Raw genomic sequence first — 114,343 nt, 5'->3', positions numbered from 1 at the left:
CCGGTCGCGCATCATGCCGTCGTCATTCCGACGAACCGAAAGGCTTTGACGGCAAAGCCGGAAGCCGCACCGGCAAAGAATGCCAACAAGGTGCTCGATGCGCGCGTGCGTATCCACCGGCTGCTGCTCGAGGAGATCAACCTAGTCGCGCTGGAGCGTTTGCCCAAGGATGAGATGCGCCGGCAAGTATTTGATTTCGTGTCGGAAAAGACCAAGCAAGAGCGGATGGCGATCAACACCGTCGAGCTTGACGCGCTGGTCGACGACATCGTCGACGAGATGGTCGGCCTCGGTCCGCTGGAGCCGTTGCTCAAGGATCCCGACATCAACGACATCCTGATCAACGGCCACCAGAACTGCTTTGTCGAAAAGAAGGGCAAGCTGCAGCCGGTCCATATTCCGTTCAAGGACGAGGCGCATCTGCTGCGCATCGTCAACAAGATCGTCGCTGCGGTCGGCCGTCGCGTCGACGAATCACAGCCGATGGTCGACGCACGCATGCTGGACGGCTCGCGTTTCAACGCGGCCATCCGCCCGGTTGCGGTCGACGGGCCGCTGGTGTCGATCCGCAAATTTTCCAAGAACAAGCTCGGCCTGCACAAGCTGGTCGAATTCGGCGCCATCACCCAGAACATGGCCGAAGTGCTGGCGGCGGCCGTGCATGCCCGCAAGACGACGATCATTTCGGGCGGCACCGGCACCGGCAAGACGACCATGCTCAACGCGTTGTCGGCATTCATCCCGGAAGATGAGCGGCTGATCACCATCGAGGACGCGGCCGAACTCCAGCTGCAGCAGCCGCATGTCGCGCGCATGGAGACGCGTCCCGCCAACATCGAGGGCCATGGCGAACTGAAGCAGCGCGATCTGGTCAAGAACGCGCTGCGCATGCGCCCCGACCGCGTCATCCTCGGCGAGTGCCGCGGTGAGGAGGCTTTCGACATGCTGCAGGCGATGAACACGGGCCACGAAGGATCGATGGCGACCATCCATGCCAACACGCCGCGCGACGCCATTTCGCGGCTCGAGCAGATGCTTGGCATGACCGGCATGCCGATGACGGTGCAGTCGATCCGTAGCCAGATCGCCAGCGCGCTCGACCTCATCGTGCAACTGACGCGCCTGTCCGACGGCAAGCGCAAGGTGACCAGCGTCGCCGAGGTGACCGGCATGGAAGGCGATGTCATCCAGATGCAGGAGATCTTCCGCTTCGTGCGCACCGGCATGGACGCCGACGGCAAGATCCTCGGCCACTACGAGGCGACCGGCATCCGGCCGCGTTTTCTCGAGGATTTACGCGCCATGGGCATCGAGTTCCCCGGACGATACTTCGAACCCGGCCGGCCGCAGGAGTAGCCAGTGTTCGACGGGCTCAGCGCGATCTATGTCGTCTATGCCGCGGCAGCACTTACCGGCATCCTGATCGCCGAGGCCTGCTACCTGCTTTACGCCGGCCGCAGCGACAAGCGCACGGCCATCAACCGGCGCATGAAACTGCAGGAAAACACGATCAGCCAGGAGCAGGTGCTCGTGCAACTGCGCAAGGAGCGCGGTCTTGACGCGGGTACGTCGCTGTTCTCGCCGGAACGGTTCCGCGCCTTGCGAACCCAGTCTGGCATGGTCATGCCGCTGCCGAAATTCCTGATGACCACCTGCGGCGCGGCATTTGCCGCGGCGCTGGCCGCCATGTGGTACGGCTTGCCGCCGCTGCTCGGGCTCGTCCTGTTTGTCATGCTTGTGCCGATACTGCCGGTAATGACGCTGCGCTTCAAACGCGGCCGCCGTCTGAAGCGGTTCGGCGCGCAACTGCCGGAGGCACTGGAACTGATCACGCGTGGCCTGAAGGCCGGCCATCCGGTGCCGGTGGCGATCGCCATGGTGGCGCGCGAGATGCCCGACCCGATCGGCAGCGAATTCGGCGTCATCGCCGACGAGGTGACCTATGGTTCGGACCTGGTTTCGGCCTTGAACTCACTGTTCGACCGGGTCGGCCATGAGGACCTGCCGCTGTTCGTCACCGCCGTCTCGATCCAGAGCAGTTCGGGCGGCAATCTGCGCGAGATCCTCGACGGCCTGGCGTTGACGATCCGCGAGCGTGGCAAGCTGCGCCGCAAGGTGCGCGCCATTTCGACCGAAGGCCGCATGTCGGCCTACATCCTGACGGCGATACCGGCGCTTTTGTTTGCCGCCATCATGGCGCTGATGCCAGCCTTCTACCGCAACGTCTGGGGTGAGCCGCTGACCTGGTACCTGATTGGCGGCTCGGTCGCATGGCTGATGCTGGGCAATCTGATGATGTTTAAGATGTCGAATTTCAGGTTCTGACATGCAAGCCTTCGTCGAATTCCTCGCCTCGCTTGCGCCGACCTCGTTGATGCCGGTAGCCATCCTGTTGCTGGCCGTGGGCGCCGTCGCGGTGGCCTGGCCGATGGTGGCGGCGAAGGGCGACCGCAACGACGTCATGCGCCGGCTCAAGGTGGATCACGGTGCGGTGGCCGCTAAGCCCGAGCCGGTGCAGAAGAAGAATACCAGCATCGTGCGCGAGAAGGCGGTGAAGAGGGCGCAGGAATTCTATGCCAAGAGCGATCCGGAAAATGTCGCCCGGCTGCGCATGACGCTCATCCAGGCGGGCTACATGGAGCCGCGCGCCGTCGGCATGTTTTTCCTCGTCCGGTTCATCGCGATGATCGGCACGACCATCGGTGTCTTTGTGCTCAACCAGTGGATGGCCAGTCCAGACGCGACGATGGCCAGCCGCTGGACGTTCGTCATCCTGTCGGGAGCGGCCGGCTACTTCCTGCCTGGTCTGGTGCTGAGCCAGAAGGTGCGGGAAAAGCGGCGCGAATACCGCAACGGCTTTCCCGATTTCATGGACCTGATGATCGTCTGCTCGGATGCCGGCATGAGCATGGAGGCCGGCATCGAGCGCGTTTCCAAGGAACTCGCCAAGACCTATCCCGCGCTCAGCCAGAACCTGCAGCTTGTGTCGCTGGAACTGAGGGCAGGGCGCAGCCTCGACGATGCGCTGAAGGCGCTTGCCGACCGCCTCAGCCTGGACGAGGTGCGTTCCTTCGCCACGCTGCTGCAGCAGTCGAAGGAGCTCGGCACCAGCCTGTCTGGAGCGCTGCGCGTCTTTTCCGATGAAATGCGCCACAAGCGCATGTCGCTGGCCGAGGAAAAGGCGCACGCCCTGCCGGCCAAGATGTCTGTGCCGGTGACGGTGTGCATCCTGCCGGTGGTGCTGATGATCGCCGTCATCCCGATCATCGTCAAAATGATGACGGAGCGCTAAGAAGCGGCTCCACGAAAGTCGGTCCAAGTCGTGTCTTGCACACGGCCTGGCCAAGGTCCTTTGATCTGCGCCTCGTGGTTAATGGCTGGTGTGCCCAAAGCTTAATTTTGAGCGTGTTTGGGCACCGAAGTTTAATCGCCTTTCCTGTAATGTGTTTCCTGAAGAACGACCCGGCAAATCGGGCGATGAGGCAGGGGCATGCGTCACAGTAATTTCACGGCAATGGCCGCGATGGCGGCCGTCTTAATGATGTCTGGTTGTACGACGAGTGGCGTCGACACCACCAAGACCACCGCCATCCAACCGGTGGCAAAGGACATCGACACTTCCGAACTGGCGCAAGGCAAGGCGCAATTTCGCGACGCCAATTATGGCCTCGCCGAACAGCACTTCCGCAAAGCCGTCGAGTTGAAGGCCGACAATGCCGAAGCCTGGATGGGGCTCGCCGCTTCCTATGACGAACTTGGCCGCTTCGACTTCGCCGACCGAGCCTACGACCAGCTTTTGAAAGTCGCCGGCCGCAAGCCGCAGATCGTCAACAACATGGGCTATTCGCAACTGTTGCGTGGCAATCGCAAGAAGGCCAAGGCGCTGCTGCTCGAAGCGAGGGCCGGCATGGCCGATCCGACGGTCGTCAACGCCAATCTCGCGCTCTTGAATAAGGGTTGATCTGGTCATCGCGTCTTAGAGCCGGACGATTTCAGGTCGAATCGACCTGAAATCTGAATCCGCTTCCAAATCAAAGAGATAGAGCATGATGTCGCCCGAAAACCGCTCACACTTTTCGGCATCATGCTCCAGGGTGCTGTTTCGGGACACAGGGCATGGACGCTTTGTAAACCCTATCCGCAGGTTGCGTCGGAAGACCGGTTGAAACCCGTATCCGAGGGCTGCCGCTGACCTAGAATGCAGTGCAACCGCCGACGCTCGAGAGGCCCTCGCCCAACATGTTGGACTTCAGTTCGCTCCTGCTCGCGGCCGCGCTGTCGGGCACATGCCTCTCCGTTACCATGTTTGCGATCTGGTTCACCGCGCCCAAGGCACGCTTTGTGCTGACTGTGGCGTGCGGCATCCTGGTGCTCGTTGCGCATGTGATCCTGTTCTGGCGATACACCAAGGAGCCCGATCCGGTGCTCTGCCAGATCGTGCTTGCGCTGCTCAGCCTGGGGTTCCTGATCCTCTGCCTGTCGGCCATGCAGTATCTCGGAGTGCCCAGCCACAGACGTGCGGTTGCACCGACGCTCGCCGCCATGACTATTTGCGCGGCCGTGACCTCCATCGGCCTCGACGGTGTCGGCTTCATCATCACCTACGCAACGGTGACAGCGCTGCTCTCGGCGATCGGCGCCATGTTCTGGATCAACGGCAGCCATGATCGCCGGATCCTGCTGGTGGTTTCGTTTCTGAGCGGCACCTGTGCGGTGTCGTTTGCGCTCTGTGGCATGGTTCTGCTGGGCAAGGGGCAGTGGGCGCTCGCGGTCGCGCCCGACAATTGGGCCGAACGGCTGAACTCCGTCGTGGCGGTGGCCTGCATGACCGGGCTCGGCGCCTTGACGCTCTCCCTCCATCATCTCCAGGCGCAGATCGAACTGAAGGCCGAGACCATGACCGACCCGCTGACGGGGTTGATGAACCGCCGGGGATTGATGTCGCTCTATGGCGAGCGGAGTTTCGGTCCATTCATGTCCGTCGTCATGTTCGACCTCGACCACTTCAAGCGGACGAACGACGTCTACGGTCACCCGGTCGGCGACCAGGTCCTGTGCCGCTTCGCCGCGGTCATCAAGAGATATGCCCGGACCGGCGTCGACGCCTTTCGCCTGGGCGGCGAGGAATTTGCCGTCGTCATGTCGCGGATGACGGAGGAAAGGGCCTACGACCTCGCCAGCAAGATCGGCGTTGCCTTCGGCACCGAAATCGTTGCCACCCCGCTCGGCCCGTTGCGCAGCACGGTCAGCGGCGGCATCGGCTTTGGCGAGGCCGACGGCCGCAGCCTCGACGAGGTGCTGGCCGAGGCGGACATAGCGCTCTATGCCGCCAAGCGCGCCGGGCGAAATTGCGTCATCAGCCGCAAAGGAATGAGCAAGGCCGAACCGGTCAAGTCGGCCTTGCGCTCAGCGTAATTATTCGGCCGCACCCAGATAGTCCGACAGAGGCGGGCAGGAGCAGACCAGGTTACGGTCGCCTGCAACATTGTCGATACGCGACACCGGCGGCCAGTATTTTGCCGCCGTGTCGGCGTCACCGGCGGGATAGGCCGCCTCCAGGCGCGAATAGGGATGGGTCCACTGGCCGGCCAGCGCCTCGGCGGCGGTGTGCGGTGCGTTGACCAGCGGATTGTCGGCCAAAGGCCATTCGCCCTTGGCGACTTTCGCTGCCTCATCGGCGATGGCGATCATCGCCTCGCAGAAGCGGTCGAGTTCCCGCTTGGGCTCGGACTCGGTCGGCTCGACCATCAGCGTGCCGGCGACCGGGAACGACATGGTCGGCGCATGGAAACCATAGTCGATCAGGCGTTTGGCGACATCGTCGACACTGATGCCTGCGCTCTCCTTGAGCACGCGTGTGTCCAGGATGCACTCGTGGGCAATGCGATCGTGCCTGCCCTTGTAGAGGAGCGGGAAGTGCGGTGCGAGCCGGGTCGCCACGTAGTTCGCTGAAACTATCGCCGTCTCGGTCGCCTGCTTCAGGCCGGAACCGCCCATCATGCGGATGTACATCCAGGTGATTGGCAGGATGGAAGCACTGCCGAAGGGTGCGGCCGACACGGCATGCGCCGAGCCTTCGGTGACATGACCCGGCAGATAGGGTTTGAGGTGCGCCCTTACACCGATCGGGCCGACACCTGGGCCGCCGCCGCCATGCGGAATGCAGAAGGTCTTGTGCAGGTTCATGTGGCAGACATCGGCGCCGATGTCACCGGGGCGAGCGAGCCCGACCAGCGCGTTGAGGTTGGCGCCGTCGAAATAGACCTGTCCACCATGCTCATGGATGAGGGCGCAGAGATGGCGCGCGCCTTCCTCATACACGCCATGCGTCGAGGGATAGGTGAACATCAGCGCCGCGAGGTTCTTGGAATGCTCATTGGCCTTGGCCCTCATATCGTCCATGTCGATATTGCCATCCTCCAGGCAGCGCACGACGACGACGCTCATGCCGGCCATCGCCGCGCTCGCCGGATTGGTGCCATGTGCGGAAGATGGGATAAGGCAGATGGTGCGATGGCCTTCGCCGCGCGAGCGGTGATAGGCGCGGATGGCAAGCAATCCGGCATACTCGCCCTGGCTGCCGGCATTGGGCTGCAGACTGACCGCGTCGAAACCGGTGATCTCCGACAGCCAGCCTTCCAGTTCGCCGGCCATGGCGCGGTAGCCGGCCGAATGGCTGGCCGGCGCGAACGGATGCAAGTTGGCGACGCTTGGCCAACTCACCGGCATCATCTCGGCGGCGGCGTTGAGCTTCATGGTGCAGGATCCCAGCGGGATCATGGCGCGGTCGAGCGCCAGATCCTTGTCGGCCAGCCGGCGCAGGAAGCGCATCATCTCGGTTTCCGACTTGTTCTCGTGGAACACAGGTTGCGTCAGAAACTCCTTGCCGCGCGGCTTTCCCGGCACTGTGCTGTCGGCCGAGGGGCCAGCCTTGGCGCCGAACAATGCCGCGATCGCGTCGAGATCGGCATCGGTCGAGGTTTCGTCGAAGCTGATGCCGATATGGTCGGCATCGACGACGCGCAGCAGCCGGCCGGTCTTTTCGGCCGCAGCAGCGATCTGCGCCGCCTTGCCCTTCGTCTCCACCGTCACCGTATCGAAGCGGCTGGCGCCGATCACCGACACGCCTGCCGCCTCGAGGCCGCCTGTCAGACGGTTGGCCAACGCGTGGATGCGCCCGGCAATCGCCTGAAGCCCGGCAGGGCCGTGCCAGATGGCATAGGCGGTTGCCATGTTGGCAAGCAGCGCCTGTGCGGTGCAGATGTTGGATGTCGCCTTGTCGCGGCGGATATGCTGTTCGCGTGTCTGCAGAGCGAGTCGGTAGCCGGGCCGGCCCTTGCTGTCGGTCGACTGGCCGACCAGGCGGCCGGGCATCAATCGCGTCAGCCTGTCGGCGACGGCGCAATAGGCGGCGTGCGGGCCGCCAAAGCCCATCGGTACGCCAAAACGCTGCATCGGTCCGACGGCGATGTCGGCGCCGAGCTTTGCCGGCGCGTCGGTCAGCGTCAGGCCGAGCGGGTCGGCGATGAACACGACCAGCGCGCCGGTGGCGCGCGCCTTGTCGATCGCTGCCTTGTGGTCGCCATAGACGCCGAACGTGTCCGGCCAGGAGACAAGCAGGGCGGCGGTGTTGTCGTCGATCGCCTCGCCGTCGATCTCGATGCCGAGCGGTTCGGCGCGGGTGCGCACCACGTCCAGCGTCTGCGGATGCGGCGTGCCGGCAAGCGCCACCTTGGTGCGCTTGTCGCGGTGATGGCGCAAGGCGATGCCAACCGCTTCGGCGACCGCCGTTGCTTCATCGAGCAGCGAGGCCGACGCCACAGGCAGGCCGGTCAATTCGGCGACCAGCGTTTGAAAATTGAACAGCATTTCGAGCCGGCCCTGACTGATCTCGGCCTGGTAGGGCGTGTAGGCCGTGTACCAGGCTGGGTTCTCGAACAGGTTGCGCTGGATGACCGGCGGTACGTGGACGCCGTGGTAGCCGGCGCCGATGAAGCTCTTCAGCACAGTATTTTTCGCCATGATCGCCGACAGTTCGGCGAGCGCCTCCGCTTCGCTGGCCGGAGCAGGCAAGGCAAGCGGATGGTCGAGGCGGATCGATCTCGGCACGGCCTGGCTGATCAGCGTCTCGATCGAGGGAACGCCGATGACGGCGAGCATTGCTCTGGTGTCGTTGACGCCCGGGCCGATGTGGCGGGCCATGAAGGGGTAGGGTGCTGCGGTCATGTGTCGAGATCCTGATGTCAACCGATATGGGCTTTATAGGCGGCCTCATCCATGAGGCCGGCGAGTTGGCTTTCGTCGGCGAGCTTCATCTTCCACAGCCAGCCGGCGCCGGTCGCCGCCGAATTCACCAGCGACGGGTCCGACGACAGCGTCCCGTTGGCCTCGGTGATCTCGCCGTCGACGGGCGCATAGACGTCGGAGGCCGCCTTGACGGATTCGACCACCACGGCGGTGTCGCCCTTGGCCAGCTTCTTTCCCGTCTCAGGCAGTTCGACGAAGACGAGGTCACCGAGCTGCTCCTGGGCGTAGTCGGTGATGCCGACGGTGGCGATGCCGCCCTCGACACGGAGCCATTCGTGATCTTCGGTGAAATAGGTTGTTGCCATCGGATTCATCCTTTGCGGTAGCGATGCGGTGTGAAGGGCAGGGAACTGATATCGACTGGGATCTTCGTGCCGCGCACATCGGCGAAAACCCGTGTGCCGGGCTTTGCCAGTGGCGTTGCGACATATCCCATGGCGACCGGATGACCGGCCGAGGGGCCGAAGCCGCCTGATGTGACATGGCCGGCGGGATTGCCGTCGGCATCAAAGAGCGCGGCGCCGGCGCGCACCGGCTGGCGGCCGTCGGGCTTCAGCCCGACCCGCTTTTGCGCCGGTCCTCGCTCAACGGCGGCGCGCAGGGCGTCGGCGCCGATGAAGGCGCCGGTAGCGCGGATTTCTTTCGGGATCGCCCACATCAATCCGGCGCTGGCCGGGTCGGTCTCCGGCGTGATGTCCTGGCCATGCAGGCAGAGCCCGGCCTCCAGCCGCAAGCTGTCGCGTGCGGCAAGGCCGATCCACAGCACGCGCTCATCGCCGAGCAGTTTGGCGACGAGGTCGCGCGCATCTGCCTCCGGCAGGCCGATCTCGAAACCGTCCTCGCCGGTATAGCCGGAGCGGCTCATGAACCAGTTCTGCCGAGGCTCGACACCGTGCATGAACAGCAGCGAGCCGGTCTCGATGCCGGCGCGGGAAAGGGTGGCCCAGGCTTCAGGGCCCTGGATAGCCAGGAAGGTACGGTCGAGCGGCTCGACCTTGACGTCAAAATCCGCGGCAAGCGCACGCAAATGCCTTTCGTCGGCCACGGCGTTACCGGCGTTGGCGACCACCATGAAGCGGATATCGCCCAGCCTGGTGACGATCAGGTCGTCCAGGATACCGCCTGCCTCATTGAGGAAAAAGGACAGTTTGGACTGCGAGATTTCGAGTGCGCCGGCATCCAGGGGACAAGCGCGGTCGAGCAGCGCAACCGCCTCCGGGCCACTGACCTCGAACAGCTTCATATGCGAGATGTCGAAGAGGCCGGCATGCTCGCGGGTGTGAAGATGCTCCTTCATGACGCCGGCCGGATAGGTCAGCGGCATCGACCAGCCGGCAAAGGCGCCAAAGCGCGCACCAGCGGCCACATGGATATCTTCGAGGGGAAGGTGTCTGGTGTCGTCGCCCGTCATGTCATCTCCAGAGTCGCACGCAATCGGTCGCGAATGGCGACCAGTCCGTGCCCCTCTGTCTGAAGCCTGAGAGACTCGCGCAACCGGAACTCTGTCAGCGGCGCTTACACCTTCGGCGCGGGGGCAAACCCCGACTTTCCAGAGTGTCTTTCCCGTCTACGGTTCTTTTGCCTGAGAGATTTCGGGCGATTTCCCCTTCGGCGACAGCTTTCGCTGTTCTCTCCCGCAAACAGGTAGGACTCGCAAGAGCCCTCGACTCGTCATCCATAGCCTGTCGACGACACATTGTCACCTGTCAGCGACGTCTTTGATGCATGTCGTTTTCCCAAAACAGCAGCACACTTTTGGGCGACATGCATTGGCTGACAAGTCTTCGCTAACCACGCCGTTTGCCGGTTTTTCAAGACACTGCTGATATCGTGGCGGCGGTGAGGCTTTAGGGCAGGCGCTTGCCGGCAGCGGACGGGGACGACAAATGGGCGAATTGATCATGAGCGCGCCAGTGGCGGGGCTGGCCTCGAAAAGCCGCATCACCGGGGAAGACGTGGCCATGTTGCGCCATGAAGTGTTCGGCGACGGCGTGGTGACGCGCGGCGAGGCCGAGGCGCTGTTCGCGCTGGACGCCACCGCCAAGGACAAGTGCCAGGAATGGCCGCCGTTCTTTGTCGAGGCGGTCACCGACTACATCGTCCACCAGGAGAAGCCGTCGGGCTACATCTCGCAGGACAATGCCGACTGGCTGATCCGCACGATCTCGCGCGACGGCATGGTCGACAGCCGGACCGAACTCGAATTGCTGGTCCATGTGCTGGAAGAAGCAAGATCATCGCCGAGCCAGCTTTGCGTCTATGCGCTGGAGCAGGTCGCCCACGCCGTCATCGATGGCAAGGGGCCGCTGATGCTCGGTGGTGCGCTGGTTCCCGGACTGATCGCCAAGGCAGAGGTCGAGCTGTTGCGCCGGATCCTGCATGCCCATGGCGGCGACGGCAACATCGCCATCACCCGCGCCGAGGCCGAGGTGCTGGTCAAGATCAACGAGCGTACCGCTCAAGGCCAAAACGATCCGTCCTGGAACGATCTGTTCGTCAAGGCGATCGCCAATTTCGTCATGTGCTCGGCTGGCTACGACGCGCCGACACGCGATGTGGCGCTGCGCCGTGATGCCTTCCTGGAACACGCCGATCCGGAAATCGGCGGCTTCTTCAGCCGCATGGTCTCCGGTGGCCTCGCCGGCATCATGGAGGCCTATCGCTCGCCCGGCGACATCGAGGCCGAGTGGGAAGCCAAGAACAGGGCAGCAGAAGCCCTGGCCCGCCGCGCCGAGACGATCGATGCCGGCGAAGCCGGCTGGCTGATCGAGCACATCGGGGTAGGCAGGCCTTTGTACGAGAACGAACGTGCGCTGCTGACCTTGATCAAATACGCCTCGCCAGAGATTCATCCGGCACTCAGGCCGCTTCTCGACAAGGTTGCCTGAACCGGCGGGCAGCGCTCGCTACGCACCCGGGCCGATCATCATTTTGCGGTGCGCGGTTCAGATTCCACCGTACCAGTCGTAGCCATTGTCTTCCCAATAGCCGCCCCTGCCGCCGCCGACATTGGCGAAGCCGTCGACCAGCTCGATCTTGTAGAGATATTTCGGCATCTTGTAGCCGAGCTGACGCTCGACGCGGGCGCGCAGCGGGGCGCCGTTCTCGACCGGCAGCGGCTTGCCGTTCAGGCCATAGGCAAGGATCGTCTGCGGATGGCGGGCATCGATCAGGTCGATGGTGCCGTAATATTTGATGTCGCCCGACAGGCTGCGGTCGATCGTGTCGAGGCAATGGAACATGACGTAGCGCGCCTGCGGCTTAACCACCGCCTGGTCGAGCACCAGCGACAGCGGCGTGCCGGTCCATTTGGCGATGCAGCTCCAGCCTTCGACGCAGTCATGACGGGTGATCTGGGTGCGGCTCGGCATGTTCATCAATTGCTCGCGGCTGAGCGACAGCGGCTTTTCGACAAGGCCGGAAACCTCCAGCCGCCAGTCGGCGAAATTGTTGGCAAGCAAGCCCTTGTAGACGTCGTCATCGGGAGCCGTGACGCCGTTCGGCCGCTGCGGCTGGCGGATGTCGGCCTCGGTGAACTCCGGCGCCAGCGCATCGCGTCCGGCGAGCAGGCGTTGCGCCCGGTATGTCAGGCCATTGGCGTTTTCGAGGAAACTGCGCAGACCGCTGCCAATGCTCAGCTGGCTGTCGAAGGCGTCGCAGCCCGACAGCATGATGCCGGAGGCGCCAAGGCTGGCGCCCGTCAGGAATTTCCGGCGGCTGATCTCGAACTTTGCCATGTCACGCACTCCTCTCGGTGGAATTGTCGTCCTGTGCTGGAGGATCGGTCCGGTACCAGCCGGTGATGATCGAGCGCAGTTCATTGATCGGGCCGGCAGCCAGGATCATCAGGATGTGGACGATGAAGAAAGCGACCAGCAGCACCATGACGGTGAAGTGGATGGTGCGCGCCGTCTGCCGGCCACCGAGCAGATCGTTGAGGAACGGCAGCACCGAGTCCATGCTGGGCGACATCGCCAGGCCGGTGATGATCATCAGCGGCAGCAGCACGAACAGCACGCCGCCATAGGCCATCTTCTGCAGCGTGTTGTATTCCCGCGTGTGGTGGAATTTGAGCTTGGCGTGGTCGACGATATCTTGCGGCAGTCGCTTGAGATCGTCGAGGCGCGGCGCAAGATCGCGGCGCAGATGGCCGTTCACAGTGCTGGCGACCAGCCAGACGATCAAGGTCGTGGCCAGTATCCAGGCAAAGAAGAAATGGACGACGCGAGCGGTGCCCAGATCATAGTAGGACGGGATGGTCGCCCAGGACGGGAAGCCGCGCGCCGTTTCCTGGCCTGCCGGACCCGACCAGCCAAGCACGCCCGTGGTGTCGAAGCGATGCCCGAAGATTTCGGTGTAGCCCCTTGCACCGGCGTCGGTGTTCTCGGCGCCAATGGCGAAGATGGTGTTGTTGTAGTCGAAGCCCGACTGCTTGCCGATGTAGAGCTGCGGGCGGGCGTTGAAGATCTGCAGGCCGGAAAGCAGCATGAAGAACAGAGAGATGGCCCAGATCCAGTGCGTCAGCCGCGTCCAGCGCGACTGGCGGTAGATCAGCGTTTCATCCTTCCGCGCGGCGGGGTCCGCTCCGGCGGTGGGTTGGCTTCTGGCAACCGATTCCATCTTGTCTCGTCTCCCGGCCTCGCGGCGTGACCTGCACGCTCATTGTCCTCCTGATACGTCGCCAACCAAACCGATGTTTCATCCTATCACGGAATTATTACGGGCTGCCCAGGCTGACGGCGAGATTGACGGCTGCGGCGACGATGACCGTGTTGAAGAAAAACGACAGGATCGAATGGACGAGCACGACACAACGCATATGCGTTGTCGAGATGTTGGTGTCGGCAGTCTGCGCGGTCATGCCGATGACCGCCGAGAAGTAGAGGAAATCCCAACCTTCCGGCCGCTTGTCGCCGGGGAACAGCAGCCCGCCGACCGGGATTTTCTTCTTGGTCTCAGCGTCGACCGCATCGCCGTCCATCCAGTAGACATGGGCATAGTGGAGCGCTGCCATGGCATGCATGGTGAACCAGCCGAGCGGGATCGACAACAGCGCGAAGCCGAGCTCGACGGGATGGCCTCTGTCCTTCTGATTGATCAGCAGGAACAGTGAAACAATGGCAACGACGACCACGACCAGCGTTACAGCGAAGATGACCAGCACCGGCTGGTCGGTGGCACGCGCGTTCTTGCTGAGGTAGCGACCGGTAAGCCTTGGCATCTGGGCGACGACCAAAATGACATAGACGGCGAAGAACGCATTGGTACCGATCGAATAAGGAAGTGGCGCGCGCAACAGCAGCGCAACCGCCAGTGCGACGGCCCCTGTGCCGGCCGCCACGACGAATTGCTTGTGCCGATGCATTGGTGAATTGATCGAGGTGTCGGTGACCATGGCCCAGCTTTCGAAAAGCGCCCGGATCAGTCCGGTGTGGCGGATTTGAGCGCGCGCCGCAAGATGCGGTCGAGTTCGCCGAGAAACCGCGAACGGTCCTGCGGCGCGAAGCTGGCATTGTAGCCCTTGCTTTCGCCGGTCTCGCGCAGATGCTGCTTGAGTTCGCGCATTGCCACCGCCATGCCGATCGTTTCGGGTGTGAACAAGCGCCCGGTGGGCCCAAGCACATGGGCGCCGAGCGCCACCGCGCGGGCGGCGAGCGGAATGTCTGATGTGATCACGATGTCGTTGGTCCGCGCATTATCGACGATCCAGTCATCGGCGGCGTCGGCGCCCTTGGACACCACGACGTTGCGGATCATCGGATCGCGCGATGGCCGCAGGCCACCATTGGAGACGTAGGTGACGACGACGCCATGGCGCTCGGCGACCTTTTCCACCTCGGCCTTGACTGGGCAGGCATCGGCGTCGACGAGAATGGCGGGTGCAGGCATTGCTTGTTCCAAAAGGCATGGGGCCGGGCTATTTCGGCCGGCCCCATGGAGATAATCTGATCGGTTGTTACGCCGGCAAGGCCCCGGACTTCTTCGCGGTCCAGGTCGCCATATAATCCATCAGGCCGGGATTGAGGCAGTCATAGGGTTCCAGCCCGATTGACCTCAGCTGCGCGCGGATGCCGTCCATTCGCTTCGGGTCGACACCGGATTCGATGATCGACGAGACGAAGGCAGTGAAGCCAGGCGGCGACCAGCCGTCTTCCTCGAAGCGCTCGGGGTGGATGAAGGACAGGCCCTTGAACGGGTGGTCGCGCTCGACCGGCCCGTGCATGTGGACGCCACAGCCGGTGCAGGCATGGCGTTGGATCAGCGCACTGGGGTCGACCACTTTGAGCTTGTCGCCGTTCTCGGTGACGGTGACGTCGGCGGTGCCGGCCACGGCAACGACCGAGAACAGCGCGCCCTCCGGCTTCCAGCATTTGGTGCAGCCACAAGCATGGTTGTGGGCGATCTGGCCCTTGACCTTCACCTTGACCGGCTTGCTGGTGCAGGCGCAGACCAGCGTGCCGCCGGCAAAGCTTGCACTCTCCTTGGGCAAGCCATTGTCGATTTTCGGATGCAGTTTTTCCGGCATTCTTTTCTCCTCCCAGTTGTGAGCCACAAAGGTCGCAGGCCGGTTGGTCGGCGGCTTGTGGTCTTCTTCAGTAAACGACGACGCTTCGGATCGACTTGCCCTCATGCATGAGGTCGAACCCCTTGTTGATGTCCTCGAGCTTCAGCGTGTGGGTGATCATCGGATCGATTTGGATCTTGCCGTCCATGTACCAGTCGACGATCTTCGGCACGTCGGTGCGGCCGCGCGCGCCGCCAAAGGCGGTGCCCATCCAGGTGCGCCCGGTGACCAGTTGGAACGGCCGCGTGGAGATCTCCTGGCCGGCACCGGCAACGCCGATGACGACCGACTTGCCCCAGCCGCGATGCGAGGCTTCCAGCGCCTGGCGCATCACCTTGGTGTTGCCGGTGCAGTCGAATGTGTAGTCGGCGCCGCCGATCTGGTCAGCGCCGCGCTTGGTCATGTTGACCAGATGCGGGACCACATCGCCGTCGATCTCTTTCGGATTGACGAAATGCGTCATGCCGAATTTCTCGCCCCAGGCCTTCTTGTCGTTATTCAAATCAACGCCGATGATCATGTCGGCGCCGGCGAGTTTGAGGCCCTGGATGACGTTGAGGCCGATGCCGCCAAGGCCGAAGACCACGGCAGTCGCGCCTTGCTCGACCTTGGCGGTGTTGATCACAGCACCGATGCCGGTGGTCACGCCGCAGCCGATGTAGCAGATCTTGTCGAAGGGAGCGTCGGGATTGACCTTGGCGACCGCGATCTCGGGCAGCACGGTGAAGTTGGAGAAGGTCGAGCAGCCCATGTAATGGAAGATCTTGTCCTTGCCGATCGAGAAGCGCGATGAACCGTCGGGCATCAGGCCTTGCCCCTGCGTGGCGCGGATCGCCGTGCACAGGTTGGTTTTTCTGGACAGGCAGGACGGACACTGGCGGCATTCCGGCGTGTAGAGCGGGATGACGTGGTCGCCCTTCTTGACCGAGGTGACCCCCTTGCCGACATCGACCACCACCCCGGCGCCCTCATGGCCGAGGATGGCCGGAAACAGGCCTTCGGGATCAGCGCCGGATAGTGTGAATTCGTCGGTGTGGCAGATGCCGGTCGCCTTGATCTCGACCAGCACTTCGCCATCACGCGGACCGTCGAGGTCGACCTCCATGATCTCCAGCGGCTTTCCGGCGGCGACAGCGACAGCGGCGCGCGTTTTCATCAGGCAATTCCTCCATAGGCGATTTTGACCCAAGCTTTCAGGTTTTAATGATGCGATCAACTGGAAGCTGGTTCCAGGCTTGGGCCAGTGCGGAGAATTTTATCCCAAATCGATTGAAAGACCGCGATTGACCCGGCCGGCTTGACCACGCCGACACAGGCCATAAAAGGAACGGCCGACCCGAGGGATATTTCGCATGTTCACCAAGATCCTCATCGCCAATCGCGGCGAGATTGCCTGCCGTGTGATCAGGACGGCGCGCAAGATGGGCATCGCCACCGTCGCGGTCTACTCCGATGCCGATCGTGAGGCCGTGCATGTGGAGATGGCCGACGAGGCGGTGCATATCGGGCCTTCGCCCGCCGCGCAGAGTTATCTCATACCGGAGAAGATCATCGCCGCCTGCAAGGAGACGGGAGCGCAGGCCGTGCACCCCGGTTACGGCTTCCTGTCCGAGCGGGCGGCCTTCTGCGAGGCGCTGGAAGCGGAAGGTATCATCTTCATCGGCCCGAAGCCCAAGGCGATCAGGGCGATGGGCGACAAGATCGAATCGAAGAGATTCGCCAACGCCGCCAAGGTTTCCACCGTGCCCGGCTGGCTCGGCGTCATCGAGAATGCCGACCATGCCGAAAAGATCGCCGGCGAGATTGGCTATCCCGTGATGATAAAGGCCTCGGCCGGCGGCGGCGGCAAGGGCATGCGCATCGCCTGGAGCCAGGCGGAAGTGCGCGACGGCTTCGACCGGGCGCGATCGGAAGCCAAGAGCTCGTTCGGCGACGACCGCGTCTTCATCGAGAAATTCGTCGTCGATCCGCGGCATATCGAAATCCAGGTGCTGGCCGACGCGTATGGCAACGCGCTCTATCTCGGCGAGCGCGAATGCTCGATCCAGCGCCGCAACCAGAAGGTCGCCGAAGAGGCGCCATCGCCGTTCCTCGATGCCAAGACACGCAAGGCCATGGGCGAGCAGTCGGTGGCGCTGGCGAGGGCCGTCGACTATCAGAGCGCCGGCACGGTGGAGTTCATCGTCGACAAGGACAAGAACTTCTATTTCCTTGAAATGAATACACGATTGCAGGTCGAGCATCCGGTGACGGAGCTCGTCACCGGCATCGATCTGGTCGAGCAGATGATCCGCGTCGCCGCCGGTGAGAAGCTCGCCTTGACGCAGAGCGATGTGAAGCTGAACGGCTGGGCGGTGGAAAGCCGGCTCTATGCCGAGGACCCGTACCGCAATTTCCTGCCCTCGATCGGCCGGCTGACGCGCTACCGGCCGCCGGAGGAAGGGCAATTCGGCGATATCGTCATCCGCAACGACACCGGCGTCACCGAAGGCTCCGAAATCTCGATGTTCTACGATCCGATGCTCGCCAAGCTGTGCACCTGGGCACCGACGCGCATCCAGGCCATCGATGCCATGTCGGAAGCGCTCGACAGCTTTGTCGTCGACGGCATCGAGCACAACATCCCGTTCCTGGCTGCCCTGATGCAGCATCCGCGCTGGCGGGAAGGGCTGATATCGACCGGTTTCATCGCGGAGGAATATCCCGACGGCTTTGCGCCAATCGTGCCGAACAACGATGAGAAAGCCGTGCTGGCGTCGATTGCGACCGCGGTGGAACTGCTGCGCCGCGACCGGCTCGACCGGCTCGGCGGGCGACTGGCGCCGCATTCGGGGGCGCTGAAGCGCGACTGGGTGGTGAAGATCGGTGAGGACTATCTGTCGGCGTCCATCCTCGAAGGCATGATCTCCATTCCGATGGAAATCGATCTGTCGATCGAGGGCGGCAAGGCGCTCACCGTCGCCTCAGACTGGCGTCCGGGCGACCTGATCTGGCGCGGCACGGTCGGCACGCACAAGATCGTCGCTCAGATCAGGTCGGTTGCCAATGGCTTGCGCATCGCCTGGAAAGGCATGTCGGTGACCGCGCGGACCATGTTGCCACGCATCGCCGAACTGGAAAGGCTGATGCCGGAGAAGGTGGCGCCGGATACGTCGAAACTGCTGCTTTGCCCGATGCCCGGCCTTGTCGTGTCGATTGCCGTTGCCGAAGGGCAGGAGGTCAAGGCCGGCGAGACACTGGCCGTCGTCGAGGCGATGAAGATGGAAAACGTGCTGCGCGCCGAACGCGATCTTGTCGTGGCGAAACTCAACGCCAAGCCAGGCGACAGCCTGGCGGTCGATGCGGTGATCATGGAATTCGCCTGAGGTCTGTTGATATTCAGGTGAGGCCGGCCTGCAAATGGCTGATACCTGCGCTTCCGGTGCTCACGTACCCAAACGTAAGCTCCGCTCCGGTTCTCGGAATTCCACCATTTTCGGCTCGGCCTGACCTGAATCTCAGCAGACCTTAGGTGGGCTGGCCGCTGCAAGCCTGTGGTCAGCGGCGGTTTGTACTGGACTGGTATCGCCCGGTCCCGGACAATACATCTCCATCGACTCAAGTCCTTCGGGCAGCGCGAAAAACCATGGCAGATGACAGACTTCCCCGCGATCCCCTGATGCGCGAAGCCGCGATAGCGGCTGCGCGGCCGGAGGCGCCGGCGCGGCCGTTCGTCCATCTGCGCGTGCATTCGGCCTATTCGCTGCTGGAAGGCGCCTTGCAGATCGGCAAGGTGGTGGCCCATGCGGTCAAGGACGAAGCCCCGGCGATTGCCGTCACCGACACCAACAATCTGTTCGGCGCGCTCGAATTCGCGCAGAAGGCGGTGAAGGACGGGATCCAGCCGATCATCGGCTGCCAGATCGCGGTCGCCTTTTCCGGCGAGAACAGCGATGGCCAGCGCGACCGCAGGCGGCAAGGTCCGGATATGCGGCCGGTCGTCCTGATCGCCGCGACCGAGGCCGGCTACGCCAATCTGGTCAGGCTGGTCAGCCGCGTCTATCTCGAAACGCCGCCGGGCGAGGCGGTGCACCTGACCACCGAAATGATGGAGGGCTATTGTGACGGGCTGATCTGCCTCAGCGGCGGGCCGCGCGGACCGATCGGGATTGCGCTCAAGGAAGACCGCCGCGATCTTGCAGAGGCACGGCTTTTGACCCTGAAGACGATGTTCGGCGACCGGCTCTATGTCGAACTCGACCGGGTTTCCGGTTATGATCGCATGATCGAGAAATCCTCGATCGATCTCGCCTATGCCCATGAATTGCCGCTGGTCGCCACCAACGAGGCCTTCTTCTCGGCGCGCGACGACTATGACGCGCATGACGCGCTGATCGCCATCGCCGAGGGCTCGGTCGTCGCCGCCGACAATCGCCGGCGGCTGTCGCCGGACAATTTCCTGCGCAGCCAGGCCGACATGGCCAGGCTGTTCGCCGACCTGCCGGAGGCGATCGACAACACGGTCGAGATTGCGCTGCGCTGTTCCTACTATCCGAAGAACCGCAATCCGATCCTGCCGCGCTTCACGGGCGGCGATGTCGCCGACAATGACGCCGCCGTGCAGGCGGAAGCCGACGAACTGGCCCGCCAGGCGCATGACGGGCTCGACGCGCGGCTGGCTGCACACGGGCCGACACCAGGCTACACGGTCGAGCAATATCGCGAGCGGTTGAATTTCGAGCTTGGCATCATCACCAAGATGAAGTTCCCCGGCTACTTCCTGATCGTCGCCGACTTCATCAAATGGGCAAAGGCGCAAGGCATTCCTGTCGGGCCGGGCCGCGGGTCGGGCGCAGGCTCCCTTGTCGCCTATTCGACGACCATCACCGACATCGATCCCCTGCGCTTCTCCCTGCTGTTCGAGCGCTTCCTCAACCCCGACCGCGTATCGATGCCCGACTTCGACATCGACTTTTGCCAGGATCGCCGCGAGGAGGTGATCCGCTATGTCCAGCAGAAATACGGTCGCGACCAGGTCGGCCAGATCATCACCTTTGGTACGCTGCAGGCGCGCGCTGTGCTGCGCGACGTCGGCCGTGTGCTGCAGATGCCCTACGGCCAGGTCGACAAGCTGTCCAAGATGGTGCCGCAGAACCCGGCCAACCCGGTCAAGCTCGCCGACGCCATTGCCAACGAGCCGCGCTTTGCCGAAGAGGCCGAGCGGGAGCCGATCGTCCAGACGCTGCTCGACATGGCGCAGAAGCTGGAGGGCCTCTACCGCCACGCCTCGACGCACGCCGCCGGCATCGTCATCGGCGACCGCCCGCTGTCGGAACTGGTGCCGATGTACCGCGATCCGCGCTCGGACATGCCGGTCACCCAGTTCAACATGAAATATGTCGAGCAGGCCGGGCTGGTGAAGTTCGACTTCCTCGGCCTGAAGACGCTGACGGTGCTCGAAACGGCGGTCAAGCTGATCCGCCGGCGCGGCATCGAGATCGACCTGGCGACGATCCCGCTCGACGATCCCGAGACCTACGCCATGCTGTCACGCGGCGAGGTGGTCGGCGTGTTCCAGGTGGAAAGTGCCGGCATGCGCAAGGCGCTGATCGGCATGCGGCCGGACTGCATCGAGGACATCATCGCCCTGGTCGCGCTGTACCGGCCGGGACCGATGGAGAACATACCGACCTACAACGCCAGAAAGCATGGCGAGGAGGAGATGGCGTCGATCCACCCCAAGATCGACCATCTGGTGAAGGAGACGCAAGGCGTCATCGTCTACCAGGAACAGGTGATGCAGATCGCGCAGGAGCTAGCCGGCTATTCGCTTGGCGAAGCCGACCTGCTGCGCCGCGCCATGGGCAAGAAGATCCGCGCCGAGATGGACAAGCAGCGCGAGCGCTTCGTCTCGGGCGCGGTCGAACGCGGCGTTGGCAAACCGCAGGCCGACTTCATTTTCGATCTGCTTGCCAAGTTCGCCGACTATGGTTTCAACAAGTCGCATGCCGCCGCCTACGCGGTGGTCTCGTACCAGACCGCCTATCTCAAGGCGCACTATCCGGTCGAGTTCCTCGCGGCATCGATGACGCTCGATATGGGCAACACCGACAAGCTCGCCGATTTCCGCCAGGACGCGCTGCGCCTTGGCATCGAGGTATTGGCTCCGTCGGTGATATCAAGCTTCCGCGCTTTCGAGGTTGGCGAGAACCGTATCTATTATTCGCTGGCCGCGCTGAAAGGTGTCGGCGACGCGGCGGTCGAGCATATCGTTGCCCAGCGCGGCGAAAAGCCATTCAAGAACCTCGCCGATTTCTGCGAAAGGGTCGATCCAAAGATTGTCGGCAAGCGCGTCTTCGAAAGCCTCATCATGGCCGGCGCGCTCGATTGCTTCGGCCACGACCGCGCTGCGATGATGGCGGGCGTCGAGCGCATGATGGGGCTGGCATCGCTGGCACAGCAGAACGCGGTCTCCGGTCAGCACGATATCTTCGGCGCCTCGCTCGGCGCCCAGTCGCAGGCGCTCAATCTGCCGGCGACCGACCCATGGCTTGCCGCCGACCGGCTGCACCGAGAATTCCAGGTGGTCGGCTTCTATCTCTCTGCCCATCCGCTCGACGAGTACAAGGCGGCCTTGCAGAAGATGCGGGTGCAAAACTGGGCCGAGTTTTCGGCCGCCGTCAAGCGCGGGGCCGCCGCCGGACGGCTGGCCGGCACGGTCACCTCCAAGCAGGAGCGCAAGACGCGCACCGGCAACAAGATGGGCGTCGTCGCCTTTTCCGATACGTCCGGCCAGTATGAGGCCGTGCTGTTTTCCGAAGGACTGGCGCAGTATCGCGACCTGCTCGAGCCCGGCCGTTCCGTCGTCATCACGGTTGCGGCCGAGGACAGGCCGGAAGGCGTCAATTTGCGCATCAACTCGGTGCAGTCGCTGGAAGACGAGGCAAGCCGCATCCAGAAGGCGTTGCGCATTTTCGTACGCAATGCGGCCCCGATCGGCACGCTGGCCGGCCAGCTTTCAGTGAGGGGCGAAGGCCAGGTCAGCTTCGTGCTGATCAAGGAAGATGGCGAGGGGGAAATCGAGATCGAGCTGCCCAATCGCTACCGGATCTCGCCGCAGATCGCCTCGGCGATGCGCGCCGTGCCCGGCGTGGTCGAAGTGGAACTGGTGTGACGCCCGCTCTTGCGGGCTGGCGGCAAGTGTCGCGAACGCCGCCGCGATCGTCATGAAAGCGGCGGAAGACAGCTCAACAATCGCGCAGCTTCGCGACAGGCTGCGCAAGCTTTATCACGGACGCACCCCGGCGGCTTTCCGCTTCCAGCTGGTGGCTGTCGTCATCGACCTCGCCATCATTGCTTTCTTCATCGCGACGCCGGTTCTTCAGGACAAGCCGTCATTCCTCTGGCTCGACTATGCGGTGGCCGCGCTGGTTGCTGCAGACATGGCCGCCCGCCTGCTGGCGTCGAACGACATGTTGCGGCTGATGAAGCAGCCGACATCGTGGGTCGATGCCTTCATCCTCCTGACGCTGCTGATGCCGACGGCGCTCGCCAATCTCGGCTTCCTGCGTATCCTGCGGCTGTGGTCACTGTCGCGCAGCGGGTCGCTGTGGCGGCATTTCGAAATGCGCGGACTGCGGCCTTGGCGGGAGGCGAGCCAGGCGGTCATCAATCTCTTGGCCTTCCTGTTCGTCATCACCGGCTTCGTCTACACCTTCTTCTTCCGCACCGGGACGGGGCTCGAAAACTATATCGATGCCCTTTATTTTACTGTCGCCACAGTGACGACGACAGGCTTCGGCGACATCGTCCTGCCGGGCATGGCCGGCAAGCTGACCGCGATCGCCACTATGATCATCGGCATTTCGCTGTTCGTGAGGTTGGCGCAGGCGCTGTTCCGTCCCAGCAAGGTCTTCTTTCTCTGTCCGCAGTGCGGGCTGCAGCGGCACGAGCCCGACGCCGTCCACTGCAAGGCCTGCGGCCACCTCCTCAACATACCCGACGACGGCAATTGACCGGCTTGAGACCCATCCCGCCGGAGTACACAGGTTATCCGCTCAAAACTGCGGGCCACCTATCTGGCTGTAGTTGACGCCGCCGAAGCTGATGCCGGTCAGGCCGGGAGCCGCCATCTTGCGCTTGTGACCATCGCGGCAGTCGAACACGGGCCACTCCGTCTGTTTGCAAGGGATCTCGCGGCACATTCGGCTCAGGCAATCGCCCTCGGTGAGCAAGAACAGGCTGTTGCCCAGGCGCCGAACGGTGCTTCCGTCGTCGGAACGCCAAGTCCAGGGGACGCGCAGCGAGGAAATGAAATCGCCGACAAGGCTACCGGTTCCGGAATGCGCGCGCAGGCTTGTTCGATAATGTGCCATGGACGCGGAATAGTCTGCAACGACCGTCGGGCCATAGGAGGAAGCCATAGCGCCATCCGACTCGAGAAGGTGCGTTCCCGCTTCGGCTTCCGCTTTGCCGGTAGCTACCAGCGTCGACATCAGTAAAACAGCGACGATCACAAGAGGCATCGTTGCACCATCTCACGCTTGCTCTCTTTTTCCAGGAGCGTCTCATCCCGCCGCCCCAGCTGCAAGGCGGCAACGTCGGATCAGGGCACGAAATTGTCGTAGACTCAATCTCCCCCGGACTGGATCAGGGTCTGGGACGCGGCGATCTTCGCCGGTTGTGGCGCTTTTCGCTGCAGATTGAGCAGATTGCCCATCAGGATCAGCAGTGCGCCACCGGCGGTGAAGGCGTCGATCTGCTCCTGATAGAGCAGCCAGCCGATCAGAGCCGACAGCGGCACGCGCAGGAAATCCATCGGCGAAATCACGGTAGCGTCGGCATAGGCAAGCGCCCGGGCCATGCAGAAATGCGACGACATGCCAGTGAAGGCGATCAGCAGGATCCAGGGCCACAGCTCCAGCGGCGGGTTGCGCCACTCATAGAGCGCCGGGACGAGGCCGAGTGCCGACTGAATGATCAGCATCCAGAAGATGATGCGCACGACGCTGTCCGTGCGCGTCAACGACTTGACCAACACCAGCGATACCCCGAAACAGACGGCGGCACCGAGCACGACGAGATGTCCGGGATCGACCGCGCCGACGCCGGGGCGCACGATAATCACCACGCCGATCAGCCCCAGCACAATCGCCGCAAGCCTGGGCCGGGAGAGCCTTTCGCCAAGAAAAGTCACCGCCAGGATAGCCGTCCAGATCGGTGTGGTGAATTCGATCGAGATCAACACCGCCAGCGGGATCAGCGTCAGCGCGTAGAGCCAGGCCGCCTGACCGGTATAGTGGATGACGTTGCGGGCGATATGGGCGACGGGGCGCTGCGTGCGCATGGCTGCAAAGCCGCCTCTCATCATCACCAGCGGCAGAAGGATGAAAAAGCCGATCACCGAGCGCAGTTCCAACACCTGGAAGACATTGAGCTCGGCTGTCGTTGCGCGTCCGGCGACAGACATCGCCAGGAACGAGGCGATCGACAGCGCCATCCAGAATGCGGCCTTGGGGATGGAGGGGGTGGGGACCATGCCCGCTATCTCGCAGGCCGGAGCCCTTGCCGCAATCGCTAGAGGCTGCATTCTTCTGGGCCAGTGGTGATGCCTGGATGTTGCAAAACAGTCATGCTGCGGGCGGAACCTGATACGGCAACAGGCGTTGAGTCTCGAGATTCTGCCTTGCCCTGCCTTGCAGGCGGTCCTGCCTTTTCCAAATCGACAAGGAGAGCTTCGATGAGATCATTCGCGCAATTCGGGCTTGCTGGCTGTCTGTTGGCCGCGGCTGGCACGGCACATGCCGACGAAGCCAAGTTTCTCCAGTCGTTCAATGGCAATTTCGCTGGCAAGGGCACTGTCCAGGTAACCACCGATGTGCCGAACGTTAATGTATCCTGCAGCTTCAAGTCGAATGCGACCTCAACCTCACTCTCGCTGGATGGCAATTGCCGCGGTCTCGTCTTGGTAACGCGGGCCATCAGCGCCAACTTGAAGGTCATAGGTGCGAAGTACAACGGCGTCTATGTCGGGTCTCGCACGGGGCCGGCACAGCTGAGTGGCAGCCGCTCCGGCAACGCGATCAATCTCGGCATTGGCTGGGCCAAGGAGGTCAATGGGGATCGAAAGGCGCGGATGACGGTCGAGAAGAAGGGCGAGAACGGCATCCAGCTGACTGTCACCGACACCGACCCGAAAACCGGCAAGAGCGTGGTGACGAGCAGGATCGATCTGCAGCGCACCTGACGGATGGGCCGATATTCAGGTGATGCGCCTGAGGTACGCTCCGCTCCGGTTCTCGGAAGCCAACATTCTCGGCTCGGCCTGACGTGAATCTCAACAAACCCAACAAGCAAGGTCAGTCCTCGAGCGGCTCCGGCGGGTGGGCGTCGCGGCCCTTGCCGAAAGTATAGCCGGTTTCCACCGCCCTGCGGCCGAACTTGTCGCGCAAGGCATCGATGGCGCTTTCAGCCATGGCGCGTTTGCGTGACTGGACGTCGACAAGGTCGGGCGGGTCGGCCTTGTCGTCGTCCGAGAGGTCGCTGACGCCGATGCCGAGTAGCCGATATTTCGTGCCGTCGGTTTCCTTGCGCAGGAGCTCCACTCCGGTCTGGAAGATGCGATCGGCGAGCCGGGTCGGGTCGCCGAGCTGGCGGTTGCGCGTGCGCAGCTTGAAATCCTGGGTCTTCAGCTTCAGCACCACGGTGCGCCCGGCGATGCCGGATTTCTTCAGCCGCGCCGAGACCTTTTCCGAAAGCCCCCTCAGCACCGCGACCAGCTCATCGAGCGAAGCGATGTCGATGTCGAAGGTGGTTTCGGCTGATACGCTCTTTGCGTCCTGGTCCGGATCGACGCGGCGGACGTCCTCGCCGCGCGAAAGGCGGTAGAGCCGGTCGCCCATCGTGCCGTAGCGGCGCATCAGGTCGCCACGATCCATCTGCTGCAACTGGCCGATGGTGCGGATGCCGTCGCGCTCCAGCGTGGCGTTGAACGCCTTGCCGACACCCCAGATCATCGTTACCGGCTGGGCTGCAAGGAAGCCGACCGCCTCAGCCTCGCCGATGACCGAGAAGCCGCGCGGCTTGCGGAAATCCGACGCTATCTTGGCGAGGAACTTGCAGTAGGACAGGCCGGCTGAAACGGTGATGCCGATCTCCTTCTCGACCGCAAGCGCGAAGCGCGCCAGCACCACTGCCGGCGGCAGGCCGTGCAGCCGTTCGGTGCCGGCGAGGTCGAGAAATGCCTCGTCGATCGAGAGCGGCTCGACCAGCGGCGTCAGCGCCTGCATCATGGCGCGCACCTCGCGGCCAACGCGCACGTATTTTTCCATGTTGGGGCTGATGACGACGGCCTCGGGACAGGCTTCGAGCGCCTTGAACATCGGCATTGCCGAGCGCACGCCCTGGATGCGGGCGATGTAGCAAGCGGTGGAGACAACGCCACGTTTGCCGCCGCCGATGATCAGCGGCTTGTCCTTGAGCGCCGGATTGTCGCGCTTTTCGATCGCAGCATAGAAGGCGTCGCAATCGATATGGGCCAGATGCAGCCGGTAAAGCTCGGGATGGCGGGCCAGCCGGGGGCTGCCGCAGCGCTCGCAGCGACGCGTCTGGCTGCGCTGAAACGTCAGGCAGTCGCGGCAAAAACCGTGATCGGGATTGTTGACAGGGGCCGCCATCGCTGCGAACATAAAGAGAACAGAAGCAATGGTACGACAGTGCAAGGCCTGCGACAAGGCTGGCCTGGGGAGAACGCATGAGCACGACCATAGCGCCGCTGGCGCCCGAACTCTGGGCGGATTTCGAGGACCTCTTCGGCAAGCAGGGCGCCTGCTACGGCTGCTGGTGCACGCATTTCCGGCTGGCGCCGGCGATACGGCGTGAGAGCAGCCGCGAACGCAACAAGGACCACATCAAGGCGCGCATCGAAGCTGGTCCGCCGCCAGGCCTGCTGGCATTCGAAGACGGCAAGGCGGTCGGCTGGATGCAGATCGGGCCGCGCGCCGACGTGCCCGAATGGAACAATCAGGGCAGGGGGTCGGCACCAGTCGATGCCGCCGACGCCATGGATCCGGCCGTGTGGGCGATCTCTTGCTTCTTCATCCGCACCAAGGCGCGCGGCAGGGGTATCACGCATCGCCTAGTCGAGGGCGGTATCGATTTCGCCCGCAGGAATGGCGCCCGGCTGGTCGAGGCCTGCCCGATAGACCTGTCCCGGGATTCGCGTTCGATCGGCCTGTTCGTTGGCTCGTCGCGGGTCTTCGAGAAGGCTGGTTTCGAGCGGCTTGTCGAGCGCAAGGCAGGCCGGCCGTTGATGCGGCTTGTGCTATAATCAGCTTTTGCGCCTTGGCGGTATTGTTGATCTCACCTTGCGGTTGTGGCGGCAATTTCATACCAGACGACGAGGCGTTCCTCCCAAAACGCGTTGCACGGAAACGGATTCAGTCGACGCGCTTTGGGCTTTTGTTTTATGCATGTCGTTGTCCCAAACCGCTGCGCGCTTTTGGGCAACATTAGGTCAAACGGAGAATTCGCGTGAACCGTGCCCTGCCATTCGTTTTCCTTCTTGCGTTGAGCGCGCCTGCTTTCGGCCAGACCGTCGACAGCCAGGGTGCGAAGCAACTGTCTGAAGACCTGGCCCGTTATGTCGGCAAACAGGCGCTCGACAAAGGCATTCTGAAGGTGTCGCTGGAGGGCGATGCCTACAAGATCCTGTTTGATTTTAAGGCGCTTGCCGGATCACTGCCAGATCAAAAGCTGCTGAAAGTCGACGTTGCGCCCTATGCCCTGATGGTCAAGCCGCGCAGCGACGGATCCTGGGATGTCTCGATGGATTTTTCGCAGAGCGCTTCCTTCGAGTTCAACGGGCCCGAGGGTCTGCAAAGCACGCAGTTTTCGATCAAGGACGGCAAGGGTTCCGGGGTCTACGATCCCAATCTGGCGGCCTTCACCAGCGGCAGCAGCTCGATGGCCGGCATGACGATGGCATCGAAGGATGCCAAACAGCATATGGAAGCGAGCACCGGCGCCGGCACTGCAACGATCACCGCGACCAAGTCCGCGACCGGCGGCGTCGATTTCACAACTTCGCAAAAGGTGTCTGATTTCGTCGAAACGATCAATTTCGACGATCCTGAAAGCGGGCTGAAATTCCCGGTCAACGTCAAATCGCCGGAGCTGTCGGTAGAGGCCAGCGGCAAGGGGGTGCGGACAAAGCCGCTGCTCGATCTCCTGGCATTTGCCGTGGCCAATGAAGACGAGGCGACGCTGAAGGCAAACCAGGCGCAACTCAAATCGCTTCTGCTCGCTGCCCTGCCGGTTTGGGAGCATGTCGAGGGAACCTACGGCTTCAAGGATTTCATGGTGGAAAGCCCGGTCGGCAATTTCGGCGCCATGCAGCTCAGCACTGCGTTCGCGTCCGACGGCGTCGCCCAGAATGGCAAGATCAGCTATGCCATCAAGGCGTCGGGGCTGACCGTGCCGCAACAGCTTCTGCCGAGCTGGAGCGTTGCGCTGTTGCCCACCGATGTCGACCTGAACTTCGGCGGCGCCAATATCGATCTCGACAGCATGGCGAAGAAGGCGATCGAAGCCTTTGATCTCAATCAGAATCCGCCGCTGTCGGCTGATTTCGGCGACCAGCTCAAAGCCGACTTCATGGCCAAGACGCCGAAGGTCTTCATCGGCCGCAGCACCGTGAAGAACAAGGATACCGAGATCGCCCTGGAAGGCGAAATGACCTTCCCCAACGAGAAGCCGGAGGCAAGCGTGACGGTCGACGTCACCGGCTTCGACAAGCTCGTCGAGGGCCTGCAGACGGCGGCAAAGTCGGAGCCGGAGGTGGCGCAGTACGTACCCGCAGCTCTCATGGTGAAGGGTTTTGGCAAGACGCTGCCCGATGGACGCATCGAATGGGTCGTCAACGCCAAGGCCGACGGTTCAGTCATGGTCAACGGCGTCATGGTCAAGCCGGCCGATCCGGCCGCGGATGATAGTGTCGATGACAGCGGCGACGACAGCGGCGGGGCGGGAGCGAAGCTGAATCCCTGAGGCTGGCCTCTATCTCTCTGTTTGGCGCAATTCCGGGCGGAAAACCGTTTCAAACTTTTTCCTGGAATTGCGTTAGAGCCCCAGCGCGTTCGCAATCTTCGGCGCGGCTTCGTGCCAGTCCTGGACGACTATGATGTCGTCGGGCACCGGCGGCAGGAATGCGCGCAGCGAATTGTCGGCCATCAGATGGAACAGGCCGGCATCGTCGACGGATGCCCGCACCGACGCCAGATTGTGCGGCTGATCGTCGACGAAAACCACCGGCCGGCCGGTCTTGCCGCGAAGCCTGGCCACTGCCGGTCCCTTGGCCATTTCAGTGGTCAGGAGCGGGTAGCTCAGCCCGAGTGCATCGAGATGGGCGCGACGCACGGCACGGTGCTTGTGCGGCATGGCCGTCAGCAGAATGATCTCGGCGCGATCGCCCAATCCCGTCAGGGCATCCGCGGCACCGTCGGTGATGCTCTGCCAGTCGGCTTGAGCGTCAAAGAAATCGCCCAGAAGTGCTGTGACTTCTGGCTGTTCGATCAGGCGGCCGCTTGCCGTTTCGGCGATGTTTCCGGTCAGCCGGAACGAGGCCAGCGTCAGGCCGAAACCACGCGCCTTGAGGAAATGGGGGAAAGGGCGGATGAATTCGAGCACCACGTCGTCGACATCGAGCACCAGCAGCGGGCGGCTGTCCGCCGCCAGTTCCTCGATCTGGCGCGCTGTCTCGGGATCATCGCTCATATGGAATGCTCATGGTTGTCGTCGCCCAGCGGCAGCGCCCGCAAGGCCTTGCCGACAGCTGCCGGCGGCGTGCCGGTTTCCTCGGCAAAGCGCATCAGCGTCGGCTCGTGGGCGAGAATGAACTGCAGGACGCCAGCCAGGAATCCTGGTTCGCCGGCAGCCTTGCGGATCGAATGCGCCTCGATGCCGGTGATTGCCAGAAAGCGCGGCAACAGCTCCGGATCGGAGGCGACGAAGCCCAGGGCCTTCACCGCAATCGATTCCGCTTCCTCGCGCATTGACGCTGCGTTTGCCATCACTACCTTCGGTGTGTGGAATGAGTCTCTCCCGCAGTAATGGCAAGAGATGCTTGCGGCAAGCCATTAGAGCGGCGCCCGAGGTGGAATCCAGACAGCTTTTTGCGCCACGGATTTCCGTTTCGTCAATGATATTGCCGTAGAGTGACGCAGGGTTTGGTGCGTCTTGAGATGGACGCATGACGGCCGCCTTCGAGCGGAAGGACGGCCGGGACGGGATATCGATGCCGAAGAAGGTCATGATCGTCGAGGACAATGAGCTCAATATGAAGCTCTTTCGGGACCTCATCGAAGCAAGCGGTTACGAGACCGTGCGCACCCGCAACGGCCTGGAAGCGCTCGATCTGGCGCGCAAGCACCGGCCGGATCTCATCCTGATGGATATCCAGTTGCCTGAAGTGTCGGGGCTGGAGGTGACCAAATGGCTGAAGGAGGATGACGAGCTGCACGTCATCCCGGTCATCGCGGTGACCGCCTTCGCAATGAAAGGCGACGAGGAACGCATCCGCCAGGGTGGCTGCGAAGCCTATATCTCCAAGCCGATCTCGGTGCCGCGTTTCATCGAAACCATCAAATCCTATCTGGGCGATGCATGATGCGCCCTTCCAGCCAAGCCGGAGCCTTGTGACATGACTGCACGGATCCTCGTCGTCGACGACATCCCTGCCAATGTGCGGCTGCTGGAGGTCCGGCTGCTGGCCGAGTATTTCGAGGTGTTGACCGCCACCAACGGGCCGGACGCCATCGAGACCTGCGAGAACGGCAAGGTCGATGTCGTGCTGCTCGACGTGATGATGCCCGACATGGACGGGTTCGAAGTCTGCCGGCGGCTGAAGAGCGACCCGGCGACATCGCACATTCCCGTGGTGATGATCACCGCGCTCGACCAGGTTTCCGACCGCGTGCGCGGGCTCGAAGCCGGCGCCGACGATTTCCTGACCAAGCCGGTCAACGACCTGCAACTGATGACGCGCGTCAAGAGCCTGGTCCGGCTGAAGTCGCTGACCGACGAGTTGCGGCTGCGCGCCTCGACGACGCGCAACATTGGCATCGAGGAGCTTCTGAGCCGCAATTTCGCCTCCGAGGACACGACGCCGAAAGTGCTTTTGATCGACGAGCGCACATCCTCGGTCGAGCGCATCCAGAAGATGCTGCGCGACCGCGCCGACCTCGACGTCACCAGCGATCCGCATGCCGGCTTCTTCCAGGCCGCCGAGACGTCCTACGAATGCGTAATGATCTCGACGGCCTTTGCCGATTTTGATCCGCTCCGGCTCTGTTCGCAGTTGCGCTCGCTCGACCGCACCCGTTTCGTCCCGATCATCCTGCTGGCGGAGGCGGGCGAGGAGGAGCGCATCATTCGTGGCCTTGAGCTCGGCATCAACGACTATCTGATGCGGCCGATCGACCAGCAGGAACTGACGGCACGGTTGCGCACCCAGGTGCGCCGCAAGCGCTATAACGACCAGCTGCGCGCCAGCGTCACCCAAACCATCGAAATGGCGGTGACCGACGGGCTGACCGGGCTGCACAATCGCCGTTATCTCGACAGCCATCTGCAGACGCTGTTCGATCGCGCGGTGGCGCGGCGGCGGCCGCTGTCGGTGATGATCACCGACCTCGACCGTTTCAAGTCGATCAACGATGCGCACGGCCATGACGGCGGCGATGAGGTGTTGCGGGAATTTGCGCGACGGTTGCGCAAGAATGTCAGGGGTATCGACCTTGCCTGCCGCTTTGGCGGCGAGGAGTTCGTCGTGGTCATGCCGGACACAGATGGAACGGTTGCCGAAAAGGTGGCCGAACGCATTCGCGCCGAAATTGCCCAGGCGCCTTTTGCCATCGGCCCGGACGGCAAGACGACCGAAGTCACCGTCAGTGTCGGCGTGTCGTCTGTGCTGAAGGGGGTGGACACGGTGGCGGCGCTGATGAAACGTGCCGACCTCGCGCTCTACGAAGCCAAGAGCGGCGGCCGCAACCGCGTTGTCGCCAAGGCGGCGTAAACCGCAAAGGCCCGATTATCCAGTCAACCCGATAGGGTTACCCGTTTACCTTAATCCAAGCGATTCGCGAGCCTTGGTTAAGAAATGGTTGATTTTCATAAGCTCTTGCGCAAGTGTGCAGGCCAAGACGAAGCCGGCACGAGGATAGACAGCCGGCTCGATCCCTAGAAATACCCCATGATGCTCAGGTCCGCCGCATCTCCTGGGTCCGTGGGGTCGGCCGGCCGGCGCTGGCACATAGTGGCCTCCTCGTACCGCTGCCAAACGCCGACCGGCCCCCTCTCCAGACAAAACAACAGAGCTCCGTGCCAAGGCACGGACGACTCTGCTTTTTTCGTGTGAAAAATCCGGGTCCGATTCTCTTCGATCAACAGCGAGCCAAGTGACGCGCCCTTGTCACTGCGCGAGCAGTTTTGTTCGTGGCTGGAGACCTGAAGGGAAGAGTACTCTCTCCACTTCATACATATGGCGCACAAGGGGATTGCGGCAAGACCGGGCTCCTCCCGTAAAACCGTCGGCCTGAACAACGGCAAGAAACGGGAGTGACCGTAATGCCTGTAATGACCGATCATGCGGTGGTGATTGCCGGAGGCGGCCCGACAGGGTTGATGCTGGCAGCAGAACTCGCCCTGGCGAATGTCGACGTTGCCATTGTCGAGCGGCGTTCCAACCAGGAGCTTGTTGGCTTGCGTGCGGGCGGCCTGCATGCACGCACGATCGAGGTCCTGGATCAGCGTGGGATCGCCGACCGGTTCTTGTCGCAAGGACAACGCTTTCAGGCCGTCGGCTTCCACATGATCCGGCTGGATATCAGCGACTTTCCAACGCGGCACAACTGCCTGCTCGGGCTGCGTCAAAACCACATTGAACGGATATTGGCCGGCTGGGTCGACGAGTTGAAAGTGCCGATCTACCGCGGGCAGGAGGTTGTGGCGTTCGCGCAAGACGACAGCGGGGTCATCATCGAGTTGGCCAATGGCCAACGTACGAAGACACATTATCTGGTGGGCTGTGACGGGGGGCGAAGCATCATCCGAAAAGCAGCCGGCATCGAATTCGCAGGATGGGATCCGACGATGAGCTGGATGATCGCCGAGGTCGAGATGTCTGAGGAGCCGTCATTGGGCTTTCGGAACACCGACTCCGGTATCCACGCTTTGGGCAAGACCGGGGAGGGTGGGACAGTCGGCGTCGTGCTGACAGAACCGCGACTGAAGACCGGCGGAGAGTCCACGCTTCGCGATCTCAGCAAGGCGCTGGTTGCCATCTATGGGACCGACTTTGGTGTCCACAGTCCGACTTGGCTCTCGCGCTTTACCGACATGACGCGGCAAGCCGCGACCTACCGCGACGGACGCGTCCTGCTAGCGGGCGATGCCGCGCACATCCATCCCCCGATGGGCGGGCAGGGCCTCAACATCGGTGTGCAGGATGCGGTGAACCTCGGCTGGAAGTTGGCGCAGGTGGTTAAGCGGATCTCATCGGAGAGCCTCCTCGATACCTACCATGCCGAGCGCCACCCGGTCGCCGCCCGTGTCTTGCAGAACACGATGGCGCAGGTTGCGCTTCGGCGTATGGACGACCGCGGCAAGGCGATGGGCGACATCGTTGCCGAACTGCTCGGGATGGACGAACCGCGCAGACGGATGGCCGGCGAGATGTCCGGTCTGGGTGTTCACTACAATCTCGGCGAGGGGCATCCTCTGCTTGGCCGGCGGATGCCCGACCTCGACCTGCTGACTGCCAGCGGCCCGCTGCCGGTCTTTGCCCTGCTGCACCAAGCCCGGCCGGTCATGCTCAACTTTGGTCAGCCAGGCGGCTTCGACATCACACCGTGGGCTGATCGGGTCCAGCAGATCGACGCCACATATTCCGGGCCATGGGAGCTTCCGGTCCTTGGTCCCGTCGCCCCACCGACCGCCGTGTTGATCCGGCCCGACGGCTATGTGGCCTGGGTAGGGGATGGAACCCCTCTTGGACTTGCCGAGGCGCTGACCGCATGGTTCGGCCCGCCTGCCGTGGCGCCGCAGCCAAAACGAAGTCGACGCACGTAACCTCCTGAAATGCATCTCGTCGCCGCTTGTGGCGGCGCGGTCTGCTGACAACCGATTGACAGGAGCTTTTTTCCATGCAGAAATTGGTTGGACCATTGGACCACTTGGAGAGAGCGTGGACCAGAACAGCCTGCCACCCATTCAGACGACGGCGCGCGATGACGCCGTGCTGAAGGCGTTGGTCGGGTTTGTTCGCGCCGAAGCCTTGCAGCCCGGCGAGCGACTTCCGACAGAGCGTATTCTGGCCGAACGGCTGAAGGTCAGCCGCAACACGGTGCGTGAGGCTCTGACGCGCTGGGAAGGGCTCGGTCTGGTCGAGCGCCGGCAAGGCAGCGGCACCTATCTCAAGGCGGCCGTCTCACCCGACATGCTGCATATGCCGCTGACGCTGGCGGGCGGCAATGATTTCACCAGCCTGATGCAGACGCTGGAAATCCGCCGCGCGCTGGAGGCCGAGGCCGCCGCACTCTGTGCCGAGCGTGCAAGCCAGACCGACATTGCCGAGATCGCGCGCAAGCTCGACATCATGGAGCAGGCGTTTCGCACGCGCGACGGCATGTCGTCGGAAGAGGACTGGGAGTTCCATCAGGCGATCTACCGGGTCTCGGGCAATCCGCTGTTCGAGCAGATCATCGCCGCAATGCATGAGCTGTTCCACCGTTTCTGGGAGCATCCGCTCGGCGTGCGCGACTTCGGCCACGCCAGCTTTCCCTATCACCGCACCATTTACGAATGCATCGCCGCGCGCGACGCGCAGGGCGCCCGCGCCGAGGCGCTCAAGCTGATCGCCACCGTCGAGGACGATCTGAAGCGCGGCGCGGCCAAACTCAAACTTTCGAGCCAGACATGACCGAGCACCCATCCGGTTTCGACCACGATTATCTCGCTGAGGCGGCAACACTGCTGGCGCATGACGAGCCATTCCCGGGCGGCGCGGTGGTGCCGCCGATCTACCAGACCTCGCTGTTCACCTTCGCCAACTATGCCGAGATGGCCGACACCTTCGCTGGCAAACGAAAGCAGCCGATCTATTCGCGCGGCGACAATCCGACGGTGATGGAGTTCGAGGCGCGTGTGGCCGCGCTCGAGGGCGCTGAGGCCGCGCGCGGCTTTTCCAGCGGCATGGCCGCGATCAGCGCCACCGTGCTTGCCTTTGTCGGTGCCGGCGAGCGCATTGTGGCGGTGCGCAATTGCTACGGCGATGCCTACCGGCTGTTCGAGCGGCTCTTGCCGCGGCTCAACATCAAGGTCGACTACGTCGATGGCTCCGACCCGGACGCGGTCGCCGCGGCACTTCCCGGTGCCAAGCTGCTCTACCTTGAAAGCCCGACCTCGATGATGTTCGAGCTGCAGGACATCGCGCATCTGACGCGGATGGCCAAGGAGCAGGGCATCGTCACCAGCATCGATAATTCCTGGGCGACGCCGGTGTTCCAGAAGCCGATCACGCACGGCGTCGACCTGGTGCTGCACTCGGCGTCGAAATATCTCGGTGGCCACAGCGACACCGTCGCCGGCGTCGTGGCGGGATCCGCCGCCCATATCAAGCATATCAACGAGCAGACCTATTCCTATCTCGGCGGGAAGATGTCGCCGTTCGAGGCCTGGCTGCTGCTGCGCGGCTTGCGCACCCTGCCGCTCCGGCTGCCGCACCACATGAAGAGCGGCCTGACGCTCGCCGAGCGGCTGAAGGCGCATGCCAATGTCGAGCGCGTCAACCATCCAGCCTATTCGAACCATCCGGGCAAGGCGACGCTGGCCGGCTATGCCGGGCTGTTCTCCTTCGAGGTGACGGACGATATCGACATCCCCGTCTTCGTCGACGCGCTCAACTATTTCCGCATCGGCGTCAGCTGGGGCGGGCATGAGAGCCTGGTCGTGCCTGCCAAGGCGTCGCTCGAGCAGACGCCGGGCCTGAATTCGATGGCGCGCTTCGGCGTCAGCCCCCGAACCATCCGCTTCAATGTCGGATTGGAAAGTGTCGAAGACCTGTGGGCGGACGTCGCCCAGGCCTTCGAAAAAGCCAGAAAATAACAAGCGGGTTCAAAATGGGAGTCTTGAACATGAAAAAACTAACCGTCATGCTTGCCACCGTTGCGGGGCTGGCGATTTCCGCCGGAAGCGCTGTGGCCGATTCGACCCTCAAGATGGTCGAAGTCATCACCAGCCCGCCGCGCACCGAATTCCTGAAGAAACAGATCGCCGAATTCGAAACCGCCAATCCCGGCGTCAAGGTCGAGCTGATCTCGCTGCCCTGGGGCCAGGCTTTCGAAAAATTCCTGACCATGGTGCAGGCCGGTGACACGCCTGACGTGGTCGAGATGCCGGAACGCTGGATGGGCCTCTATGCCAACAATGCCCAGCTCGAGGACCTCGGCCCCTACATGGCCAAGTGGGACGACGCCAAGACGCTCGGCGAGCGCGCCAAGCAGTTTGGCTCGACCGTCAACAACACGCAGTTCATGATCCCGTACGGCTATTATGTAAACGCGCTGTTCTGGAACAAGAAGCTGTTCAAGGAAGCCGGCCTTGACGGCCCGCCGGCGACACTCGACGATTTCGTCGCCGACTCCAAGAAGATCTCGGCCCTTCCGGGCAAATACGGCTACTGCCTGCGCGGCGGTCCGGGCGCCTTCAACGGCATGCACATGTTCATGAATATCGCCGCCGGCAAGGGTGGCTACTTCAACGAGGATGGCACCTCGACCATCAACGACGAAGGTTCGGTCAAGGGTCTGCAGATGCTGGCCGACATGTACAAGAACGGGCTGGCGCCGAAGGATGCGGTGAGCTGGGGCTTCAACGAGACGGTCACCGGCTTCTATTCCGGTACCTGCGCCATGCTTAACCAGGATCCGGACGCACTGCTCGGCATCGCCGACAAGATGAGCGCCGACGACTTCGCCGTGGCGCCATTGCCGGTCGGACCGAGCGGCAAGTCCTATCCGACGCTCGGCTATGCCGGCTGGGCGATGTTCGCCAACTCGCAGCACAAGGACGACGCCTGGAAGCTGATGGCGACGCTTTTGTCCCCCAAGGACAATCTGGAATGGGCCAAGGAGGTCGGCGTCGTCCCGATCCACAACGGCGCCGACCAGGATCCCCATTTCAAGACCGAACAGTTCAAGGGCTGGTTCACGGAGCTGAGCGACACGTCCAAGTATGAAATGGTGACGCCACCGACGCATCTGGAGAACCTCGGCAATTTCGTCGACCAGGTGGCGATCAAGAATTTCCAGGAAGTGCTGCTTGGCCAGAAGACGGCCAAGGACGTCGCCGACCAATGGGCTGCCTTCCTGACCAAGGAACAGCAGGACTGGCTGGCGAAGAACAAGAAGTAGTTTTGTTCCCTTCTCCCCGTTCACGGGGAGAAGGTGTCACGAACTGACGGATTAGGGGCGACGCCATCGTTTGAAGGTTCGCGCAGCCCCTCATCGGCCTGCCGGTATCTTCTCCCCGTGAAACGGGGAGAAGGACGCCGTCGCCGACGCCGGCATCCACCATTCACCGTAGAGCCCCCAATGACCTATGCCGTGTCCGAAATACGATCCGTCGGCAAGCCACGTCGCAAGTGGCGATCGCACGCTGCCATCGAGCCCTGGCTCTATCTCAGCCCGGCGATCATCCTTCTGGTCGTGGTGCTTCTGGTGCCGCTGGTCATCGGCATCAGCTACTCCTTCCGAAAATTCTCCGCTTTCAAGTCGGAATATGTCGGGCTCGGACAGTATCGGGCGATGCTGTCGGACCCGGTGCTGGGGCAGGCGCTGGTCAACACGCTCTGGTGGACGGTCGCCAGCCTGTTCTTCCAGTTCTTCCTCGGTCTTGGCCTGGCGCTGCTGCTCGACAAGCCATTCCCAGGCCGCAAGGTGGTGCAGGCCCTGGTGTTCCTGCCCTGGGCGGTGCCGTCCTTCCTGTCAGGCCTGACCTGGGCCTGGCTGTTCAATCCGATCATCGGCCCATTGCCGCACTGGCTGTATGCATTGGGGCTGAAGGCCGAACCGACCAATGTTCTGTCCGATCCCTCGACCGCCATGTGGGGGCCGATCGTCGCCAATATCTGGTTCGGCATTCCGTTCTTCGCCATCACGCTTCTGGCGGCGCTGAAATCCATTCCATCGGAACTGCATGAGGCGGCGGCAATCGACGGCGCTTCGCCCTGGCAGCGCTTCACCAAGGTGACTCTGCCGTTCCTGGCGCCGACGATCGCCATCACCGTGATGCTGCGCACCATCTGGATCGCCACCTTCGCCGACCTCATCTTCGTCATGACCGAGGGCGGACCGGCCGGCTCGACCAACACGGTGCCGGTCTACATCTATGTCAGCGCCTTCAAGTCGCTGGACAAAGGCTATGCCTCGGCGGTGGCCGTGCTGCTGCTCGTCCTGCTCATTGCCTATGCGATCGCGCTGATCGGCATCCGCCGCTCCCTGGTGAGGCACGTCTGATGATCGCAGGACGCTCAGCCTCGCAGCGCTTTTTCGGCGGCATCGGCCTCTACGCCGCCATCGCGGCTTACGTGATCTTTGCACTGTTTCCGATCTACTGGACGCTGAAGATCTCGGTCACGCCGGAGCGGCTTCTCTATTCCGAAGGCATCACCTTCTGGCCGTCGCAGATGACGTTGCAAAACTTCGTCACCGTGCTCGAGGCCACCGATTTCCCGCGCTATTTCCTCAACAGCGTCATCGTCTCGGTGTCGACGGCGGCACTGGTGACGGTCATCGCCACGCTCGCCGGTTACGCCATGTCGCGCTTCACCTTTCGCGGCAAGGCGGCACTGGCGCTAATGCTGCTTTTGACACAGACCTTCCCGCTGGTGATGGTCATTCCGCCGATCTACCGCGTCATGGGGCAGATCGGGCTGATCAACAGCCTGACCGGGCTGATCATCATCTACACCGCCTTCAACACCGCCTTCGCCACCTTCCTGATGCAATCCTTCTTCGACGGCATTCCGAAGGACCTGGAAGAGGCGGCGATGATCGACGGCTGCACGCGCGCGCAGGCAATGCGCAAGGTGATCGTGCCGCTGACGCTGCCGGGCATGGGCGCGACGCTCGGCTTCGTCTTCACCGCCGCCTGGAGCGAGCTTCTGTTCGCGCTGATGCTGATTTCCAGCGACGACCAGAAGACCTTCGCGGTCGGCCTGCTCACCTTCATCGGCAAGTTCGCCGTCGACTGGGGGCAGATGATGGCGGCGTCCATCCTGGCGCTGATCCCGGTCTGCATCTTCTTCGCTTTCCTGCAACGCTATCTCGTCACCGGCCTGACCGCCGGCGCCGTCAAAGGATAGATCGATGGCCTCTGTTACGCTCGATAAGGTCCGCAAGGATTATGGCACTGTCCGTGTCCTGCACGCGGTCGACCTTGAAATCGCCGATGGCGAGTTCGTCGTCCTGGTTGGTCCGTCAGGCTGCGGCAAGTCCACGCTTCTGCGCATGATCGCCGGGCTGGAGGAGGCTTCCGGCGGTGAGATCCGCATCGGCGAGCGGCTGGTCAACGACGTCGCGCCGAAGGACCGCGACATCGCTATGGTGTTCCAGTCCTACGCGCTCTACCCGCATATGGATGTATCGAAGAACATGGGTTTCAGCCTGATGCTGCGCAAGGCCGAGAAGCCGGCGATCGACGCGCGGGTGGATGGTGCGGCCAAGCGGCTCGGGCTCGACACGTTCCTGCAGCGCCTGCCGCGGCAATTGTCCGGCGGCCAGCGCCAGCGCGTCGCCATGGGCCGCGCCATCGTGCGCGATCCCAAGGTGTTTCTGTTCGATGAGCCGCTGTCGAACCTCGACGCCAAGCTGCGCGTCCATATGCGCGCCGAGATCAAGGCGCTGCACCAGCAGCTGAAGACCACCTCGGTCTATGTGACCCACGACCAGATCGAGGCGATGACCATGGCCGATAGGATCGTCGTCATGCATGACGGGCTGATCCAGCAGGTCGGCGCGCCGCTGGATCTCTATGACCGGCCGACCAACATGTTCGTCGCCGGCTTCATCGGCTCACCGGGTATGAATTTCCTGCCAGCGACGGTGCGAAAGGGGGGCACATCGGGCGCCGTGCTGGCCGACGGCCAGGCGTTGCGCCTGCCGGATGGCCTGCCGCTGAACGACGGTGACATCATCACCGTCGGTCTGAGGCCCGAGCACATCAGGCTGGCCGATGACGGCGAATTGCAGGGCGAGGTGGGGGTGGTGGAGCCGCTCGGGCTTTCGACGCAGTTCTACGTCAAGCTGGCTGGCCAGCAACTTTGCGTCTTCGCCATGGGCCGCGCCGGCGTGAAAACCGGCGACGTGATACGGCTGTCGGCCGACCCGGCGTCGCTGCATCTGTTCGATCCCAAAAGCGGTGATCGCATTGGCTAAACCGGTGCCGGCTGCTGCATAGTGATTTGCGGAAGCAGGAGGAGGGGGAGGCCATGAAACTCGGAATTCCGGTCTATGACGGCGTGGATCTGCTCGACGTGGCCGGGCCCGGCGAAAGGTCTCGATTGCCAGATCCTCTCCGCCGACGGCGGCCCGGTCACGACCGTGAACGGGTTGCGGTTCGAAGCCCATGCCAGCTTTGCCGAAACGCCAAGGCTCGATGTCCTGTGGGTCCCGGGCGGTGCGCCGGAAGCGTTGGGCGCAATCATGTCGAATGCCAATTCGCCTTTTCTCGCCTACCTCCTAAAAGTGGCGGTGGATGCGCTCTGGGTTTGCTCGGTATGCGAGGGGGCTCTGCTACTCGCACGCGCCGGGCTGCTCGACGGTCACAAAGCCACGACCCATTGGGCGTTCGTCAAATGCCTGCAGAGTTTCCCCAAGATCGAGGTCGATACGACGCATGCGCGCTTCATCAAATCCGGCAACCGGCTGACCGGTGGAGGCATTTCATCAGGCCTCGACGAGGCCTTGAAGCTGATCGCGCTGCTGTTCGATGAGGCGACGGCAGAGGCGGTGCAGGTCACCACGCAGTATTTTCCGCGTCCGCCGGTGGCCGGCAAAATTCCAGCCACGCCGGCCTGCCCGGTGAAATGGCGATCCAGGCGACCGCGGCATCACGGCAATTCTGAAGAAATTCCGGGAAAAGCGTAACGCCGTAACGGACTGCCGTCCGATGGTCCTGCAAACGAAAACGCCGCCCATTGGGCGGCGTTTCGGCATTTTTTTGAGAAACCAGATTACTTGATCTTGGTTTCCTTGAACTCGACGTGCTTCTTGGCGACCGGGTCGTATTTGCGGAACGACAGCTTGTCGGTCTTGGTGCGGCTGTTCTTGCTGGTCACGTAGAAGAAACCGGTGTCGGCGGTCGACAGAAGCTTGATCTTGATGTTTGCGGCTTTGGCCATGATTTCAGTCCGTTATGTTCGTGGGGTTTTGGCCGCTGGAGCACGGGGAAACACCCGGACGCGGGAAACTTGGCGCGACACATAAAGAACGTGCCTGGAAAGTCAAGCCCGGCGGAGCTCATACCATCCGCCGGAACTGGCCAGTGGCCTCAAATCATGCGCTTTCTCTCGCGGGCGCCGCAACCTTCTTCCAGTCTCCGGTTGTGTTCCACCAGCGATTCGGATTGGCGCGGTCGTCCAGTCCCTTGGAACGGCTGGCCAGGATCGGCTGGATGCGGATCACCGGCTCCTGATAGGAGTGCGCCTGGAAAATCGCCTCGGCGACGCGCGCGGCCAGCGCCTGGTCGTCGGGGAGTTCGAACGAAACCTCGACCGTGCCGGGGCGCCGCCGCAACTCGGTCTCGGCGCCGGCGGCCGCACCGTCGAGCGGCCTGTAGTGTTCGATGCCATGTGCCGACTGATAGGCGTTGCGGTCATATTTGCCCATCGCCAGCGGTGCTATCGCCACGACCGCATCCATGATGCGGTCGACATCGGCGGCCGGCGCCTGAAAGGTCACAAGCAGGAGCAATGTCATTCGCAATGAAGTGGTTTCAAAGCCGCTGTCGATCATGGGAGGATCCTCAACTTCATATATTTTGAGGCAACCTTATAACCGGGGGCTGCTGACACGGTTCTGTCAGCAGCCTGTCGTGTCGCCTGGTGAAATGCAGGCTGGAAGCAGCGTCGCGCTACAGGAGGATCTTGCGGATGAGCCTGACGCTGACCAGGCCGATGTAGGCAGCGAAGAACAGGCCGAGCGACCAGCCGAAGCCGGACGGACCGAACGCATCCATGCCGATGCCGATCGCTTGCGGGCCGAGCACCATGCCGACGCCGTAGCAGAGCACGAAGGCGGCGTTGGCCGACGCGAGTTCGTGGCCGGAAAGCTGCGAGCCGAGATGGGCAAGGCCGATCGTGTACATGGCTGCAACGACGCCGCCCCAGACGAACAGAAGGGCCGCCATCAGGTGCCAGTTCTGCGCAAAGAAGGGCATGAAGACCGTGCCGGCAAGGCCGACGGTGGCGCAGGCAATCAGCAGATAGCGGCGGTCGCTGACGCGGTCGCTGATCATGCCGATCGGGATCTGCAGCAGCACATTGCCGAGGCCGATCATGGTCAGTAGGAGGGCTGCGTCGGCTTCGGAGTAGCCGATGCGGTTGCCATAGACCGGGAACAGCGCAAAGCCGCCGGTTTCGACCGCGCCGAACACCAGCACGGCGGCGGTTGCCGAGGGCACCAGCCAGATGTAGCGCAGGAAATTGCTGGTTTCGCCATCGGAGGCGATGGTCGGGCTCTCGTTGCGCGCCGCCAGCACCGGAATGGCGGCCAGCGTCACCAATGCGATGATGACGCCGAATGGCCTGAAGCCCGAACTGCCGAGATGGGCGAACAGCCACGGCCCCGCGGCAAAGCCGAGCGACAGGACAGTGGCGTAGATGCCGAGGACAAGGCCACGCCGATGCGGCGGCGCCGAGGTGCTGATCCAGAACTCCGATAGGATGAACAGCACCGTCAGCGCGATGTGCAGCACGATGCGAAGTGGAAACCACATCCAGAAATCCGGCGCGAAGTGGAAGCCGACGAAGGCCAGGGCGCCGGTGGCAATCATGGCAATCATCGTCCAGGCCACGCCGAAGCGCATGGCGAGTGGCGTGGCCAGTGGGGCACCGGCGATCGAAGCCAGGCCGGCGACGGCCGTGTTGAGGCCGATCATCGACGCCGAATGGCCGCGCGTTTCGAGAATGACGCTGAGCAGCGGCATCCCGAGGCCGATAGCGATGCCGACGACGCTGATCGACGAGATCGCCGCCACCATCGGCAGCCAGTGTACGCGTTCGTCGCCCTGTGGTTGGGTATCGACCGTCATGGGGATGTCTGAATACTCGATGTTCTACAGAATTTCGCGGGTGAAGCGGTTGCGGACAAGCCGGTAGAAGGGCACGGGACCGCCGGGACGCAACTGCGGATCATGGGCGAGGCGCTTTTCCAGCTCGTCCAGGATCGTTCGGGTGATGTCGGGTATGTCGGCTTCCCTGGCCTTGGCCAGCGGCAGCCAGACCAGCTCTTCGAGTTCATTGGTCGGGCCGCCACCCGGCAGTTCGACGGCGACATCGTCGCGCCAGGCGCTGAAGAAACGTGTATCGAAGCGGCGCACCCGGTTGGGCGGCGTGATGGCGCGCGCGACGAAGCGCAGCATGTCGAGAGAGGGTTGCACGCCGTGTTCGGCAAAGCCCTGCCAATCGGGTCTGGCGGTGGCGAAAGCACCTTTGCGGCCGATCAGCAGCCCGGCTTCCTCATAGGTCTCGCGAATCGCCGACAGGGCAATGGCGCGGGCCCGCGCAACACTTGTGCGGCCCGGCCCGGCGATCAACTTTGCTTCCTGCTCCGGATGCAATGCGGCGGCGACCGCGATGCGGCTGTCGGCCGGATCGGTGCGGCCGCCGGGAAAGACGAATTTGCCTGGCATGAAGGCGTGGCCGGCATGACGACGGCCCATCAGGACCAGCACCTCGTCGCCCTCGCGGTCGAGCAGGATCAGGGTCGCCGCGTCGCGCGGACGAATTGGCTGGTCGCTGTGAGCGATCATGCTCCGCTCGATCCTGTCGACTTCCGCCTTGGTCATACCGTCCATGCGCAGGACCTAGCGGAAACTTCTGGCAAGCGAAAGTGGCCTTTCACGGTCGGTATGTTGCACCAGCGGGCTCAGCCAACTTTGACCTAGACCCCGTTATGGGGGTCGATCACGTCATGCTCGCCGCCGAATCCGTGCATATAGAAGGCCCATTGCAGTCCGATGACGGCGCCCTTGACCGGCTGTAGCAGCCCCACCGCCAGAATGATGGTCAGCGGTACCCAGATCGCGATGTGCTGCCAGGTGGACAGTGTCGATGTCGCCTCGACAGCCATGAAGGCGCCAAGCACGATGTGTCCGACGATGACGATGACGAGATAGGCTGGAAGGTCGTCGGCGCGGTGGTGGTACAATTCCTCGCCGCAGACGCTGCATTTGTCGACGGTCTTGGTGAAGGCGCAAAACAGCTTGCCTTCGCCGCAATGTGGGCAGCGGCCGAGCATGCCGCGTTTCATCGCCGTCCATAGCGGGCGGGCGGCCCGACCCGATTGATGTTCGCCGCCGAAAACCTGGTCTTCCATGGCTGTTGCCATCATCTTCTCCTGCCGCGCGAACCCGGTCGCGATTGCGACGCGCGGGCGCGGCCCTTGGCCTTGTGAAACGACCGCTTGGAACCTGGCAAAGGCTTCGGGTCGGTCAACATCTCGAAGCGCATCGCGCCGGCCATTGGTGCCACCTTGACGAGCCGGACCTCAACGCGATCCGCGAGCTGGTAGCCTTTGCCCGAACGTTCTCCGAACAGGGAGCGTGCCGCTTCGTCGTATATATAGTAATCGCCATTCAAAGTTGACACCGGGATGAAACCATCCGCGCCATACTGCGGCAATTGGACAAATAGTCCCGATTTGGTGACGCCGGAGATGCGGGCGTCGAACCGGTCGTCGACGCGCTCGGCGAGATAGGCGGCGATCAACCGGTCGACTGTGTCGCGCTCAGCCGCCATCGCGCGCCGTTCCGTGGCTGAGATCAGCACGCCAATGTCTTCGAGCCGCGCCTCCTCGTCCTGCGTCAGCCCGCCCGGACCGAGGCCGAGTGCGGCAATAAGTCCGCGATGTACGATCAGGTCGGCGTAGCGGCGGATCGGCGAGGTGAAATGCGCGTAGCGCCGGAGGTTGAGGCCGAAATGGCCGATGTTTTTGGGCGAATATTCGGCCTGGCTCTGCGAGCGCAGCACCACCTCATTGACCAGGCCTTCATTGTCGGCGCCACGCACGCCCTCCAGAATGCCGTTGAACTGGCTTGGCCGCATCTGCGCGCCACGCGCCAGCGACAGCCCAAGCGTCTGCAGGAATTCGCGCAGCGATTCCTGCTTGGCCAGCGAAGGCGCGTCATGAACGCGGTAGACCAGCGCCTGCTTCCTCGCCTCAAGCGTCTCGGCCGCGGCGACATTGGCCTGGATCATGAATTCTTCGATCAGCTTGTGAGCATCGAGCCGCTCCGGCACGATGACGCGATCGACGGTGCCATCGGGCTTGAGCAGGATCTTGCGCTCCGGCAGGTCGAGCTCGAGCGGCTGGCGGCCGTCGCGGCCACGCTTCAGGATCGCATAGGCGTCCCACAGCGGCTTCAGCACGGTGTCGAGGATCGGACCGGTCTTGTCGTCCGGCAGGCCGTCGATCGCGGCCTGGGCTTGTTGGTAGGCAAGTTTCGCCGCCGACTTCATCATCACGCGATGGAAGGAGTGCCTGAGCTTGCGGCCGTCGGCCGAAAAAACCATGCGCACCGCCAGCGCCGGCCGGTCCTGGCCTTCGCGCAGCGAGCAGAGATCGTTGGAAATGCGCTCGGGCAGCATCGGCACGACGCGGTCGGGGAAGTAAACCGAATTGCCGCGTTTCAGCGCTTCGCGGTCGAGTGCCGTGCCATAGCGGATATAGGCGGCGACATCGGCGATCGCCACCGTGGCGACCACACCGCCGGGGTTCTTCTCGTCGAGATCCGATGTGGCGAAGACGGCGTCGTCATGGTCCTTGGCGTCGGCCGGATCGATAGTGACCAGCGGCAGGTCGAGCCAGTCCTCGCGGTGATCCATCGTTGCCGGCTTGACCGCTTCGGACTCGGCGATAACGTCGGCTGGAAAAATATGCGGAATGTCATGCGCGTGGATGGCGATCATCGAGACCGCCTTTTCGCTGGTCAGCGAGCCCAGCACGTTGAGCACCTTGGCTCTCGGCAGCCCATAGCGGGAGGCGCGCGCGGGCTCGACCTCGACCAGGTCGCCGTTCCTGGCGCCGTTCTGGAATTCCTTGTCGACGATCAGTTCGGGCTGGCGCCGCTCCACCGGTTCGATGCGGAAAGTGCCGTCCTGCAGGATGCGAAAGACGCCGAGAACCGCATCGCTGCGCTTCTCGAAGATCTTCATCACCCGCCCGGTATAGGCGGGGCCTGTCGCTTCGTTGGTCGGAAAGGTCTTGGCCAGTACGCGGTCGCCGATGCCCGGTGCCGGTCCATTGCCACTGCGCGACACCCGGATCGAGACGACCGGCGGTTCTCCGGTGCCGACGGCTTCCGCCGGATGCGCCAGCAAAATGCCGTCGCCGTCACGGCCAAAAATGTCGAGCACGGCGACATGGGGCAGGGCGCCGACGCGGGCGAGTTTCTTGCGCTCCTTGGTCAGGACGCCTTCGTCCTGCAGGTCGCGCAAAATATCCTTCAGCCAGATGCGGTCGTCGCCGCGCAGCGCGAACGCCTTGGCGATGTCGCGTTTGCCGGCGCGATCGGGATTTTCGGCGATGTAGCGCAGGATTTCGTCACGCGAGGGCCGATAGTCGTCCTTGACCTTGGCCCTCGTGTCGGCGGTGCGCGGATCGCCGTGGCTTCTACCGGTGATCCTGCGCGCCACGTCCTACCCTTTTTTCTTCGCGGCCGGCTTCTTGGCCGCCGCTTTCTTGGCCGTCGTCTTTCCGGTTGCCGACACCTTGGCCGCTGCCGCCTTGCGGAACGGCTTCTTGCCGCCGCCGCCCTTGGCTTCCTTCTCGGCTATCAGCGCCAGCGCGTCCTCAACCGTCACCGATTGCGGATCCTTGCCCTTGGGCAGGGTGGCATTGACCTTGCCGAAATTCACGTAGGGCCCGTATTTGCCGTCACGCACGACGATCTTGCCGCCGCCATCGGGATGGTCGCCAAGCTCCTTCAAGGCGGCGGCTGTGCCGCCATTGCGACCGCCCTTGCCCTTCAGCTGCTTCTCGGCGATCACCGACACGGCGCGGTTGAGGCCGATCGAGAACACGTCCTCGATACTGTCGAGATTGGCGTAGGTGCCGTCATGCAGCACGAACGGACCATAGCGGCCGAGCCCGGCCGAGATCATCTTGCCGGATTCCGGGTGCTGGCCGACATCGCGCGGCAGCGACAGCAGGGCGAGCGCCTTCTCGTGGTCGATGGTTTCAGCCGTCCAGCCCTTGGGCAGGCTGGATCGCTTGGCCTCCTTGCCGTCGCCGCGCTGCAGATAGGGGCCGAAGCGGCCGCTGCGCAGCGTGATTTCCTCTGACGTATAGGGGTCCTTGCCGATGACCTTGGTGCCGTCCTCGCCATTGCCGTTCTCGCCATTGGGGTTGGCGGCATCGCCGAGCTGGCGGGTGAAGGAGCATTCGGGGTAGTTCGAGCAGCCGACAAAGGCGCCGAATTTGCCAAGCTTCAGTGACAGATTGCCGGTGCCGCATTTCGGGCAGATGCGGGGGTTCGAACCGTCTTCGCGCGTCGGAAATACCAGCGGGGCCAGTTCTTCGTTGAGCGCGTCGAGCACGTCGGTGACGCGCAATTCCTTGATGTCGGCGACGGCGCCTGAAAAATCCTTCCAGAAATCGCGCAGCACGTCCTTCCAGGCGAGCTTGCCGTCGGAGATCTCGTCGAGCTTCTCCTCAAGCGAGGCGGTGAAGTCGTATTCGACATAGCGTTCGAAGAAGCTTTCGAGAAAGGCCGACAGCAAACGGCCCTTGGCCTGCGGCACCAGCCGGCGTTTGTCGATGGTGACGTAGTCGCGGTCCTCGAGCGTCTTCAGGATCGCCGTGTAGGTCGACGGCCGGCCAATGCCGAGCTCTTCCAGTTTCTTTATCAGCGACGCTTCAGAGTAACGCGGCGGCGGCTCGGTGGTGTGCTGGGTGGCGTTGATCGCTTGGCGGGCAAGCTGCTCGCCGGCGCGGATTTCCGGCAGGCGGCGATTTTCCTCGTCTTCCGAATCGTCGTCCTTCTGGTCGGTGTAGGCAGCGATGAAGCCGTCGAAGCGAACGACCGAACCGATGGCGCGAAGCTCGGCGGTGCGGGCGCCGTTGACCGCCTCGATCTCGGCCGTGGTGCGTTCGATCTCGGCCGGCTGCATCTGGCTGGCGATGGCGCGCTTCCAGATCAACTCATAAAGCCGCATCTGGTCGGAATCGAGATATTGCCTGACTGAAGCCGGGGTGCGCATGAAATCCGTCGGGCGGATCGCTTCGTGCGCTTCCTGGGCGTTCTTGGCCTTGGTGGTATAAAGGCGCGGCTTTTCCGGAAGGTATTTGGGCCCGAACTCCTTGGCGATGGCGTCGCGGGCGGCCGAGATCGCCTCCGGCGCCATCTGCACGCCGTCGGTTCGCATATAGGTGATCAGGCCGGTCGTCTCGCCGCCGATTTCCATGCCTTCATAGAGGCGCTGCGCCACCTGCATGGTGCGGCTGGCCGAGAAGCCGAGGCCCGATGAGGCGGCCTGCTGCAGCGTCGAGGTGGTGAAGGGCGGGCCGGGATTGCGCTTGGTCGGCTTGGCTTCGACCGACACCGCCTTGAAGGTCGCGCCTTCGAGCATCGACTTGATGTCGTCGGCCTGCGCCTTGTTGGAAATGTCGAGCTTTTGCAGCTTCTTGCGATCGAAGGCGGTCAGCCGCGCTTCGAAATTCTCGTTGCGCGGCGTGCCGAGGAGGGCAGCGATCTGCCAGTATTCCTCGCGGATGAAGCGCTCGATCTCGGATTCGCGGTCGCAGACCAAACGCAACGCGACAGATTGGACGCGGCCGGCGGAACGGGCGCCCGGCAATTTGCGCCACAGAACCGGCGACAGCGTGAAGCCGACGAGATAGTCGAGAGCCCGGCGCGCCAGATAGGCATCGACCAGCGGCGCATCGATCTGGCGCGGATTGGCCATCGCTTCCAGCACCGACGACTTGGTAATGGCGTTGAAGACGACGCGGCTGACCGGCTTGTCCTTCAGCGCGCGCTTCTGCTTCAGCACTTCCAGCACGTGCCAGGAAATGGCTTCACCCTCACGATCCGGGTCGGTCGCGAGGATCAGGCCATCAGCATCCTTGACCGCCTTGGCGATGTCGGCAAGCCGCTTGCCCGAGGCGGTGTCGACGGCCCAGGACATGGCGAAATCCTCGTCCGGACGCACCGAGCCATCCTTGGCCGGCAAATCGCGGACATGGCCGAACGAGGCCAGAACCTTGTAGTTCTTGCCGAGGTATTTGTTGATTGTCTTTGCCTTGGCCGGCGATTCGACGACGACGACGTCCATGAGGTCTCATATCAGCTGTGATGCGGCAGAAGAATTCCGCTGCGCGCGACGAAATCTCGTTCTATTTGCCGCTCACATGGCCGCGCTTTTGCATCTGGTCAAGGGGAAGTGCCCAAATTGCAGGGCTGTCCGCAGCAATACACTCTTAGAGTGTATGGAGAAAATCACAGTATTCCGGGAAAGGGAGATGGCAGTCCGAGGCAGCGGAAACGAGCCGATTCATTCTACCGCCGAGTCGAGGAAACCCGGCCGGGTATCGCAGGGGTAGACGCTATGAGCGCTTGTTTGGTGCCAGCCGCCGGGTTGGAGGGATACCCGGCAGCCAGCCGAAGTCCCGCCAGCGGCAGGACCCGGATTGAGAACTCAGTCGGCCTTGACGATGTGCCAGACCTCGCCGACACCGTCGCCGGTCACATCGCCGGCCTTCTTGTCCTTGATGAAGGTATAGACCGGTTTGCCATCATAGGCCCACATCTTGGTGCCGTCGGTGCGGTCGACGACGCTCCATTCGTCATCCGCCTTGGCGCCGGCCTCGGCCTTCAGCGGCGGCCAGTTGGTGGCGCATTTGTCGTAGCAATTGGTCTTGCCCTTCTCATCCTTGTCATAGGTATAAAGCGTCATGCCGTTGGCGTCGGTATAGATCTTGGTGCCATTGACCTCGGCTTCCTTCCACGCCTCGCCGGCGAAGGATGCGGCGGTGCTGAGCAAAAGCGCGGCCAGCCCTACGGTTATGGTTTTCATGGAAATCTCCCTGGCTGATATCTGGAGGCGCGCGGGAAATCGCGGCCTCGCTGTATCAACGCTTGCGAGCTGGCGTTTCTTCCCTGACCTGCACATGCCGCGACGACTTGCCACAAAATGGTGATTGGTGGAGAAGCGAGGTCGAGCCTATATCGGCGCCGGAACGGTCGGAGCTTTGGAATGGCATTGGACATCGGCTATGTCAGCGCGGTCGGGGCGGGAGCGATCTCGTTCCTGTCACCCTGCGTGCTGCCGCTGGTGCCGCCCTATCTCTGCTATATGGCCGGCGTGTCGGTCGACGATTTTCGCGGCAATGCGGGCGTGACGGCTCGGGAGGGCGCGCGCGGCGCGCTGCTCTATGCCTCGATCGCCTTCGTGCTCGGCTTCTCGACCGTGTTCGTCGCGCTCGGCGCCGGCGCCTCGACCATCGGCCACTGGCTGAGGGTCTGGCAGGAGCCGCTGGCGATGGCCGCTGGCGTGCTCATCATCCTGATGGGCCTGAATTTCCTCGGCATCTTGCGCATTCCGCTGTTGTCGCGCGAGGCGCGCTTCCAGTCGCAGGGCAAGCCGGCAAATGCGGTCGCCGCCTATGTCATGGGTCTGGCCTTCGCCTTCGGCTGGACGCCGTGCATTGGCCCGGTGCTTGGGCCGATCCTGACGCTGGCCGGTGGCCGCGAGACGGTGGGCGAGGGCGCGTTGCTGCTCGCCGCCTATTCGCTCGGCCTCGGAATCCCGTTCCTCATCGCGGCGCTGTTTTCCGGCGCTTTCATGCGCTTCCTCGGCAAATTCCGCGTCCATCTCGGCCGCGTCGAGAAAGCCATTGGCGCGCTGCTGGTCGTCGCCGGGGTGTTTTTCCTCACCGGCGGCGTGCAGACCGTGTCCTACTGGCTGCTCGAGAATTTCCCGGTGCTCGGACGGCTGGGCTGATCTCCTTGCCTCAGATGCGAAAGCGCGTCGCGGACCCGCTGATTAAGAGTCAGCTGCTCTGCCATCTCACCGGAATTTAACCGCATTGGTGCAGCAAGGCGCCACTGCTATCCTGTCTTGATTCCCAACCCTTTTCATATGGTTGTTCACCCATGAGCCAGAGATCCTGCCTGTCCGTCATCCTCGCCGCCGGCGAAGGCACGCGCATGAAGAGCGCGCTGCCGAAGGTGCTGCACCAGATCGCCGGGCTGCCGATGGTCGCCCATGTGGTGAAGGCGGCCGAGGCCGCCGGTGCCGGCAGTCAGGCGCTGGTAATCGGTCATGGCGCCGACGAGATGCGCAAGGCAGCCGCAAAATTCGCGCCGAAGGCCGAGACCTTCGTGCAGGAAAAGCGCCTTGGCACCGCGCATGCGGTGCTTGCCGCGCGTGAAGCGATATCAAAGGGTTACAACGATATCCTGGTGATGTTCGGCGACACACCGTTGATCGAAGCCGACGCGCTCACCGTGGCGCGGCTGAAACTGGCGGAAGGTGCAGCCGTCGTGGTCATCGGTTTCCGCCCGCCCAATCCGACCGGCTATGGCAGGCTGATCGAAAAGGGCGGCAAACTGATTGCCGTCCGCGAGGAGAAGGACTGCAGCGCGGAAGAAAGGAAGATCGGCTTCTGCAATGCCGGCATGATGGCGGTGGCCGGCAGCCAGGCGCTGACGCTGCTCGATGCGGTCGGCAACAAGAACGCCAAGGGCGAGTATTATCTCACCGACATCGTCGAGATTGCCACCGCGAAAGGCCTCGATGTCGTGGCCACCGAGGCCAGCTTCGAAAGCGCGCTCGGCATCAACAACCGCGCCGAACTGGCGCAGGCCGAAGGTATCTGGCAGGCTCGCCGCCGCCATGAGGCGATGCTGTCGGGCGTGACGCTGATCGCGCCCGAGACCGTGTATTTCTCGCATGATACCGAAATCGGCGCCGACACGATCGTCGAGCCAAATGTCTGGTTCGGTCTGGGTGTGAAGATCGCCACCGGCGCCAAGATCCATGCCTTCAGCCATTTCGAGGGTGCTACCATCGCCTCGAATTGCGAAGTTGGGCCATTCGCCCGGCTGCGACCGGGGGCCGATCTCAGGAACAAGGCCAAGGTCGGCAATTTCTGCGAGGTCAAGCAGGCGACCATCGAGGACGGCGCCAAGGTCAATCACCTGACCTATATCGGCGATGCCCGCGTCGGCGCGGGCGCCAACATCGGAGCCGGCGCCATCACCTGCAATTACGACGGCTATTCGAAATTCTTCACCGACATCGGCGAGGGTGCCTTTATCGGATCGAACTCCTCGCTGGTGGCGCCTGTCACTATCGGTAAGCGCGGCTATATCGCCTCGGGCAGCGTCATCACCGAAAGCGTGCCGGACGATGCGCTGGCCTTCGGTCGCGCCCGCCAGAAGACCATCCCCGGCAAGGGCAAGGAATTGCGCGAGCGCTTTGCTTCGGTTGCGGCCGCGAAGAAAAAGGCTGCCGGCGCCGACCACTAGCGATTAGCCGGTCATGTCCTTGTCGAAGGCGGCAGTCACCTCGATCTTGCCGACGATGGCCTTGTTGAAATCATCGAGGTCTTCGGCTGGTATCCAGTATTCGAGATGCGCCTTGCTGCCGGCCTGCTCGACCCGGTAGCGGTCGAGAAAGCTTTTCAGCACGTCAAACCGCGTCACGAAGCCTGCTCCGCTTGCCGGCACGTTCCAGTCGCGCGCGATCTGCACGGCATAGGCTTCCGACAGGACCGGATAGAAGATCGGCTGTTCGGGCAGGCGCGGCGGAAATGCCCTCATGTCCGAAGCCTCGATGAGCTTCAGTTCTGTGGGCCCGACCGGGCGCCAGAGTGTAATGGTTGATATGGTTTCGTTCATGGTCGGAGCTTAGCCAAACATTTCCCGAACGGAAACCGAATGGCTGAAAAACCGAATGATTGCAGTAACCGGATTGCAAGAGCGGTCTGTCATGGTGCATGCGTGCAGAAGCGTTCCGTTACACGGGGCGAAATGCAATGTGACTTTCGCGGCAGGCCGGCCATCCCTAAATAGTGCTGGTTTTCCATGGGGAATTGGGGGCTGTCTGCATGTGCGGTATCGTTGGAATCGTCGGCCATTCGCAGGTTGCGCCGCTCATCGTCGACGCGCTGAAACGGCTCGAATATCGCGGCTACGACTCGGCCGGTGTCGCCACCATCGAACATGGTGAGCTTGCCCGCCGCCGCGCCGAAGGCAAGCTGATCAACCTCGAGCGCCGGCTCAAGGACGATCCGCTCGATGGCACGATCGGCATCGGCCACACGCGCTGGGCAACGCATGGCGTGCCGAACGAGACCAATGCGCATCCGCATTTTTCCGACGGCGTCGCCATCGTCCACAACGGCATCATCGAGAACTTTGCTGAATTGCGCGACGAACTGAAGCGTGACGGCTACAGCTTTTCTTCGCAGACCGACACCGAGGTCGTCGCGCATCTGGTGGCGCGCGAACTGGCCAGGGGGCTGAAGCCGGTCGAGGCCGCGCACCAAGCGTTGAAGCGGCTGGAAGGCGCCTTCGCGCTTGCGATCATGTTCAAAGGCGACGAGGACCTGATCGTCGGCGCCCGCAATGGCCCGCCCTTGGCTGTCGGCCATGGCGATGGCGAGATGTTCCTGGGCTCCGACGCCATCGCGCTCGCCCCGTTCACCAATTCGATCACCTATCTCGAAGATGGCGACTGGGCGGTGGTACGCCGCGGAGGCGTCACGATCTTCGACATCGATGGCAACAAGGTCGACCGCAAGCGGCAGCAGTCGCTCTCGACCAGCTTCATGGTCGACAAGGGCAACCGGCGCCATTTCATGGAGAAGGAAATCCATGAACAGCCCGAAGTGATTTCGCACACGCTGGCGAATTATCTCGATTTCGTCGGTGGCGTGTCCAAGCCGCTCGACCTGCCTTTCGATTTTGCCAAGATCGACCGGTTGGCGATTTCGGCCTGCGGTACAGCGTATCTCGCCGGCCTGATCGGCAAATACTGGTTCGAGCGCTACGCGCGGCTGCCGGTCGACATCGATGTCGCCTCGGAATTCCGCTATCGCGAAATGCCGCTGTCTGCGAATGATGCCGCCTTCTTCATCTCGCAATCGGGCGAGACGGCCGACACGCTGGCCTCGCTGCGCTATTGCCGCAAGGCGGGGATGAAGATCGGCGCCGTCGTCAATGTCCGTGAATCGACCATGGCGCGCGAATCCGACGTCGTGCTGCCGACGCTCGCCGGCCCGGAGATCGGCGTTGCCTCGACCAAGGCCTTCACGTGCCAGCTTTCGGTGCTGGCATCGCTTGCCGTGCGTGCCGGCGTGGCGCGCGGCACGATCTCGCGTGAGCAGGAAAAGACCTTTGTGCGCGAGTTGTCGGAGGCGCCGCGTTACGCCAACCAGGTGCTGAAGCTCGACCATCAGATCGAAAAGATCGCGCGCGACCTCGCACACTGCAAGAACGTGCTCTATCTCGGCCGCGACACCAATTTCCCGCTCGCCATGGAAGGCGCGCTAAAACTCAAGGAAATCTCCTATATCCACGCCGAGGGCTATGCGGCGGGCGAGCTGAAGCATGGGCCGATCGCGCTGATCGACGAGAACATGCCCGTCATCGTCATCGCGCCGCACGACCGGATTTTCGAGAAGACCGTGTCCAACATGCAGGAAGTGGCGGCGCGCGGCGGCAAGATCATCCTGATCACCGACAGCAAGGGTGCGGCACTTACCAGCGTCAAGGCAATGGAGACGATCGTGCTGCCGGACGTGCCGGAAATCATCTCGCCGATCATCTACGCGCTGCCGATCCAGATGCTCGCCTATTTCACCGCCGTGTTCATGGGCACCGATGTCGACCAGCCGCGCAATCTGGCGAAATCGGTGACGGTGGAGTAGGCGCCCCCTTCCAAAAACTTCGCAGTCCAAAGCGCCTTCCGGTTCACAGAAGCAGCTGTAATGGTATTTGCATCACAGCTGCTCTTTTTCTTTTTTTGCATGATCTTTTTCCGAAAACCGGTTCCCACTTTTCGGGATCATGCTCTAATGTTGCGCTGCAACCCGTGTCCCCGGTGACCCATGTCCGATGCGCCCAAGACCTCTGGCATGACCCGGCTGAGGAACTATTTCCTCACGGGCTTCGTCGTCTGCGCGCCGCTGGCGATCACCGCCTATATCGCCTGGTCGTTCATCGGCTGGGTCGATTCCTGGGTGAAGCCCTATATTCCGGCACGCTATAGCCCCGACAGCTACCTGCCGTTTCCGGTCCCGGGGTTTGGACTGATCGTCGCGCTGATCCTGATCACGCTGATCGGTTTTCTGACGGCCAACATTGTCGGCCGCGCCATCGTCAATTTCGGCGAGCGCCTGCTTGGCCGCATGCCGCTGGTGCGCGGCATCTATGGCTCGTTGAAGCAGATTTTCGAGACCGTGCTGTCGAACAAGGGCGACATGTTCCGCCAGGTCGGGTTGGTCGAATATCCGCGCAAGGGCGTCTGGTCGCTGGTGTTCGTCGCCAGCGAGAAGGAAACCGAGATCAACCAGAAACTCGACCAGGAAGGCGATCCGCTGATCGCCGTGTTCATGCCTTGCACGCCGAACCCGACCACCGGGTTTCTGATGTATGTGCCGAAGTCCGACATCGTGCTGCTCGACATGACGATCGAGGACGGCGCCAAGCTGATCGTCTCCGCCGGGCTGGTGGCGCCCGAAGTCAAGCCGATGGTCGTGGTGAACGGCGAGCCGATCGATGTGCTTGCCAACCCATCGGTTGCCGCCTTGGCTCAGCCGGCGCGCAGGAGCCGGACGGCTTCGTCGCGGCCGAACAAGTAAAGCAACAGGCGCAACGCCTCGCCACGCTCGGATTGCAGCTCCGGGTCACGTGACAGGACCAGCCTGGCGTCGTCGCGGGCGGCCTCCAATAGATCGGCATGCGCCTCGATGCGCGCCACCTGGAAACCAGGCGTGCCGGACTGGCGGGTGCCCAACAATTCGCCTTCGCCGCGCAGCTTCAGATCTTCTTCAGCGATCAGGAACCCGTCCTCGGTCTCGCGCATCACCGACAGCCGGCGTTTTGCGGTCTCGCCGAGCGGGTCCTTGTAGAGCAGCACGCAGGATGACTTGATGTCACCGCGCCCGACGCGACCGCGCAACTGATGCAGCTGGGCAAGGCCAAAGCGCTCGGCATGTTCGATGACCATGACGGTGGCGTCCGGCACGTCGACGCCGACCTCGATGACCGTGGTAGCGATCAGGATGCGTGTCTCGCCCTGCTTGAAGGCGCGCATCGCTTCGTCCTTGTCGGCACCCTTCATGCGGCCGTGGACGAGGCCGATGCGATCGCCGAAGAGCGGTTTCAGGGACGCAAAACGGTCCTCGGCCGACATCAGCTTGATCTCTTCGGATTCCTCGACCAGCGGACAGATCCAGTAGATCTTCTGGCCGCTGGCGACGGCGTCGACCATGCGGCCGACCAGCTCGTCGAGCCGCTCGAGCGGCAGCGTGACGGTGCGGATCGGCTGGCGGCCGGCCGGCTTCTCCGTCAGCTTCGACACGTCCATGTCGCCGAACGCGGTCAGCACCAGCGTGCGCGGGATGGGCGTGGCCGTCATCACCAGCATGTCGGGCGCGTCGCCCTTGGCGGTGATGGCAAGCCGCTGGTGGACGCCGAAGCGATGCTGCTCGTCGATGACGGCGAAGACCAGATCGTGGAAGGTGACCGTCTCCTGGAACAGCGCGTGGGTGCCGACGACGATGTCGATCTCGCCGCTCGCCAGGCCGGCCAGCGTGTCGGTGCGCTCGCGGCCTTTCTCGCGGCCGGTGAGGATTGCGATACGGAGCCCGACCTTGGCCGCAAGCGGCGCGATCGTGGCCAGATGCTGGCGCGCCAGGATTTCGGTCGGCGCCATCAGTGCTGCCTGGCCGCCGGCCTCGACCGCACGCGCCATGGCCAGCAGCGCAACGACCGTCTTGCCGGAGCCGACATCGCCCTGCAGGAGCCGCAGCATGCGTTCGGGATCGGCGAGGTCGGCATTGATTTCGGCGAGCGCGAATTCCTGGCTCGCGGTCAGCGAGTAGGGGAGTGCAGCGCGCAGTTTCTCGACGATGCTGCCGTCGCCGACCAGAGGACGGCCGGACAGGCGGCGGATTTTTGCCCTCACCAGCGCCAGCGAAACCTGGCCCGCCAGCAACTCGTCGTATGCGAGGCGCCGCCACGCGGCACCATCGATGGAGACATCGATCGGGTCGGCCGGATTGTGGATGCGGGCGAGCGCATCGCCAAAGGTGGGAAAGGTGTGCCGGCGCATGAAGGCGCCGTCCTGCCATTCGGCGAAAGTGGGCAAGCGCGCCAGCGCCTGGCCGATCGCCCGGCGCAGCACCTTGCCCGAGAGCCCGGCGGTGAGCGGATAGACCGGCTCGACCAGCGGCAGGTTTTCCGCTTCGCTGGCCAGCGCGATGTGGTCGGGGTGGACCATGGTCGGGCGGCCGTTGAACCATTCCATGCGACCCGAGACCACGACATGCTCGCCCTCGGGCATCGCCTTTTCGAGATAGGAGGCATGAGCATGGAAGAAGGTCAGCGCAATCTCGCCGGTATCGTCATGGGCGTAGACCCGGTAGGGCACCGACCTGTTGCCGCGCGGCGGCGGCTGGTGGCGGTCGATGCGCACCTCAAGCGTGACGATCGAGCCTTCGGCGGCGAGTGCGATGCCCGGGCGGTTGCGACGGTCGATGACGGTGTGCGGCAACACGAAAAGAAGGTCGCCGGCGCGCGCGGCGCGATCACCGAGATCGGCTGTGACGACTTTCTCGATCAGCGCGCCAACCTTCGGTCCGACACCGGCAAGCGAGGTGATCGGGACGAACAACGGATCGAGGATGGAAGGACGCATGATGTCAGCTTATGTCGCGAGGGCCGCAGCGCAAGGCTGACAGCCCCTTCTATCCACGCTATATGCGCCGCAGCAAGTGAGGATGCGGCACAATGACCGGGACGACGAGATCAAGCGTGGGGCTGGACGCCCGCCGCCGCAAGCTTCTGTTTCGCTCCTGGCATCGCGGCATGCGCGAGATGGACCTGATCCTCGGCACCTTCGCCGACGCCGAGATCGGCGCCTTGACCGGCGAGGAAATCGACCAATATGAGAGGCTCCTCGACATTCCCGACACCGAATTCCTGCCCATGGTCACCGGCGAACGCCCGGTTCCCCGGGACATAGACTGTGCCGTCCTGCAGAAGATCCTGGCTTTCCGCCATTCCATGACATTCTGAACACAAGCAATTCCAGGAAAAGTGCGAAGCGGTTTTCCGCCCGGAATTGCGACAAACAAGACCGTGATTTCATGAGCCTCATTCCCACCATCGGCCTGCCGAAAGGCCGCGCCGGCCAGTTCATCGTCGATGGCGTCGCCGACGGCTATGAAGCCTTTGCGTTGGTGCAGGCGGCACTGGAGATCGCGCCGGACAAGCCGGTTCTGTTCGTGGCGCGCGACGGCCAGCGCCTGCCGGCGATCATCGAGGCGCTGTCCTTCGCGGCGCCCGGCCTTCCCGTACTGGAACTGCCGGCCTGGGATTGCCTGCCCTATGACCGGGTCTCGCCCGGTTCGGACGCCGCCGCCAAGCGGCTCGATGCGTTGACCGCCATGATCGCGCTGGCGAAGAAGCCGCACCGCGCCGTCATCCTGACCACCGCCAATGCGCTGCTGCAGCGCATTCCGCCGGCCGATTTGGTCGAGGCGCAGACGTTTCATGCGAGGCCCGGCAACCAGATCGACATGAATGCGCTGGTGTCGCGGCTGGAGACATCCGGGTTCGAACGCGTGCCGACCGTGCGCGGCATCGGTGAATTCGCCGTGCGCGGCGGCATTCTCGACCTGTTCGCGCCCGGCTGGACAGAAGCGCTCAGGCTCGATTTCTTCGGCGACACGCTGGAGTCGATCCGTGTGTTTGATGCCGCCACGCAGCGCACCACCGGCCAGCGCAAGTCGATGGCGCTACAGGCGATGAGCGAAGTGGCGCTGACGCCGGAAACCATCAGTCGTTTCCGCCGCTCCTATATCGAAGCCTTTGGCGCGCCCCAGCGCGACGACGGGCTCTATGCTGCGGTCAGCGAAGGACGACGCTTCGCCGGCATGGAGCACTGGCTGCCGTTCTTCTACGAACGGCTGGAGACCGTGTTCGACTATCTGCCGGACACGCCTGTTGTGTTCGATCATCTGGCGCATGAGGCGCTGGCCGAGCGTCACACGCTGATCCTCGACCACTACGAGGCGCGCAAGAAGCAGGCCGACGGCGCGCTGAAGGATGCGGTGCCCTACAAGCCGGTGCCGCCGGACCTGCTCTACCTCTCGCCGGAAAACCTGATTGCTTCGCTCGGGCCGCGCGAAGCGATCGATTTTACGCCCTTCGACGCGCCCGATGCCGGCGCCAAGAAAGTGTTCCATGCCGGCTCGCGCCACGGCCGCAGTTTTGCTGGGGAACGCGCCGACCCCAGCATCAATGTCTTCGATATCGTCGTCAGGCATATCGCCGACGAGCGTGCTGCGCGCCGCCGTATCGTCATTGCCGGCTGGACAGAAGGCTCGCTCGACCGGCTTGGCCAGATCCTCAGCGAGCACCATCTCGGCAATCTCAAGCAGGTCGCCACGCTGGCGGAAGCGGAGCAACTCGAGCCGGGGCAGGCGGCATTGGCCGTGCTGCCGCTGGAATCCGGTTTCGAGACCGAAAGACTGGTCGTCGTCGCCGAACAGGACATTCTCGGCGACCGGCTGATCCGGCGCTCGAAGCGCAAGAAGCGCGCCTCGGACTTCATCGCCGAAGCCTCGGCGCTGTCGGCCGGCGACATCGTCGTCCATGCCGACCACGGCATCGGCCGCTTCATCGGCCTGCGCACCATCGAAGCGGTCGGCGCGCCGCATGACTGCCTGGAAATCCACTATGCCGGCGACGACCGGCTGTTCCTGCCGGTCGAAAACATCGAGCTCCTGTCACGCTACGGTTCGGATTCGGCCGAGGCGACCCTGGACAAGCTCGGCGGCGGCGCCTGGCAGTCGCGCAAGGCGCGGCTGAAGAAACGCCTGCTCGACATGGCCGGGCAACTGATCCGCATCGCCGCCGAACGGCAGATGCGCGCCGCGCCCGCGCTGGTGCCAGCGGACGGTCTCTATGGCGAATTCTCGGCCCGCTTCCCCTATGAGGAGACCGACGACCAGCAGACGGCGATCGACTCGGTTCGGGACGACCTTGCCGCCGGCAAGCCGATGGACCGGCTGATCTGCGGCGATGTCGGCTTCGGCAAGACCGAAGTGGCGCTGCGCGCCGCCTTCATCGCGGCCATGGAAGGATTCCAGGTCGCCGTCGTGGTGCCGACGACGCTGTTGTCACGCCAGCATTTCAAGACGTTTTCGCAGCGCTTTTCCGGCCTGCCGATCCGCGTCGCCCAGGCGTCGCGGCTGGTCGGCACCAAGGAGCTGGCCGAGACCAAGAAAGGCATCGCCGAGGGCCAGGTCGACATCGTCATCGGTACCCACGCGCTACTTGGGTCCGCGATCTCGTTCAAGAACCTTGGCCTGTTGATCATCGACGAGGAGCAGCACTTTGGCGTCAAGCACAAGGAGCGGCTGAAGGACCTGAAGACCGATGTGCATGTGCTGACGCTGTCGGCGACACCGATTCCGCGCACGCTGCAACTGGCGCTGACCGGTGTACGCGAGCTGTCGCTGATCGCCACGCCGCCGGTCGACCGCATGGCGGTGCGCACCTTCATCTCGCCCTTCGATCCGTTGGTGATCCGCGAGACGCTGCTGCGCGAGCGCTATCGCGGCGGCCACTCCTTCTATGTCGTTCCGCGTATCAGCGATTTGGCGGAAATCCATGATTTCCTGAGAGAATCCGTGCCGGAGCTGAAGGTGGCGGTGGCCCACGGCCAGATGCCGCCGGGCGAACTCGACGACATCATGAATGCCTTCTACGACGGCCAGTACGATGTGCTGTTGTCGACAACCATCGTCGAATCCGGTCTCGACATCCCGACCGCCAACACGCTGATCATCCATCGCGCCGACATGTTCGGCCTGTCGCAGCTCTATCAGCTGCGCGGCCGCGTCGGCCGCTCGAAGGTGCGCGCCTATGCGCTGTTCACGCTGCCGGCCAACCGCAAGCTGACCGACACGGCCGAGCGCCGGCTGAAGGTGCTGCAGTCGCTCGACACGCTGGGCGCCGGCTTCCAGCTGGCGAGCCACGACCTCGATATCAGAGGCGCCGGCAATCTTCTCGGCGAAGAGCAATCCGGCCACATCAAGGAGGTCGGCTTCGAACTCTACCAGCAGATGCTGGAGGAGGCCGTCGCCGAGGTGAAGGATTCCGGCGAGGTCCAGGATGGCGGCTGGTCGCCGCAGATCGCCGTGGGTACGGCGGTGATGATCCCGGAAAGCTATGTGCCGGACCTGCAGCTCAGGCTAGCGCTCTACCGCCGCCTCGGCGACCTCGAAAACACCGAGGAGATCGACGCCTTCGGCGCCGAGCTGATCGACCGGTTCGGCCCGCTGCCGGAAGAGGTGAAGCATCTCTTGAAGATCGTCTTCATCAAGGCGCTCTGCCGCAAGGCCAATGTCGAAAAGCTCGACGCCGGGCCGAAGGGTGTCGTCATCCATTTCCGCAAACGCGAATTCTCCAACCCGGTTGGCCTGGTCCAGTTCATCGGCGAGCAGGGTTCGCTGGCCAAGATCCGGCCCGACCACAGCGTCGTGTTCGCGCGCGACTGGCCGACGGCCGAGAAGCGGCTGGCGGGTTCGGCGGTCGTCATGACGCAGTTGGCGCGGCTGGTGGCGGCTTAGGGCAGGGACAGGGACAACGGCTGGCCGGGCGCCGCCATTCGCCAGGCAGCCAAATCCGGTCTAGAATAGGAAATCGGCTTCGTGTATGGAGCCGCGATCCCCACATGGGGTGGATCGGCGGGCGACGGCGCTCGCTTTGTTGTTTGATGCAATTCCGGACGGAAACCGTTTCACGCTTTTCCTGGAATTGCTCGGAAAGAGCTTTGGGTGCAGCGATGACGAAATGGTCGCCGAATTCGTGGAGAGCGATGCCGATCAAGCAGGTTCCAGCCTATCCGGACCTTGCCGCGCTGAAGAACACGGAAGCCCAGCTCGCCACCTTTCCGCCGCTGGTTTTTGCAGGCGAGGCGCGCAAGCTGAAGAAGCAGTTGGCGGCTGTCGCTGCCGGCGATGCATTCCTTCTCCAGGGCGGCGATTGCGCCGAGAGCTTTGCCGAACATGGCGCGGACAACATCCGCGACTTCTTCCGCGTGTTCCTGCAGATGTCGGTGGTGCTGACCTTCGCCGGCGCGCAGCCGGTGGTCAAGGTCGGCCGGGTTGCCGGCCAGTTCGCCAAGCCGCGCTCGTCCGACAACGAGACCAAGGGCGATGTGACGCTGCCGAGCTATCGGGGCGACATCATCAACGGCATCGAGTTCGACGCCAAGTCGCGCATTCCTGATCCGGCACGCCAGGAAATGGCGTACCGCCAGTCGGCGGCGACGCTCAACCTTCTGCGCGCTTTCGCGCAGGGCGGCTATGCCAGCCTGGAGAATGTGCATAGCTGGATGCTCGGCTTCGTGTCGGACAGCCCGCAAGGCGAGAAGTACGGTGAGCTTGCCAACCGCATCACCGAGACGATGGACTTCATGAAGGCCGTCGGCATCACCTCGGAAACCAATTACGCGCTGCGCGAGACCGATTTCTACACCAGCCACGAGGCGCTGCTGCTCGGCTATGAGGAGGCGCTGACCCGCGTCGATTCGACCTCCGGCGACTGGTACGCCACGTCGGGCCACATGATCTGGATCGGTGATCGCACGCGCCAGCCCGACCATGCGCATGTCGAGTATTGCCGCGGCATCAAGAATCCGCTTGGCCTGAAATGCGGTCCGTCGCTGACGCCGGATGGGCTGCTGGAACTGATCGACCTGCTCAACCCTGAAAACGAGCCGGGCCGGCTGACGCTGATCGCGCGCTTCGGCTCGGACAAGGTCGCCGACCATCTGCCGAAGCTGGTGCGTGCGGTGCAGAAGGAAGGCCGCAGCGTGGTGTGGTCGTCGGACCCGATGCACGGCAACACGATCGAGGCTGCCGGCTACAAGACGAGGCCGTTCGACCGCATCCTGAAGGAGGTGCAGACCTTCTTCGAGGTGCACCGCGCCGAAGGCACGCATCCGGGCGGCATCCATGTCGAGATGACCGGCAAGAACGTCACCGAATGCACCGGTGGTGCCCGCGCCATCACCGCCGAGGAATTGCAGGATCGCTACCACACCCATTGCGATCCACGCCTCAACGCCGACCAGGCGATCGAACTGGCCTTCCTGGTCTCGGACCTGTTGAAGAAGAGCCACCCGGTGCAGCACAAGCAGGCTGTTAACGGCTAGCAGCTTGATTTCGGCCCGAACGTTGACAGAGAAAAGCGCTGGGGAAATCCGGCGATAGACGAGGGACGCTCAGTCCTTCTTGTAGAGCAGCCAGCTCTTGCCGGCGCGGCCGGCCATCGTCGAGTGCTTGGTGACGCGGTTGCGACCGCTGACCTTGGAGCGATAGAGCGCCCGGTCGGCCTTGGTGTAGAGGTCCTCCGGCCCCTCGGCCTCGGATGCCATGCAGATGCCCATCGAGACGGTGACGGTGCCGTAGTTCGTGCCGGTCTGGCTGCTGGTGAACGGCGTCTGCTCGATCAGGGCGCGGATGCGTTCCGCAATCTCGTAGGTGGCGTCTTCGCTGGCGCCCTCGATGATCAGCGCGAACTCCTCGCCGCCGGTGCGGGCGACGAACATGTCGCCGCGAATGCTGGTCTGGAAAATGTCAGCGATGATCTGGATGATCTTGTCGCCGACCGGATGGCCATAGCGATCATTGATGTCCTTGAACCGATCGATGTCGGCAAGGATCAAGGCGTTGAACAGGATACCCTTGTTGCTGTTGTAGATCCTGGTGATTTCCTTGTCGAAGGCACGGCGATTCCAGATATGGGTCAACGGATCGGTGTCGGCCAGCCGCTTGTATTCCTCGAGCTTCGACTTGACGCTCTCGAGTTCGGCCGTCTTGTCGCTGAGCGTCGAGGCGACCTGCCGGCCGTGATCGATCGTCGAATTGGTGGCAATCGCCATGGCGTTGGCGATCTTCTGCAAAAGATCCTGAGAGAGAGAACTGCGGTTGCTTAGTCCGCTCGATGTCTCATCGAGGATCCTGCCGTATTTCTCGATGTGGCTGCGCTCGCTCCTCAGTAGCGAAGCCACCTCCTCAAGTTCCCTGGCAATGACGTCCCTGGCATGCTCGACGATGCCGGGGCCATGGTTGTGGGCAAAGAAGGCGCGGCCGATCTGGTCCAGATCGTCCTGTGTCGGCCGGTTGCTCAGCGAAACGACGGCGAGGCTGAGTTCACGATTGGTGCCGCTCAGTGCCTCGTAGAAAATCTCGTAGTTGCGGGGAAGGCCGAGCACGCCCAACTGGCGCATTGTGGCGACGACAGTGGCCGCGATATCGGTGCTTCGTTCGGTTGGGACAGCTGCCGCCTGCATGTTCTGATCACTCTTCCCCTTGGATCCCGCCGCAGAACTTTGGGGGTTCCATTTGTCGCCAACCGGGGAAGACTACCCGATAATCCAGAACAACTTGCGAACAGACGCGTCCCCACCTGCGACATTCGCTCGCCATGACCATAAATGCGGGAGCGCTAAAGTTTCCTTAATTCGCTGAGGTTCCACGGCTTTTCTCTCTCTCTCTCTCTCTCTTGCGCTGTAGAGGCAGCAATTTGCGCACCGGCAAACCGGGATGAACGCCAGGTTTGGTGGCTTGAATGCATTGCGTGCTGCAGAAAGGTGAGACTGGATTTCGGCTCGCCACACCAGCAAATGTCGCATTTTCTTGCGTATGGCTGCCGCAAAACTGGAATCCTGACGACGAAGCTGATGCCAGGCACAGGTTCTTCAAGGAGGGCGAAATGAGTGACAGTCACCGCGGATCGTGTCTGTGCGGAGCGGTTCGCTTCAGAACCCGTGGAGCGCTGCGCGGCGTCGTCTATTGCCACTGCTCGCAATGCAGGAAGCAGAGCGGACACTTCTACGCCGCGACCAATGTTGCAGACGCCGACATCGTCATCGAAGGTGGCGAAAGCATCACCTGGTACGAAGCGTCTTCCTTCGCCAGGCGTGGTTTTTGCAAGGCATGCGGGTCTCTGCTGTTCTGGAAGCCGCAGGACCAGGGCTACGTTTCGGTCATGGCGGGATCGTTCGACGCGCCGACGGGCCTTGAGGCCGAATGCCATATCTTCGTCGGCGACAAGGGCGACTATTATTCGATCGACGACGGTCTGCCGCAGTTTGAAAAGTCGACGCCGTCCATACCGGTCGCTGAATGAATCTTGGACAAATCGCCTTATTCCATTGATCTGGCCAGCCATTGCATTATCCCGTGCCGGTGATTCGCAAAGGGGTTTGGCATGCAGCGGCTGATCGACGCTTTTTTCAATTCAGTGCGGGCGTTTCGCAAGCTGGCGGTCAGCGAGAAGGCTTTCCAGCAGGAGCTGATGTTGCTCGCGCTCGCTTTGCCGCTCGGCTGGTTCGTCTCGATCTCGTGGCGCGGCTATGCCTTGCTGATCGGCGCGGTGTTGCTGCTGATCATGGTCGAAGTGCTGAACACCGGCATCGAGGCCGCCTGCGACGCCTTCAGCCGCGAATTCAATGTCGATATCCAGCTAGCCAAGGACTGCGGTTCGCTGGCGGTTCTGATTTCGGTGATCATCGTCGCCGGCGTCTGGGGCATCGCCATCATCGAACGCATCACCGGGCTACCGATCTAGCATCCCGGCTCCTACATGACGGTAACTAAAGGAAACCGTCATGTCTGAAGTCACAAACCTTCTGCTTCTGGAGCGCAAAGGGCTACCGGACGATTTGCGCTGGCTGGCCGAGAAATACCCGCGCGAAAACTGGCAGGGCCACGCCAACATCCACGGCGTCGCCAATATGTGGCTGCAGCGTCACGACATGTTCCGCGAACTCGGCGGCATGCTGACCAACGGCATTGGCGACTACGGCGAGGGCAGGCTGACGGCGCCCGATTTCGCACGCTGGTTCGCGCCGCGTCTCAATCATTTTCTCGGCAATCTCGATGGTCACCACAATGTCGAGGATCATCATTATTTCCCGGTCTTCGCCAAGGCGGAGCCTCGGCTGAAGCGCGGTTTCGAGATCCTCGATGCCGACCATCACACCATCCATGAAGGTCTGGAGCGCAATGCCGAGGCCGCCGACGCCTTCATCAAGACGCTTCAGGAGAGCGAAGACAGACAGCGCTTTGCCGCCGACGCCTATGCCGACGAAACAGCAGGCTGATCGCCATGCTGACCAGGCACCTTGCCGACGAGGAAGACCTGATCATCCCGCTGATCCTCGATCGGGGTGATGTCGCGCTTGGTATTGACTGATGCATGTCGCTCAAAGTGCTTGGCCGCTTTGGGGCAACGACATACATGGAAACCAAAGATCTCAGCTTTCCCTGGTCCGTTCCTTTTTCGCGACGTGGCGGGCGATCAGCCAGGCGAACACGGCCACCGTCAAACCAATGCCAAGCCCGACCAGCAACCGCTCGTGATGCATTAATGCCTGGCCGACGAAGTGTTCGGCCCCCAAACCAAAGACATAGCCAACCGTGCTGAACAGCACCGCCCAGATCACCGATGATATGGCGTTGAGGATAATGAAACGCGGCGCCGCGATGTTGGAAAGCCCGGCTGCGATGCCGCCGACAAGGCGCATGCCGTAGATGTAGCGGTTCGACAGCACGAAGATGTCGGGATGGGTGTTGAGCAGGCGAAAGGCCCGGCGGAAACCAGGTCGCCTGCGCAATCTGACGACATAGGGATGGTCGGCAAAGCTTCGTCCAAGAATGAAGAAGAAGGTGTCGCCGACGAAGGCGCCGAGGGCGGCCGCCAGGACGGTATGCCACGGCACGAAGACTTGCTGGTGTGCGAAGAAGCCGCCGAGGATGGCCGCACTTTCACCCTCCGCGACACAGCCGAGGAAGACGGCAAGCAGTCCGTATTGTTCGATGAGGTGATGGATCGTTTCGGTCATGAGGACGGCTGCTGCTGCGACAGCCTTTCGTCGATCCGCTTGACGAGGTCGGCCAGCCGCACGATCTCGTCGCGCATGCCGAGAATCTGGCCGTGGCGGAGTTCGTCCAGCTTTTCATGCAGCGCCATGATCTCGATCTCGGCTTTCAAATTGACCTCGTAGTCGTGGGCGGCGTCGATGCGGTCGCGCTCGGTCTGGCGGTTCTGCGCCATCATGATCACCGGAGCCTGCAAGGCGGCGATCATCGACAGCACGAGGTTGAGGAAGATGAACGGGTAGGGGTCGAAGGCGTTGCGCGACAGGAGCCAGACATTGCCGGCGGTCCACACGACCAGGAACGCGATGAAGGTCAGGATGAAGGACCACGAGCCGCCGATGCGGGCAATCGCGTCGGCGAGGCGGTCGCCAAAGGTCTGATGGAAGGCGACGGCCTTGTTGGTGTCCCGCGAAATGGTGGTGCGTTCGAGCGTCGATTGCAGCACGCGGCTTTCGAGCTGGCTGAGGCCGTCCGGCCGTCGCTTGAGCCAACGGTTCGCCAGGTCGTCGATCGTCTTGTTCATGGCCGTCTCCAAGGTCTTGGCTTGCCCAAAGCGCGTCGCGTTGAAACGGATCCAAGCGACGCACTTTAGGTCTTTGTTCTCATGCATGTCGTTGTCTCAAAACCGGGGCCACTTTTGAGCGACATGCACTAAGAGGTAGAGGCTGCCGGCCCTCACGGGAAGTGTTACATTGTCGCGAACAGCGAGGGATCGATGGTCGATTTTCAGAAAATTCGCCTGCGTGCGGCAAAACGCAAGGGCGGCGAGGCGGAGCTTTCGTCACTTTTGGGGCCGGTGCCCGACAATGCCGCCGTGGCTGACATCTCGGACGATCGCATTCTGTCTGTTATGGCCGAGCGCGTCTTTGCCGCCGGTTTCGTCTGGCGCGTCATCGAACAGAAATGGCCGGGCTTCGAAGAGGCCTTCCTCCACTTCGAGCCGAAGCGGCTGTTGTTCCAGCCCGATGATTTCTGGCACGATCTGACGGCCGACCAGCGCATCGTGCGCAATCCGCAGAAGATCAAATCGGTGCGCGACAATGCTGCCTTCGTCGAGCGCGTGTCGAAGGAATATGGCGGTTTCGGCAAATTCCTTGCCGACTGGCCAGCGGACGACCAGGTCGGGCTAATGGCCTATCTCGGCAAGCATGGCAGCCGGCTCGGCGGCAACACCGGCCAGTATTTCCTGCGCTGGCTGGGCTGGGATGCCTTCGTCATTTCGGGTGATATGGCGGCTGCACTGCGCGATGCCGGCCTCGACATCGCCGAAAGCCCGGCCTCGAACAAGGATTTCGACAAGATCCAAAACCAGATCAATCAGTGGGCGGCGGAGACGGGCCTGCCGCGCCGGCATATTTCGCGCATCCTGGCGATGTCGATCGGCGACAACCATTCGCCGGAAGCGCTGCGCGAATATATGGGCGACTGATTCCCGGTCGCCCATCCACGATCTGACATTCGGTCTGGACACGAATGACATATGTCATTCGGTCTGGATTGGTCCAAACGAACGCCATTGCTCGGGCAAATTTGCCGCGCTAAGTCAGCAGCATGACCAAGAAGCTCGACACCCTGCGCATCGCCGTCGCCCAGCTCAATCCGACTGTTGGCGACATATCAGGCAATCTCGCCAAGGCGCGCGAGGCGAGGGCGGATGCTTCCCGCCAGGGCGCCGATGTCGTGCTCTACACCGAGCTTTTCCTCGCCGGCTATCCGCCGGAGGATATGGTGCTGAAGCCGGCCTTCCTGAAGGCCTGCGAAAAAGCGGCGCAAGACTTTGCCGCCGATACCGCCGATGGCGGCCCGGGCGTCATCATCGGCACGCCGCTGAAGCGCAAGAGCGGCACGCACAATTCGATCATCTTCGCCGATGGCGGCAAGATCATCGCTGAGCGCTACAAACTCGATTTGCCGAACTACGGCGAATTCGACGAGAAGCGCGTCTTCCAGGCTGGACCCGAGATCCAGGGGCCGGTCAATTTCCGCGGTGTGCGGATCGGGATTCCGATCTGCGAGGACATCTGGGGCGATGTCGGCATCTGTGAGACGCTGGCCGAAAGCGGGGCCGAAATCTTGCTGGTGCCGAACGGCTCGCCCTACTATCGCGCCAAGATCGATGTCCGCCACCAGGTCGTCATCCGCCAGGTCATCGAATGCGGGCTGCCGATGATCTATGCCAACCAGCTTGGCGGCCAGGACGAGCTGATCTTCGACGGCGCGTCGTTTGCCATCGGTTCCGACAAGACGCTGGCCTTCCAGATGAGCCAGTTCGAGGAAGCGGTCGACGTCACCACCTGGAAACGTACGGATGGTGGATGGATCTGCTCAGAAGGGCCGATGTCGAAGATCCCGGATAGGGAGGAGGCCGACTACCGCGCCTGCATGCTCGGCCTGCGCGACTACGTCAACAAGAACGGTTTCAAGAACGTCGTGCTCGGCCTGTCAGGCGGTATCGATTCGGCGATCTGCGCGGCGTTGGCCGTCGATGCGCTTGGTGAGGAACGCCTTCGCGCGGTGATGATGCCCTACCGCTATACCTCGAAGGACTCGCTTAAAGACGCCGAGGATTGTGCCCGCGCGCTCGGATGCCGCTATGACATCGTGCCGATCTTCGAGCCGGTTGAGGGGTTTCTGCACACGCTGACACAGCTTTTCGAGGGCACCAAGGAAGGCATCACCGAGGAGAATTTGCAGAGCCGCGCGCGCGGCACCATCCTGATGGCTATCTCCAACAAGTTCGGCTCGATGGTCGTCACCACCGGCAACAAGAGCGAGATGTCGGTCGGCTACGCCACGCTCTACGGCGACATGAATGGCGGCTTCAATCCGATCAAGGACCTCTACAAGATGCAGGTCTACGCGCTGTCGCGCTGGCGCAACAGCCACGTGCCGCCGGGCGCACTCGGGCCGTCGGGCGAGGTCATCCCGAAGAACATCATCGACAAGGCGCCGTCGGCGGAATTGCGCGAAAACCAGACCGACCAGGATTCGCTGCCGCCCTATCCGGCGCTGGACGATATCTTGGAATGCCTGGTCGAGAACGAGATGGGGGTCGACGACATCGTCGCACGCGGCCACGACCGGGCAATGGTGACACGCATCGAACACCTGCTCTACATCGCCGAATACAAGCGCCGGCAGGCAGCACCGGGCGTGAAGATCACCAGGAAGAACTTCGGCCGCGACCGCCGCTATCCCATCACCAACCGTTTCAGGGACCGCAGCTAGATGCCGGTCGCGGACCGAAAGCTCGCGCCGTCTCGCGGGCAAGGGTACAGCCGTGCCCGACTGTGAAATCAGCTTCGACATATCACAGATCGATTTCCGGGCGACATCCGACCTGTTGATGGCCAGCTATTGGGGCGCTGGACGCAACGATGAGTTCCATCGGCGAGCCTTTGCCAATTCGTTTTGTGTCGGCGCATATCTGGATGGAAAACAAGTCGGTTTCGGCCGGGCGATCACCGACCGCGTGGTGTTTGCCTATCTTGCCGACATCATCATCTGGCCGGAGCATCGCGGGCAGGGCATAGGGTTGCGACTGGTCCAGGCACTCATCGACCACACCGAACTCAGGACGGTTTCGCACTGGAGCCTTTCGACCAGCGACGCACATGGCGTCTATGAGAAACTGGGCTTCAAGGCATCGACGGATGGTCGATACATGCGCCTAGATCGCATTCCACAATGAAGAGTGCGCGACCATGGCGACATCGCCGTTGTTGCAAAATAACCTCAGTGCTTGGACCAGATAGACTTTCGGCGTGAGCCGATCTTGGCGATGCATCGGGGCGTCTTTATAAGGACCGTTCCGCGATTCATTTGCGGGAGGTCCGAATGGCAGTATTTCAAATGGTAATGCGAGGCCGCGAAGCCTAGGTCTCATCAGGCGTTCGGCGAGGGTCTTGTCCTCGCGCTGATGCCGGATCGAGCACAGGCTTATGCCGATGCCGGTCGCCGCCCGATTACGGGCGAGACGCCAAATATGCCACTCCGCATTCTGGGCAATCATTCGCCCTTGCGCGGCTTCTTCAATTTTCGACCTTACTGGGATCGGGCTCGTTTGCGCCCGAAAGACATCATGGCTCGTTTTAGAATCGATTTGCGCGCAAGCGCCTTTCGCAGCGTTCTTGGTTTCACGCTCACCCATTGGCAGCGTCAGCCGTGGCGGCTTTCGCTCATCATGGGCGGCTTCCTGCTGTCGACGCTGGCCGACGTTTTGACGCCGCTCTATTCCGGCCGGCTGGTCGACGCCGTCGCCAGCAGTGCCGGCGCCGACGCTGTTGCCTGGAATGCCGCGATGACGGCGTTTTCGATACTGATGGCTCTGGCCCTGAGTGGCGTCGTGCTGCGCAACCTTGCCTTCATGGCGATCGTCGAGCTGACGCTGAAGATGATGGCCGATATCGCCGCTGACGCCTTCCATCGCGTCCAGCGCTTTTCCACCGACTGGCATGCCAACAGCTTTGCCGGCTCGACCGTGCGCAAGGTGACGCGCGGCATGTGGGCGCTCGACCTGCTCAACGACACGATCCTCATCGCGCTGCTGCCGTCCGTCGCCATGCTGGTCGGCTCGACGCTGCTGCTCGGCTGGTTTTGGCCGCTGATGGGCGTGGTCGTTGCCGCCGGCTCGGTGCTGTTCATCGCGGTGACGGCGATGCTGTCGCTCGGCTATGTCGCACCGGCTGCGCGGCTCGCCAACACCTGGGACACGCGCCTCGGCGGCTCGCTGGCCGACGCGGTGAGCTGCAACGCCGTGGTCAAGGGATTTGGCGCCGAGGAGCGCGAAGAGCGACGCCTCGCCAGGGTCGTCGCCAAATGGCGTGCGCGCACGCGGCGGACCTGGGTGCGCGGCACCATCAACGGCACCACGCAAGGGGCGCTGTTGATGGTGATGAGAGCCGCGGTGATCGGCCTGGTGTTGATGCTGTGGTCGTGGGGGCAAGCGAGCGCCGGTGACGTCGCCTTCGTGCTGACGTCGTTTTTCGTTCTGCAGGGATATCTCAGAGATATCGGCACCCATATCCGCAACCTGCAGCGTTCGATCAACGACATGGAAGAGCTGGTCGACTTCCAGTCCGAACCGCTCGGCATCGAGGACCGGCCTGGCGCCAAGCCGATCCGGATCACTCAGGGACGTATAGGTTTCGACAACGTCACCTTTCACTACGGCAACCACCGATCGCCGCTCTATCGCGACTTTTCGGTCGATATCGCGCCGGGTGAACGTGTCGGGCTCGTCGGCCATTCGGGTTCGGGCAAGACGACCTTCGTCAAGCTGATCCAGCGGCTCTATGACGTGAATGCGGGAGAAATCCTGGTCGACGGGCAGGACATCTCGCAGGTGGCGCAAGCGTCGCTGCGCGGGCAGATCGCCATCGTCCAGCAGGAACCGATCCTGTTCCACCGGTCGCTGGCCGAGAACATTGCCTATGCCCGGCCGACGGCGACGCAGGATGAGATCGAGCACGCGGCGCGGCTGGCGAGTGCGCATGACTTCATCGCCAACCTGCCTAAGGGCTATGGCACGCTGGTCGGCGAGCGCGGTGTGAAACTGTCGGGCGGCGAGCGTCAGCGCGTGGCTATCGCGCGCGCTTTCCTTGCCGATGCGCGCATCCTGATCCTCGACGAGGCGACATCGAGCCTCGATTCGGAATCGGAGGTGCTGATCCAGCAGGCGATGGAACGGCTGATGGTCGGCCGCACGACGCTGGTCATCGCGCACCGGCTTTCCACGGTGCGAGCGCTGGACAGGCTGCTGGTCTTCGATCGTGGCAAGATCGTCGAGGAAGGCTCGCATGACGAGCTGATCCGGCTGAAGGGCAGCATCTACCGCCGGCTGTTCGAGCGTCAGGCGCTCGAGCTGACCAAGGGCCTGGTCATCTGAGCTGGGTGGCCTCCATCGGGCGCTGTTACGGTTGCAACAGCGCGCGCTTTCGTCAGTCGCGAAGCGGTATCCAGTGCTTTTCCAGATCCCGAGTTAGAGACGTCTTGTTTACATTGTTTCTACTACTGGTTGGTATACATCTTCTCCAAGCAACCCAGAGACGGTCTATGCATATCCTGGAATCCGATTAACCTGCGCAGGATCACGCTCTGCGGCAGATAGGCTTCACGATGCATCTTGTTTCCGCAAATGCCGGTCCGGGAAAGGTGGCTGCGCCGTCGGTGCTGGAAACTCAGCACGGGTCGGTACGGCCGCTCGCGGCCGAAGATCTCGAGCACGTCGCCGCACTCTTCCTGACGAAGTTTCGCCGGCGGCGGCGTCACCTCCTCGATCGCGCGATCGCGGAGACGGCCGAGTATATGAGGGAGATTTACCTTGGCCCTGCCGGCCAGCCCGGTGAGAGCAACGCTCTGGTCCAGATCACCCCGCAGGGTCGTCTGGGTGGGTTCCTCGGCGTCCTGAAAGCCCGCTACGAGCTCAACGGAACGGCATTGAATGCGGCGATCATCGGTCCGCTCATGGCCGACCCCGGCACCGATCACGGCTCGGCCGGACCGCAATTGCTGCGTGCCTTGAATCAGGGCCAATTCGATCTGCAGCTGACCGATTCGGCCAACCGGACATCCCTGCCCTTCGCGCGCCCGATGAAGTATCAGCTCCTGCCTGTGCATTGTCTGGGATGGACCTGTATTTTCCGGCCGGCCGCGATGGCCGCCGCCGCGCTGCACCGCAACTGGCCTGGCCTACCTCGCCCGGTACTCGATCCCTGCGCGCGAGCATTCGATGCTCTTGCGAAAAGAAGGTTCGGACCCCCGGTCCCGCTTTCATCGTCGCAACGGGTCCACCGCGAGTCGATCGATGCCGCGCAATTTGCCGAGCGGCTGCCGACACTCCTGTCCGAATACGTCCTTCGGCCGAGTTGGAAGGATGGCGAACTGCCCCGGCTGCTCGCGCTGGCGGCCGAGAAACGGGCCGACGGCCCCCTTCATTTCGGTGGGACTTACGACGAAGCGGGCAAGATGCTCGGTTGTTATGCCTTCTACGGTCAAGCCGGCGGCATCGCGAGCCTGTTGCAAATCCAGGCTTCCGGATCCCATTGGGGCGCGACATTGGATGGCCTTATCGCGGCCGCGTGGGATATGGGCTGCGCAGGGATCACCGGGCAGACGCAGAGCAGATTCATGCCTCAACTCTTCGGCTACAAGAATGTCTTCTTCCGCTATGCCGGGGGGACGATGGTGCGCTCGCGGATCGCCGAGGTGACGGAAGCGGTCCGCTCGGGCGACATCTTTATCGGTGGGTTGATGGGCGACCGCTGGACCCGCCTCAGCTCCGATGACTTCGGCCGCTGATCGCTCTTCGATGACCTGTTGGTCGCATGTCCATACGCCGCCTGAGGCGCACGCCGCCCTGGTCTTTTCATTGCGCGCGTCCTGTTCTATGTCTGCCGCACCGCGCGGGGGCGCGTCTTGTCAATCACAAAAGCATCCGGTACGCCCCGCTCATGACAGTTACCGTTCGTTTCGCCCCTTCGCCAACCGGCCGCATTCATATCGGCAATGCGCGCACCGCCCTGTTCAACTGGCTGTTTGCCATGAATAACAAGGGCCGCTTTATCCAGCGTTTCGACGACACCGACATTGCCCGGTCGAAGCAGGAATTCTCCGACGCCATCCTCTATGATTTGCATTGGCTCGGCATTTTCCCGGATGCCACCGAATACCAGTCGCGGCGTTTCGAGGTCTATGACGCGGCGGTCGAGAGGCTGAAGGCGGCCGGCGTTCTCTACGCCTGCTACGAGACGCCGGAGGAACTTGACCTCAGGCGCAAGGTGCGCCGCACGCGTGGGCTGCCGCCGGTCTACGGCCGCGAAGCGCTAGCACTTTCGCCGGAGCAGATCGCCGAATACCAGGCCGATGGCCGCCGGCCGCACTGGCGCTTCCTGTTGCCCAATTTCCCTGGCGATCCGCTCCAGCCCGAGCGTACTGAAATCCACTGGAACGATCTGGTGCGTGGCGAGGAAACCGTCGACCTTGCCTCACTCTCCGACCCGGTTCTGGTGCGCGAGGACGGCACCTATCTCTATACGCTGCCTTCGGTGGTCGACGACATCGAGATGGGCGTCAGCCATGTCATCCGCGGCGACGACCACGTCACCAACACCGGCGTGCAGATCGCCCTGTTCCAGGCGCTGGCTGCCGAGCCGCCGGTGTTCGGCCACCACAACCTTTTGACCACGGCATCGGGCGAGGGGTTGTCGAAACGCACCGGCGCGCTCTCCATCGAAAGCCTGCGCGAGGACGGCATCGAGCCGATGGCCGTCGCTTCGCTCGCCGTGCTGGTCGGCACTTCGGAGAATGTCGCGGCTGTGCCAACGATGGCCGAACTCGCCGAACGCTTCGATCCGGCGGCGACATCAAAATCCGCGGCCAAGTTCGATCCTGACGAGCTCTTCGTGCTCAACCGGGCGCTGTTGCACCATATGCCGTTCTCCGAGGCGCAAGACCGGCTGATCGTGCTAGGCGTCTCGGGTGACCAGGCCGAGCCGTTCTGGCTTGCGGTGCGCGGCAATCTCGACAGGCTGGCCGATGCGACAACCTGGTGGCGCACCTTGCGCGAGGGCCCGCAGGAGAGGCCGGAATTTTCCGACGACGACCGCGATTTCCTCGGTCAAGCGTTCGACCTGCTGCCGGAGGAACCCTGGAACGGGACAGTCTGGAAAGAGTGGACGGGCAAGATCAGGGAAGCAACCGGCCGCAAGGGCAAGGCGTTGTTCATGCCGCTCAGGCTCGCGCTTACCGGATTGCCTTCGGGGCCGGAGCTTGCAGATCTATTGCCGCTGATGGGTCGGGAAGGAACGTTGGCCCGACGACCCTGACCTTGCGTTGGTCCGGTGGCAAGGCGGACACCGGCGACGTCACCGGCTTGGCGGAAAGCCGCTTGATCGTCTCGCGGTCGAGTCCGCCCTCCGCATTTGCCAGGGTTTCCGGATCGGTACCCGGATCGGGTTTGGTAGCCGGAACCGGAATGGACGGTGTCGCGTCCGTTTCGGGCTGGGACTGCTCAGGATTCGGCGGGTTGCCGGCGATGACCTGGAAATTCCGCGCGGCGTTGCAGCCGCAAGCCGGCGGCCGCGGCATGTTGGACTGCTTGTAGAGATAGGCGGTCGGCAATTCGCTGTAGGGCCGGCCGGTGACCGATGACGTCATCTCAGCCGAATCGTCATCCATGCCGCGCGAATAGAAAACCTGCATTTCGGTGCCAGGGCAGCTTGATTCGCAATTCTTCTGGTCGCGCTCGAAATCGTTCGTCGAAGCCGAATTCGACATCGGGAAGAAATAGCCGTCGCAGGTGCGCACGCATGTGGTGTGGAACTCGCCGCCGCCGACGCTCGAAAAATCCGGTACGCCGGGCCGGTTGAGCACCCTGCTGACATCGCGCTCCTCACCCGGATCGTCAGGCTCATCGAGCGCATCGAGCTGCTGGCTGTTGCCGCCGAAAAGCTGTTCGAACAGGTTTGCGTTGCCGTCTTCACGGTTCGCTTCCTGTAGCGGCGCTCGCTGCGGTGCAACGGTGTCGTCGCGGCAACCCTTGGCCTCGAGCGCCGCCAGGATGCGGCCGCGGTCGCGACGCGAGCCGCCGCTGGAGAGCCGGGCGCGCTTGGCCTGCAGGCTATCGAGATTGGCATTCATGCGATCGATGGTGGCGTTGAGCCCGGCGCATTCTCTGACATTGCGGCTGAACAGCGAAAAGCCGCAACCGGCGTTGCTGGATTGGCTGCGGGCCCTGGAGATCTGTTCGCGCTGCCTTTCGATTGCCGCGTCGTATTTGCGGATCAACGCCGGGCCACCACCGCCGCCGCGCGAGGCAGCGGCAAGATCGGCTTCCAACTGGCGGCAGACGCGTGAGGCGGCCTGCGGCTCGGTGACCGCGATGGCTGAAAGCACGAGCGCGCCAAGCAGCGCAGCAACATGCGTCAGCTTCCACCTTTCGCCCGTCATAGTCCGAAAACCCCGCCTGCTTGCCTGTGCGATGCTACCGGATTCGCGGTTAATCGTTCCCTCAATCTACAACCAAAGATGGTCTTAGCCCAGAGACGCGCCGTCGCGGATGTTCGGGTTCAGTCTCTGCCGTGAGATTCCGACGCTGCATGAAAAAGGCGTATTCGCCCAGAAAAAATGCCCGAATCCAGCGCGACCCGGAGGCTTGGCATGACCGCGATTACCCGTCGAACCGCGCTACAACTCGCTCTCTTGTGCCTGGCGCCGCCCGCTGCCATGGCGCAGCAGGAGCCCGATGCGCCGGACTGGCGCAGTCGATTGGTCGACGCCGCGCGTGAGCAGATCGGTGTCACCATCCTCTACGACCCAACCTATATGCGCTTGACCTATCCGGGTGGCGATGTCGCGCCGGAGCGGGGTGTGTGTACCGATGTCGTGGTCCGCGCCTATCGCCGCGCCTTCGGGCTCGACCTGCAAAGGCTGGTGCATGAGGATATGTTGGCTGATTTCGCGGCCTATCCGAAGATTTGGGGCCTAAAAGCGCCCGACCGCAACATCGATCACCGCAGGGTGCAGAACCTTGCCGTCTTTTTTGGACGACGGGGTGTTTCCTTGCCGGTCGGCCAGGATCCCGTCGACTTTCAACCGGGCGATCTCGTTACTCAGATGCTGCCCGGCAACCTGCCGCATATCGCTATCGTCTCATCAAATCGTTCAGCGAAAGTGCCGGAAAGGGCGATGGTCATCCACAATATCGGCCAGGGCGCCCACTAGGACGACACGTTGTTCGCCTTTAAGCAAACCGGACATTTCCGCTTCGCGCCGGTCTGATCAGCCCAGATTGACGACCGCTTGTGCCTTGTGAGCGGCTTCCACCACGGCAAGAGCTGTCATGTTGACGACGCCGCGCGAGGTGACCGACGGCGTCAATATATGCGCCGGCATGTCGGTGCCGAGCAGGATCGGCCCGACATGCAGCGCGTCCATCATGGTCCTGAGCGCGGACAGCGTGATGTTGGCCGAATCGAGGTTGGGGAACACCAGCAGATTGGCTTCGCCCTTCAGCCTGGAGTGAGGATAAACGCGCTGGCGCAGATGCTCGGACAAGGCTGTGTCCGCATGCATCTCGCCGTCGCACTCCAGTTCGGGCGCGATGCGCGCCAGGATCGCCGCCGCTTGCCGCATCTTGAGCGCGCTCGGCGAATCGCGCGAGCCGAAATCCGAATGTGACAGCAGCGCTGCCTTCGGCTCGATGCCGAAGCGCTGGATCTCTTCCGCCGCCAGCACAGTCATCTCCGCGATTTCCTCGGCGGTCGGGTCGACCGAGACATGCGTGTCGGTCAGGAAGATGATGCCGCGCTGCGAGATCAGCATCGAAAGCGTCGAAAGGTCGTGGTCCTTGATGCCGAGGCGGGGGCCGATGATCAGGGTGACGTTGCGCAGGTGCCGCTCGAAGCGTCCTTCGAGGCCGCAGACCATGGCATCGGCATCGCCACGCTTCAGCGCCAGTGCGGCGATCACCGTGTTGTCGGTACGGACCATGGTGCGGGCGGCTTCCGTCGTCACGCCGCGCCGGCCGGCGAGTTCGATCAAGAGGTCGACGTAGTTGCGATAGCGCGGATCGTCCTCCGGATTGATCAGTCCGAAGTCGACACCGGGCTTTATACGCAGGCCATAGCGTTTCAGGCGCACTTCGATGACGTGTGGGCGGCCGATCAGGATCGGTTCGGCGATGCCTTCCTCGAGCACCACCTGGGCGGCGCGCAGCACGCGCTCGTCCTCGCCATCGGCATAGATGACGCGCTTGGCGGTCGATGCCTTGGCGGACGAGAACACCGGCTTCATCACCAGTCCGGAGCGGAAGACGAAGCGATTGAGCTTGTCGATATAGGCGGCGAAATCGGTGATCGGCCTTGTCGCGACGCCAGTGTCGCAGGCTGCCTTGGCGACGGCCGGGGCGATGCGCAGGATCAGGCGCGGATCGAAGGGCGAGGGGATCAGGAAGTCTGGCCCGAAGATTGGCGTCTCGCCGGAATAGGCGCGCGCCGCGACATCGGAGGGTTCTTCGCGGGCAAGCGCCGCGATCGCCCGCACCGCCGCCATCTTCATCTCCTCGTTGATGGCGCTGGCGCCGCAGTCGAGCGCACCGCGAAAAATGTAAGGAAAACACAGGACGTTGTTGACCTGATTGGGAAAATCCGACCTGCCGGTGCAGATCATCGCATCGGGACGGGCGGCGCGCGCCGCTTCCGGCATGATCTCCGGATTGGGGTTGGCCAGCGCCAGGATCAGCGGTTTTGGCGCCATGTGCTGCAGCAGTTCCGGCTTCAGCACACCGGCCGCCGACAGACCGAGGAAGACGTCGGCGCCGGGGATCACGTCAGCCAGCGTGCGCGCGTCGGTGTCCTTCACATAGGGGTCTTTCCAGCGGTCCATCTCGTCGACGCGGCCCTTGTAGGCGACGCCGAAACGGTCAGTGACCCAGATGTTTTCCACCCGTGCGCCAAGCGAGACCAGCAGATTGAGGCAGGCAAGGGCGGCCGCACCGGCGCCCGACGTGACGATCTTGATGTCCGATATCGTCTTGCCGGCGAATTCCAAGCCGTTGAGCACGGCGGCGGCGACGATGATGGCTGTGCCGTGCTGGTCGTCATGGAAGACCGGAATGCCCATGCGGGCCTTCAGCTGCTCTTCCACTTCGAAGCATTCCGGCGCCTTGATGTCCTCGAGGTTGATGCCGCCGAAGGTCGGTTCCAGCGCCGAGATTGTCTCGACCATGCGGTCGATGCCCGGCGCGTCGATCTCGATGTCGAAGACGTCGATGCCGGCGAACTTCTTGAACAGGACAGCCTTGCCTTCCATCACCGGCTTGGAGGCGAGCGGGCCGATATTGCCGAGGCCGAGCACAGCCGATCCGTTGGAGACGACGCCGACCAGATTGGCGCGCGCCGTATAGTCGGCGGCGGTCGCCGGATCGTCGCGGATTTCCAGGCAAGGGGCGGCGACGCCTGGAGAATAGGCGAGCGCAAGGTCGCGCTGGTTGCCGAGCGGCTTGGTCGCCTGGATTTCGAGCTTTCCCGGCCTTGGGTGCTTGTGGAAGTAGAGGGCGGCTTCGTCGAGGTCCGAACGTGCCGTCTTCTTGGTCTCGCCTTCCATGCGGCCGCTCCCTCGAAATCTGCCTGGAGAGTCCTTTTAGCATGCGGCCAAGGTTTGTCGCGACGCTAAATGACGCGCCGGCAGCTTTACCCGGCGGCGCGCCTAAAACAATATTATATCAAACGTTTATGCCGGTTTCATCGCACGTGAGTCCTGCTGCGCCCATGGCGCATCGATCAAAAGGCGCTGACGTATAGACCGCCGTCGACCGGTATGTTCTGACCAGTCAGATAACCGGCATGGACCGAGCACAGGAAGGCGCAGATCTGGCCGAATTCCTCCGGCGTGCCGAGCCGCTTGGCCGGAACATCGGCGCTGATGCGGGTCTTGCGCGCGGCGGCCGCCGCTGGATCCTCCGGTGTGCCGGCCTCATGCGGGCCACGCAGCCGGTCGGTGTCGAGTTTTCCCGGCAGCATGTTGTTGATGGTGACGTTGCGGGCGATCACTGTTCGCGCCACGCCGGCGAGGAACGAGGTCAGGCCGGCGCGCGCGCCCGACGACAGGTCGAGGCCGGGAATGGGGACGTAGACCGACAGCGAGGTGATGTTGACGATGCGGCCGAAGCCGCGCGCTGCCATGCCGTCGATGACGGCCTGCACCAGCTCGACCGGCGTCACCATGTTCTGGGTGACGCCTTCAAGGATCTTCGCCCGATCGAGTTCACGGAAATCCCGCAGTGGCGGGCCGCCATTGTTGTTGACGAGGATGTCCGGTTCGGGACACGCGGCGAGCAGCGCCTTCTGCACCTCCGGCTTCGAAACGTCGCCGACGACTTCGGTCACCGTCACGCCGTAGCGCTCGCGCAGCCCGGCGGCGGTCTTGGCCACCAACTCGGCATTGCGCCCGTTGACGACGATGTCGCAACCGGCCTCGGCCAGTGCCATGGCGCAGCCACGCCCAAGCCCCTTGCTGGAAGCGCAGACGATGGCTTTCTTTCCGCGAATGCCGAGATCCATGATGATTTTCTCCTTGTGAGCCGGCGGCAAGCTAGTCCTTCGGCTGGACCAATCGCAACCGTCATACGGTTGTTGCATGAATCGGGGCATAGCCTGCGCGAAAGCAAGGGTGAAATCGCGATGTCAGGCCAAGAGCCCCGCACTTTCCGCAGCATGTTCATTTCCGACGTTCATCTCGGCTCGAAGGCGGCCAAGGCCGAATTCCTGATCGATTTCCTTAGATATCATGACGCCGACATCATCTACCTGGTCGGCGATATCGTCGATGGCTGGCGGCTGCGGCGAAGCTGGCACTGGCCGCAAAGCCACAATGACGTCGTGCAGAAATTGCTGCGCAAGGCGCGCAAGGGCGCCAACATTACCTACATCGCCGGCAATCATGACGAGTTCGCGCGCCAGTTCCAGGGCGTGCATTTCGGCGGCATCGTCGTCGCCGACCGCGCCATCCACGAGACCGCCGACGGCAAGCGGCTGCTCGTCATCCATGGCGACCAGTTCGACACCGTCGTCCACAACGCGCGCTGGCTCGCCTATCTCGGCGACCACGCCTATGACGCGGCCATGCTGGTCAACCGCGTGGTGACGCGGCTGCGCCAACTGCTTGGCCTGCCGTACTGGTCGTTCTCGTCCTGGGCCAAGGTCAACGTCAAGAAGGCGGTGAATTTCATCGGCTCGTTCCAGACCATGCTTGCGGAAGAGGCGCGCCGCTCGCATGTCGACGGCATCATTTGCGGCCATATCCATCATGCTGCCATCGAGAATTTTGGCGACGTCCAATACATAAATACCGGCGACTGGGTGGAAAGCTGTACGGCGGTGGTCGAGCATTTTGACGGCCGGATGGAAATCCTGACCTGGGCGCAGGTGCTGCCCGAGGCGCCGGACGAACCCTTTATCCCGTTGCTCCTCGAAGACCGGGTCGGGCAGGCGGCCTGACGCGACCCTCACGGCGGGTTTTCGGGGATCAATCGATTAGGCCAACCGGTTTCGCCCGGTTTTCGCCCATGTTAAGGGATCGACACGTTGCCGGCCGTAGAGCGCAGCGTTATTGGATCGATTCATGTCGCTACCGCCGTTGTCGCCCGAACAACTCGTCAAGCCGAGCCATTTCGAACTGCGCATGAGCCTGATCTTCGCGACGCTGTTCGTGCCGCTCGGAACGCATGTGCCCTATTTCCCGCTGTGGCTAGAGGCCAAGGGTTTCCACGCCGAGCAGATCGCCGTCATTCTGGCGGCGCCTATGTTCCTGCGCGTGGTGACGACGCCATTGCTGACATCACTTGCCGACAGAGCCGGGGACCGTGCCAATGTCTATATCGCGCTGGTGGCGGCGTCGCTGCTGCTGTCGGCCGGTTATTTCCTGACGCCGAGCTACGCCATGGTGCTGGCGGTGTCGCTGGCGCTGACCATCGTCTGGACGCCGCATTCGCCGCTCGCCGATTCGCTGGCACTTTCGGGTGTGCGCCGGTTTGGCTCGAACTATACGAGCATGCGCAAATGGGGCTCGATCTCCTACCTGTTCGCCAATGTCGCCGGCGGCTTCATCCTGTCGGCAACCGGCTCCGGGGCCGTTCCGGTGATCATTTTCGCATCGCTTGCCGCGGCCCTTGCGGCCGGCTTGCTGGCGCCGCGTCTCGGCCGTCCGCGACGCGCCTCGCCGCTGTCGGCAACCGACATCCAGCACGTGGCGCCGAAGCTTCTCAACGCATATTTCCTGTATTTTTCCATCGGTGTCGGCGTCATCACCGCCAGCCACGCATTCCTGTACGGCTTCGTCTCCATCTACTGGAAATCGATCGGCCTCAGCGATTCGGTTGTCGGCCTTTTGTGGGCCTGGGGCGTGGTCGCGGAAGTCTGCATGTTCATGATGTTCACCCGCTATTTTAGCTCGTTCTCGGTCGTCTCGATCATGGTGATGGCGGGGGTCGGGGCGATCGTGCGCTGGATTGCCTTTCCGCTTGTGTGGCCGCTCGGCCTCGGCGTTGCCGGATTTTTCGGCGTCCAGACACTGCATTCGGTCTCGGTGGCGCTGGTTCTGATCGGCCTGCAGAAGATGATCGGCGAAACGGTCTCCGAGGAACGGACAGGTGCTGCGCAAGGCATCGCCTACTTCTCCAACGGCTTCTTCATGGCGGTGGTGACGTTGGCGTCCGGCCCGCTTTACCACCGCTTCGGCGTCGACGGCTTTTTTGCCATGATCCCGATCGCCTTGATCGGACTGGTGCTGATCGGGCTTGCGGCGCGCTCAGCCCCACAGCGCCGTATCAGGCGGTGACACCAGCGATCCCTGGTAGACAAGGCCTGGCACACGGTCGCGGGCAAGCAGGAGCGGACCGTCGAGGTCGACGAAATCGGCATCCTGGGCGAGCAATACCGCCGGCGCCATCGCCAGCGACGTGCCGACCATGCAGCCGACCATAACGCCGAAACCCAGCTCGCGGGCGTGATCGCGCAGCACCAACGCCGCCGTCAGTCCGCCCGATTTGTCGAGCTTGATGTTGACGGCATCATAGAGGCCGACGAGCGCTTCGAGATTGTCAGCCTCATGCACGCTTTCATCGGCGCAGATCGGTACGGGATGCGCGATATGGCACAGGATCTCGTCTTTGCCGGCCGGCAGCGGCTGTTCGATCAGCGCGATGCCTTGCTCGGCGGCAAAGGCGAGGTTCGCGGCGATGTTGTCGTCGGTCCAGCCCTCATTGGCGTCGAGGATGATGCGGCTGTCGGGCGCGGCTTGCCTAACGGCGCGGATCCGGGCGACGTCGTTGTCGCCGCCGATCTTGACCTTGAGCAGCGGCCGCGCCGCATTGGCACGCGCCTGCGCCGCCATCGCTTCCGGTTCACCCAACGACAGCGTGTAGGCCGTTTCAAGTGCCCTTAACGATACAGCGCCAATGGCAGCAGCCACCGGCATTCCGCTGATCTTTGCCTCCAGGTCCCACAAAGCGCAGTCGATGGCGTTGCGGGCGGCTCCGGCCGGCATGGCGTCGAGCAAGGCGCTCCGGCTGATCCCACCTGCGATCCGGTCCCGCATGGCCTCTATCGCGTCACGGACGCCATCCATGGTCTCGCCATAGCGCTTGTAGGGAACGCATTCGCCGCGACCAGCGTGGCCGTTTTCGCTGATCGTGCAGGTGATGACCTCGGCCTCGGTCTTGGAACCGCGTGAAATGGTGAAGGTTCCGGCGATGGGGAAACGTTCTGCCTCAACCGAAATGACACGCGCCATATTTTTCTGCTCCGGCTATGCAACAACGGGCGAGTCGGCAAATCGACAGCTTGGTTCCGTCAGGCTAAACAGGACGCCATGTTGACCATCGGCAAGCGCGACGCAAGCGGCACGACCGCGGGGGAGGCTGACCACGAACCGCGCGTGGCGATCGGCGAGGAGGACGGCGTTCTCGGCTGCGTCTTCTCGGGAATCTGGACGACACGGACCGTCGCGCTGATCGACGCCGACATGCGCAAGATCGAGAAGCGAAGTGGTTTCAAGACCTTGGCGCTCGATCTTTCCAAGATCGAGAAGATAGATACCGCCGGCGCCTGGCTGATCGACCGGCTGGTCAGTGCCTTCGAGAAGAAGGGCGTCAAGATCAGCATGCAAGGCCAGAGCGAGATTGCCAACATCCTGCTCGATGCGGTGGGCGAGGCCGTCCGGCGCGAACCCGAATCCGGTCCGGCACGGCCACCCAACATCATCATTCGCGCGCTGGAGGCGGTGGGCCGGCGCGTCTACGAGATGCGCGACGACTTCCTCGCCTCGATGAACATCCTCGGCGCCACCATCCGCGGCGCGCAGATGAAGCTCGGCCGTGGCCATGCCGTCAACCCGGCGGCGATCTTCAACCAGATCGACCGCATGGGCGTCGGCGCCATTCCGGTGGTGGTGCTGATGTCGGCGATCGTCGGCGCCATCGTTGCCCAGCAGGGTGCCTATCAGCTCAGCTATTTCGGCGCCGATATCTTCGTCGTCGACCTGGTCGGCGTGCTGATCCTGCGCGAACTCGGCGTGCTGATGACGGCGATCATGATTGCCGGCCGCTCCGGCAGCGCGATCACCGCCGAGATCGGCTCGATGAAGATGCGCGAAGAGGTTGACGCGCTGAAGGTCATCGGCCTCAACCCGATCGGCGTGCTGGTCTTTCCGCGCCTCGTGGCGCTGGTCATCGCCTTGCCGTGCCTCACCATCATTGCCAATTTCGCGGCACTCGGCGGCGGCATCGCCGCGGCTTGGCTGTACTCCGATATCGCACCTGCTGCCTTCATCGACCGGCTGCGCGTCGCCATCGATCTCAGCACCATTTTCGCCGGTCTGATCAAGGCGCCGTTCATGGCCATGATCATCGGCACGATCGCCTCGGTCGAAGGCATGAAGGTCGGCGGCAGCGCCGAATCGCTCGGCCAGCACGTCACCGCCTCGGTGGTGAAGTCGATCTTCGTCGTCATCATCCTCGACGGGCTTTTCGCCATCTTCTACGCAGCGATCGAGTTCTGAGATGGCGCTGCTGAGCAGAAAAAAAGCGGTCGCGATCGCGGACGAAACGGGCGAGGGCGACATTGTGCTCTCTGCGCACAACATCACCGTCTCGTTCGCCGACAAGCTCATCCTCGACAAGCTGTCGCTCGATATCCGGCGCGGCGAGATCCTCGGCTTTGTCGGTGCCTCGGGCGCCGGCAAATCCGTTCTGCTGCGCACCATTCTCGGCCTGACGCGCAAGCAGTCGGGCACGATCAAGCTGTTCGGCGTCGATGTCGAGAAGGCGAGCGACGTCGAGCGTCTGCGCGTCGACATGCGGCTTGGCGTGCTGTTTCAGCACGGCGCCCTTTTTTCGGCGCTGACGGTGCTGGAAAACGTCCAGGTGCCCATGCGCGAATATCTCGACCTGCCGCGAAAGCTGATGGACGAACTGGCGATGCTCAAGGTCGAGCTGGTCGGGCTGCCGCCGGACGCGGCGCAGAAATTTCCGTCCGAACTTTCCGGAGGCATGATAAAGCGGGCGGCGCTGGCACGTGCGCTGGCGCTCGACCCCGACATCGTCTTCCTCGACGAGCCGACATCCGGCCTCGATCCGATCAGCGCGGCGGAGTTCGACGAACTGGTCGTCAAGCTGCGCGATACGATGGATCTGACCGTTTATATGGTGACGCACGATCTCGACACGCTTTTCACCGCTTGCGATCGCGTCGCCGTGCTCGGCAAGAAGAGAGTGCTGGTCGAAGGCACCATTGACGACATGCTGAAGAGCGAGGAGCCGTGGGTAAAATCCTATTTCCGCGGAAAACGTGCCCGGCAACTTGATCTTGCGGCACGCGCATAGCCATAAGTGGGACAATGGAAACCAGAGCCAACTACGTTATTGTCGGCATTTTCACGCTGGCCGCGATCCTGGCGGCGTTTGCCTTCGTCTACTGGACGGCGGCGATCGGCGACAAGGGCGAGACCACGTTGCTGCGCGTGCGTATTCCGGGCTCGGCTTCCGGACTTGGCCGAGGCAGCTTCGTGCTGTTCAACGGCGTCAAGGTCGGTGATGTCAGGCGTGTCTATATCGATGTCGACAATCCGACCGTCGCCATCGCCGACACCGAGATCGATCGCCTGACGCCGATCACCAAGTCGACGCAGGCCGATATCGGCCTCGCCGGCCTCACCGGACAGGCCAATATCGAACTCAAGGGCGCTGACCCCAAGGAAGTAAAGCTCCTCGACCAGGCCGAGAAGGAAGGCAAGGTCGCCGAGATCGTCGCCAACCCATCGGCGGTGACCAACCTGCTGCAGACGGCACAGAACATCTTCTCCCGCGCCGACAAGGTTCTTTCGGAGCTTGAAGGCTTCACCAAGGACGTGCGCGGGCCGCTGACGCAAACGGTCAAGAACGCGCAGACTTTCTCCGATGCGCTGGCCAAGAATTCGGACGGCATCGACAAGTTCCTGTCCAGCGTCAGTGCGCTCTCCGACGAGCTGAAAGGCGTTTCCGGCAAGCTCGACGGCACGCTGAAAGCAGCCGAAGGCCTGCTCAATGCCGTCGACAAGGACAAGATCAAGAGCATCGTCGCCAACGTCGATACGGCAACCGCGAATCTCAAGCAGACGTCGACGCAGCTCGACGGCGTGATCAAGAATGTCGACACCGCGGTCGGGTCGGTCAACGATTTCGCCAAGCAGACGCAAGGCACGCTGGCCAAGGTCGACGGCGTGCTCGATGGCATCGATCCGGCGCAGGTGCGCTCCGCACTGGCCAACATCCAGAAAGCCAGCGAAAACGCCGACAAGGCCGCCGCCGACATCGCTAAGGTGACCGACAAGTTCGCCAACCGGGCCGACGACATCGACCAGACGATCAAGGATGCCAAGCAACTCGCACAGCGGCTCAACGATGCCTCGGTGCGTGTCGACGGCATCCTGGCCAAGGTCGACACCTTGCTCGGATCGGGGCAGGCCGACGGCGTGATGGCCGATGCCAGGGATACGCTCAAGTCGTTCAAGCAGGTTGCCGACACTTTGAATTCCCGCCTGGGCGTCATTACCGACAATCTGGCACGCTTCTCGGGCCAGGGGCTTTCGAATGTCGAGGCGCTGGTGCAGGACAGCCGCCGTTCGATCAGTCGCATTGAGGAAGCCGTAACGGATCTCAGCCGCAATCCGCAGCGCATCCTTTCGGGTGGCGATGGCGAGGTCCGGCAATTCGATGGCAGGGCGCGGCGTTGACTTCGGCTTCGGCACGCCCCAAGAACATGAGCCAAGAAAGCGGGTTGATCTTACGATCCGGGGACAACGGGGATCGCGCGTGAAGTCTGTGTGGGTGAGAACGGGCGGATTGACATCGGCTGCGGCACTGCTTGCCTTGACGCTAGCAGGCTGCGCTGTGTTGGGCGGCAAGCCCGCGCCGCTCGATACGTTCGAGCTGTCGGCGCCTTCGGTCGACGCGCATGGCCACAGCCGCCGACAAATCCTGATCGCGCAGCCGTCGGCACTCAAGGCGTTGGACAGCCAAAACATCGTCATCAAGCCCTCGGATCGCTCGATCCAGTATCTCAAGGGCGCGCAATGGGCCGACCGGCTGCCGCTGATCGTGCAGGCGCGGCTGGCCGAGACCTTCCAGCGTTCGGGCAGCTTTGCCGGCGTCGGCAAGCCGGGCGAGGGCCTGGCGATCGACTACCAGGTGATCGTCGAGGTCCGGTCTTTCGAAGTCCGCGTCGACGGCGGCGAGCACGCCGAGGTTGACCTGTTCGTGCGGATATTGAACGACCGCAATGGCGAGGTGCGAGCCTCCAAGAGCTTCACCGCATCGGCGCCCGTTTCAGGCAGCGGCAATCCTGCCTATGTCAGCGCGCTCGACAGCGCGTTTGGAGATACCGCCAAGCAGATCGTGCGTTGGACGGATTCGGTCATCTGAAGGGGTCAAATAGCGATGAGCCGGTGAGCCGAAACGGGTTAGGCCGCGTATTCGACAAGCGTGTGATCTTCACCGGCGAGTTCGTCCTCGATGATTGAGGCTATCGTTTCCCAATCACCTCCAGCCAGCCCTGCGCCAATTTTCGGGTACCCGATCCTCTTGCCTGTGAATTTGGCTTTGATGGCCTGCATGACTTTCCGGATTGCTTCGTAGTCTGCCCTCATGCCTGTTCCCTGCCAATGGAACTGCGTGTAGCCGTTGATGACATGGAACGTGCGGCCCTCTCGCCTGATCTCAGCAACGGACAGGCTTCCCAGCTTGGCCGGGTCGCCCTTCGGTGTTGCGCAGTCTGCGGCGTAAGCCTCGGGAAAACGCTGCTTTATCGAAAGACCAATTCCCTTGCCCATTTTGCACTGGCAGTTGCATCCGTGCACGATGACATCGAACTTTCCATCGAGTGCAAGCTGAAGCAGATCACCACGAATTGTCTGCATTGCCACGAAATCCCAGCCTCAATCCACAGCACTAGCATCCAACCAAATCGCGAGATTGGCGGCATTCGAAACGATCTTTTCAGGATTGGCTCCAAACAGAAAGGGCAGGTCGCCCTTTCTGTTTTGCTGTCCCGCCCTTAGTGCAGACGGCCGCTGGCATGGGCCAGCATGGTGTAGACCTTGCCGGTGTCCGACGTCAGGTAGGTCTGCGCCATGATGTTGTCGCGGTCGTTGCGCGAGACATCCTTGAGCAGCTTTTCGAAATCGTCGCAGTAGCGGTCGACGGCGGTGCGGAACTCGGCCTCCGCCTGATACTTGCGACGGATCTCGTCGAACGTCTGCTGGCCCTTCAGCGTGTAGAGCCGCCGCGTGAAGACGTCACGCTCGCCACGCCTGTAGCGGTTCCACAGCTCGATCGAAGCATCGTGGTCGATGGCCCGCGCGATGTCGACGGAGAGCGAGTTCAGCGATTCCACGACATGCAGCGGCGAGCGCTGGGCAGGAGCCGCGCGCGGTGCTTCCGCGGGCGTCGCCGGCCTGGCGTCCTCTTCGCGCGATGCCCCGGTCAGGAGATCGCGCACCCAGCCGCCCTGTGGCGTACGGGCGCCGGCATCTGCACGCTGGCGCGGTGCCGCCTCGGCCGGACGCTCCAGGTCGAGCGTGCCGCGCAGTGGTACGCCGCCCAACGGCGCCTCCGGTGTACGCAGCTCCGGCTGCGGTGCCGGTGGTGCACGCCGTGGTGGCTCGGCAGGGCGTGCGGCCGGCGCTTGCGGTGCCGGGCGCAGGTTGCGTTGCTCGGAGGCATCGCCGCCGCCGCGACCGGACTTCGCTACGATCTCGGAAAGCTCTTTCAGGGCGTTGATCTGCTCGGAAACGGCACGGCGGATGGCCGAGGTCGATTCCTTTGCCTCTTCCGGCATCTCGATGACGCCCTTCTTGAGCTCGGCGCGGGTAAGGTCGAGCTCGCTCTTGATCGAGCCCGCGGTGCGCCGCATCTCTTCGGTCGCATCGGCGAAGCGCTTGGTCGCCGAATCGACGACGTCGGTGATGGCGTTGCGGATCTTGTCGGCCGACTCCATCGTCTTGCCCTCGGCGTTCTGCAGCGTCTGGCCGACGAGATTTTCGAACGAGCGCATGACCCTTTCGAGATCTTCCGATTTCTTGACCAGGCCGACGGCGAGATCCTCGAGCGACGACTGCCTTTCGAGCGTGTGCTCGAGGTTGCTCTGGGCCGAGCTCAGCAGGTCCGAGGCGCTGGCCAGCAGGCGGCTGTGTTCATCGAACTTGGTGGCGATCGATGCGACTTCGCGCAAGGTAGACGACGACAGTTCCGTCAGCCTTGTGGTGTTCGAATCGACCAGCCGTGCCGAGCTGGCGAAGGTTTGCGCGGCCTTCTCGGTGGTGGCGGCGAAGCTTTGCGTGCTGCCGCTCAGACGTTCGTCGACCTGGCCGAGATTGACCGCGGCCTGCTCGATCAACTGACCGAGCTGCGAGCTGGACGTGGTCATGCGGCCAATGAGATCGGCGACGCTGTCGGACAGGGACGAACGGGCGCCTTCGACCGCCGACAAGGTCTCGGCGGTGCGGTTGGCGAGCGCGTTGACAAGTGCGGCATTCTCGCTGCGCAGCTTCTCGGTGGCGCGTTCGGTGACCTCTTCCATGCTCTTTTGCAGTTCCGAGCCGCCCTGGGCGAAGCGCTCGACCAGCGGCCGCGCGGTTTCGTCGAGGATCTTCGACATTTCGGCCGAACGCGCCGCGAGCATGGTGTTGAGCTCGCGGGTGTTGGCGCCGATCGTCTTGGCGGCGTCGTTGGTGCTCTGGCCGATATGCTGGCCAACCGCGGTGAAGGTCTCCGCGATCACATTCGCGCGCGAGACGAGTTGCGCCTCGGCATTCGCCACCTGTTCGTTGATCCTTTGGCCCATCGTCTCTGCCGTGTAGGCGAGGCGGTTCTCGACGCCTGAGACCTGCTCTTCGACACGAGCGGCGGCCGCCGCCGCGCTCGATGCGAGCCGCTCGTCGGCGCCGGTAAGCGCCTGCTCGATTTCGCGGGCATGCACGGCCATTTCCTGACCGGTCCGCCTCGCACGTTCGGCGACCCTCTGCTCGGTGTCGGTAAAGGCGCCGACGATGGTCTCGGCATGCTCGCCGATCGTCGACGAGCTGCTGGCGATGCGCGACACCAGACGCTGATCGGCTTCGTCGAAGATGCGGCCGATTTCCGACGCACGGCTCGACAGCGCTTCCGAACCTTCGGCGATGCGCGAGACCAATTGCTGGTCGGCGGCATCGAAGATACGGCCGAGATCCGATGCTCGTGCGGCAAGCGCCTCGGCAGATTCCCCGATGCGCATACCGAGCCGCTGATCGGCGCCTTCGAAGTTACGCAGGATGTCGCCTGCGCGGGCGGCCAGCGACTGTGCGGTTTCAACAGCGCGGGCGACCAGCTTCTGGTCTGCCGCATCGAACGCGCCGGCAATCTCGGCCGCACGGGTGGCCATATGGTCGGCGGTGTCCTGGGCCCGGGCGGCTAGCTGATCAGCGGTTTCCTGGGCGCGGGCGGCGATCCTCTGGTCCGCCACGTCGAAGGTACCGGCTATCTCGCTTGCACGAGCGGCCAGCTGGTCAGCGGTTTCATGGGCGCGGGCCAGCAGGGAGCTGGAGGTGTCATCCGCGCGGGCAAGCAAGGCGTTCGACGTATCTTCCGCACGGGTGTGGAGGCGACGATCGGCCTCCTCGAAGGTGCGGGCGATGTCTTCGGCCCTGGCCAGCAGGGCGGCGGAGGTCTGCTCGGCGCGCTCGGCGATCTTGCGGTCGGCGTCGCTGAACGCGGCACCGGCCTGCTCATGCAGCGTGCTGGTGACTTCGAGGACCTTTTCGCGCAACGCGCCGGCTACGAAGACCGCACTCTTCTCGAGCACGGCTCGGACGTTGTCGACGCCTGTCGAGAGCGCACGCTCCATGGTGCCGGCGCGCTCCTCGATGACACCGGTCTGGCGGCTGAACGCCTGCTCGATCTTCTCGACATCGGCAGCGATCGCGGCAGAGATATCGGTGCTCCTGGCGGCGATCTGGTCGATATGGCCCGACAGCGAGCGGTCGACGTCCTGGCGGGTCTCGGCGAGCTTGCCGAGATCGTCTTCCAGCGCCCGGGCCAGCATGTTGCGGCCTTCCGACAGCTTGCCGACATGTCCGGCGATGATGTCGTCGATATCGCTGCGGCTTGCGGAAAGCTTCTGCAGGTCGGCTTCCAGCGCACGCTTGAGGATATCGCGGCCTTCGGCGAGCTTTTCGACCTGGCCGGCGACCAGTCCGTCGATGCTGGAGCGACTTTCCGCCAGCTTGGCGAGATCGTCTTCGAGAGCTTTCGACAGGGTCGAGCGCTCGCCGACAAGTCTTTCCGAATGGCTGTTCACCAGGCCGCTGACGTTTTGGAGATCAGCCTCGAGTGCCCGGGCGAACTGCGCCCGGTCATCGACCAGTTTCTGCGACTGGTCGGCAACGGTGCTCGTGATCGCATTGAGGTCGGCTTCCAGCGCGCGCCGCAGGATGTCGCGGCCTTGCGACAGCTTCTCGACTTGACCGGCAACCAACCCGTCGATGCTGGAGCGGCTTTCGGCCAGCTTGGCAAGATCGTCTTCGAGCGCCTTGGACAGGGTCGAGCGCTCTCCGACAAGCCGTTCCGCATGGCTGCCTACCAGGCCACTGACGTTTTCGAGATCAGCCTCGAGTGCCTTCGACAACGTCGAACGATCCTGGGCGAGCCGTTCGGAGTGGCTGTTGACAAGGCTGTTGACGCTTTCGAGATCGGCCTCGAGCGCACGGGCGAACTGTGCCCGGTCATCGACCAGTTTCTGCGACTGGTCGGCAACGGTGCTCTGGATCGCATTGAGGTCGGCTTCCAGCGCACGCCGCAGGATGTTGCGGCCTTCCGACAACTTCTCGACCTGGCCGGCGACCAGCCCGTCGATGCTGGAGCGGCTCTCCGCCAGCTTGGCGAGATCATCTTCAAGCGCCTTCGACAAGGTCGAACGATCCTGAACGAGCTTGTTCATGTGGTCGGCGATGACGCTGTTCACATTCTGCAGGTCGGCTTCCAGCACCCGCGAAAGCTGCCCGCGATCCTCGGCGAGCCTTTCCGACTGGCTGGCAATGACGCCCTTGATCGTGTTCAGATCGGATTCCAGCGCCCGCTTGAGAATGTCGCGGCCTTCGGCGAGCTTCTCGACCTGGCCGGCAACCAGGCCATCGATGCTCGATCGGCTTTCGGCCAACTTGGAAAGGTCAGCCTCGAGCGTCTGCGACAGCAGGCTGCGATCCTCGACCAGCCGTCCCGCATGGCTGTCGATCAGGCCGCGTATGCTGGACAGATCGTTGTCGAGCGACTGGGAAAGCTGCGTGCGGTCGTCCGCCAGCTTGGCGGAATGGGCTTCGATCAGGCTCTTGATGCCGCTGATGTCGTTTTCCAGTGCCTTGGCGAGTACGGCGCGACCCTCGGCGATCTTCTCGACCTGGCCGGCGACGAGACCGTCGATGCTGGCGCGGCTGTCGGACAATTTGCCGAGATCGGCTTCCAAAGCGCGCGACAGGATGCTGCGGCCCTCGGCCAGCTTGCCGACGTGCCCAGCAACCATTTCATCAATGATTGTACGAGCTTGTACCAGTTTCCCGGAGTCTTCGTTCAAGGCAGCAGAGAGTCTGTTGCGGCCTTCTTCCAGCCTTTCAAGATGGCCGCCGAGCGACGCATCGATGGCCGCCCGCGATTCATTGACCTTGCGCAGATCCTCCTCGAGGGCGCGCGCGATCAGGCTGCGGCCTTCGGCCAGCTTCTGCACCTGGTCGGTCACCGCGGCATCGATGCCAGCGCGACCTTCTTCGAACTTCGCCAGGTCGGCCTGCATGGCCTCGGCCATGCGCTCGCGGCTTTCCGAAAGCTTGCGGCTGTGGTTTTCGACGGCTTCCTCGATGCCGGCGCGGGCATCGGCGAGCCGCTGAATGTCGCTATCGAACGAACGTGAGACGACGTGACGTGCGGCTTCCATGCGGCCGGCGAAGTCGCTGGCGCGGGCTTCGAGCATGGAGGAGGTCGAGGTGACGATGTCGGCCATGTCGGCACCGATCTGGGTCTTGCCCTGATCGATCATCGCCGACAGCGTGTCCTTGCTCTCGGCAAACGTGTGCGCGATTTCGCGGGCACGCTCAACCAGCGTCTCATTGATCTGGCGGGCGCGGGCCTCGAGCGCCGCGTTGAGCTTCTGCGTTCCGGTGTCCAGCGCCTCGGCGCGGGTTTGGAACTCACTGATCAGCGCCTGGCCGCGCTCGGCGAGCGTCCGCTCGATGCCGTTGAGGCTGGCCTCGAATTCCGAATTGAGGGTGCGCGCGGCACCGCCGAGCAGAGACACCATGCCGGTGGTGCGATCGTCGAGGAGATCGGTCAACGACCGTGTCAGGCCGTCGGTGGTGTCGGTCAGTTTGGCTATGCGGGTGTCGAGAAGGCTGGCGAAGGCCTCGCCCGAGGTCGACAGCTTGTCGGTGATCGTATCGAGCCGGCCTTCCACCGAATCGAAGATCGACAACGAGCTTTCATTGATGCGGTCGATGAGCGTGTCGCCGGAATTGGTGATCGTCATCGAGAGTTTGGTAGACGCATTGAGGATGCTGTCGCGGATGATGTCGGAGGCGGCGCCGATCTCGTCCTTCAGCGTCTCATGCGCGCCGGTGATCGAGGCGCGGACGCGCTCGGCATGGCTGACGACGGCTTCACGCTCGCTGCCGAGCCCGTCGACCAGCGAACGGATGCGGGACTCATTCTCCGAATAGGAGCGCTCGATCTGGTTGACTTCGCTGTGGACCAGCGTTTCCAGTTCGACGGCGCGGGCAAGCGTGCGCTCGATGCCTTCGCCCATGGCGGCGACTTCGCGACGAACGGCCTGGCCGATCATCATGACGCGATCCTGGGCAAGGTTTTCCGGCTCGGTCAGGCGGAAGGCCACTTCGGTCATCGACTGGGCGGCAATGCGCATTTCCTGAGCGCGGCGAATCATCGCCGCGAAGGCCCAGAACAGAATGACGGGCACAATTGCCGCAACTGCCAGACCGATCAGTTCGGGACGGGCGAGAAACTGGTCGAGCGTGCGGATTCTCCAGATGCTCGGTCCGAAAAGGAGGTTGGCCAGACCGCCTGCACCGGCGAACCAGGCGAGCGAGACAAAGGCAACGACCCAGTAAATGGTGTTCGAGGCACGCCTGTTGAGGCTGTGCAGCAGCGTCTTGTAGTCCTTCTGGCGATCGTCGTTGGCTGGCGCGAAACCCGCGGGCTGGGCGCCATTGCGTGTTTCGACGGGGCGCAACTCGGCGGGCTTAGGCTGGGGCGCGGGTTTCGTGGCCTCACTGCGCGCGGTCTGGCTCTGATTGACCGCTGGGGCCGGCTTATCGTTGCGTCCCTCGCGCGCCAGTTCGTCGGCGGCCTGCGATATCTGCGCTTCCAGATCTTCCATCGAAGCCGCGATGTCGAGGTCGCCGGCATCGCTGCTGAGGTCTAGATCAAGCGCCTTTTCCAGTTCCCTGGCCACATCGTTGTCGAGAGTTCTCGTCGTCGTTGTTTTCTTTGCCATGCCTACTACCCTGTACTAGCTGCCGCGGCTTATTATTCTGTTTTTATCGTACCCCGCGCAGGAGGCTGAAAATGGACCCCTCGTATCGTAATGACACAGGGGGGTAAAGAAAACATGCATTCCGCGAGATACGTAAAACTTTAAATATAAGGTTAACGGAAGCGTGATTTCGGCGCCGCTTTCGCAACATTTTTCCCGGCCACTCATTAACCCGTTGTCCACTGGAATCGCCTAGTTTTTCGGGCGATCGAAGAAACGGAGTTCGAGTTCATGCGTGGCGAAAGCGGCATTGCCTTCTCAATGCCCGGGGGCGACGTATCCGGACCTAGGCGGTCACGGCCGGTCGATTTGGCACACCTTGCCCGCCAGACCATGGGCGACCGCAGCCTCGAGCAAGAGGTGCTGGCGCTGTTTGTACAACAGGCCCTGTCGGTGCGCGAGAAAATAGTCGATGCCGACATCAAGGACCGGCTTCTGCTGGCGCATGGGCTGAAGGGTTCGGCACGCGGTGTCGGTGCCTTTGCCATCGCCGATTGCGCCACCGAGATCGAGCACCGGCCGGAAGACAACCAGACGCTCGGGCGGCTTGGCGCGCTGATCGACGAAGTGCGCGATTTCATCGCCGCCATCAGTCGCTGAACCCGGTTTGCGGAAAAACGTCACCGAGCGGCGCTTTCGCGCGCAGTTGACTTGTCAGCCGGAGTGATTATCTCGGCTGAGACTCCCTTCAGGTGACAAATGACCAAGCTGACTTTCATCGCCCATGACGGCACACAATTCGACATGGACGCCGAGAACGGCTCGACGGTCATGGAGAACGCGATCCGCAACGCGGTGCCGGGGATCGAGGCGGAGTGCGGCGGCGCCTGCGCCTGCGCGACCTGCCACGTCTATGTCGACGAGGGATGGACGGCGCAAGTCGGCGAGCCGGAAGCGATGGAAGAGGACATGCTGGACTTCGCCTACGACGTTCAGCCGAACTCGCGGCTGTCGTGCCAGATCAAGGTGCGCGATGCGCTTGACGGTTTGGTCGTGCGGGTGCCGGCCCGCCAGGGCTGAGACACTGATTATTGCCGGCTACTGCTTGGCAGCGGCGGATTGCTCATGCAGTGTCGCTCGGGTTCCGCTACAGCGCCGCGCGTCCTCTTGGACGCGCAAAGGACGCTGTAGCACTTTTATTTGGGGCATGATCCTTTCCGAAAATCGATTACGATTTTCGGGGTCATGCGCAGCGAGGCACACCGCATGGCCGACATCACCAAGACAGACGTCCTCATTGTCGGGGCAGGGCCGGTCGGCCTGTTTGCCGTGTTCGAACTCGGTCTGTTCGACATGAAGTGCCACCTGATCGACATCCTCGACCGGCCGGGCGGCCAATGCGCGGAACTCTATCCGGAAAAGCCGATCTACGACATTCCAGGATGGCCTTCGATCTCGGCGCAGGGACTGGTCGACAAACTGCTCGAGCAGATCGCGCCGTTCAAGCCTGACTTCACCTACAACCGCATGGTTTCCAGCCTGGAAAAGCTGGAGGACGGCAGCTTTCGCGTCACCACCGACGAGGATGAGGTGTTCGAAGCCAAGGTCGTGGTGATTGCCGCCGGCGGCGGTTCCTTCCAGCCCAAGCGGCCGCCGATCCCGGGCATCGAACCCTATGAAGGCAAAAGCGTCTTCTATTCGGTACGCAGGATGGAAGATTTTCGCGGCCACGACCTTGTCATTGTCGGCGGCGGCGATTCGGCGCTCGACTGGACGCTCAACCTGCAGCCGGTGGCCAAGAGCGTGACGCTGGTGCACCGGCGGCCCGAATTCCGCGCCGCACCCGACAGCGTCAACAAGATGTATGCCATGCAGGAGATGAAGCAACTCGATTTCCAGGTCGGGCAAGTGACCGGACTGACCGGCGCCGACGGCCATCTCTCATCGGCTGTCATCAAGGGACCGGACGGCGATATTGAGGTGCCTTGCACGCGCATGCTGCCGTTCTTCGGCCTGACCATGAAGCTCGGGCCGATCGCGGAGTGGGGGCTCAATCTGCACGAGAGCCTCATTCCGGTCGATACCGAGAAGTTCCAGACATCGGTGCCCGGCATCTTCGCGGTCGGCGACATCAACTGGTATCCCGGCAAGCTGAAGCTGATCCTGTCGGGCTTCCACGAGGTGGCGCTGATGGCGCAGGCGGCCAAGCGCATCATCAGCCCCGGCGAACGCATCGTGTTCCAGTACACGACCTCGTCGACCAGCCTGCAGAAGAAGCTCGGCGTCGTCGACTGAGCCGCTGGATCGACTCAGTTTCGCCGACCGCTTCTATTCCGCCATCACCGGAGGATGGTCGGCCTGACCGCGAAGGGGCTTTTCCGGCATCAGGCCTAGTGTGATCAGCGCCAGCAGCAGCGTTGCCGCGGCGACAAGGAAGATCATCACGAAGGGCACCACTGAAATAGCCTGTCCGACGGCAAGCGTGCCCTCACCGGCAAGCGGCAAGCCGTAGCCAAGCGCGACAGCGCCGAGCATGGCGACGCCGAGCGCGCTGCCCAGCGATCGCAGGAAGGTCAGAACGCCGGTTGCGACGCCAAGATGCGCGCGATCGACGGCATTCTGAACCGATACGGTGGCGACCGGGAAGGTGGTTCCGCTTCCCAGGCCGATGCAGATCGTCAAGATCTCGACAACCAGCAGCGAGGCGTGCCCGGCGACCAGAGCAAGCAGTCCGAGACATAGGATCGAGAAGAACACGCCGACCATCGCGATCCGCTTGTAATGGACGAAGCGCGGTATTGTCCGTCCGCTGAATGTGGCGCCGGCCACGGTGCCGAGCAGCAGGCCCAGCATCGCCAGACCCGACTCGCTGACCGAGAGGCCGACAATCGACTGCAGATAGACAGGCAGATAGACCGCCAGACCTATGTTGGCGGCCTGCAAGAGGAACATCGACGATGTGCCGGCGAGAACGATCGGGTTGCTCAGCACTTCAAGCGAGATGAGTGGTTCGGCCGCGCGCAGCAGCCGCAAGGCAAACGCGACCCAGAAAACCACCGAGACGGCCAGCAGCCCAACAATTTCGCGCGACAGCCATGGATATTCGCTGCCGCCCCAGTTCAGCGCCAGCAGCAGCAATGCCGTGGCCACGACAAGCAGCAGCGCGCCGAGGGCGTCGATGCGATGCTGCTTTGCGGCAATAGGCAGCTTCTTGAGCGGGTTGTTGATGATCGCCATGGCCAGCAGGCCGAGCGGAATGTTGATCCAGAAAATCAACGACCAGTGCAGATGTTCGGCGAAAGTGCCGCCGAGCAGCGGCCCGGCGATGCTGGCGACAGCCCAGGTGCCGGAGATCCAGGCAGCGTAGCGCGCCCGCTCGCGTGGCGGAACGAGGTCGCCGATGACAGTCTGCGTCAAGGTGAAAAGGCCGCCACCACCGGCGCCCTGGATCGCCCGCCCGACAACCAGCACAAACATGTTGGGGGCCATGGCGCTGACCAGCGAACCCAGGAGAAAGATCAGGATCGCCGCATAAACGGTGGGCCGGCGGCCATAGACGTCGGAAATCTTGCCGTAAAGCGGTGCCATGGCGGTCGCGGTCAAGAGGTAACCGGTGACGATCCACGGCAGGTATTGCGCATGGCCGAGCGCATGCCCGATGGTCGGCATGGCAGGCGCCACGATGGTCTGATCGAGTGCCGCCAGCAGCATTGACAGCAGCACGCCGGCGATGATGGCGTTCTTTTCGGTTTCGCTCAGTGGCACGCCGGCTTCCACCATCGTTGGCTTGTCGACAGCCTGATCCATGATCGTTCATCCGTAAGCTTGCGATTGACCGGCACTGTCCGGCCGTTCCGGTCCCTTTGACCGTTTTGATCGCATTGGCGTTTTGAAGCCCGCGCCTGGCGAGCCCTGCTATATGTCGTTCCGTAATAGGCCGATTTCGACAGGCGCCCGAAAGTTTTTCGAGGCTGGCACTACGCTTCGGTGGATTTGGCTTTCGCCGGCGCCGCGGGTTTTCGAGTCAGGCCGGCGGCAGCTGACCCCTCTCGATGCGTTCGATGCGATAGCGCAGCAGCCTCAGGATGCGGCTTTCGAAATTGACGCTTTCGACACGGTCGAACTGCAGCTGCGCCCGGTCATGCCTGGCCAGAACGGCCGCGGTGATTTCGGCGGCCTTGGCCTTGGCAGCGTCGCAATTCCTTTGCGGGTAGGTGGCTTTCAGGTCCTCTTCGAGTTCCCGGCCATGGTTCTTGGCAATCTCGACATGGCGCTCTTCATGGCGTCTGATGTCGGCGGCCAGCGTGTCCCAGAACAGCCTGACATCGGCATCGGCCTTGCGCGAGCGGCGCCATTCGGGAAGGATCACCTTCACCTTGACGGTCACAACCGCGTCGGCGATCCGGCAGGAGTTCGAAGTCTTGGCATAGCTGATGCGGGTGGTGAAGGCCATCTGGGTTGCGCCCGGGTGCCGCGTGCCCGTGCTTTTGACCTCCGGCCCGCGTTTGGAGAGTTGTGCCTCGATGTCGTCGAGGGTGCTGCCGCCAATGGCGAAATAGCTGTACGTCTTGACGAGATTGGCCGCACCAGCCGGGACGGCAGTGGCGGCAAGCAGCAGCGCACAGAGCAGGGATGGTTTCACGCCAAGCATGGATCGGTTCATCATGTTGCCTCTTCGACCACCTTGCTTTACGGCCGTTGCCAGCGCAACGGAATTGATCCGTAGCGGATCACACATCGTTGATGAGCCTCTTGGTTGATGAGCCCATGGTTGCTGAGCAAATGACGGCTAGGCGATGGCAGCTGGCACATGGACGCCATCTCGACCTTGGCGGCAAAGCCGTAGTCGTCGGCATCCTCAACGTCACCCCCGACAGCTTTTCCGACGGCGGACTGTTCGACGCCCCCGAAAAGGCGTTGGCCCAGGCACGGCGCATGATGGGGGAAGGGGCACTGGTCGTCGATGTCGGCGGGGAATCAACCCGCCCGGGCGCCGCCGCGATATCGGCGAGCGACGAACAGGCCCGCATCCTGCCGGTGATCGAAGCGCTGGCGAGTGCCGGCGGGGTGCTGATTTCGGTCGATACCTACCGCGCCGACACCGCCCGGCTCGCGGTCGCCGCCGGCGCACACATCGTCAACGATGTCTGGGGGTTGCAGCGCGAGCCCGACATTGCCCGCGTCGCCGCCGACACCGACGCCGGCCTTGTCATTATGCATACCGGGCGGGGCCGCGAGAAGCTGCCGGACGTGATTGCCGATCAGTTGGCGTTCCTGCGAAAATCGCTGGAAATCGCCCGCCAGCATGGCATCGCCGACGACCATATCGTGCTCGATCCCGGATTCGGCTTCGCCAAGGAGACGGCGGAGGAAAATCTCGATCTGATGGCGCGCTTTTCCGAGCTCAGTGCACTTGGCTTGCCGCTGATGGCCGGTACCTCGCGCAAGCGCTTCATCGGCACCGTGACCGGCCGCGACGCGGCTGGCAGGGGTGTCGGAACGGCGGCGACCAGCGTCATCCTGCGGCTCAAGGGCGCCGATCTGTTTCGCGTCCATGATGTCGCATTCAACGTGGACGCGCTGGCGCTCGCAGATGCTATGCTGGCGCGTCAAAGCGACCAGGCGAGAAACTGAGCGATGTATGTCATCCGCATGAAGAATTGCGCGTTCTTTGCCCGGCACGGTGTGCTGGACGAGGAGGAAAGGCTCGGCCAGCGCTTCTATGTCGATGCCGCTCTCACCGTCGATCCCGGCCGGGCGCTTGTCGATGATTCCATCGAGGACACGGTCAACTACGGTATCGCTTTCACGGAGATCGAAAAGATCATCACAGGACAGCGCCGCTTTCTGATCGAATCCCTGGCACTCGAGGTCGCCCGTGCACTGGCGGCGCGTTTTCCGCAGATCAAAAAAGCCGAGATCACGGTGCGCAAGCCAAACGCTCCGGTCCCCGGTGTGATCGATTACGTCGAGGTGACCGTTGTCTGGCCCGAATAGCACGGTCTATCTCAGCCTTGGCGGCAATCTTGGCGACCCGGCGAAATCGATGAGCGCGGCGCTGCGCATGCTGGATGCCGACGCAGATACGCGCGTCACCGGCGTATCCTCGCTCTATCGCACACCGCCCTGGGGCAAGCTCGATCAGCCGGATTTTCTCAATGCGGCTGCCGAAATTTCCACCGGACTGGTGCCGCGCGCCTTGCTCGACCTCTGTCTGGATGCCGAGCGCAGACTGAAGCGGGTGCGCGAGGAGCGCTGGGGACCGCGGCTGATCGACATCGACATTCTGGTGTTCGGCGACCGCGTCATTCACGAGACCGGACTGGAAGTGCCGCATCCGCGCATGCTGGAACGCGCCTTCGTGCTGGCGCCGCTGGCGGAGATTGCGCCGGGCCTGGTTGTCGGTGGCCGCAGCGTCGCGGACCGGCTGGTCGCGGTCGACACTTCCGGTATCGAGCGATTGCCGTCCGGCCGGGATTGGTGGCTGGTCTGATGCCCGGGCGGGGCGACAGCAGGACCTTCTAACCGGAGAAGCCGCCGCCATCCAGGAACGCTTGCTCCTGGGGTGTGGTCTCGCGGCCAAGCATCCTGTTTCGGTGCGGAAAACGGCCAAAATTCCGGATGATATCGCGGTGCTCGAGCGCATATTTCAGGTTGAACTCGGCTTTGGCCTTGTGCAGCTCGACCGATACCTCCTGGTCGGCAAGGTTTTCCGAATGCTCGAACGGCAAATACAGGAACACGCGGACTTCAGGTTCCAGTGCCAGATCATGGCCGGCCGCGACGGCCTTTTGAGCAAAATGCTTCGCCAGCGGATCGGTCGCGCACATATGGCCGGTGCCGCGAAAGCAGTTCCGCGGAAACTGGTCGAGCAGGATCATCAGCGCCAGCGAGCCTTCGGCGTGTGCCGACCAGTCGTCGCATTCACGCCGCGCGGCGGCATAGTGGAGATCGAGAAAGCGGTTGCGGAAGTCGGCATCGAAAGCCTCGTTCTTCTCGAACCATGCATCCTCGCCGGCGTCGCGCCAGAATTTGGTGACCGACAGGGCTCTGCTGTCCAATTCCATGCAAAACTCCTTGTTCAGTCCGCGGGTTCGGATTTGTGCAAAACACCGGCTGTCTCTTCATTGAGTGCCCGGCCGGTGCGGCGCGGCTGGGTGAGGGGCGTGGGAATGGGCGTGCCGATATTACCCCTCAGGAAGCGTTGTCCGGCGCGAACACCTTCGGCGAGCTGGGTTTCGAAGCGGGCGGTATCGCGGCGTCGCACATCCTCGATCACCTCTGCCACGTCTTCGGGATCGACGCCGAGCGATTCCAGTGCCGAGCCGCCGAAAACCAGCGCCGATTCGAAGGTTTCGCGCAGCTGGAAGTCGACGCCGGCACGAATGAGCTGCAGGGCTGTGCCGCGGTCGAAAGCCCGGGCGAGCACAGTGAGTAGCGGAAATTCGGCCTTGATCAGCTGGGCGATGCGAACGGCCACATCCGGCTTGTCGACGCAGATCAGCACGGCGCGCGCGCGGCCAGCCCCGGCTGCATGCAGGATGTCCAGCCGCGTGCCATCGCCATAATAGACCTTGAAGCCGAAATCGGCCGCCGCCTGGATCATTTCGACATCGTTGTCGATGATCGAGACATCGATGCCGCGCAGGAGCAGCGGCTGACTGGCGATCTGACCGAAGCGGCCGAAGCCGATGATCAGCACGCTGCCGGTCAGGCCATCGGCTATCTCGACCCCGTCGAGCGACTGCTCGTCGCGCGGTGTGAGATACCGCAGGGCGATGATCGCCAGCGGCGTCAGCACCATCGAGATGATGACGATCGCGGTCAGGGTCGCGTTGGCCTGGTTGTCGATGATGCCGACAGCGGCGGCAGCCGAATAGAGGACAAAGGCGAATTCGCCGCCTTGCGCCATGAAGACCGCACGCTCCAACGCTTCGCGATGGCGGGTTTTCAGGACCCGGGCCACGATGTAGATGCCGAGCGCCTTCATCACCATGTAGGCGACGACATAGATGGCAATCAGCCGCCAGTTCGCGACCACCACATGCAGGTCGAGCGACATGCCGACGGCAAGGAAGAACAGGCCGAGCAGGATGCCGCGAAAGGGTTCGATGTCGGCTTCGAGCTGATGCCGGAAGGTCGATTCCGACAGCAGCACGCCGGCCAGGAATGCACCCATCGCCATCGACAGGCCGCTGAGCTGCATGGCGAGCGCCGATCCGAGGACGACGAGAAGGGCGGCAGCCGTCATCACCTCGCGGGCACGGGCATCCGCCAGGATGCGGAAGAACGGATTGAGCAGATAGCGTCCAGCCAGCACCAGTCCGACGATCGCGGCAAGGCCGATGCCTATCTCGGTGAAGCGCTCCGCCAGGCTGGTGTCGGCGCCGCCGGGCGCCAGGAATGCGATCAGGGCCAGCAGCGGCACGATGGCCAGGTCCTCGAGCAGCAGCACCGAGACGATGCGCTGGCCTTTCGGCTCGGCGATTTCGCCGCGTTCCTCCAGAAGCTGCATGACGATCGCCGTCGAGGTCAGCACGAAGCCGGCGCCGGCGACGAAGGATTGCGAGATTGGAAACCCTCCCGCAACGCCAACAGCGGTCAGCAAGACCGCGCAGACGGCAACCTGCAGTGCACCGAGGCCAAATATCTCGCGGCGCAGACCCCATAGCCGCGACGGCTGCATCTCCAGTCCGATGATGAACAGGAACATCACCACGCCGAGCTCAGCGACATGAAGGATGGCTTCCGATTCGGAAAAGACGCGCAGGCCAAACGGGCCGATCACCACACCGGCGGCCAGATAGCCGAGAATCGAGCCGAGGCCCATGCGCTTGAAGATGGGAACGGCGACAACGCCGGCTGCAAGCAGCGCCACCACCTGAACCAGATCGTTGCTCGATGCCTCTACCGCCATTCCGCCATTCCGCTCGTTTGAGGACCGATTCCGATTTCGAAGTTCTTTGACAAGCGGCGAAGATAGGGGCTTCGGTGGGTATCGAACAGCCCGAATCCGGATCACCAGCGATGTTGCGGGCGCGTTACACAAGTTGACGCTGGGAACGCGTTGCATCTTGCCACAATCGAAGGCTAAGGACGCTCGGCTTCGGCCATTGGAGGGTGAGCGACGATCAAGTCGAGCCCTTTTGAGGAGATGACTGACATGAAGAAGTTTTTGTTTGTTGCCGTCGGCCTGGCGGTGCTAGCCGGTTCGGCTTGCTCGAAGGCGCCCGAGTGCACGGCCGAGATCGCAACCAAGAAAGCGCAGGACATGGCTGCCGCGCTGCAGGAGGCTATCACCAAGGACCCGTCCAAGGCGGCTGATCTGACGGCCAAGGTGCAGGCGGTCACAACCAAATATCAGGGCACCACGACATTGGCCGACGCCTGCAAGGCCTATGACGAGGTGACGGCCGCGATCAAGGGCTAAGCGCAGGATTGAAGTGGTTTGAACGAGGCGGCGACCCTTGGGTCGCCGCCTTTTTGCTTTTAGTGATCTATGATTGTTCAGTTTGGCGCGATGGAGCCGACTTCGATGGAATCGACGCGCTTCAGGCTCATGCCGATCACCGGCACCAACTGGTCGTCGACGCGCACGGCAATGGTCACCGTCATCGAATTGTCGTCGGGGATGCGGGCCTGCATCACGCCGCGAAGCTGGTTGCGGTTGATGGTGAAGACGACCTTGCGGGCGTCGACGACATTGCCGCCGATGATGTCGAGGCCGGAACCGGTCGCGCCGCCCATGAAGCTGCCCTTGTAGCCCTCGCGGCCCTTGCGCTCGATCGTGGCCGACATTTGCTGGGTGAACATGCCGACCCGGCAACCGCCGTCGAGTGTCATGCCGACCTTGCCGTCCGGCGTCGAGCCGGTGAAGCTGCAGTTGAATTTGGTGCCTTTGTACTTGCCGGCGACGATTTCGCCGGGTCCGATCCATTTGCCTTCGGCCGACTGGAAGAACTGCTTGTCCGGCTCCGCGGCGGAAGCCGCTCCGGCAATGCCGACGAGTGCTGTTATCACGGTTGCCAGGGGCAAGACGCTGGACAGATTTACACTTTTCATCGACGACACCCGGCAACAAAGAGGCTGTTTGGAACCGGTCTGACCATGAACAAGATTGGTTAATGCTTCGTCACCGCGGGGCCGCCGTAAAGCAGTCCGGTAACAATTCCGAAGATCCAAAAGCTGCAGCCCGGTTCACTTGCCGGATGGGGCCGTTTCGGCATCCTTCCTGGTTGCAAACGATGTCAGCGCCGAGAGGAAATCGCCCAGTCCCGGACGCTTCGCGGCGCTGAAGGGCAGGGGACGCGTTGTCTCCATCGCCGCGATGCCGATGCGCGCCGTCATCATGCCATTGACGACACCCTCGCCCAGCTTGGCCGAAAGGCGCGCCGCCAGGCCGTGGCCGACGATCTGCTGGACGAAACTGTCGCCGACGGCGATCGAGCCGGTGACCGCCAGATGCGCCAGCACGCTGCGGGCCAGGCGGAAGAAGCCGAGCGTTCCCGGCCGCCCGCCATAAAGCTCCGACAGGCGGCGAATGAGCCGCCCGGCCTCGAACACGACATAGGCGACATCGACTAGCGCGCGCGGGCTGACCGCCGTCACCAGCGAGACGCGTTTGGCGGCCTCGAGAATCATCACCTTTGCCCTGGCGTCGAGGGGGCCGAGAATTTCGGCTTCGGCCAGGCGCACCAGATTGCCGCCGTCGATGATTTCGCCGCGCAGTTCGGCCAGTGCGTGCCGGCCGGCGGCCGTCTCGGGCTTGGCCGCGACGAAGGCCGACAGCTCGTCGACCACCGATCGTGCCGCCTTGGGATCGTCGCGCGCAATCGCATCGAGCGCCCGTTTCTGCAGCTTTACGACCTCGGCGAGGCGGGCGATGGCCAGGAACTCGCGGATCAGGATGACCATCAGCGCCAGCACGGCAATGGCCGCCATGCCGGCGGCCAGCCAGCCCAGCCACTCGGCGCGTGCAAAGAGGTCACGTATGAGCTGATCGGTCCACAGGCCGACAGCCAGCGAAACCAGCACGCCAAAGGCGCCGAAGAAGATGCTGCCGAGCAGCGACCGCCTTCTGGGGGCGATCGCCGGCGGCGGTTCGGCGGCAACGATGTCAGGCTCGTCGAAGACATCGACTTCCGCCGGGATGACCATCGCGACATCGGTCTTCATCGCGCGGGGCTTCCGCTGGGAGTCAACCTGGGCCTGGACACGGCGTGCCTCAGGCGCCTCTTGTTTCGATTTGGCTTCCGGCTCGATACGAAATGCGGCCGGCTTGCGGGGCGCGGTCATGCCAGATGATCTCCAATCAGGAACTGCAAGGCACGGTCGAGCCGGATGTGCGGCAGCGACAGCGTGACACCTTCGGCGGTGCGTTCGAGTTTTGGTGGACGGAAGCGGACGAAGCGGATTGTCGGGTCCACGGAGTCCTGCTTGTGATCGGGCCCCGAAACATCGAACACCGCATCAATATTCTCCGGTAAATCACCGGGAAATATGGCAGTTTCCGTTTTGCCGTCAAAGGTTTCGCCGTTGATCTTCTCGCCGGCGATAGGTCTGCCGATGATGACGGGAAGCGTCTCTCGGCCCTGCTTGACGGTGCCTTCTCGCGTCGCGCGCACCGCCGCCATGGCGACCACATCGACATCGGCGCCGGTGAAATTCGCCCGGGCCACGGCACGGTCGGCAAGGCGCCGCACGATCGCCTGCAAGCGGTCATGGCTCTCGTGGTGCAGATGGTCGGCCTTGGTAGCGGCAACCAGGATGCGGTCGATGCGTCGCGAAAACAGGTCAGTGAGGAAGCTGCCGCGGCCGGGACGGAAACAACTGAGGATCTCAGTCACCGCGCGTTCCAGGTCGGCCATGGCGCCGGGGCCGGCGTTCAGCGCCTGCATGGCATCGATCAGCACGATCTGACGATCGAGGCGCGTGATGTGTTTGCGGAAGAACGGTTTGACGACATGCGTCTTGTAGGCCTCGTATCGCCTGTCCATCATGGCGTGCAGCGACCCTGGGCGTGGGCGCCTGTCGCCTAGCCCAGCCAGGGGCGCGAAGGTGAGTGCGGGCGAGCCTTCGAGATCGCCAGGCATCAGGAAGCGGCCGGGCGGCAAGGTCGAAAGCGCCCGCTCGTCGAGCTTGCACGCCTTCAGATAGGCGGCGAAGCTTTCGGCCAGGCGGCGCGCCATCATCTCGTCTGCATCGGCGTTCGGGTCGATCTCCGTCGACAGCGCCCGCCAGCCTTGCGACAGGTCCTCGCGCACCGGCAAAACGGCCATCTCGAAGGCTTCGTGGGAAAAATCACCGAAGGATTTGCCGAGCAGCGGCAGGTCGAGCAGCCATTCGCCGGGATAGTCGACGATATCGACCGACAGTTTGCCGGAGGAAAACATACGGCTCCAGCCGGAGGCCGATTCATATTCGATGGTCAGCCGCAATTCGGAAATGGCGCGCGTCGAATCGGGCCAGGCGCGATCGTTTACCAGTGCGGCGATGTGATCCTCGTACTGGAAGCGCGGCACGGCGTCGTCAGGCTGCTGTTCGAGGAAGGCACGGGCGATGCGCCCGGATTTTTGGGCCTCGAACAGCGGCAGGCGTCCGCCATGGATCAGATTGTGGACGAATGCCGATATGAACACCGTCTTGCCGGCGCGGGAAAGGCCCGTGACACCCAATCGCAGCGATGGAGAGAAAAGCCCGGTGGCGCGGCCCGACAGCGTGTCGAGGGCAATCCTCGCCTCGTCGGTGAAAGTGGTCAGCGATGATGCCAAAATGTGATCTCTCGGGCTTCGGTCCGCCCGATATAGGCTGTAGATCCCGGCTTTGAAATGGCTTCAGAGATCCGCCGGCGTCAGGAACGCTTCGAGATGGCCGGTGCCCTGGGCGGCTTTTGCCAGATCGCCGTCAAAGCGGACGACCGCCAGACCGGTGGTCGGGAACCCGTGGTTGAGTGTGGCCCGCGCCGTCTCGTCGCCGTCGCCCGAAACCGCCATGGCGAGATCCTCCGTCATCGGGTTGTGGCCGATGACCAGCAACGAACCCGATCCGCCATTGTCGCGGATGAGGCGGAGGTAACCGGCGGCGTCTTCGCTGTAGAGCGTGTCGAAGAACAGGACCCGGCCGGTATCGGTCTGACCGGCCAGGCCTTCCAGCGTTTCCTTGGCGCGTTTGGCGTTGGAGCAGATGGTCAGGTCCGGAACATAGCAGCGGGACCGCATGGCGGCGCCCATCATTTCGGCATCGGCGCGGCCGGATGCGTCGAGCGGGCGGTCGAAATCGCGCATGCCGGGCAGTGCCCAGCCGGCCTTGGCATGTCGCAACAGATAAAGCGTGCCCACCCAACCTCCGCTGACGCCGAATGCCGAACATCCTGGATTAGCCACGAGAAAGCCGTTGCGCACAATGCCCCGTGTTCTTCAAACACAGCGAATCATCGATGTGCGGTGCCGCAAAAGGCGCTTGTGCTTCGGCGCGAAGATCATGCCGGTCTTCGAAAAGCATGTTGCACGGGATCCAAAGTGTCGAAGCGTAGTTTGGAATCAAAACGACCATTCGCTGCTGCAAAGGCGCCCGCCACCGAACATTAACAATTGCGTGAGACAGCGGCCGATTGCGCTTGTGCAGGCGTCGGACCGCGAATATATAGGCGCCAAAATAGGGGCAGTTTGGGTGAGTCGAATGAACGACATCGTTACCGCCGATTACATACCCTCCGAAGACGAGCCGTTCATGAACGAACGGCAGAAATCCTACTTCCGCCAAAAGCTCGTCACCTGGAAGAATGACATATTGCGCGAAGCGCGCGAAACTCTCGAAATCCTGCAACAGGAAAACGCCAACCACCCCGATCTCGCCGACCGCGCTTCTTCGGAAACCGACCGCGCTATCGAGCTCAGGGCTCGCGACCGCCAGCGCAAGCTCATCGCAAAGATCGATTCCGCCCTGCAGCGCATCGACGAAGGCACTTACGGCTATTGCGAGGAGACCGGCGAGCCGATCGCGCTTAAGCGGCTCGATGCGCGTCCGATCGCGACGTTGTCAATCGAAGCGCAGGAGCGGCACGAGCGCCGCGAAAAGGTCTATCGCGACGACTGAAGCGGCGCCGATGGGCCGTGCTCAAAGCGATCTGCAGCGATGTTGATAATCAAAATGGCCGGTTTGCCGGCCATTTTTTGTTGCCCACAACCTTGACCGGTTCATTTCCCAGCCCGCTGGGCAGATCAGCATCTGATCATCTCTTCTGGCTGGAGAGTTCGCCCAGAAGCTTGGTCATTTCGTCGTCGAGCGACTGCGGTGCCTTCGCCGCCGGGCTGCTCACCGGGCCGCTCGTACGCGGCTGGTCGAGCGATACTTCGAGTTCCTTCATCAGCTTATCGTCGATGCTGTCCTGCTTCGGCGGCGGTGGCGCCTGCCTGACGGCATTGGCGTTCGCGGATCCATAGGCGGGCAGCGGTGTGACATTGGTCGGCTGGTAACTTTGCGGCTTTGGTAGCGGTGCTGGTGCCGGCACCGGTGTTGGCGCCGGCGTTGCCTGGCGCGGGCGTGCGGGCGGCGCCGCGTTCACCGGCTGCGGAGCAGGTGCCTGCCTGGCCGGCGGCGGAGGCGCGGGTTGAGGTGCACGCGGTTTCGCCGCGGGGGCAGCGGCGGCCGGGACCGGCTGCAAGCCGCCATCTCCGGTCAGCGCCGGGCGGCGTGGTGCCGAAAGCCTGATGTCCCGTTCGACCACAACATCGGTTGGACCGCCGATCAGCAGCAGATGTTCGATATCATCGCGGCGTATCAGCACCAGCCGGCGATGGCTGTCGACGGCGGTGGCGTCCATGACGGCCAGCCGCGTCTTGCGGTTCCTGCCGCCGGCAACGAAGGTTCCGAACGTCAGGTTGCGCACGAGCTTGATGATGACGAGAACGATGACCAACAGGACAAGCGCTGCAAACGTCCACAACAGTGCTGCGGCATAACCGGGGCCCGCCACGCTATCCAGCCATTGCATTGGTTTTCCCTGATTGCCCTTGGAAGGTGACGCGACACTAGACCGTTGCGGCGGGCTACCGCAATGCGTTTCGCGCTTGATGAACAGCTTGAAAACTCCGAAGGCCGGAAGATATCATTTTTATCCGACATTTGCCGCCCAGGCCTTTTCCGGACTAGGAGAATATGATTCAACCCGCTAGGGGCGGGTGTCGGAACACCGGAATTCACGAGCAGGGGGCACATGGCCAAGGAAGCGCGCGGCGATTTCTATCCGGTACCGATCGTCGACCAGAATACGCGACCGGGCGCGGTTACCCGGCTCATCATTTTCATCGTCGTTCTGACCGGGGCCGCTATTGTCTTCGGCCTTTTCCGCGAGCGCCTGGGCGACCCTTTCCTGCTCGGCATGCTCGGTGTGCTGGCGATGATCGGCGTCGGCTTCCTGTTCGCCACGGCGATCGGCTTCGTGCAGATCACGCCACGCTCGACCGGTGACGAACTGTCGAAGGCATTCGTTGATTCGATGTCGCAGGGCCTTCTCGTCACCGACACCAAGGGCCGCGTCGTCTACGCCAATCGGGCCTATGCCGACATGACCGGCGCGACGTCAGCGGCCGACCTGAAGACGGTCGAGGGGTTGCTTTCGGATGTCCCCGAAGCCTCGGTGACGATCTATCGGCTGGCGTCCGGCCTGCGCGACGGCCAGTCGGGCGACGGCGAGTTTCGTCTGGCGCAGTCCATTCGGCCCGGCGCCGAGCCCGGCGCCCGCTGGTACCGGGCGCGTGCCCGCGCCTTCCGCGTTCCGGGCCAGCGGCTGCCGATGCTGGCCTGGCAGCTTGCCGACATCTCGCAGGAGCGGGCCGAGCAAGAGCGTTTCTTTCTCGACCTGCAGAAGGCGATCGATCACCTCGACCATGCGCCGGCCGGCTTCTTTTCTGCCGACCAGGACGGCCGCGTCACCTACATCAACGCCACGCTTGCCGAATGGCTAGGCATCGACCTTACCAGTTTCACGCCCGGCTCCGTCACCCTGCCGGAGATCGTGGCCGGTGACGGCATGGCGCTGGTCCGCTCGGTCAAGGCCGACCCCGGAACGACACGCAACGCGGTCATCGATCTCGACCTGACGACGATGGCGGGCGAGGCGCTGCCGGTGCGCTTCATGCACCGCGTTTCGGCCAGCCGCGAAGGCCTCAACGGGCCGACGCGCACGATCGTGCTCAACCGCACGCAGGGCGAGGACGCCTCTGCCGACTTGCGTGCTTCGGAAGTGCGCTTCACCCGCTTCTTCAACTCGACACCGATGGCGATTGCCGGCGTCGACCACAGCGGGCGCATCCTGCGCACCAATGCGCCGTTCCTGTCGCTTTTTTCGTCCGTCGTCGACCGGGACGCCGTCGATCGCCGCGTGCGGCTCGACACGGTGATCCACGAGCGCGACCGGCCGGCCTTCGCCGCGGCTTTCGAGAAGGCGCAACAGCGGCAGGCCGACATCGAGCCGATCGATACCTTGCTGCCCGGCAACGACGACCGGCACATCCGTTTCTACGTCAACGCGGTCGCCGACGGCACCGGCGGCGAAGGTGCCGAGGAGTCGGCGATCGTCTACGCCGTCGAGACGACGGAGCAAAAGGCGCTCGAAGGGCAGATGGCGCAAAGCCAGAAGATGCAGGCGGTAGGCCAGCTTGCCGGCGGCATCGCGCACGACTTCAACAATGTGCTGACCGCCATCATCATGGCGTCCGACCTTTTGTTGACCAACCACCGCCCGTCGGACCCGTCTTTCCCCGACATCATGAACATCAAGCAGAATGCCAACCGGGCGGCCTCGCTGGTACGGCAATTGCTGGCCTTCTCGCGCAAGCAGACGCTGCGGCCGGAAGTGCTCAACCTGACCGACGTGCTCGCAGATCTCAGGATGCTGCTGGCCCGCCTTGTCGGCAACGACATCAAGCTGAAGGTCGACCATGGCCGCGACCTGTGGCCGGTCAAGGTCGATATCGGGCAGTTCGAACAGGTGGTGGTCAACCTTGCGGTCAACGCGCGCGACGCCATGCCGGCCGGCGGCGATCTCACCGTGCGCACGCGCAATGTGACCGCAGACGAATGCAAGGCCTTCTCCTATCGTGAGCTCACCCCGGCCGACTATGTCGTGGTCGAGGTCGAGGATACCGGCAGCGGCATCGCGCCCGACGTGCTGAAGAAGATTTTCGAGCCCTTCTTCACCACCAAGGAGGTCGGCAAGGGCACCGGGCTTGGCCTGTCGATGGTCTACGGCATCATCAAGCAGACCGGCGGCTTCATCTTCTGCGATTCCGAGGTCGGCAAGGGCTCGACTTTCCGCATCTTCCTGCCGCGTCATATCGCCGAAGCGAAGAAAGCTGGCCAGCCCGACGATCTGCCGGCAGCACCGGCGAAAGTGGCCGATGCGGCCAAGGATCTCTCCGGCTCGGCTACGGTGCTGCTCGTCGAGGACGAGGACGCCGTGCGCATGGGCGGCATGCGGGCGCTGGTGTCGCGCGGCTATACCGTGCACGAGGCATCCTCGGGTGTCGAGGCGCTGGAAGTGTTCGAGGCGCTGGGCGGCAAGGTCGACATCGTCGTCTCCGACGTGGTGATGCCTGAAATGGATGGGCCGACGCTGCTCGGTGAATTGCGCAAGCGCCAGCCGGACATCAAATTCGTCTTCGTGTCCGGCTATGCCGAGGACGCATTCGCCAGAAACCTGCCGGCAGATGCGCATTTCGGCTTCCTGCCAAAGCCGTTTTCGCTCAAGCAACTGGCGACGATCGTCAAGGATGTGCTGGAGTCTTAGAATTTCCTGATGTTCTCCCTTGCACGACGCCGTGACAACGCCATGATTGCGGGGTGAAACGGCAGGCGGGCTTGGGGGAGAAGCGGGTGACGCCACACAACGAAGCAGACAAGGGTGCCTACGCCGACACGGTGTTGTTGCCGGGTGACCCGCAGCGCGCCGAATGGATGGCGCAAACTTTTCTGGAAGCGCCGCGCTGCATCAATCGCCGACGTGGCGCCCTTGGTTTTACCGGACGGTTTCGTGGCAAACCCATCAGCATTCAGGCGACAGGCATCGGCGTCTCGTCGTTTCTGATTTATGTGCATGAATTGCTTGACTATTATGGCGCCCGGACGTTGATCCGCACGGGCACCTGCGGCAGCCTGACCGCCAAGGCCAAGCTGCGCAGCCTTGTCATCTCGCAATCGGCGCGGGCGGAAAGCGCTCAAAGCGGTCAGGTCTTCGGCCTCTACAAGGCTGTCGCCGGTCCGGATCCGGCGCTCCTCGCAAGTGCGCTGGCCAAGGCAGCCGAACTTGGCATCGACCATTGTGCCGGCCTGACGGTTTGCAGCGACATCTTCTATCATCCTGAAGGACGCAGCCGCTTTGCCGAGGCGCAGGCAGCCGGAGCTCTAGCCGTGGATATGGAAACCAGCGCGCTCTATCGCATCGCCGGGCATTTCGGAGCCCGGGCGCTGTCGATGTGCACGGT

At 63.0% G+C, this 114,343-nt stretch carries 97 protein-coding genes, 1 pseudogene and 1 riboswitch (2 of these 99 running past the window's edge); of the genes and pseudogenes, 55 read left to right on the top strand and 43 right to left on the bottom strand.

All coding sequences use genetic code 11. From position 1 onward, the window contains the following. The 5 genes from AC0ZT5_RS04745 to AC0ZT5_RS04725 all read left to right on the top strand — a co-directional run. Positions 1 to 1,356: the 3' portion of a TadA family conjugal transfer-associated ATPase gene (locus AC0ZT5_RS04745; protein WP_477227357.1), read on the top strand. The gene continues 66 nt to the left of window position 1, outside the view; the window shows 1,356 of its 1,422 coding nt (coding positions 67-1,422); the start codon falls outside the window, past its left edge; the stop codon is at positions 1,354 to 1,356. Positions 1,357 to 1,359: 3 nt separating this feature from the next. Continuing rightward, on the top strand, positions 1,360 to 2,325 hold the full coding sequence (locus AC0ZT5_RS04740) for a type II secretion system F family protein (protein ID WP_477289046.1): 966 nt from the start codon (positions 1,360 to 1,362) through the stop codon (positions 2,323 to 2,325). 1 nt (position 2,326) lies between these two features. Continuing rightward, positions 2,327 to 3,292, top strand: coding sequence for a type II secretion system F family protein (locus AC0ZT5_RS04735; RefSeq protein ID WP_488495474.1), 966 nt, complete (start codon positions 2,327 to 2,329; stop codon positions 3,290 to 3,292). 198 nt (positions 3,293 to 3,490) lie between these two features. Further along, entirely contained in the window at positions 3,491 to 3,961 is a 471-nt protein-coding gene (locus tag AC0ZT5_RS04730) for a tetratricopeptide repeat protein (protein ID WP_477289042.1), read from the top strand. Between the two features lie 278 nt (positions 3,962 to 4,239). Further along, complete coding sequence (locus AC0ZT5_RS04725) at positions 4,240 to 5,415, top strand: GGDEF domain-containing protein (protein WP_488495473.1); 1,176 nt, start codon at positions 4,240 to 4,242, stop codon at positions 5,413 to 5,415. On the opposite strand, the gene gcvP is transcribed toward AC0ZT5_RS04725, so the two are convergent. The 3 genes from gcvP to gcvT are packed head-to-tail and all read right to left on the bottom strand — an operon-like array spanning position 5,416 to position 9,718. Further along, complete coding sequence (gene gcvP, locus AC0ZT5_RS04720) at positions 5,416 to 8,226, bottom strand: aminomethyl-transferring glycine dehydrogenase (protein WP_488495472.1); 2,811 nt, start codon at positions 8,224 to 8,226, stop codon at positions 5,416 to 5,418. A gap of 17 nt (positions 8,227 to 8,243) precedes the next feature. After that, a complete protein-coding gene (gene gcvH / locus AC0ZT5_RS04715; RefSeq protein ID WP_095088133.1) occupies positions 8,244 to 8,612 on the bottom strand; it encodes a glycine cleavage system protein GcvH in 369 nt (122 codons plus the stop codon). A gap of 5 nt (positions 8,613 to 8,617) precedes the next feature. After that, on the bottom strand, positions 8,618 to 9,718 hold the full coding sequence (gene gcvT / locus AC0ZT5_RS04710) for a glycine cleavage system aminomethyltransferase GcvT (protein ID WP_488495471.1): 1,101 nt from the start codon (positions 9,716 to 9,718) through the stop codon (positions 8,618 to 8,620). Between the two features lie 149 nt (positions 9,719 to 9,867). Next, a riboswitch (glycine riboswitch) is annotated at positions 9,868 to 9,954 on the bottom strand. 239 nt (positions 9,955 to 10,193) lie between these two features. Between gcvT and AC0ZT5_RS04705 the strand changes: the two genes are divergently transcribed. Beyond that, positions 10,194 to 11,195, top strand: a complete 1,002-nt coding sequence (locus tag AC0ZT5_RS04705) for a hypothetical protein (RefSeq protein ID WP_488495470.1) — start codon at positions 10,194 to 10,196, stop codon at positions 11,193 to 11,195. Positions 11,196 to 11,252: 57 nt separating this feature from the next. Here AC0ZT5_RS04705 and AC0ZT5_RS04700 read toward each other — a convergent pair whose 3' ends face one another. The 6 genes from AC0ZT5_RS04700 to AC0ZT5_RS04675 form a co-directional block, all read right to left on the bottom strand. Beyond that, complete coding sequence (locus AC0ZT5_RS04700) at positions 11,253 to 12,044, bottom strand: molybdopterin-binding protein (protein WP_095087897.1); 792 nt, start codon at positions 12,042 to 12,044, stop codon at positions 11,253 to 11,255. 1 nt (position 12,045) lies between these two features. Then, positions 12,046 to 12,927, bottom strand: a complete 882-nt coding sequence (locus tag AC0ZT5_RS04695) for a cytochrome b/b6 domain-containing protein (RefSeq protein ID WP_488495469.1) — start codon at positions 12,925 to 12,927, stop codon at positions 12,046 to 12,048. A gap of 97 nt (positions 12,928 to 13,024) precedes the next feature. Beyond that, positions 13,025 to 13,702 (bottom strand): DUF1345 domain-containing protein, encoded by a 678-nt coding sequence (locus tag AC0ZT5_RS04690; protein ID WP_488495468.1) that lies wholly within the window; start codon positions 13,700 to 13,702, stop codon positions 13,025 to 13,027. Between the two features lie 26 nt (positions 13,703 to 13,728). Then, positions 13,729 to 14,196: a YaiI/YqxD family protein gene (locus AC0ZT5_RS04685; protein WP_488495467.1), complete on the bottom strand. Its 468-nt coding sequence runs from the start codon at positions 14,194 to 14,196 to the stop codon at positions 13,729 to 13,731. Positions 14,197 to 14,263: 67 nt separating this feature from the next. Beyond that, complete coding sequence (gene gfa / locus AC0ZT5_RS04680; RefSeq protein ID WP_488495466.1) at positions 14,264 to 14,833, bottom strand: S-(hydroxymethyl)glutathione synthase; 570 nt, start codon at positions 14,831 to 14,833, stop codon at positions 14,264 to 14,266. Positions 14,834 to 14,900: 67 nt separating this feature from the next. Beyond that, positions 14,901 to 16,028 (bottom strand): S-(hydroxymethyl)glutathione dehydrogenase/class III alcohol dehydrogenase, encoded by a 1,128-nt coding sequence (locus tag AC0ZT5_RS04675; protein WP_478348413.1) that lies wholly within the window; start codon positions 16,026 to 16,028, stop codon positions 14,901 to 14,903. A 196-nt stretch (positions 16,029 to 16,224) separates the two neighbouring features. Between AC0ZT5_RS04675 and AC0ZT5_RS04670 the strand changes: the two genes are divergently transcribed. The 3 genes from AC0ZT5_RS04670 (at position 16,225) to AC0ZT5_RS04660 (ending at position 22,866) form a co-directional block, all read left to right on the top strand. Further along, entirely contained in the window at positions 16,225 to 18,237 is a 2,013-nt protein-coding gene (locus AC0ZT5_RS04670) for an acetyl-CoA carboxylase biotin carboxylase subunit (protein ID WP_488495465.1), read from the top strand. Positions 18,238 to 18,530: 293 nt separating this feature from the next. Next, the gene (gene dnaE, locus AC0ZT5_RS04665; RefSeq protein WP_488495697.1) at positions 18,531 to 22,025 is read left to right on the top strand and encodes a DNA polymerase III subunit alpha; all 3,495 of its coding nucleotides are present in this window, start codon (positions 18,531 to 18,533) and stop codon (positions 22,023 to 22,025) included. Positions 22,026 to 22,077: 52 nt separating this feature from the next. Continuing rightward, positions 22,078 to 22,866: a potassium channel family protein gene (locus AC0ZT5_RS04660; protein ID WP_488495464.1), complete on the top strand. Its 789-nt coding sequence runs from the start codon at positions 22,078 to 22,080 to the stop codon at positions 22,864 to 22,866. Positions 22,867 to 22,908: 42 nt separating this feature from the next. On the opposite strand, the gene AC0ZT5_RS04655 is transcribed toward AC0ZT5_RS04660, so the two are convergent. Continuing rightward, positions 22,909 to 23,376, bottom strand: a complete 468-nt coding sequence (locus AC0ZT5_RS04655) for a hypothetical protein (RefSeq protein ID WP_488495463.1) — start codon at positions 23,374 to 23,376, stop codon at positions 22,909 to 22,911. Between the two features lie 104 nt (positions 23,377 to 23,480). Beyond that, entirely contained in the window at positions 23,481 to 24,389 is a 909-nt protein-coding gene (locus tag AC0ZT5_RS04650) for a DMT family transporter (RefSeq protein ID WP_488495462.1), read from the bottom strand. A 201-nt stretch (positions 24,390 to 24,590) separates the two neighbouring features. On the opposite strand from AC0ZT5_RS04650, the gene AC0ZT5_RS04645 reads away from it, so the two are divergent. Further along, on the top strand, positions 24,591 to 25,097 hold the full coding sequence (locus tag AC0ZT5_RS04645) for a hypothetical protein (RefSeq protein WP_488495461.1): 507 nt from the start codon (positions 24,591 to 24,593) through the stop codon (positions 25,095 to 25,097). Between the two features lie 112 nt (positions 25,098 to 25,209). On the opposite strand, the gene AC0ZT5_RS04640 is transcribed toward AC0ZT5_RS04645, so the two are convergent. Beyond that, positions 25,210 to 26,538, bottom strand: coding sequence for a DNA polymerase IV (locus tag AC0ZT5_RS04640; protein ID WP_488495460.1), 1,329 nt, complete (start codon positions 26,536 to 26,538; stop codon positions 25,210 to 25,212). 65 nt (positions 26,539 to 26,603) lie between these two features. On the opposite strand from AC0ZT5_RS04640, the gene AC0ZT5_RS04635 reads away from it, so the two are divergent. Both AC0ZT5_RS04635 and AC0ZT5_RS04630 read left to right on the top strand, forming a co-directional pair. Next, positions 26,604 to 27,179 carry a GNAT family N-acetyltransferase gene (locus AC0ZT5_RS04635; RefSeq protein ID WP_488495459.1) on the top strand — a complete coding sequence of 192 codons (576 nt, stop codon included), beginning with the start codon at positions 26,604 to 26,606 and terminating at the stop codon, positions 27,177 to 27,179. A gap of 203 nt (positions 27,180 to 27,382) precedes the next feature. Continuing rightward, positions 27,383 to 28,897: a hypothetical protein gene (locus AC0ZT5_RS04630; protein WP_488495458.1), complete on the top strand. Its 1,515-nt coding sequence runs from the start codon at positions 27,383 to 27,385 to the stop codon at positions 28,895 to 28,897. A gap of 72 nt (positions 28,898 to 28,969) precedes the next feature. Here the strand turns inward: AC0ZT5_RS04630 and AC0ZT5_RS04625 are convergent, their stop codons facing one another. Next, complete coding sequence (locus AC0ZT5_RS04625) at positions 28,970 to 29,623, bottom strand: hypothetical protein (protein ID WP_488495457.1); 654 nt, start codon at positions 29,621 to 29,623, stop codon at positions 28,970 to 28,972. Beyond that, positions 29,620 to 29,919 carry a DUF3572 domain-containing protein gene (locus tag AC0ZT5_RS04620; RefSeq protein ID WP_095087927.1) on the bottom strand — a complete coding sequence of 100 codons (300 nt, stop codon included), beginning with the start codon at positions 29,917 to 29,919 and terminating at the stop codon, positions 29,620 to 29,622. The genes AC0ZT5_RS04625 and AC0ZT5_RS04620 overlap by 4 nt, the downstream gene beginning before the upstream one ends. A 224-nt stretch (positions 29,920 to 30,143) precedes the next feature. Between AC0ZT5_RS04620 and AC0ZT5_RS04615 the strand changes: the two genes are divergently transcribed. From AC0ZT5_RS04615 to AC0ZT5_RS04570, 10 genes are all read left to right on the top strand, one after another. Beyond that, the gene (locus AC0ZT5_RS04615; protein WP_095088146.1) at positions 30,144 to 30,515 is read left to right on the top strand and encodes a response regulator; all 372 of its coding nucleotides are present in this window, start codon (positions 30,144 to 30,146) and stop codon (positions 30,513 to 30,515) included. 33 nt (positions 30,516 to 30,548) lie between these two features. Next, positions 30,549 to 31,922, top strand: coding sequence for a PleD family two-component system response regulator (locus AC0ZT5_RS04610; protein ID WP_488495456.1), 1,374 nt, complete (start codon positions 30,549 to 30,551; stop codon positions 31,920 to 31,922). A 560-nt stretch (positions 31,923 to 32,482) separates the two neighbouring features. Continuing rightward, positions 32,483 to 33,976, top strand: a complete 1,494-nt coding sequence (locus tag AC0ZT5_RS04605; protein ID WP_488495696.1) for an FAD-dependent monooxygenase — start codon at positions 32,483 to 32,485, stop codon at positions 33,974 to 33,976. Positions 33,977 to 34,091: 115 nt separating this feature from the next. Beyond that, a complete protein-coding gene (locus tag AC0ZT5_RS04600) occupies positions 34,092 to 34,826 on the top strand; it encodes a FadR/GntR family transcriptional regulator (protein WP_488495455.1) in 735 nt (244 codons plus the stop codon). Further along, positions 34,823 to 36,010 carry a PLP-dependent transferase gene (locus tag AC0ZT5_RS04595; protein WP_488495454.1) on the top strand — a complete coding sequence of 396 codons (1,188 nt, stop codon included), beginning with the start codon at positions 34,823 to 34,825 and terminating at the stop codon, positions 36,008 to 36,010. The genes AC0ZT5_RS04600 and AC0ZT5_RS04595 overlap by 4 nt, the downstream gene beginning before the upstream one ends. 29 nt (positions 36,011 to 36,039) lie before the next feature. Beyond that, the gene (locus AC0ZT5_RS04590; protein ID WP_488495453.1) at positions 36,040 to 37,317 is read left to right on the top strand and encodes an ABC transporter substrate-binding protein; all 1,278 of its coding nucleotides are present in this window, start codon (positions 36,040 to 36,042) and stop codon (positions 37,315 to 37,317) included. Positions 37,318 to 37,497: 180 nt separating this feature from the next. Beyond that, positions 37,498 to 38,421: a carbohydrate ABC transporter permease gene (locus tag AC0ZT5_RS04585; RefSeq protein WP_488495452.1), complete on the top strand. Its 924-nt coding sequence runs from the start codon at positions 37,498 to 37,500 to the stop codon at positions 38,419 to 38,421. Beyond that, a complete protein-coding gene (locus AC0ZT5_RS04580) occupies positions 38,421 to 39,269 on the top strand; it encodes a carbohydrate ABC transporter permease (protein ID WP_013895215.1) in 849 nt (282 codons plus the stop codon). The genes AC0ZT5_RS04585 and AC0ZT5_RS04580 overlap by 1 nt, the downstream gene beginning before the upstream one ends. A gap of 4 nt (positions 39,270 to 39,273) precedes the next feature. Beyond that, on the top strand, positions 39,274 to 40,341 hold the full coding sequence (locus AC0ZT5_RS04575) for an ABC transporter ATP-binding protein (RefSeq protein WP_488495451.1): 1,068 nt from the start codon (positions 39,274 to 39,276) through the stop codon (positions 40,339 to 40,341). 75 nt (positions 40,342 to 40,416) lie between these two features. Then, positions 40,417 to 41,052 (top strand): DJ-1/PfpI family protein, encoded by a 636-nt coding sequence (locus AC0ZT5_RS04570; RefSeq protein WP_488495450.1) that lies wholly within the window; start codon positions 40,417 to 40,419, stop codon positions 41,050 to 41,052. 86 nt (positions 41,053 to 41,138) lie between these two features. Here the strand turns inward: AC0ZT5_RS04570 and rpmG are convergent, their stop codons facing one another. The 8 genes from rpmG to AC0ZT5_RS04530 form a co-directional block, all read right to left on the bottom strand. Further along, positions 41,139 to 41,306, bottom strand: coding sequence for a 50S ribosomal protein L33 (gene rpmG, locus AC0ZT5_RS04565; RefSeq protein ID WP_006201775.1), 168 nt, complete (start codon positions 41,304 to 41,306; stop codon positions 41,139 to 41,141). 154 nt (positions 41,307 to 41,460) lie between these two features. Then, positions 41,461 to 41,919, bottom strand: a complete 459-nt coding sequence (locus AC0ZT5_RS04560; protein WP_488495449.1) for a YqfO family protein — start codon at positions 41,917 to 41,919, stop codon at positions 41,461 to 41,463. Positions 41,920 to 42,037: 118 nt separating this feature from the next. Beyond that, on the bottom strand, positions 42,038 to 43,216 hold the full coding sequence (locus AC0ZT5_RS04555) for an MFS transporter (protein WP_184873913.1): 1,179 nt from the start codon (positions 43,214 to 43,216) through the stop codon (positions 42,038 to 42,040). A 24-nt stretch (positions 43,217 to 43,240) separates the two neighbouring features. After that, complete coding sequence (locus tag AC0ZT5_RS04550) at positions 43,241 to 43,981, bottom strand: NUDIX hydrolase (protein WP_488495448.1); 741 nt, start codon at positions 43,979 to 43,981, stop codon at positions 43,241 to 43,243. 86 nt (positions 43,982 to 44,067) lie between these two features. Next, on the bottom strand, positions 44,068 to 44,514 hold the full coding sequence (locus tag AC0ZT5_RS04545; protein ID WP_488495447.1) for a DUF983 domain-containing protein: 447 nt from the start codon (positions 44,512 to 44,514) through the stop codon (positions 44,068 to 44,070). Beyond that, positions 44,514 to 46,820, bottom strand: a complete 2,307-nt coding sequence (gene rnr, locus AC0ZT5_RS04540; protein WP_488495446.1) for a ribonuclease R — start codon at positions 46,818 to 46,820, stop codon at positions 44,514 to 44,516. The genes AC0ZT5_RS04545 and rnr overlap by 1 nt, the downstream gene beginning before the upstream one ends. A 3-nt stretch (positions 46,821 to 46,823) precedes the next feature. Continuing rightward, positions 46,824 to 49,460, bottom strand: a complete 2,637-nt coding sequence (gene topA, locus AC0ZT5_RS04535) for a type I DNA topoisomerase (protein WP_488495445.1) — start codon at positions 49,458 to 49,460, stop codon at positions 46,824 to 46,826. A gap of 363 nt (positions 49,461 to 49,823) precedes the next feature. Further along, positions 49,824 to 50,201, bottom strand: a complete 378-nt coding sequence (locus AC0ZT5_RS04530; protein WP_488495444.1) for a COG4315 family predicted lipoprotein — start codon at positions 50,199 to 50,201, stop codon at positions 49,824 to 49,826. 180 nt (positions 50,202 to 50,381) lie between these two features. Here AC0ZT5_RS04530 and AC0ZT5_RS04525 point away from each other — a divergent pair, with 180 nt between their 5' ends. Together AC0ZT5_RS04525 and glmU are read left to right on the top strand one after the other, a co-directional pair. Then, the gene (locus tag AC0ZT5_RS04525; protein WP_488495443.1) at positions 50,382 to 51,128 is read left to right on the top strand and encodes a cytochrome c biogenesis CcdA family protein; all 747 of its coding nucleotides are present in this window, start codon (positions 50,382 to 50,384) and stop codon (positions 51,126 to 51,128) included. 152 nt (positions 51,129 to 51,280) lie between these two features. Then, positions 51,281 to 52,657 carry a bifunctional UDP-N-acetylglucosamine diphosphorylase/glucosamine-1-phosphate N-acetyltransferase GlmU gene (gene glmU / locus AC0ZT5_RS04520; protein ID WP_488495442.1) on the top strand — a complete coding sequence of 459 codons (1,377 nt, stop codon included), beginning with the start codon at positions 51,281 to 51,283 and terminating at the stop codon, positions 52,655 to 52,657. A gap of 3 nt (positions 52,658 to 52,660) precedes the next feature. Here the strand turns inward: glmU and AC0ZT5_RS04515 are convergent, their stop codons facing one another. After that, a complete protein-coding gene (locus AC0ZT5_RS04515; RefSeq protein ID WP_477288970.1) occupies positions 52,661 to 53,029 on the bottom strand; it encodes an ADP-ribosylation/crystallin J1 in 369 nt (122 codons plus the stop codon). A gap of 209 nt (positions 53,030 to 53,238) precedes the next feature. Between AC0ZT5_RS04515 and glmS the strand changes: the two genes are divergently transcribed. After that, positions 53,239 to 55,062 carry a glutamine--fructose-6-phosphate transaminase (isomerizing) gene (gene glmS / locus AC0ZT5_RS04510; protein WP_488495441.1) on the top strand — a complete coding sequence of 608 codons (1,824 nt, stop codon included), beginning with the start codon at positions 53,239 to 53,241 and terminating at the stop codon, positions 55,060 to 55,062. A 180-nt stretch (positions 55,063 to 55,242) separates the two neighbouring features. Beyond that, on the top strand, positions 55,243 to 55,995 hold the full coding sequence (locus tag AC0ZT5_RS04505) for a DUF502 domain-containing protein (protein ID WP_095085130.1): 753 nt from the start codon (positions 55,243 to 55,245) through the stop codon (positions 55,993 to 55,995). Here AC0ZT5_RS04505 and recG read toward each other — a convergent pair. Beyond that, positions 55,947 to 58,055: an ATP-dependent DNA helicase RecG gene (gene recG, locus AC0ZT5_RS04500; protein ID WP_488495440.1), complete on the bottom strand. Its 2,109-nt coding sequence runs from the start codon at positions 58,053 to 58,055 to the stop codon at positions 55,947 to 55,949. The two genes, AC0ZT5_RS04505 and recG, sit on opposite strands and share 49 nt — an antisense overlap. A gap of 92 nt (positions 58,056 to 58,147) precedes the next feature. On the opposite strand from recG, the gene AC0ZT5_RS04495 reads away from it, so the two are divergent. From AC0ZT5_RS04495 to AC0ZT5_RS04485, 3 genes are all read left to right on the top strand, one after another. Beyond that, complete coding sequence (locus tag AC0ZT5_RS04495) at positions 58,148 to 58,435, top strand: succinate dehydrogenase assembly factor 2 (protein WP_457153368.1); 288 nt, start codon at positions 58,148 to 58,150, stop codon at positions 58,433 to 58,435. A gap of 71 nt (positions 58,436 to 58,506) precedes the next feature. Continuing rightward, positions 58,507 to 61,998: a transcription-repair coupling factor gene (gene mfd, locus AC0ZT5_RS04490; RefSeq protein WP_488495439.1), complete on the top strand. Its 3,492-nt coding sequence runs from the start codon at positions 58,507 to 58,509 to the stop codon at positions 61,996 to 61,998. A gap of 215 nt (positions 61,999 to 62,213) precedes the next feature. Further along, on the top strand, positions 62,214 to 63,587 hold the full coding sequence (locus AC0ZT5_RS04485) for a class II 3-deoxy-7-phosphoheptulonate synthase (RefSeq protein ID WP_184873933.1): 1,374 nt from the start codon (positions 62,214 to 62,216) through the stop codon (positions 63,585 to 63,587). Positions 63,588 to 63,656: 69 nt separating this feature from the next. Here the strand turns inward: AC0ZT5_RS04485 and AC0ZT5_RS04480 are convergent, their stop codons facing one another. Continuing rightward, positions 63,657 to 64,727 carry a GGDEF domain-containing protein gene (locus tag AC0ZT5_RS04480; protein ID WP_488495438.1) on the bottom strand — a complete coding sequence of 357 codons (1,071 nt, stop codon included), beginning with the start codon at positions 64,725 to 64,727 and terminating at the stop codon, positions 63,657 to 63,659. A 422-nt stretch (positions 64,728 to 65,149) separates the two neighbouring features. Here AC0ZT5_RS04480 and AC0ZT5_RS04475 point away from each other — a divergent pair, with 422 nt between their 5' ends. From AC0ZT5_RS04475 to AC0ZT5_RS04465, 3 genes and pseudogenes are all read left to right on the top strand, one after another. Then, positions 65,150 to 65,566: a GFA family protein gene (locus AC0ZT5_RS04475; protein WP_488495437.1), complete on the top strand. Its 417-nt coding sequence runs from the start codon at positions 65,150 to 65,152 to the stop codon at positions 65,564 to 65,566. 81 nt (positions 65,567 to 65,647) lie between these two features. Further along, complete coding sequence (locus AC0ZT5_RS04470) at positions 65,648 to 66,007, top strand: diacylglycerol kinase (protein ID WP_095085124.1); 360 nt, start codon at positions 65,648 to 65,650, stop codon at positions 66,005 to 66,007. A 40-nt stretch (positions 66,008 to 66,047) separates the two neighbouring features. Next, positions 66,048 to 66,634, top strand: a pseudogene (locus tag AC0ZT5_RS04465) (hemerythrin domain-containing protein). Positions 66,635 to 66,695: 61 nt separating this feature from the next. Here AC0ZT5_RS04465 and AC0ZT5_RS04460 read toward each other — a convergent pair. Together AC0ZT5_RS04460 and AC0ZT5_RS04455 are read right to left on the bottom strand one after the other, a co-directional pair. Then, complete coding sequence (locus AC0ZT5_RS04460) at positions 66,696 to 67,283, bottom strand: DedA family protein (protein WP_488495436.1); 588 nt, start codon at positions 67,281 to 67,283, stop codon at positions 66,696 to 66,698. Next, positions 67,280 to 67,843 carry a DUF1003 domain-containing protein gene (locus AC0ZT5_RS04455; protein WP_488495435.1) on the bottom strand — a complete coding sequence of 188 codons (564 nt, stop codon included), beginning with the start codon at positions 67,841 to 67,843 and terminating at the stop codon, positions 67,280 to 67,282. The genes AC0ZT5_RS04460 and AC0ZT5_RS04455 overlap by 4 nt, the downstream gene beginning before the upstream one ends. A 192-nt stretch (positions 67,844 to 68,035) precedes the next feature. Between AC0ZT5_RS04455 and AC0ZT5_RS04450 the strand changes: the two genes are divergently transcribed. The 3 genes from AC0ZT5_RS04450 to AC0ZT5_RS04440 all read left to right on the top strand — a co-directional run bounded on the left by AC0ZT5_RS04450 (position 68,036) and on the right by AC0ZT5_RS04440 (position 71,011). Further along, a complete protein-coding gene (locus tag AC0ZT5_RS04450; RefSeq protein WP_488495434.1) occupies positions 68,036 to 68,749 on the top strand; it encodes a DNA-3-methyladenine glycosylase I in 714 nt (237 codons plus the stop codon). 122 nt (positions 68,750 to 68,871) lie between these two features. Continuing rightward, entirely contained in the window at positions 68,872 to 70,548 is a 1,677-nt protein-coding gene (locus AC0ZT5_RS04445) for an NAD+ synthase (RefSeq protein ID WP_488495433.1), read from the top strand. Positions 70,549 to 70,600: 52 nt separating this feature from the next. After that, positions 70,601 to 71,011 carry a GNAT family N-acetyltransferase gene (locus AC0ZT5_RS04440; protein ID WP_488495432.1) on the top strand — a complete coding sequence of 137 codons (411 nt, stop codon included), beginning with the start codon at positions 70,601 to 70,603 and terminating at the stop codon, positions 71,009 to 71,011. Here the strand turns inward: AC0ZT5_RS04440 and AC0ZT5_RS04435 are convergent. After that, positions 70,991 to 71,332 (bottom strand): hypothetical protein, encoded by a 342-nt coding sequence (locus tag AC0ZT5_RS04435; RefSeq protein ID WP_477288942.1) that lies wholly within the window; start codon positions 71,330 to 71,332, stop codon positions 70,991 to 70,993. The two genes, AC0ZT5_RS04440 and AC0ZT5_RS04435, sit on opposite strands and share 21 nt — an antisense overlap. Before the next feature lie 69 nt (positions 71,333 to 71,401). On the opposite strand from AC0ZT5_RS04435, the gene AC0ZT5_RS04430 reads away from it, so the two are divergent. The 3 genes from AC0ZT5_RS04430 (at position 71,402) to gltX (ending at position 76,145) form a co-directional block, all read left to right on the top strand. Continuing rightward, positions 71,402 to 73,207 (top strand): ABC transporter ATP-binding protein, encoded by a 1,806-nt coding sequence (locus AC0ZT5_RS04430; RefSeq protein WP_488495431.1) that lies wholly within the window; start codon positions 71,402 to 71,404, stop codon positions 73,205 to 73,207. A gap of 230 nt (positions 73,208 to 73,437) precedes the next feature. Continuing rightward, positions 73,438 to 74,619 (top strand): hypothetical protein, encoded by a 1,182-nt coding sequence (locus AC0ZT5_RS04425; RefSeq protein ID WP_488495430.1) that lies wholly within the window; start codon positions 73,438 to 73,440, stop codon positions 74,617 to 74,619. Between the two features lie 152 nt (positions 74,620 to 74,771). Further along, positions 74,772 to 76,145, top strand: a complete 1,374-nt coding sequence (gene gltX, locus AC0ZT5_RS04420; protein ID WP_488495429.1) for a glutamate--tRNA ligase — start codon at positions 74,772 to 74,774, stop codon at positions 76,143 to 76,145. On the opposite strand, the gene AC0ZT5_RS04415 is transcribed toward gltX, so the two are convergent. Then, complete coding sequence (locus AC0ZT5_RS04415; protein ID WP_488495428.1) at positions 76,063 to 77,268, bottom strand: DUF2865 domain-containing protein; 1,206 nt, start codon at positions 77,266 to 77,268, stop codon at positions 76,063 to 76,065. The genes gltX and AC0ZT5_RS04415 overlap by 83 nt on opposite strands. A gap of 210 nt (positions 77,269 to 77,478) precedes the next feature. Here AC0ZT5_RS04415 and AC0ZT5_RS04410 point away from each other — a divergent pair, with 210 nt between their 5' ends. After that, the gene (locus tag AC0ZT5_RS04410; protein WP_488495427.1) at positions 77,479 to 78,042 is read left to right on the top strand and encodes a DUF1287 domain-containing protein; all 564 of its coding nucleotides are present in this window, start codon (positions 77,479 to 77,481) and stop codon (positions 78,040 to 78,042) included. A 57-nt stretch (positions 78,043 to 78,099) separates the two neighbouring features. Here AC0ZT5_RS04410 and AC0ZT5_RS04405 read toward each other — a convergent pair whose 3' ends face one another. Both AC0ZT5_RS04405 and AC0ZT5_RS04400 read right to left on the bottom strand, forming a co-directional pair. Next, positions 78,100 to 80,424, bottom strand: a complete 2,325-nt coding sequence (locus AC0ZT5_RS04405) for an NADP-dependent malic enzyme (RefSeq protein WP_488495426.1) — start codon at positions 80,422 to 80,424, stop codon at positions 78,100 to 78,102. Positions 80,425 to 80,600: 176 nt separating this feature from the next. Continuing rightward, on the bottom strand, positions 80,601 to 81,380 hold the full coding sequence (locus tag AC0ZT5_RS04400; protein ID WP_488495425.1) for an SDR family oxidoreductase: 780 nt from the start codon (positions 81,378 to 81,380) through the stop codon (positions 80,601 to 80,603). A gap of 120 nt (positions 81,381 to 81,500) precedes the next feature. Here AC0ZT5_RS04400 and AC0ZT5_RS04395 point away from each other — a divergent pair, with 120 nt between their 5' ends. Beyond that, positions 81,501 to 82,316: a UDP-2,3-diacylglucosamine diphosphatase gene (locus AC0ZT5_RS04395; RefSeq protein WP_095085153.1), complete on the top strand. Its 816-nt coding sequence runs from the start codon at positions 81,501 to 81,503 to the stop codon at positions 82,314 to 82,316. A 124-nt stretch (positions 82,317 to 82,440) separates the two neighbouring features. Next, positions 82,441 to 83,655: an MFS transporter gene (locus tag AC0ZT5_RS04390; RefSeq protein WP_488495424.1), complete on the top strand. Its 1,215-nt coding sequence runs from the start codon at positions 82,441 to 82,443 to the stop codon at positions 83,653 to 83,655. Here AC0ZT5_RS04390 and dgcA read toward each other — a convergent pair. After that, positions 83,626 to 84,609, bottom strand: coding sequence for an N-acetyl-D-Glu racemase DgcA (gene dgcA, locus AC0ZT5_RS04385; protein ID WP_488495423.1), 984 nt, complete (start codon positions 84,607 to 84,609; stop codon positions 83,626 to 83,628). The two genes, AC0ZT5_RS04390 and dgcA, sit on opposite strands and share 30 nt — an antisense overlap. 78 nt (positions 84,610 to 84,687) lie before the next feature. On the opposite strand from dgcA, the gene AC0ZT5_RS04380 reads away from it, so the two are divergent. From AC0ZT5_RS04380 to AC0ZT5_RS04365, 4 genes are all read left to right on the top strand, one after another. Then, complete coding sequence (locus AC0ZT5_RS04380; RefSeq protein ID WP_488495422.1) at positions 84,688 to 85,875, top strand: ABC transporter permease; 1,188 nt, start codon at positions 84,688 to 84,690, stop codon at positions 85,873 to 85,875. 1 nt (position 85,876) lies between these two features. Next, the gene (locus AC0ZT5_RS04375; protein WP_477415816.1) at positions 85,877 to 86,698 is read left to right on the top strand and encodes an ABC transporter ATP-binding protein; all 822 of its coding nucleotides are present in this window, start codon (positions 85,877 to 85,879) and stop codon (positions 86,696 to 86,698) included. Positions 86,699 to 86,712: 14 nt separating this feature from the next. Beyond that, the gene (locus AC0ZT5_RS04370; protein WP_488495421.1) at positions 86,713 to 88,086 is read left to right on the top strand and encodes an MlaD family protein; all 1,374 of its coding nucleotides are present in this window, start codon (positions 86,713 to 86,715) and stop codon (positions 88,084 to 88,086) included. Between the two features lie 79 nt (positions 88,087 to 88,165). Next, entirely contained in the window at positions 88,166 to 88,774 is a 609-nt protein-coding gene (locus AC0ZT5_RS04365; protein ID WP_477288919.1) for an ABC-type transport auxiliary lipoprotein family protein, read from the top strand. 38 nt (positions 88,775 to 88,812) lie between these two features. Here AC0ZT5_RS04365 and AC0ZT5_RS04360 read toward each other — a convergent pair whose 3' ends face one another. Both AC0ZT5_RS04360 and AC0ZT5_RS04355 read right to left on the bottom strand, forming a co-directional pair. Continuing rightward, positions 88,813 to 89,268, bottom strand: a complete 456-nt coding sequence (locus AC0ZT5_RS04360) for a macro domain-containing protein (RefSeq protein ID WP_488495420.1) — start codon at positions 89,266 to 89,268, stop codon at positions 88,813 to 88,815. Positions 89,269 to 89,405: 137 nt separating this feature from the next. Then, positions 89,406 to 95,882: a kinesin gene (locus AC0ZT5_RS04355; RefSeq protein ID WP_488495419.1), complete on the bottom strand. Its 6,477-nt coding sequence runs from the start codon at positions 95,880 to 95,882 to the stop codon at positions 89,406 to 89,408. Positions 95,883 to 96,152: 270 nt separating this feature from the next. On the opposite strand from AC0ZT5_RS04355, the gene AC0ZT5_RS04350 reads away from it, so the two are divergent. The 3 genes from AC0ZT5_RS04350 to AC0ZT5_RS04340 all read left to right on the top strand — a co-directional run bounded on the left by AC0ZT5_RS04350 (position 96,153) and on the right by AC0ZT5_RS04340 (position 98,156). Next, positions 96,153 to 96,521 carry an Hpt domain-containing protein gene (locus tag AC0ZT5_RS04350; RefSeq protein WP_457150771.1) on the top strand — a complete coding sequence of 123 codons (369 nt, stop codon included), beginning with the start codon at positions 96,153 to 96,155 and terminating at the stop codon, positions 96,519 to 96,521. Positions 96,522 to 96,620: 99 nt separating this feature from the next. Beyond that, positions 96,621 to 96,941, top strand: coding sequence for a 2Fe-2S iron-sulfur cluster-binding protein (locus AC0ZT5_RS04345; protein WP_488495418.1), 321 nt, complete (start codon positions 96,621 to 96,623; stop codon positions 96,939 to 96,941). A gap of 186 nt (positions 96,942 to 97,127) precedes the next feature. Then, the gene (locus tag AC0ZT5_RS04340) at positions 97,128 to 98,156 is read left to right on the top strand and encodes an NAD(P)/FAD-dependent oxidoreductase (RefSeq protein WP_488495417.1); all 1,029 of its coding nucleotides are present in this window, start codon (positions 97,128 to 97,130) and stop codon (positions 98,154 to 98,156) included. Between the two features lie 33 nt (positions 98,157 to 98,189). Here the strand turns inward: AC0ZT5_RS04340 and AC0ZT5_RS04335 are convergent, their stop codons facing one another. Together AC0ZT5_RS04335 and AC0ZT5_RS04330 are read right to left on the bottom strand one after the other, a co-directional pair. Continuing rightward, complete coding sequence (locus AC0ZT5_RS04335; RefSeq protein WP_488495416.1) at positions 98,190 to 99,668, bottom strand: MDR family MFS transporter; 1,479 nt, start codon at positions 99,666 to 99,668, stop codon at positions 98,190 to 98,192. A 217-nt stretch (positions 99,669 to 99,885) separates the two neighbouring features. Beyond that, positions 99,886 to 100,524, bottom strand: coding sequence for a DUF922 domain-containing Zn-dependent protease (locus tag AC0ZT5_RS04330; protein WP_477288906.1), 639 nt, complete (start codon positions 100,522 to 100,524; stop codon positions 99,886 to 99,888). Positions 100,525 to 100,643: 119 nt separating this feature from the next. Here AC0ZT5_RS04330 and folP point away from each other — a divergent pair, with 119 nt between their 5' ends. From folP to folK, 3 genes are read left to right on the top strand one after another with little or no spacing between them, the layout of a single operon-like run. Then, positions 100,644 to 101,495, top strand: a complete 852-nt coding sequence (folP, locus tag AC0ZT5_RS04325) for a dihydropteroate synthase (protein ID WP_488495415.1) — start codon at positions 100,644 to 100,646, stop codon at positions 101,493 to 101,495. A 3-nt stretch (positions 101,496 to 101,498) separates the two neighbouring features. Further along, the gene (gene folB / locus AC0ZT5_RS04320) at positions 101,499 to 101,858 is read left to right on the top strand and encodes a dihydroneopterin aldolase (RefSeq protein ID WP_477288904.1); all 360 of its coding nucleotides are present in this window, start codon (positions 101,499 to 101,501) and stop codon (positions 101,856 to 101,858) included. Then, positions 101,842 to 102,354, top strand: a complete 513-nt coding sequence (folK, locus tag AC0ZT5_RS04315; RefSeq protein WP_488495414.1) for a 2-amino-4-hydroxy-6-hydroxymethyldihydropteridine diphosphokinase — start codon at positions 101,842 to 101,844, stop codon at positions 102,352 to 102,354. Before folB ends, folK begins: the two co-directional genes overlap by 17 nt. Positions 102,355 to 102,382: 28 nt before the next feature. On the opposite strand, the gene AC0ZT5_RS04310 is transcribed toward folK, so the two are convergent. Further along, positions 102,383 to 102,928 (bottom strand): DUF924 family protein, encoded by a 546-nt coding sequence (locus AC0ZT5_RS04310; protein WP_095085089.1) that lies wholly within the window; start codon positions 102,926 to 102,928, stop codon positions 102,383 to 102,385. A 14-nt stretch (positions 102,929 to 102,942) separates the two neighbouring features. After that, complete coding sequence (locus AC0ZT5_RS04305; RefSeq protein WP_488495413.1) at positions 102,943 to 104,778, bottom strand: monovalent cation:proton antiporter-2 (CPA2) family protein; 1,836 nt, start codon at positions 104,776 to 104,778, stop codon at positions 102,943 to 102,945. Between the two features lie 246 nt (positions 104,779 to 105,024). Here AC0ZT5_RS04305 and AC0ZT5_RS04300 point away from each other — a divergent pair, with 246 nt between their 5' ends. Then, entirely contained in the window at positions 105,025 to 105,291 is a 267-nt protein-coding gene (locus AC0ZT5_RS04300) for a hypothetical protein (protein ID WP_095085087.1), read from the top strand. Between the two features lie 77 nt (positions 105,292 to 105,368). Here the strand turns inward: AC0ZT5_RS04300 and AC0ZT5_RS04295 are convergent, their stop codons facing one another. From AC0ZT5_RS04295 to AC0ZT5_RS04280, 4 genes are all read right to left on the bottom strand, one after another. Beyond that, positions 105,369 to 105,923: a hypothetical protein gene (locus AC0ZT5_RS04295; RefSeq protein WP_488495412.1), complete on the bottom strand. Its 555-nt coding sequence runs from the start codon at positions 105,921 to 105,923 to the stop codon at positions 105,369 to 105,371. A 135-nt stretch (positions 105,924 to 106,058) separates the two neighbouring features. Further along, positions 106,059 to 107,156, bottom strand: a complete 1,098-nt coding sequence (locus tag AC0ZT5_RS04290) for a YcjF family protein (RefSeq protein ID WP_488495411.1) — start codon at positions 107,154 to 107,156, stop codon at positions 106,059 to 106,061. Then, positions 107,153 to 108,631 carry a YcjX family GTP-binding protein gene (locus tag AC0ZT5_RS04285; protein ID WP_488495410.1) on the bottom strand — a complete coding sequence of 493 codons (1,479 nt, stop codon included), beginning with the start codon at positions 108,629 to 108,631 and terminating at the stop codon, positions 107,153 to 107,155. The genes AC0ZT5_RS04290 and AC0ZT5_RS04285 overlap by 4 nt, the downstream gene beginning before the upstream one ends. A gap of 63 nt (positions 108,632 to 108,694) precedes the next feature. Next, positions 108,695 to 109,198, bottom strand: coding sequence for a SixA phosphatase family protein (locus AC0ZT5_RS04280; RefSeq protein ID WP_477288892.1), 504 nt, complete (start codon positions 109,196 to 109,198; stop codon positions 108,695 to 108,697). A 340-nt stretch (positions 109,199 to 109,538) separates the two neighbouring features. Between AC0ZT5_RS04280 and dksA the strand changes: the two genes are divergently transcribed. After that, on the top strand, positions 109,539 to 109,955 hold the full coding sequence (gene dksA, locus AC0ZT5_RS04275) for an RNA polymerase-binding protein DksA (RefSeq protein WP_095085082.1): 417 nt from the start codon (positions 109,539 to 109,541) through the stop codon (positions 109,953 to 109,955). Between the two features lie 136 nt (positions 109,956 to 110,091). Here dksA and AC0ZT5_RS04270 read toward each other — a convergent pair whose 3' ends face one another. Beyond that, complete coding sequence (locus AC0ZT5_RS04270) at positions 110,092 to 110,853, bottom strand: hypothetical protein (RefSeq protein WP_488495409.1); 762 nt, start codon at positions 110,851 to 110,853, stop codon at positions 110,092 to 110,094. 222 nt (positions 110,854 to 111,075) lie between these two features. Between AC0ZT5_RS04270 and cckA the strand changes: the two genes are divergently transcribed. Next, the gene (cckA, locus tag AC0ZT5_RS04265; protein ID WP_488495408.1) at positions 111,076 to 113,649 is read left to right on the top strand and encodes a cell cycle histidine kinase CckA; all 2,574 of its coding nucleotides are present in this window, start codon (positions 111,076 to 111,078) and stop codon (positions 113,647 to 113,649) included. 86 nt (positions 113,650 to 113,735) lie between these two features. Further along, a protein-coding gene (locus AC0ZT5_RS04260; RefSeq protein WP_488495407.1) for a purine-nucleoside phosphorylase crosses the window boundary here: on the top strand, positions 113,736 to 114,343 show its 5' portion. Its footprint extends 103 nt past the window's final position; the window shows 608 of its 711 coding nt (coding positions 1-608); its start codon is at positions 113,736 to 113,738; the stop codon falls past the right edge of the window.

The sequence above is a fragment of the Mesorhizobium sp. CNPSo 4670 genome (assembly GCF_057784235.1).
The sequence above is the reverse complement of the archived record's forward strand: the minus strand, read 5'-3'. Positions and strand labels throughout refer to the sequence as shown.

Coding starts and splice junctions, on each gene's coding strand:
- AC0ZT5_RS04735 (WP_488495474.1), top strand. CDS start 2,327: ATGCAAGCCTTCGTCGAATTCCTCGCCTCGCTTGCGCCGACCTCGTTG.
- AC0ZT5_RS04730 (WP_477289042.1), top strand. CDS start 3,491: ATGCGTCACAGTAATTTCACGGCAATGGCCGCGATGGCGGCCGTCTTA.
- AC0ZT5_RS04725 (WP_488495473.1), top strand. CDS start 4,240: ATGTTGGACTTCAGTTCGCTCCTGCTCGCGGCCGCGCTGTCGGGCACA.
- gcvP (WP_488495472.1), bottom strand. CDS start 8,226: ATGACCGCAGCACCCTACCCCTTCATGGCCCGCCACATCGGCCCGGGC.
- gcvH (WP_095088133.1), bottom strand. CDS start 8,612: ATGGCAACAACCTATTTCACCGAAGATCACGAATGGCTCCGTGTCGAG.
- gcvT (WP_488495471.1), bottom strand. CDS start 9,718: ATGACGGGCGACGACACCAGACACCTTCCCCTCGAAGATATCCATGTG.
- AC0ZT5_RS04705 (WP_488495470.1), top strand. CDS start 10,194: ATGGGCGAATTGATCATGAGCGCGCCAGTGGCGGGGCTGGCCTCGAAA.
- AC0ZT5_RS04700 (WP_095087897.1), bottom strand. CDS start 12,044: ATGGCAAAGTTCGAGATCAGCCGCCGGAAATTCCTGACGGGCGCCAGC.
- AC0ZT5_RS04695 (WP_488495469.1), bottom strand. CDS start 12,927: ATGGAATCGGTTGCCAGAAGCCAACCCACCGCCGGAGCGGACCCCGCC.
- AC0ZT5_RS04690 (WP_488495468.1), bottom strand. CDS start 13,702: ATGGTCACCGACACCTCGATCAATTCACCAATGCATCGGCACAAGCAA.
- AC0ZT5_RS04685 (WP_488495467.1), bottom strand. CDS start 14,196: ATGCCTGCACCCGCCATTCTCGTCGACGCCGATGCCTGCCCAGTCAAG.
- gfa (WP_488495466.1), bottom strand. CDS start 14,833: ATGCCGGAAAAACTGCATCCGAAAATCGACAATGGCTTGCCCAAGGAG.
- AC0ZT5_RS04675 (WP_478348413.1), bottom strand. CDS start 16,028: ATGAAAACGCGCGCCGCTGTCGCTGTCGCCGCCGGAAAGCCGCTGGAG.
- AC0ZT5_RS04670 (WP_488495465.1), top strand. CDS start 16,225: ATGTTCACCAAGATCCTCATCGCCAATCGCGGCGAGATTGCCTGCCGT.
- dnaE (WP_488495697.1), top strand. CDS start 18,531: ATGCGCGAAGCCGCGATAGCGGCTGCGCGGCCGGAGGCGCCGGCGCGG.
- AC0ZT5_RS04660 (WP_488495464.1), top strand. CDS start 22,078: ATGAAAGCGGCGGAAGACAGCTCAACAATCGCGCAGCTTCGCGACAGG.
- AC0ZT5_RS04655 (WP_488495463.1), bottom strand. CDS start 23,376: ATGCCTCTTGTGATCGTCGCTGTTTTACTGATGTCGACGCTGGTAGCT.
- AC0ZT5_RS04650 (WP_488495462.1), bottom strand. CDS start 24,389: ATGGTCCCCACCCCCTCCATCCCCAAGGCCGCATTCTGGATGGCGCTG.
- AC0ZT5_RS04645 (WP_488495461.1), top strand. CDS start 24,591: ATGAGATCATTCGCGCAATTCGGGCTTGCTGGCTGTCTGTTGGCCGCG.
- AC0ZT5_RS04640 (WP_488495460.1), bottom strand. CDS start 26,538: ATGTTCGCAGCGATGGCGGCCCCTGTCAACAATCCCGATCACGGTTTT.
- AC0ZT5_RS04635 (WP_488495459.1), top strand. CDS start 26,604: ATGAGCACGACCATAGCGCCGCTGGCGCCCGAACTCTGGGCGGATTTC.
- AC0ZT5_RS04625 (WP_488495457.1), bottom strand. CDS start 29,623: ATGAGCGATGATCCCGAGACAGCGCGCCAGATCGAGGAACTGGCGGCG.
- AC0ZT5_RS04620 (WP_095087927.1), bottom strand. CDS start 29,919: ATGGCAAACGCAGCGTCAATGCGCGAGGAAGCGGAATCGATTGCGGTG.
- AC0ZT5_RS04615 (WP_095088146.1), top strand. CDS start 30,144: ATGCCGAAGAAGGTCATGATCGTCGAGGACAATGAGCTCAATATGAAG.
- AC0ZT5_RS04610 (WP_488495456.1), top strand. CDS start 30,549: ATGACTGCACGGATCCTCGTCGTCGACGACATCCCTGCCAATGTGCGG.
- AC0ZT5_RS04605 (WP_488495696.1), top strand. CDS start 32,483: ATGACCGATCATGCGGTGGTGATTGCCGGAGGCGGCCCGACAGGGTTG.
- AC0ZT5_RS04595 (WP_488495454.1), top strand. CDS start 34,823: ATGACCGAGCACCCATCCGGTTTCGACCACGATTATCTCGCTGAGGCG.
- AC0ZT5_RS04590 (WP_488495453.1), top strand. CDS start 36,040: ATGAAAAAACTAACCGTCATGCTTGCCACCGTTGCGGGGCTGGCGATT.
- AC0ZT5_RS04585 (WP_488495452.1), top strand. CDS start 37,498: ATGACCTATGCCGTGTCCGAAATACGATCCGTCGGCAAGCCACGTCGC.
- AC0ZT5_RS04580 (WP_013895215.1), top strand. CDS start 38,421: ATGATCGCAGGACGCTCAGCCTCGCAGCGCTTTTTCGGCGGCATCGGC.
- AC0ZT5_RS04575 (WP_488495451.1), top strand. CDS start 39,274: ATGGCCTCTGTTACGCTCGATAAGGTCCGCAAGGATTATGGCACTGTC.
- AC0ZT5_RS04570 (WP_488495450.1), top strand. CDS start 40,417: ATGACGGCGTGGATCTGCTCGACGTGGCCGGGCCCGGCGAAAGGTCTC.
- rpmG (WP_006201775.1), bottom strand. CDS start 41,306: ATGGCCAAAGCCGCAAACATCAAGATCAAGCTTCTGTCGACCGCCGAC.
- AC0ZT5_RS04560 (WP_488495449.1), bottom strand. CDS start 41,919: ATGATCGACAGCGGCTTTGAAACCACTTCATTGCGAATGACATTGCTC.
- AC0ZT5_RS04555 (WP_184873913.1), bottom strand. CDS start 43,216: ATGACGGTCGATACCCAACCACAGGGCGACGAACGCGTACACTGGCTG.
- AC0ZT5_RS04550 (WP_488495448.1), bottom strand. CDS start 43,981: ATGGACGGTATGACCAAGGCGGAAGTCGACAGGATCGAGCGGAGCATG.
- AC0ZT5_RS04545 (WP_488495447.1), bottom strand. CDS start 44,514: ATGGCAACAGCCATGGAAGACCAGGTTTTCGGCGGCGAACATCAATCG.
- topA (WP_488495445.1), bottom strand. CDS start 49,460: ATGGACGTCGTCGTCGTCGAATCGCCGGCCAAGGCAAAGACAATCAAC.
- AC0ZT5_RS04530 (WP_488495444.1), bottom strand. CDS start 50,201: ATGAAAACCATAACCGTAGGGCTGGCCGCGCTTTTGCTCAGCACCGCC.
- AC0ZT5_RS04525 (WP_488495443.1), top strand. CDS start 50,382: ATGGCATTGGACATCGGCTATGTCAGCGCGGTCGGGGCGGGAGCGATC.
- glmU (WP_488495442.1), top strand. CDS start 51,281: ATGAGCCAGAGATCCTGCCTGTCCGTCATCCTCGCCGCCGGCGAAGGC.
- AC0ZT5_RS04515 (WP_477288970.1), bottom strand. CDS start 53,029: ATGAACGAAACCATATCAACCATTACACTCTGGCGCCCGGTCGGGCCC.
- glmS (WP_488495441.1), top strand. CDS start 53,239: ATGTGCGGTATCGTTGGAATCGTCGGCCATTCGCAGGTTGCGCCGCTC.
- AC0ZT5_RS04505 (WP_095085130.1), top strand. CDS start 55,243: ATGTCCGATGCGCCCAAGACCTCTGGCATGACCCGGCTGAGGAACTAT.
- recG (WP_488495440.1), bottom strand. CDS start 58,055: ATGCGTCCTTCCATCCTCGATCCGTTGTTCGTCCCGATCACCTCGCTT.
- AC0ZT5_RS04495 (WP_457153368.1), top strand. CDS start 58,148: ATGACCGGGACGACGAGATCAAGCGTGGGGCTGGACGCCCGCCGCCGC.
- mfd (WP_488495439.1), top strand. CDS start 58,507: ATGAGCCTCATTCCCACCATCGGCCTGCCGAAAGGCCGCGCCGGCCAG.
- AC0ZT5_RS04485 (WP_184873933.1), top strand. CDS start 62,214: ATGACGAAATGGTCGCCGAATTCGTGGAGAGCGATGCCGATCAAGCAG.
- AC0ZT5_RS04480 (WP_488495438.1), bottom strand. CDS start 64,727: ATGCAGGCGGCAGCTGTCCCAACCGAACGAAGCACCGATATCGCGGCC.
- AC0ZT5_RS04475 (WP_488495437.1), top strand. CDS start 65,150: ATGAGTGACAGTCACCGCGGATCGTGTCTGTGCGGAGCGGTTCGCTTC.
- AC0ZT5_RS04470 (WP_095085124.1), top strand. CDS start 65,648: ATGCAGCGGCTGATCGACGCTTTTTTCAATTCAGTGCGGGCGTTTCGC.
- AC0ZT5_RS04460 (WP_488495436.1), bottom strand. CDS start 67,283: ATGACCGAAACGATCCATCACCTCATCGAACAATACGGACTGCTTGCC.
- AC0ZT5_RS04455 (WP_488495435.1), bottom strand. CDS start 67,843: ATGAACAAGACGATCGACGACCTGGCGAACCGTTGGCTCAAGCGACGG.
- AC0ZT5_RS04450 (WP_488495434.1), top strand. CDS start 68,036: ATGGTCGATTTTCAGAAAATTCGCCTGCGTGCGGCAAAACGCAAGGGC.
- AC0ZT5_RS04445 (WP_488495433.1), top strand. CDS start 68,872: ATGACCAAGAAGCTCGACACCCTGCGCATCGCCGTCGCCCAGCTCAAT.
- AC0ZT5_RS04435 (WP_477288942.1), bottom strand. CDS start 71,332: ATGATTGCCCAGAATGCGGAGTGGCATATTTGGCGTCTCGCCCGTAAT.
- AC0ZT5_RS04430 (WP_488495431.1), top strand. CDS start 71,402: ATGGCTCGTTTTAGAATCGATTTGCGCGCAAGCGCCTTTCGCAGCGTT.
- AC0ZT5_RS04425 (WP_488495430.1), top strand. CDS start 73,438: ATGCATCTTGTTTCCGCAAATGCCGGTCCGGGAAAGGTGGCTGCGCCG.
- gltX (WP_488495429.1), top strand. CDS start 74,772: ATGACAGTTACCGTTCGTTTCGCCCCTTCGCCAACCGGCCGCATTCAT.
- AC0ZT5_RS04415 (WP_488495428.1), bottom strand. CDS start 77,268: ATGACGGGCGAAAGGTGGAAGCTGACGCATGTTGCTGCGCTGCTTGGC.
- AC0ZT5_RS04410 (WP_488495427.1), top strand. CDS start 77,479: ATGACCGCGATTACCCGTCGAACCGCGCTACAACTCGCTCTCTTGTGC.
- AC0ZT5_RS04405 (WP_488495426.1), bottom strand. CDS start 80,424: ATGGAAGGCGAGACCAAGAAGACGGCACGTTCGGACCTCGACGAAGCC.
- AC0ZT5_RS04400 (WP_488495425.1), bottom strand. CDS start 81,380: ATGGATCTCGGCATTCGCGGAAAGAAAGCCATCGTCTGCGCTTCCAGC.
- AC0ZT5_RS04395 (WP_095085153.1), top strand. CDS start 81,501: ATGTCAGGCCAAGAGCCCCGCACTTTCCGCAGCATGTTCATTTCCGAC.
- AC0ZT5_RS04390 (WP_488495424.1), top strand. CDS start 82,441: ATGTCGCTACCGCCGTTGTCGCCCGAACAACTCGTCAAGCCGAGCCAT.
- dgcA (WP_488495423.1), bottom strand. CDS start 84,609: ATGGCGCGTGTCATTTCGGTTGAGGCAGAACGTTTCCCCATCGCCGGA.
- AC0ZT5_RS04380 (WP_488495422.1), top strand. CDS start 84,688: ATGTTGACCATCGGCAAGCGCGACGCAAGCGGCACGACCGCGGGGGAG.
- AC0ZT5_RS04375 (WP_477415816.1), top strand. CDS start 85,877: ATGGCGCTGCTGAGCAGAAAAAAAGCGGTCGCGATCGCGGACGAAACG.
- AC0ZT5_RS04370 (WP_488495421.1), top strand. CDS start 86,713: ATGGAAACCAGAGCCAACTACGTTATTGTCGGCATTTTCACGCTGGCC.
- AC0ZT5_RS04360 (WP_488495420.1), bottom strand. CDS start 89,268: ATGCAGACAATTCGTGGTGATCTGCTTCAGCTTGCACTCGATGGAAAG.
- AC0ZT5_RS04355 (WP_488495419.1), bottom strand. CDS start 95,882: ATGGCAAAGAAAACAACGACGACGAGAACTCTCGACAACGATGTGGCC.
- AC0ZT5_RS04350 (WP_457150771.1), top strand. CDS start 96,153: ATGCGTGGCGAAAGCGGCATTGCCTTCTCAATGCCCGGGGGCGACGTA.
- AC0ZT5_RS04345 (WP_488495418.1), top strand. CDS start 96,621: ATGACCAAGCTGACTTTCATCGCCCATGACGGCACACAATTCGACATG.
- AC0ZT5_RS04340 (WP_488495417.1), top strand. CDS start 97,128: ATGGCCGACATCACCAAGACAGACGTCCTCATTGTCGGGGCAGGGCCG.
- AC0ZT5_RS04335 (WP_488495416.1), bottom strand. CDS start 99,668: ATGGATCAGGCTGTCGACAAGCCAACGATGGTGGAAGCCGGCGTGCCA.
- AC0ZT5_RS04330 (WP_477288906.1), bottom strand. CDS start 100,524: ATGAACCGATCCATGCTTGGCGTGAAACCATCCCTGCTCTGTGCGCTG.
- folP (WP_488495415.1), top strand. CDS start 100,644: ATGACGGCTAGGCGATGGCAGCTGGCACATGGACGCCATCTCGACCTT.
- folB (WP_477288904.1), top strand. CDS start 101,499: ATGTATGTCATCCGCATGAAGAATTGCGCGTTCTTTGCCCGGCACGGT.
- AC0ZT5_RS04310 (WP_095085089.1), bottom strand. CDS start 102,928: ATGGAATTGGACAGCAGAGCCCTGTCGGTCACCAAATTCTGGCGCGAC.
- AC0ZT5_RS04305 (WP_488495413.1), bottom strand. CDS start 104,778: ATGGCGGTAGAGGCATCGAGCAACGATCTGGTTCAGGTGGTGGCGCTG.
- AC0ZT5_RS04300 (WP_095085087.1), top strand. CDS start 105,025: ATGAAGAAGTTTTTGTTTGTTGCCGTCGGCCTGGCGGTGCTAGCCGGT.
- AC0ZT5_RS04295 (WP_488495412.1), bottom strand. CDS start 105,923: ATGAAAAGTGTAAATCTGTCCAGCGTCTTGCCCCTGGCAACCGTGATA.
- AC0ZT5_RS04290 (WP_488495411.1), bottom strand. CDS start 107,156: ATGACCGCGCCCCGCAAGCCGGCCGCATTTCGTATCGAGCCGGAAGCC.
- dksA (WP_095085082.1), top strand. CDS start 109,539: ATGAACGACATCGTTACCGCCGATTACATACCCTCCGAAGACGAGCCG.
- AC0ZT5_RS04270 (WP_488495409.1), bottom strand. CDS start 110,853: ATGCAATGGCTGGATAGCGTGGCGGGCCCCGGTTATGCCGCAGCACTG.
- cckA (WP_488495408.1), top strand. CDS start 111,076: ATGGCCAAGGAAGCGCGCGGCGATTTCTATCCGGTACCGATCGTCGAC.